The sequence below is a fragment of the Companilactobacillus muriivasis genome, assembly GCF_036246245.1.
GTDB classification, from domain to species: domain Bacteria; phylum Bacillota; class Bacilli; order Lactobacillales; family Lactobacillaceae; genus Companilactobacillus; species Companilactobacillus muriivasis.
This window is the reverse complement of sequence record NZ_BTTQ01000003.1, coordinates 221309-332876: the sequence shown is the minus strand read 5'-3', so window position 1 is coordinate 332876 and position 111568 is coordinate 221309. Positions and strand designations below refer to the sequence as shown.

The 111568-nt window shown below is 37.7% G+C and carries 94 protein-coding genes; 56 read left to right on the top strand and 38 right to left on the bottom strand.

What is annotated here, in order from left to right:
- Positions 1 to 334: 334 nt before the first annotated feature.
- From gyrA to dnaA, 6 genes are all read right to left on the bottom strand, one after another.
- Positions 335 to 2905, bottom strand: a complete 2571-nt coding sequence (gyrA, locus tag AAA923_RS05810; protein WP_338215398.1) for a DNA gyrase subunit A — start codon at positions 2903 to 2905, stop codon at positions 335 to 337.
- Between the two features lie 16 nt (positions 2906 to 2921).
- Positions 2922 to 4871, bottom strand: a complete 1950-nt coding sequence (gyrB, locus tag AAA923_RS05805) for a DNA topoisomerase (ATP-hydrolyzing) subunit B (protein WP_338215395.1) — start codon at positions 4869 to 4871, stop codon at positions 2922 to 2924.
- A complete protein-coding gene (gene recF / locus AAA923_RS05800) occupies positions 4871 to 5992 on the bottom strand; it encodes a DNA replication/repair protein RecF (RefSeq protein WP_338215393.1) in 1122 nt (373 codons plus the stop codon). The genes gyrB and recF overlap by 1 nt, the downstream gene beginning before the upstream one ends.
- 3 nt (positions 5993 to 5995) lie before the next feature.
- The gene (gene yaaA, locus AAA923_RS05795; protein ID WP_338215391.1) at positions 5996 to 6205 is read right to left on the bottom strand and encodes a S4 domain-containing protein YaaA; all 210 of its coding nucleotides are present in this window, start codon (positions 6203 to 6205) and stop codon (positions 5996 to 5998) included.
- A 239-nt stretch (positions 6206 to 6444) separates the two neighbouring features.
- A complete protein-coding gene (dnaN, locus tag AAA923_RS05790; RefSeq protein WP_041498941.1) occupies positions 6445 to 7581 on the bottom strand; it encodes a DNA polymerase III subunit beta in 1137 nt (378 codons plus the stop codon).
- 158 nt (positions 7582 to 7739) lie between these two features.
- A complete protein-coding gene (dnaA, locus tag AAA923_RS05785; protein WP_338215388.1) occupies positions 7740 to 9116 on the bottom strand; it encodes a chromosomal replication initiator protein DnaA in 1377 nt (458 codons plus the stop codon).
- Between the two features lie 502 nt (positions 9117 to 9618).
- Here dnaA and rpmH point away from each other — a divergent pair.
- From rpmH to AAA923_RS05735, 10 genes are all read left to right on the top strand, one after another.
- Positions 9619 to 9759, top strand: a complete 141-nt coding sequence (rpmH, locus tag AAA923_RS05780; protein ID WP_025085419.1) for a 50S ribosomal protein L34 — start codon at positions 9619 to 9621, stop codon at positions 9757 to 9759.
- Between the two features lie 67 nt (positions 9760 to 9826).
- Positions 9827 to 10168, top strand: a complete 342-nt coding sequence (gene rnpA, locus AAA923_RS05775; protein ID WP_041498945.1) for a ribonuclease P protein component — start codon at positions 9827 to 9829, stop codon at positions 10166 to 10168.
- Between the two features lie 33 nt (positions 10169 to 10201).
- On the top strand, positions 10202 to 11044 hold the full coding sequence (gene yidC / locus AAA923_RS05770) for a membrane protein insertase YidC (RefSeq protein WP_338215380.1): 843 nt from the start codon (positions 10202 to 10204) through the stop codon (positions 11042 to 11044).
- Between the two features lie 146 nt (positions 11045 to 11190).
- On the top strand, positions 11191 to 12579 hold the full coding sequence (gene mnmE / locus AAA923_RS05765) for a tRNA uridine-5-carboxymethylaminomethyl(34) synthesis GTPase MnmE (protein ID WP_338215378.1): 1389 nt from the start codon (positions 11191 to 11193) through the stop codon (positions 12577 to 12579).
- Between the two features lie 316 nt (positions 12580 to 12895).
- Positions 12896 to 14791 (top strand): tRNA uridine-5-carboxymethylaminomethyl(34) synthesis enzyme MnmG, encoded by a 1896-nt coding sequence (gene mnmG / locus AAA923_RS05760; protein ID WP_338215376.1) that lies wholly within the window; start codon positions 12896 to 12898, stop codon positions 14789 to 14791.
- A 353-nt stretch (positions 14792 to 15144) separates the two neighbouring features.
- Positions 15145 to 17679, top strand: a complete 2535-nt coding sequence (locus AAA923_RS05755; RefSeq protein ID WP_338215375.1) for an excinuclease ABC subunit UvrA — start codon at positions 15145 to 15147, stop codon at positions 17677 to 17679.
- A 14-nt stretch (positions 17680 to 17693) separates the two neighbouring features.
- The gene (locus AAA923_RS05750; RefSeq protein WP_338215374.1) at positions 17694 to 18602 is read left to right on the top strand and encodes a Gfo/Idh/MocA family protein; all 909 of its coding nucleotides are present in this window, start codon (positions 17694 to 17696) and stop codon (positions 18600 to 18602) included.
- A gap of 232 nt (positions 18603 to 18834) precedes the next feature.
- Entirely contained in the window at positions 18835 to 20019 is a 1185-nt protein-coding gene (locus AAA923_RS05745; RefSeq protein ID WP_338215372.1) for an ImmA/IrrE family metallo-endopeptidase, read from the top strand.
- Between the two features lie 4 nt (positions 20020 to 20023).
- Positions 20024 to 20566, top strand: a complete 543-nt coding sequence (locus AAA923_RS05740; RefSeq protein ID WP_338215370.1) for a DUF4411 family protein — start codon at positions 20024 to 20026, stop codon at positions 20564 to 20566.
- 337 nt (positions 20567 to 20903) lie between these two features.
- Positions 20904 to 22106, top strand: a complete 1203-nt coding sequence (locus tag AAA923_RS05735) for a chloride channel protein (protein ID WP_338215368.1) — start codon at positions 20904 to 20906, stop codon at positions 22104 to 22106.
- A gap of 159 nt (positions 22107 to 22265) precedes the next feature.
- Here the strand turns inward: AAA923_RS05735 and AAA923_RS05730 are convergent, their stop codons facing one another.
- Entirely contained in the window at positions 22266 to 23096 is an 831-nt protein-coding gene (locus tag AAA923_RS05730) for a hypothetical protein (RefSeq protein WP_338215366.1), read from the bottom strand.
- Between the two features lie 160 nt (positions 23097 to 23256).
- Between AAA923_RS05730 and AAA923_RS05725 the strand changes: the two genes are divergently transcribed.
- Positions 23257 to 24594, top strand: coding sequence for a Na+/H+ antiporter NhaC family protein (locus AAA923_RS05725; RefSeq protein ID WP_338215364.1), 1338 nt, complete (start codon positions 23257 to 23259; stop codon positions 24592 to 24594).
- A 235-nt stretch (positions 24595 to 24829) separates the two neighbouring features.
- Here the strand turns inward: AAA923_RS05725 and nagB are convergent, their stop codons facing one another.
- On the bottom strand, positions 24830 to 25534 hold the full coding sequence (nagB, locus tag AAA923_RS05720; protein WP_338215363.1) for a glucosamine-6-phosphate deaminase: 705 nt from the start codon (positions 25532 to 25534) through the stop codon (positions 24830 to 24832).
- Positions 25535 to 25713: 179 nt separating this feature from the next.
- On the opposite strand from nagB, the gene AAA923_RS05715 reads away from it, so the two are divergent.
- From AAA923_RS05715 to AAA923_RS05705, 3 genes are all read left to right on the top strand, one after another.
- A complete protein-coding gene (locus AAA923_RS05715) occupies positions 25714 to 26562 on the top strand; it encodes an alpha/beta fold hydrolase (protein WP_338215361.1) in 849 nt (282 codons plus the stop codon).
- Positions 26563 to 26759: 197 nt separating this feature from the next.
- Positions 26760 to 27575, top strand: coding sequence for a hypothetical protein (locus tag AAA923_RS05710; protein ID WP_338215359.1), 816 nt, complete (start codon positions 26760 to 26762; stop codon positions 27573 to 27575).
- Between the two features lie 24 nt (positions 27576 to 27599).
- A complete protein-coding gene (locus AAA923_RS05705) occupies positions 27600 to 27917 on the top strand; it encodes a MazG nucleotide pyrophosphohydrolase domain-containing protein (protein ID WP_338215357.1) in 318 nt (105 codons plus the stop codon).
- A gap of 9 nt (positions 27918 to 27926) precedes the next feature.
- Here the strand turns inward: AAA923_RS05705 and AAA923_RS05700 are convergent, their stop codons facing one another.
- Positions 27927 to 28475, bottom strand: a complete 549-nt coding sequence (locus AAA923_RS05700) for a hypothetical protein (RefSeq protein WP_338215356.1) — start codon at positions 28473 to 28475, stop codon at positions 27927 to 27929.
- Positions 28476 to 29144: 669 nt separating this feature from the next.
- On the opposite strand from AAA923_RS05700, the gene AAA923_RS05695 reads away from it, so the two are divergent.
- The gene (locus AAA923_RS05695) at positions 29145 to 29705 is read left to right on the top strand and encodes a cysteine hydrolase family protein (protein ID WP_338215355.1); all 561 of its coding nucleotides are present in this window, start codon (positions 29145 to 29147) and stop codon (positions 29703 to 29705) included.
- Here AAA923_RS05695 and AAA923_RS05690 read toward each other — a convergent pair.
- Complete coding sequence (locus AAA923_RS05690) at positions 29702 to 31774, bottom strand: HelD family protein (protein WP_338215353.1); 2073 nt, start codon at positions 31772 to 31774, stop codon at positions 29702 to 29704. The genes AAA923_RS05695 and AAA923_RS05690 overlap by 4 nt on opposite strands.
- 142 nt (positions 31775 to 31916) lie before the next feature.
- The gene (locus tag AAA923_RS05685) at positions 31917 to 33944 is read right to left on the bottom strand and encodes a KUP/HAK/KT family potassium transporter (RefSeq protein WP_338215351.1); all 2028 of its coding nucleotides are present in this window, start codon (positions 33942 to 33944) and stop codon (positions 31917 to 31919) included.
- A gap of 705 nt (positions 33945 to 34649) precedes the next feature.
- On the opposite strand from AAA923_RS05685, the gene AAA923_RS05680 reads away from it, so the two are divergent.
- The gene (locus AAA923_RS05680) at positions 34650 to 35825 is read left to right on the top strand and encodes an ammonium transporter (RefSeq protein WP_338215349.1); all 1176 of its coding nucleotides are present in this window, start codon (positions 34650 to 34652) and stop codon (positions 35823 to 35825) included.
- A gap of 167 nt (positions 35826 to 35992) precedes the next feature.
- On the opposite strand, the gene AAA923_RS05675 is transcribed toward AAA923_RS05680, so the two are convergent.
- The 6 genes from AAA923_RS05675 to AAA923_RS05650 form a co-directional block, all read right to left on the bottom strand.
- Positions 35993 to 36766, bottom strand: coding sequence for a DUF1003 domain-containing protein (locus AAA923_RS05675; RefSeq protein WP_338215347.1), 774 nt, complete (start codon positions 36764 to 36766; stop codon positions 35993 to 35995).
- Positions 36767 to 36862: 96 nt separating this feature from the next.
- Entirely contained in the window at positions 36863 to 38050 is a 1188-nt protein-coding gene (locus AAA923_RS05670; RefSeq protein WP_338215345.1) for an NAD(P)/FAD-dependent oxidoreductase, read from the bottom strand.
- 81 nt (positions 38051 to 38131) lie between these two features.
- Positions 38132 to 39280, bottom strand: a complete 1149-nt coding sequence (locus AAA923_RS05665) for a cation:proton antiporter (RefSeq protein ID WP_338215343.1) — start codon at positions 39278 to 39280, stop codon at positions 38132 to 38134.
- Positions 39281 to 39289: 9 nt separating this feature from the next.
- Positions 39290 to 39877, bottom strand: coding sequence for a TetR/AcrR family transcriptional regulator (locus AAA923_RS05660; protein WP_338215341.1), 588 nt, complete (start codon positions 39875 to 39877; stop codon positions 39290 to 39292).
- A gap of 691 nt (positions 39878 to 40568) precedes the next feature.
- Positions 40569 to 41507: a glycosyltransferase family 2 protein gene (locus AAA923_RS05655; protein ID WP_338215339.1), complete on the bottom strand. Its 939-nt coding sequence runs from the start codon at positions 41505 to 41507 to the stop codon at positions 40569 to 40571.
- Positions 41508 to 41564: 57 nt separating this feature from the next.
- On the bottom strand, positions 41565 to 43481 hold the full coding sequence (locus AAA923_RS05650; RefSeq protein WP_338215338.1) for a coiled-coil domain-containing protein: 1917 nt from the start codon (positions 43479 to 43481) through the stop codon (positions 41565 to 41567).
- A gap of 125 nt (positions 43482 to 43606) precedes the next feature.
- Here AAA923_RS05650 and AAA923_RS05645 point away from each other — a divergent pair, with 125 nt between their 5' ends.
- Positions 43607 to 44812 (top strand): acetate/propionate family kinase, encoded by a 1206-nt coding sequence (locus AAA923_RS05645; RefSeq protein WP_338215337.1) that lies wholly within the window; start codon positions 43607 to 43609, stop codon positions 44810 to 44812.
- 336 nt (positions 44813 to 45148) lie between these two features.
- Here AAA923_RS05645 and AAA923_RS05640 read toward each other — a convergent pair whose 3' ends face one another.
- Positions 45149 to 46063 (bottom strand): 1,4-dihydroxy-2-naphthoate polyprenyltransferase, encoded by a 915-nt coding sequence (locus tag AAA923_RS05640; RefSeq protein WP_338215335.1) that lies wholly within the window; start codon positions 46061 to 46063, stop codon positions 45149 to 45151.
- Between the two features lie 85 nt (positions 46064 to 46148).
- Here AAA923_RS05640 and AAA923_RS05635 point away from each other — a divergent pair, with 85 nt between their 5' ends.
- The gene (locus AAA923_RS05635) at positions 46149 to 47120 is read left to right on the top strand and encodes a polyprenyl synthetase family protein (RefSeq protein ID WP_338215333.1); all 972 of its coding nucleotides are present in this window, start codon (positions 46149 to 46151) and stop codon (positions 47118 to 47120) included.
- 87 nt (positions 47121 to 47207) lie between these two features.
- Positions 47208 to 47540 (top strand): bacteriocin immunity family protein, encoded by a 333-nt coding sequence (locus AAA923_RS05630; RefSeq protein WP_338215331.1) that lies wholly within the window; start codon positions 47208 to 47210, stop codon positions 47538 to 47540.
- 101 nt (positions 47541 to 47641) lie between these two features.
- On the opposite strand, the gene cydC is transcribed toward AAA923_RS05630, so the two are convergent.
- The 6 genes from cydC to thiD all read right to left on the bottom strand — a co-directional run bounded on the left by cydC (position 47642) and on the right by thiD (position 56200).
- Positions 47642 to 49381 (bottom strand): thiol reductant ABC exporter subunit CydC, encoded by a 1740-nt coding sequence (gene cydC / locus AAA923_RS05625; RefSeq protein WP_338215330.1) that lies wholly within the window; start codon positions 49379 to 49381, stop codon positions 47642 to 47644.
- A complete protein-coding gene (gene cydD, locus AAA923_RS05620; RefSeq protein ID WP_338215328.1) occupies positions 49378 to 51111 on the bottom strand; it encodes a thiol reductant ABC exporter subunit CydD in 1734 nt (577 codons plus the stop codon). Before cydD ends, cydC begins: the two co-directional genes overlap by 4 nt.
- Positions 51111 to 52124 (bottom strand): cytochrome d ubiquinol oxidase subunit II, encoded by a 1014-nt coding sequence (gene cydB, locus AAA923_RS05615; RefSeq protein WP_338215326.1) that lies wholly within the window; start codon positions 52122 to 52124, stop codon positions 51111 to 51113. The genes cydD and cydB overlap by 1 nt, the downstream gene beginning before the upstream one ends.
- A complete protein-coding gene (locus AAA923_RS05610) occupies positions 52121 to 53563 on the bottom strand; it encodes a cytochrome ubiquinol oxidase subunit I (RefSeq protein ID WP_338215324.1) in 1443 nt (480 codons plus the stop codon). Before AAA923_RS05610 ends, cydB begins: the two co-directional genes overlap by 4 nt.
- A 714-nt stretch (positions 53564 to 54277) precedes the next feature.
- Entirely contained in the window at positions 54278 to 55357 is a 1080-nt protein-coding gene (locus tag AAA923_RS05605) for a hypothetical protein (protein ID WP_338215323.1), read from the bottom strand.
- Positions 55358 to 55387: 30 nt separating this feature from the next.
- Positions 55388 to 56200 (bottom strand): bifunctional hydroxymethylpyrimidine kinase/phosphomethylpyrimidine kinase, encoded by an 813-nt coding sequence (gene thiD, locus AAA923_RS05600; protein ID WP_338215412.1) that lies wholly within the window; start codon positions 56198 to 56200, stop codon positions 55388 to 55390.
- A gap of 131 nt (positions 56201 to 56331) precedes the next feature.
- Between thiD and AAA923_RS05595 the strand changes: the two genes are divergently transcribed.
- Together AAA923_RS05595 and AAA923_RS05590 are read left to right on the top strand one after the other, a co-directional pair.
- Positions 56332 to 57090 (top strand): MerR family transcriptional regulator, encoded by a 759-nt coding sequence (locus AAA923_RS05595; RefSeq protein WP_338215322.1) that lies wholly within the window; start codon positions 56332 to 56334, stop codon positions 57088 to 57090.
- 17 nt (positions 57091 to 57107) lie between these two features.
- Positions 57108 to 57635 carry a GNAT family N-acetyltransferase gene (locus tag AAA923_RS05590; protein WP_338215320.1) on the top strand — a complete coding sequence of 176 codons (528 nt, stop codon included), beginning with the start codon at positions 57108 to 57110 and terminating at the stop codon, positions 57633 to 57635.
- Between the two features lie 121 nt (positions 57636 to 57756).
- On the opposite strand, the gene AAA923_RS05585 is transcribed toward AAA923_RS05590, so the two are convergent.
- On the bottom strand, positions 57757 to 58464 hold the full coding sequence (locus AAA923_RS05585) for a DUF975 family protein (RefSeq protein ID WP_338215318.1): 708 nt from the start codon (positions 58462 to 58464) through the stop codon (positions 57757 to 57759).
- 255 nt (positions 58465 to 58719) lie between these two features.
- On the opposite strand from AAA923_RS05585, the gene proC reads away from it, so the two are divergent.
- The 3 genes from proC to AAA923_RS05570 all read left to right on the top strand — a co-directional run bounded on the left by proC (position 58720) and on the right by AAA923_RS05570 (position 61749).
- Positions 58720 to 59487: a pyrroline-5-carboxylate reductase gene (proC, locus tag AAA923_RS05580; protein WP_338215316.1), complete on the top strand. Its 768-nt coding sequence runs from the start codon at positions 58720 to 58722 to the stop codon at positions 59485 to 59487.
- Positions 59488 to 59889: 402 nt separating this feature from the next.
- On the top strand, positions 59890 to 60483 hold the full coding sequence (locus AAA923_RS05575) for an ECF transporter S component (RefSeq protein WP_338215315.1): 594 nt from the start codon (positions 59890 to 59892) through the stop codon (positions 60481 to 60483).
- Positions 60484 to 60564: 81 nt separating this feature from the next.
- The gene (locus tag AAA923_RS05570; RefSeq protein ID WP_338215313.1) at positions 60565 to 61749 is read left to right on the top strand and encodes an acetate/propionate family kinase; all 1185 of its coding nucleotides are present in this window, start codon (positions 60565 to 60567) and stop codon (positions 61747 to 61749) included.
- A gap of 314 nt (positions 61750 to 62063) precedes the next feature.
- Here the strand turns inward: AAA923_RS05570 and AAA923_RS05565 are convergent, their stop codons facing one another.
- Positions 62064 to 62738 (bottom strand): type 1 glutamine amidotransferase, encoded by a 675-nt coding sequence (locus AAA923_RS05565; protein ID WP_435890163.1) that lies wholly within the window; start codon positions 62736 to 62738, stop codon positions 62064 to 62066.
- A gap of 59 nt (positions 62739 to 62797) precedes the next feature.
- Between AAA923_RS05565 and AAA923_RS05560 the strand changes: the two genes are divergently transcribed.
- Positions 62798 to 64120: a C1 family peptidase gene (locus AAA923_RS05560; protein WP_338215310.1), complete on the top strand. Its 1323-nt coding sequence runs from the start codon at positions 62798 to 62800 to the stop codon at positions 64118 to 64120.
- Between the two features lie 606 nt (positions 64121 to 64726).
- On the opposite strand, the gene AAA923_RS05555 is transcribed toward AAA923_RS05560, so the two are convergent.
- On the bottom strand, positions 64727 to 65440 hold the full coding sequence (locus tag AAA923_RS05555; protein WP_338215308.1) for an EAL domain-containing protein: 714 nt from the start codon (positions 65438 to 65440) through the stop codon (positions 64727 to 64729).
- A gap of 153 nt (positions 65441 to 65593) precedes the next feature.
- On the opposite strand from AAA923_RS05555, the gene AAA923_RS05550 reads away from it, so the two are divergent.
- The 4 genes from AAA923_RS05550 (at position 65594) to yaaA (AAA923_RS05535) (ending at position 68837) form a co-directional block, all read left to right on the top strand.
- Entirely contained in the window at positions 65594 to 66328 is a 735-nt protein-coding gene (locus AAA923_RS05550; RefSeq protein WP_338215307.1) for a MerR family transcriptional regulator, read from the top strand.
- 230 nt (positions 66329 to 66558) lie between these two features.
- On the top strand, positions 66559 to 67008 hold the full coding sequence (locus AAA923_RS05545) for a CopY/TcrY family copper transport repressor (RefSeq protein ID WP_338215305.1): 450 nt from the start codon (positions 66559 to 66561) through the stop codon (positions 67006 to 67008).
- Between the two features lie 151 nt (positions 67009 to 67159).
- On the top strand, positions 67160 to 67699 hold the full coding sequence (locus AAA923_RS05540) for a DUF1697 domain-containing protein (RefSeq protein WP_338215303.1): 540 nt from the start codon (positions 67160 to 67162) through the stop codon (positions 67697 to 67699).
- A gap of 391 nt (positions 67700 to 68090) precedes the next feature.
- Positions 68091 to 68837, top strand: a complete 747-nt coding sequence (yaaA, locus tag AAA923_RS05535; protein WP_338215301.1) for a peroxide stress protein YaaA — start codon at positions 68091 to 68093, stop codon at positions 68835 to 68837.
- Between the two features lie 34 nt (positions 68838 to 68871).
- Here yaaA (AAA923_RS05535) and AAA923_RS05530 read toward each other — a convergent pair whose 3' ends face one another.
- Entirely contained in the window at positions 68872 to 69474 is a 603-nt protein-coding gene (locus AAA923_RS05530) for a TetR/AcrR family transcriptional regulator (protein WP_338215300.1), read from the bottom strand.
- Between the two features lie 199 nt (positions 69475 to 69673).
- On the opposite strand from AAA923_RS05530, the gene AAA923_RS05525 reads away from it, so the two are divergent.
- Both AAA923_RS05525 and AAA923_RS05520 read left to right on the top strand, forming a co-directional pair.
- Positions 69674 to 70585, top strand: a complete 912-nt coding sequence (locus AAA923_RS05525; protein WP_338215299.1) for an ABC transporter ATP-binding protein — start codon at positions 69674 to 69676, stop codon at positions 70583 to 70585.
- 5 nt (positions 70586 to 70590) lie between these two features.
- Positions 70591 to 72213, top strand: coding sequence for an ABC transporter permease (locus tag AAA923_RS05520; RefSeq protein ID WP_338215297.1), 1623 nt, complete (start codon positions 70591 to 70593; stop codon positions 72211 to 72213).
- A 464-nt stretch (positions 72214 to 72677) separates the two neighbouring features.
- Here the strand turns inward: AAA923_RS05520 and AAA923_RS05515 are convergent, their stop codons facing one another.
- Positions 72678 to 73205, bottom strand: coding sequence for a GNAT family N-acetyltransferase (locus tag AAA923_RS05515; protein ID WP_338215294.1), 528 nt, complete (start codon positions 73203 to 73205; stop codon positions 72678 to 72680).
- Positions 73206 to 73216: 11 nt separating this feature from the next.
- Positions 73217 to 73651 carry a GNAT family N-acetyltransferase gene (locus tag AAA923_RS05510; protein WP_338215292.1) on the bottom strand — a complete coding sequence of 145 codons (435 nt, stop codon included), beginning with the start codon at positions 73649 to 73651 and terminating at the stop codon, positions 73217 to 73219.
- A gap of 165 nt (positions 73652 to 73816) precedes the next feature.
- Here AAA923_RS05510 and rsmG point away from each other — a divergent pair, with 165 nt between their 5' ends.
- The 7 genes from rsmG (at position 73817) to AAA923_RS05475 (ending at position 79616) form a co-directional block, all read left to right on the top strand.
- Positions 73817 to 74542 carry a 16S rRNA (guanine(527)-N(7))-methyltransferase RsmG gene (rsmG, locus tag AAA923_RS05505; protein ID WP_338215291.1) on the top strand — a complete coding sequence of 242 codons (726 nt, stop codon included), beginning with the start codon at positions 73817 to 73819 and terminating at the stop codon, positions 74540 to 74542.
- Between the two features lie 603 nt (positions 74543 to 75145).
- Positions 75146 to 75922, top strand: a complete 777-nt coding sequence (locus tag AAA923_RS05500; RefSeq protein ID WP_338215290.1) for a ParA family protein — start codon at positions 75146 to 75148, stop codon at positions 75920 to 75922.
- Entirely contained in the window at positions 75903 to 76772 is an 870-nt protein-coding gene (locus AAA923_RS05495) for a ParB/RepB/Spo0J family partition protein (RefSeq protein ID WP_338215287.1), read from the top strand. The genes AAA923_RS05500 and AAA923_RS05495 overlap by 20 nt, the downstream gene beginning before the upstream one ends.
- 9 nt (positions 76773 to 76781) lie before the next feature.
- Positions 76782 to 77045 (top strand): DUF951 domain-containing protein, encoded by a 264-nt coding sequence (locus tag AAA923_RS05490; protein WP_338215285.1) that lies wholly within the window; start codon positions 76782 to 76784, stop codon positions 77043 to 77045.
- A 3-nt stretch (positions 77046 to 77048) separates the two neighbouring features.
- A complete protein-coding gene (gene ychF / locus AAA923_RS05485) occupies positions 77049 to 78152 on the top strand; it encodes a redox-regulated ATPase YchF (RefSeq protein WP_338215283.1) in 1104 nt (367 codons plus the stop codon).
- 15 nt (positions 78153 to 78167) lie between these two features.
- Entirely contained in the window at positions 78168 to 78920 is a 753-nt protein-coding gene (locus AAA923_RS05480; protein ID WP_338215282.1) for a DUF1129 family protein, read from the top strand.
- A 420-nt stretch (positions 78921 to 79340) separates the two neighbouring features.
- The gene (locus tag AAA923_RS05475) at positions 79341 to 79616 is read left to right on the top strand and encodes a hypothetical protein (RefSeq protein WP_338215280.1); all 276 of its coding nucleotides are present in this window, start codon (positions 79341 to 79343) and stop codon (positions 79614 to 79616) included.
- 128 nt (positions 79617 to 79744) lie between these two features.
- On the opposite strand, the gene AAA923_RS05470 is transcribed toward AAA923_RS05475, so the two are convergent.
- Positions 79745 to 80626: a LysR family transcriptional regulator gene (locus AAA923_RS05470; RefSeq protein WP_338215278.1), complete on the bottom strand. Its 882-nt coding sequence runs from the start codon at positions 80624 to 80626 to the stop codon at positions 79745 to 79747.
- An 865-nt stretch (positions 80627 to 81491) separates the two neighbouring features.
- Here AAA923_RS05470 and AAA923_RS05465 point away from each other — a divergent pair.
- The 12 genes from AAA923_RS05465 to AAA923_RS05410 all read left to right on the top strand — a co-directional run bounded on the left by AAA923_RS05465 (position 81492) and on the right by AAA923_RS05410 (position 95980).
- On the top strand, positions 81492 to 83270 hold the full coding sequence (locus AAA923_RS05465; protein ID WP_338215276.1) for an FAD-dependent oxidoreductase: 1779 nt from the start codon (positions 81492 to 81494) through the stop codon (positions 83268 to 83270).
- Positions 83271 to 83283: 13 nt separating this feature from the next.
- Positions 83284 to 84699 carry a DASS family sodium-coupled anion symporter gene (locus AAA923_RS05460; protein ID WP_338215274.1) on the top strand — a complete coding sequence of 472 codons (1416 nt, stop codon included), beginning with the start codon at positions 83284 to 83286 and terminating at the stop codon, positions 84697 to 84699.
- A gap of 850 nt (positions 84700 to 85549) precedes the next feature.
- On the top strand, positions 85550 to 86236 hold the full coding sequence (locus AAA923_RS05455) for a response regulator transcription factor (RefSeq protein ID WP_041499032.1): 687 nt from the start codon (positions 85550 to 85552) through the stop codon (positions 86234 to 86236).
- Between the two features lie 2 nt (positions 86237 to 86238).
- Entirely contained in the window at positions 86239 to 87327 is a 1089-nt protein-coding gene (locus tag AAA923_RS05450; protein ID WP_338215273.1) for a sensor histidine kinase, read from the top strand.
- Between the two features lie 16 nt (positions 87328 to 87343).
- Positions 87344 to 88582, top strand: coding sequence for a D-alanyl-D-alanine carboxypeptidase family protein (locus AAA923_RS05445; RefSeq protein WP_338215272.1), 1239 nt, complete (start codon positions 87344 to 87346; stop codon positions 88580 to 88582).
- 478 nt (positions 88583 to 89060) lie between these two features.
- Complete coding sequence (locus AAA923_RS05440; protein ID WP_338215271.1) at positions 89061 to 90590, top strand: UDP-N-acetylmuramoyl-L-alanyl-D-glutamate--2,6-diaminopimelate ligase; 1530 nt, start codon at positions 89061 to 89063, stop codon at positions 90588 to 90590.
- Between the two features lie 4 nt (positions 90591 to 90594).
- The gene (locus tag AAA923_RS05435; RefSeq protein WP_338215268.1) at positions 90595 to 91332 is read left to right on the top strand and encodes an aspartate/glutamate racemase family protein; all 738 of its coding nucleotides are present in this window, start codon (positions 90595 to 90597) and stop codon (positions 91330 to 91332) included.
- A gap of 73 nt (positions 91333 to 91405) precedes the next feature.
- On the top strand, positions 91406 to 91972 hold the full coding sequence (locus tag AAA923_RS05430; protein WP_338215266.1) for a hypothetical protein: 567 nt from the start codon (positions 91406 to 91408) through the stop codon (positions 91970 to 91972).
- A gap of 753 nt (positions 91973 to 92725) precedes the next feature.
- Positions 92726 to 93601: a metal ABC transporter solute-binding protein, Zn/Mn family gene (locus AAA923_RS05425; protein WP_338215264.1), complete on the top strand. Its 876-nt coding sequence runs from the start codon at positions 92726 to 92728 to the stop codon at positions 93599 to 93601.
- 2 nt (positions 93602 to 93603) lie between these two features.
- Entirely contained in the window at positions 93604 to 94269 is a 666-nt protein-coding gene (locus AAA923_RS05420) for a metal ABC transporter ATP-binding protein (protein WP_338215262.1), read from the top strand.
- A 3-nt stretch (positions 94270 to 94272) separates the two neighbouring features.
- The gene (locus tag AAA923_RS05415; RefSeq protein WP_338215261.1) at positions 94273 to 95070 is read left to right on the top strand and encodes a metal ABC transporter permease; all 798 of its coding nucleotides are present in this window, start codon (positions 94273 to 94275) and stop codon (positions 95068 to 95070) included.
- Positions 95071 to 95572: 502 nt separating this feature from the next.
- A complete protein-coding gene (locus tag AAA923_RS05410) occupies positions 95573 to 95980 on the top strand; it encodes a GtrA family protein (RefSeq protein WP_338215259.1) in 408 nt (135 codons plus the stop codon).
- Between the two features lie 60 nt (positions 95981 to 96040).
- Here AAA923_RS05410 and AAA923_RS05405 read toward each other — a convergent pair whose 3' ends face one another.
- Both AAA923_RS05405 and scrK read right to left on the bottom strand, forming a co-directional pair.
- Complete coding sequence (locus AAA923_RS05405; RefSeq protein WP_338215257.1) at positions 96041 to 96763, bottom strand: TVP38/TMEM64 family protein; 723 nt, start codon at positions 96761 to 96763, stop codon at positions 96041 to 96043.
- Between the two features lie 141 nt (positions 96764 to 96904).
- Positions 96905 to 97777: a fructokinase ScrK gene (gene scrK / locus AAA923_RS05400; RefSeq protein ID WP_338215255.1), complete on the bottom strand. Its 873-nt coding sequence runs from the start codon at positions 97775 to 97777 to the stop codon at positions 96905 to 96907.
- Positions 97778 to 98009: 232 nt separating this feature from the next.
- Between scrK and AAA923_RS05395 the strand changes: the two genes are divergently transcribed.
- The 4 genes from AAA923_RS05395 (at position 98010) to AAA923_RS05380 (ending at position 103397) form a co-directional block, all read left to right on the top strand.
- Positions 98010 to 98996: a LacI family DNA-binding transcriptional regulator gene (locus AAA923_RS05395; protein ID WP_338215254.1), complete on the top strand. Its 987-nt coding sequence runs from the start codon at positions 98010 to 98012 to the stop codon at positions 98994 to 98996.
- 134 nt (positions 98997 to 99130) lie between these two features.
- The gene (locus AAA923_RS05390) at positions 99131 to 100486 is read left to right on the top strand and encodes an MFS transporter (protein WP_338215252.1); all 1356 of its coding nucleotides are present in this window, start codon (positions 99131 to 99133) and stop codon (positions 100484 to 100486) included.
- 125 nt (positions 100487 to 100611) lie between these two features.
- Complete coding sequence (locus tag AAA923_RS05385; protein ID WP_338215250.1) at positions 100612 to 101964, top strand: right-handed parallel beta-helix repeat-containing protein; 1353 nt, start codon at positions 100612 to 100614, stop codon at positions 101962 to 101964.
- Positions 101965 to 101975: 11 nt separating this feature from the next.
- On the top strand, positions 101976 to 103397 hold the full coding sequence (locus tag AAA923_RS05380) for a glycoside hydrolase family 32 protein (RefSeq protein ID WP_338215248.1): 1422 nt from the start codon (positions 101976 to 101978) through the stop codon (positions 103395 to 103397).
- A gap of 38 nt (positions 103398 to 103435) precedes the next feature.
- On the opposite strand, the gene AAA923_RS05375 is transcribed toward AAA923_RS05380, so the two are convergent.
- From AAA923_RS05375 to AAA923_RS05360, 4 genes are all read right to left on the bottom strand, one after another.
- On the bottom strand, positions 103436 to 103912 hold the full coding sequence (locus AAA923_RS05375; protein WP_338215246.1) for a nucleoside deaminase: 477 nt from the start codon (positions 103910 to 103912) through the stop codon (positions 103436 to 103438).
- 108 nt (positions 103913 to 104020) lie between these two features.
- Positions 104021 to 105637: a putative polysaccharide biosynthesis protein gene (locus AAA923_RS05370; RefSeq protein ID WP_338215244.1), complete on the bottom strand. Its 1617-nt coding sequence runs from the start codon at positions 105635 to 105637 to the stop codon at positions 104021 to 104023.
- Positions 105638 to 105938: 301 nt separating this feature from the next.
- A complete protein-coding gene (locus AAA923_RS05365) occupies positions 105939 to 106310 on the bottom strand; it encodes a DUF1304 domain-containing protein (protein WP_338215242.1) in 372 nt (123 codons plus the stop codon).
- Between the two features lie 600 nt (positions 106311 to 106910).
- Positions 106911 to 107222, bottom strand: a complete 312-nt coding sequence (locus tag AAA923_RS05360) for a nucleoside triphosphate pyrophosphohydrolase (protein ID WP_041499056.1) — start codon at positions 107220 to 107222, stop codon at positions 106911 to 106913.
- Positions 107223 to 107480: 258 nt separating this feature from the next.
- On the opposite strand from AAA923_RS05360, the gene AAA923_RS05355 reads away from it, so the two are divergent.
- On the top strand, positions 107481 to 107726 hold the full coding sequence (locus AAA923_RS05355) for a hypothetical protein (RefSeq protein WP_338215239.1): 246 nt from the start codon (positions 107481 to 107483) through the stop codon (positions 107724 to 107726).
- Positions 107727 to 107856: 130 nt separating this feature from the next.
- Positions 107857 to 109335, top strand: coding sequence for an IMP dehydrogenase (gene guaB, locus AAA923_RS05350; RefSeq protein ID WP_338215236.1), 1479 nt, complete (start codon positions 107857 to 107859; stop codon positions 109333 to 109335).
- 374 nt (positions 109336 to 109709) lie between these two features.
- On the opposite strand, the gene AAA923_RS05345 is transcribed toward guaB, so the two are convergent.
- Positions 109710 to 111568 (bottom strand): SLAP domain-containing protein (locus tag AAA923_RS05345; protein ID WP_338215234.1); only part of this gene is annotated, 1859 nt, incomplete at its 5' end.

Below are 111568 nucleotides of genomic sequence, written 5' to 3'. Positions count from 1 at the left end.
GCTATGGGTTCAGAAATCTTGACCACTTGCTTAAAAGAATAAGACTGATTTGTGCATAGAAAAAGCACCTCAATTAAGAGGTGCTTTAGGCTCAAAATCATTCATCAATACGATTTGACAAAGAACCGCAATTACACCACCGGCGTCTTTTGAGACGAGCTTTTCGGCTCAAAAGCGAGGTGTGAGACCTTGGCTCACACCGGTCGGCACAGCAGATAGAATTCTCTCAAACCCGGAGGCGGCAACAAAAAAATCGTTTCTGCCTGACACGCATCCCTTAATTGGGCTACATATCTAAAGTACGCAGAAACGATTAGTTTTTTTCTATTTATTATTATTCATTGTCCGAATTTGAATCTGAATCATCTGAACTATCAGGAGTATCAGAATCGGCAGAATCAGTTGAATTTTCTTCTGATGAATCATTTGTTGAATCATCAGCGTTGTCGCTGCTGTCAGCATCTTCGTCGACTTCTGTTTCGTCCTCAGCAATTTTTGCCATGGTTGAAACGATTGAATCATCATCAACTTTGATCAATCTGACACCAAGTGTTGCACGTCCTGTTTGTGAGACACTTGAAACGCCGAAACGAATCATAACACCTTTATCAGTGATCAACATGATGTCTTCATCACCGTCAACAACTGTCAAACCAGCAATTGGTCCATTTTTCTCAGTTACGTTAGCAGTCTTGATACCTTTACCACCACGACCCTTGATTGGGTATTCAGTTACGGCAGTTCTCTTACCATAACCATTTTCTGAGATGGTCAAGATTTCTTGGCTAGCTTCGGCAATTGATGAGCCAACAACGTAGTCTTCTTCACGCAACTTAATACCACGAACACCGGCAGCTGTTCTTCCCATTGGACGAACATCGCTTTCTTTAAAGGTTACGGCATATCCTTTGTGAGTTCCGATGATAATAACTTTACTGCCATCAGTTAAGAAGGCATTGTTCAATTCATCTTCGTCACGCAAGGTAATAGCACGTAATCCAGAGTGTCTGATATTGGCAAAGTCACTAACTGGAGTCCGTTTAACGGTTCCGTATTTAGTAACGAAGAACAAGAATGAGTTATCTGGATCAACATCTTTATCGACATTGATGACTGTTTCAATCTTTTCGCCCTTCTCGATATTCAAGAGGTTGATAATTGGAATTCCTTTGGCTGTACGGCCATATTCAGGAACTTCATACCCTTTGATTCGATAAACTTTACCAGCGTTTGTAAAGAACAAGAGACGGTCATGTGTTGATGTATAAATCATCTGTTCGATAAAGTCATCGTCATGAATCCCCATTCCTTGAACACCACGGCCACCACGATTCTGAACACGGAATTCATCCGCAGACAAACGTTTGATGTAACCATTATGTGTCAAAACGACTAAGATATTTTCTTCTTCAATCAAATCCTCATCTTCGATGTTAGCAACTTCACTAGCACGAATTTCAGTTCTTCTTGGATCGCCGAATTTTTCTTGAATATCAAGCAATTCGTTATAAATAATCTTGTCAACACGTTCTGGTTTAGCCAAAATATCTTCGAAATCAGCAATCTTAACTAAGAGTTCTTGATACTCAGCTTCAACTTTTTCACGTTCCAAACCAGTCAAACGAACCAAACGCATATCTAGGATAGCTTGTGATTGTTTGTCTGAAAGCTTGAATCTGTCCATCAAAGTTTGCTTAGCAATCGCTGAAGTTTGTGAACCACGGATAACACTGATAATTTCATCAATGTGATCCAAAGCAATTCTCAATCCTTCAAGGATATGTGCTCTAGCTTTGGCACGTTTTAGTTCAAACTCAGTTCTTCTTCTGATAACAACTTCTTGATGCTTCAAGTATTCAACTAAGACACCTTTAAGTGTGAAGACCTTTGGAGTCTTACCTACGATAGCAACCATGTTGATACCATATGAAATTTGTAATTGTGTCAATTTGTAAAGGTTATTCAAAACAACTGAAGCACTAACATCACGACGAATATCGATAACGATACGCATACCTTCACGATCAGATTCATCGTTTAAGTCAGTGATACCTTCAAGTTTTTTCTCACGAGCTAGTTCAGCAATACGTTCAACCAACTTGGCCTTATTAACCATGTAAGGAAGTTCAGTTACGATGATTTGTTCAGCGCCACTCTTCTTCGTTACAACATCAATTTTGGCACGGAGGATGATTGTACCCTTACCAGTTTCGTAAGCTTTTCTGATACCTGAACGGCCCATGATGATACCACCAGTTGGGAAGTCAGGTCCGGGAATAGCTTTCATCAAATCAGCTACGGTTGCATCCTTATTTCTCATCAAAATATGTAATGCATCAATAACTTCTTTCAAGTTATGAGCTGGGATATTAGTTGTCATACCAACAGCGATACCAGTTGCACCATTAACCAATAAGTTAGGGAAACGAGCTGGTAAAACCATTGGTTCTTTTTCTTCACCATCATAGTTAGGAACAAGATCAACGGTATCTTTGTTGATATCACGCAACATTTCAACCGCCATCTTACTCATACGAGCTTCTGTATAACGCATAGCAGCAGGTGGATCACCATCGATTGATCCAAAGTTTCCGTGTCCATCAACTAATGGATAACGGTAACTGAAGTCCTGAGCCATTCTAACCATTGATTCATAAATAGCTGAATCACCATGGGGGTGATACTTACCCATGATATCCCCAACGAAACGGGCACTCTTCTTGTATGGTTTGTCAGGTGTAACACCTAACTCATTCATACCGTAAAGGATACGACGATGAACGGGTTTGAGGCCATCACGAACATCAGGTAACGCACGTGACACGATAACACTAGCAGCGTAGTCAACAAAGGAATTCTTCATGACTTCTGTCAAATTAACATTTTCTATTCTATGCTCTGCCATTAAATTGCCATCCTCCCTAATAATCTACTTCTGCATAACGTGCATTTGCTTCAATGAATTCACGTCTAGGTTCAACTTTATCACCCATCAACATTGAGAAAATTTCATTAGCTTCAATCGCATCATCGAGGTTAACTCGATCCAATCTTCTCTTTTCAGGATCCATAGTTGTTTCCCATAATTGATCAGCATCCATTTCACCAAGACCCTTGTAACGTTGAATCTTTGGTTCTGGCTTTGGTGCTAATTGTTCAACAAATTCATCTTTTTCTTTATCAGTATCAAAGTATTGCATCATCTTACCTTGTCGAACTTGATACAAAGGTGGCTTAGCGATGTAAACATATCCTGCATCAACGATTGGACGCATATATCTGTAAAGTAACGTCAAAAGTAACGTTCTGATATGGGCACCATCGACATCGGCATCGGTCATGATAATAACCTTGTGATATCTAGCCTTAGAAATATCAAAGTCCTCACCAAAACCAGTTCCCATCGCTGTGAACAAAGTTCTGATTTCCTCATTAGCTAAAATCTTGTCCATTGAAGCCTTTTCAACGTTCAAAATCTTACCTCTAATAGGCAAAATAGCTTGTGTCAAACGTGAACGACCAGTCTTAGCAGAACCACCGGCAGAATCACCCTCGACGATAAATAATTCAGAAATTGCAGGGTCTTTACTTGAGTTGTCAGCCAACTTACCAGGTAAATTACTGATTTCCAAACCATTTTGTTTTCTAGTTACTTCACGGGCACGCTTAGCAGCTAGACGAGCTTTGGTAGCCAAAGAACCTTTTTCAATAATCTTCTTAGCAACGTTAGGATTTTCCATCAAGAACTTCATGAAGTGTTCACTGAATAAACGATCAGTGATAGTTCTAGCATCACTATTACCAAGTTTAGTCTTTGTCTGACCTTCAAATTGTGGGTCCGGGTGCTTGATAGAAACGACCGCAGTCATCCCTTCACGAACATCTTCACCAGATAATTTTTCAGTATCTTTTAATAATTTGTTTTTGTGTGCGTAATCGTTAATAACACGTGTCAAAGCAGTCTTGAAACCAACTTCGTGAGTACCACCTTCATAGGTGTGAATGTTATTAGCGAAAGTCATCAAGTTAGTATGATATTCATCAGTATATTGAAGGGCAACTTCAACAGTAATGCCGTCTTGAACACCTTCAAGATAAATAGGATCGTCGAAAAGGACTTCCTTGTCTTTATCCATGAATTCAACGTAACTCTTAATTCCACCTTCATAGTGGAAAACTAATTTTTCAGCTGTGTCAGCTCTCTTATCAGTGAAAGTTAACTTCAAGCCTTTATTTAAGAAAGCCAGTTCACGAATTCTAGTTGTCAAAACTTTGTCATCGTAAACTGTTGTTTCGGTAAAAATATCTGGGTCCGGCACGAAATGGACTTTAGTTCCATGTTTAAATTCACCAGCATCGCCGATGATATGCATTGCATCCTTAACCTTGCCTCGTTCGAAGTCGATGCCATAACGTTTACCAGCACGAACAACTTCAACCTGCAATTGACTACTCAACGCATTAACAACGGAAGCACCAACACCGTGCAAACCACCAGATACTTTATAACCGCCACCGCCGAATTTACCACCGGCATGCAAAATTGTATAAACCGTTTCAAGAGCAGGTTTACCAGTCTTCTTTTGAATATCAACTGGAATACCACGTCCATCATCGGTAACAGTAATGGAGTTATCAGGCTCAACAGTAACTTCGATCTTTGTAGCGAAACCAGCTAAAGCTTCATCAATACCATTATCAATAATTTCCCAAACAAGATGGTGTAAACCTTGTTTACTAGTAGAACCGATATACATACCAGGACGCTTACGAACAGCCTCTAGTCCTTCAAGAACTTGAATTTGACTCGCGTCATATTCTTCGACTTTTTCTTCTTTCTTTTCCAGCTCAGCTTTTCTGTCTTCAGCCATTAAATCTCCTCCTGTTGAACTTTGCCATTTTTAATATTTAAAATATTCGGATTCTTAACCAATTCCGGATCGACGTCATCGATCGAAGTCGTAGTAATAAAAGTTTGGATACCACCTTTAATTGCGGATAGTAAATGGGTTTGTCGTTTGTGATCAAGTTCCGATAAAACATCATCCAATAAAAGAATCGGATAATCCCCCACCTGATCTTTGATCAATTCGACTTCCGCCAGCTTCAAACTCAATGCGACTGACCGCTGTTGACCTTGCGATCCAAAATCTTGAACATTCTTCCCATTGACCATGAATTTAATATCGTCGCGATGTGGACCCGAAAGCGTCACACCACGTTGAATCTCTTTTTGGTAGCTTTTCTTGAAATTATCTTTGAAAACATCATAAATATTTTCAAGGTTTTTTCCATCAGTTTTGAAAAATGTGTTGTAAACAATTTCTAGTTTTTCATTGTCTTCGGTAATATTTGCATGAATCTTTTCAATATGAACCTGCAACTTTTGTAAAAACTGTAAACGTGAAAAAACAACTTCCGCACAATACGCCGCAAACTGATCTGATAAGACATCTAAATAAACCATATCGTTCGCTTGGTGATGCTGAAGTTTTTTTAAATATGCATTGCGCTGTTTTAAAACTGACCGAAATTGACTCATTGTCTTCAAATACTGTGCCGACATTTGGCCAAATTCCATATCAATGAACTTGCGACGAATCCCAGGATTGCCTTTGACAATCGACAAATCCTCTGGAGAAAAAAGAACAACATTCAAATTACCAATGTAACTGGATAATTTACGTTGTTCTAAATTATTCAATTTGGCTTTTTTCCCAGACTTACTAACGACCAAATCCAATTTCAGACGACTGGAATTATCTTTGATCACCGTACCGGAGATTCTTGCAAAATCACTGCCCCACCTAATTAAATCCTTGTCATTTGATGTTCGATGGCTTCTCGTTAAAGCTAAAAAATACATAGCCTCTAATAAATTGGTCTTGCCTTGAGCATTTTCTCCCAAAAATACATTGATAGCGGGTGAAAAATTGACGTTTAAGGATTCGTAGTTACGGTAATTTTGAAGTTTGAGTTCTTTTACAAACATCTACTATTCAATTTCAAAAGTTTGATCACCGACAACTACAACGTCCCCAGAATGTAACTTTTTACCACGACGATCTTCAGGACTGCCGTTAAGAAGGACTGAATTTTCACGTAAGAACCATTTAGCCTTACCACCAGTTTCGATGATTCCAGCTTCTTTTAACATTTGACCTAAGGTTATAAATTCAGTTTCTAACTTAATTTTTTCAGACATTGTTAACACCCTATTTATTAGATTTATCCATTAATGACATACTAATATTATAGTTGTTTTCACAATAAAAAACAACTTAGAACCAAATATCAGGCGATTTGAGCAATTTTTCAAATAATGAGTATCCACCCACTAAAATTGCCTCAAAAAAGTTTCTACGCTAAATTACGGCGTTTTGGCTGATATTGGCAAAAAAAATAGGCTGAACCGAAAGTTCAGTCTATTTTTGCATTTTCACATTAAAATGTTCGTACTGGAGTGATAAGTTGCACGAAATTATCACGATCCTCTACTGGTCTTAAAGTAAATGGATGTAATGGTGATGTGAAACTCATTTCAATTGTTGTGTTACTTCCGAACGATCTCAAAGCATCTTTCAAGTAATCAGGGTTGAAGGAAATTTCTAAGTCGTCTCCTTCAAGATTTTCACAATCAAGAACTTCTTCAACGGTACCAACTTCTGGTGAGTTTCCGTAAAGAGTGGCTTTTTTATCCACAGCTTTGATTTCAAGCTTGATAACATTGTTGCGACTTTCATGAGAAAGCAATGATGCACGTTCAACTGAAGCAAGTAGATTTGATGAGTCGAAAGTCAAACGAGTATTTGATTCATCAGGAATCAAGCGGTCAGTTTCTGGATAACGACCGTCAAGCAATCTTGAGTAGAACATGATGTTGTCAAAACTGAATAATACTTGGTTTTCTGAAATTGACATTGAGATTTCTTTAACTGAGTCGCTGATAGTTCTAACTAATTCAGTCAAACTCTTACCAGGAATGATCAAGTTGTAATCTTCATCACTAGTAATGTTGATACGACGTTGTGAAAGACGATGACTATCAGTTGCAACAGCAGTTAGGCCTTCACTTGTGATCAAGAAGTTGACACCTGTTAGAACGGGACGACTTTCTTGAGTTGAAACAGCGATAACAGTTTGGTTAACAACTTCTTTGAAAACATCGGTTGGAAAGACAAGTTGATTGTCAGCTTCAACATCTGGAAGGTGTGGATAATTTACAGCATCCAAACCGTTGATTGTAAATTCTGAAACACCAGACTTAATTAAAGTTTGGTTATTGCTCAAAACTTCTAATTCAAAATTGTCGCCAGGAAGTTTCTTAATAATTTCGTTAAAGAATCTAGCAGGAAGAACAATTGAACCAGTACTCTCAATTTTCAAATCATTATCAGCATCTTCTTTAGAAATAAATGATGTGATAGAAATGTCTGAATTGCTACCAGTAATTGTTAAACCTGATTCCGAAAGATCTAATTTCATTCCTGTCAAAATAGGAATAGTTGTCTTTGTCGAAATTGCTCTTTGAACGTTACTTGTTTGATTAATGAATTTTGATCTATCGATAGAAAATTTCATAGGTAACTCCCTTTTTTAATTAATTAATATAAAGATAGAAGTAGTAGTAGGGACTGTTAAAACTGTGGAAAACTATTAGAAAGATAAGCGACAGTTGAAATTTTTATGTTATTAACAGCTGTGGATAACTGTGGGAAAAACTAAAAGTTATAAACATGTTAATTTCTAAGGTCATCCTTCAGTTCATTAACGGACCGTTTCAAATCGTCATCTTTAATAAGTAATTCGGATATTTTATCACACGAATGCATGACTGTCGTATGATCTTTTCCGCCGAATTCCATTCCAATTTGTGGAAGTGATCTGTCGGTCAACTCACGAGAGAGATACATGGCGATTTGTCGAGGTACAACAATAGTTTTGACACGTTTCTTCCCTTTTAAGTCTTGGATAGTGACATGATAATATTTAGCAACTTTATTTTGGATTTTCGCGATGGAAATTCCATTTTTGTCGTTAGATAGTTTGTAAATTTTTAGTGCATCAGCGGCGACTGACTTAGTAATATCAGTATTTTTGGTCGTTGAATAAGCTTGAACTCGAATCAAAGCACCCTCAAGTTCACGAACATTGGTATCAATTTGAGCAGCAATATAAGAAAGCGTGTCATCAGGAATTTCAAGGTGTTCTGCTTTAGCTTTATTGCGTAAGATAGCAATTCTAGTTTCGAGATCAGGTGCGGTGATGTCAGCTGACAAACCTTGTGTAAATCTGGAAACTAATCGTTGTTGTAATTTAGGGATTTCGTTAGGTAAACGATCCGATGTCATTACGATCTGCTTACCATTTTCGTAGAGCTCATTAAAGGTATGGAAGAATTCTTCTTGAGTACCCTCTTTTTCAGCGAAGAATTGAATGTCATCTATTAATAGTAGATCGACGTTTCGATACTCTTGTCTGAAATCGTCTTGAGTCCGCATCTGGATTGAGTTGATGAAGTCGTTGGCAAAGGTTTCACTCGTAACATATTTAACTTTAGCTAATGGATCAAGTTTGATCATTTGATGCCCGATTGCTTGCATCAAGTGAGTCTTACCTAAACCAACACCACCATAAATAAAGAGTGGATTGTAGACCCCGCCGGGATCTTCAGCTGCAGCGAGTGCTGCGGCATGTGCCATCTGATTTCCGCTACCAACGATAAATGTAGAAAAAGTATATTTTGGATTCAAATGAGAATTATGGAAAATATGCTTTGGTTGAGCAGTTTCAGTTGTCTGTTCAACTTGAGGAGCGATTGTTTGCTCCTCTTTTTTGTTGTTTTCTTCATCATTTTCGATGATCGGATTCAATTCAGTTCCATTTAGTTCATATGAATAGATAGCAATTTTTTCGGTATAATTTCTTTCCCAATAATCTTTATGTAGTTTTGTTGGGACCGAAATATAAATATTATTGCCGTCGATATATAAAGGATTGGCACTTTCAACCCAAGTTGAATAACTGACAGAAGTTAATTGAGATCTAAGTTTATTTGTAAAATAGTCCCAAAATTCGGTTAGTTTTGGATCAGTTGAGTTATTTATATTTTGCAATTATTTCCCCCCAATCTGTGGTTGTGGATAAATTTTTCCCTAAAATGACAGAGTATAGTTTATCATTCTATCAAAGAGTTTTCCACAGAACACACGTTTAAATTTGGAGTAAATAACAACAGGTATTTTCTAAATACACAGGCTTGTGGAAAAAGGTTGTTGATAAAAACTGTCCACATAGTTATCCACAATTAACACAAGTTAAAAAGCCCTATTATCAGCTGTTACATGCAAAAAACAAGAAATCAACAATACCTGTGGAAAACTAAAACACAGTAAAATAATCCGTTGGAAAAGTTTGTTCATACTCCTGTGGAAAAAAATAGTTGTAAAATCACTCCACAAATTATCCACAATTAAAAATGCGAAAAACTTTCTAGAAAAAACTTGCTTTTATAGGAAATTAGTTATTTAAAAAGTTGGCATAACATGATATTATAGTTAAGCAATTGTCTGAAGAAGTGAATATTTTAAATATAACGAAGAGTCAGGAGGTTTATTGATGACTACAAAGAGAACTTATCAACCAAAGAAGCGTCACCGTGAACGCGTCCATGGTTTCATGAAAAGAATGAGCACAAGTAATGGTCGCAAAGTTTTAGCAAGACGCCGTAAAAAGGGTCGCAAAGTATTATCAGCTTAGTTTTGAAGGATCACTAAACAATTTGGTGGTCTTTTTTTATTACAGAACGAGAGTAGACTGGTGACATATGAGAAAAAGTTATCGAATAAAAAAAGAAAATGAGTTTCAATATGTCTATTCCAAAGGAAAATCCGTAGCAAACCGTAATTTTGTTTTGTACACGATGCCTAAAGAGAAGCAAAAGCATTTTCGTGTCGGAATTTCTGTCGGAAAGAAAGTTTCACATACTGCAGTCGGACGTAATCGTATTAAAAGATACATCCGCCAATCACTTTTGGAATTGAAGCCTGAAATTCCTCAAGAATTGGATTTCTTGATCATTGCAAGAAAACCGGCGGTAGATTTAGATATGTTTGAATCCAAGAAAAATATTGTACATTTATTGAAATTAGGTAAAGTATTAAATTAGGGTACAAAATATTAATTAACTATAGGTGCAAAAGTGAATAAGAAAAGCTTAAAGAAATACATAGGTGTTGCTCTATTACTTAGTGTTGTCTTGGTTTTAGCTGGATGTTCAAACCTAAATGAACCAATTACTAGCCACAGTACAGGATTCTGGGATCACTATATTTTATATAGTTTCTCGCAATTCATCCTTTGGTTAGCTTCATTGGTTCACAATAGTTATGGTTGGGCAATCATTATCTTCACAATCATTATTAGAGTTATTCTGTTGCCACTTAACTGGTTCCAAATCAGAAGTATGAATAAGCAAATGAAGATTCAGCCGCAAATGCAGGCCCTTCAGAAGAAATATTCAGCTAAAGACACGGATACACAACAGAAGCTGCGTGAAGAGACACAGAAGCTATATAGTGAAGCAGGAGTGAACCCGGTAGCAGGATGTTTACCATTGGTTGTTCAGTTGCCAGTTATGTTCGCTCTCTATCAAGCCATTTATAAGACCACACAATTGCGTGATGGTACATTTTTATGGATGCAACTTGGTAAAGCCGATCCATATTACATCATGGCTATCTTGGCAGCTGTATTTACTTTCTTAAGTACATACATTTCAAGCTACTCACAACCAACACAAAATGCGACGACAAAGATCATGACTTGGGTCATGCCAATCTTTATCTTCGTACCAGCATTAACATTCCCATCAGCTATTACAATTTACTGGGTTATCACTAATGCGTTCCAAGTTCTTCAGACATTGGCTTTCCAAAACCCATTCAAGTATCGTCGTGAACAACGCGAGGCTGAAGAGGCTGAGAGAGAAAAAGAACGTCGTCTTAGAAAAGCTAAGAAACGTGTCTATAAAAATCGTAAATAATTGACAATCGCAATAAATGTCGTTAAGATGTTTTAGAAATTGTTCATATATTTTATATATAGAAAAGTAGTCAAGGTGCTTTTCCGTCACTAAGTGGCGGATTATGCACTTTTTTTATGCTCAAAAATCGAGAAAGGGAGCTTATTATGCCTAGTTCAGTAACTGAATATGACACGATAGCAGCTATTTCAACTCCTCCTGGGGAAGGTGCGATTTCCATCGTGCGTCTGTCCGGTGATCAAGCTGTTGAAGTTGCTATGAAAATTTTTAAAGGTCGTGATTTGACCAAAGTTGCCAGTCACACCATAAATTACGGACACATCATTGATCCAGCTGACGGTTCTTTAGTCGATGAGGTCATGGTCTCAGTAATGTTGGCACCAAAGACTTTTACCCGCGAGGACGTTGTTGAAATAAATACCCATGGGGGTATAGTTGCAACGAATAAAGTTCTCCAATTATTGTTGGGTTACGGTGCTCGAATGGCCGAACCGGGTGAGTTTACAAAACGTGCCTTTTTAAATGGTCGAATTGATTTAACACAAGCCGAATCAGTCATGGATTTGATTCGTGCTAAAACTGATAAAGCTATGCAAGTGGCCGTCAATCAATTGGATGGTAATTTGCATCATTTAATCAGCAATTTACGTCAAGAAATCCTCGATTCCTTGGCTCAAGTTGAAGTAAATATCGATTATCCAGAATACGATACTGATCAAATGACAACTAAATTATTACTAGAGAAAGCTCGTCTAGTCAGTGGTAAAATCGACAGTCTATTGAAGACAGCTGACAGTGGGGAAATCCTGCAACATGGTTTAGCTACAGCGATTGTTGGGAAACCTAACGTTGGTAAATCAAGTTTATTGAATCGTCTTTTGGATGAAGAGAAAGCTATCGTAACTGATGTTGCCGGAACGACTCGTGATGTTGTTGAACAGTACATCAATATTGACGGTGTACCTTTGAAATTGATCGATACCGCTGGTATTCGTGATACTGATGATAAAGTCGAGAAAATTGGTGTTGAACGTTCTAAAAAAGCCTTGAACGGTGCTGACTTAGTAATCCTCGTTTTGGATTCAAGTCGTGAACTAGAAGAGGACGATATTGAGTTATTGGATGCAACGGCTGATAAGCGAAGAATCGTTATTTTTAACAAGAATGATTTGATGCCCGTTATAACGCCTAATTCAGTTGTGCAATTAAAGGCCGACGATATTATTTTGCAAACTTCAGCTATCAAGAATGATGGTATTGAAACTATTAAAGATACAATCAGTAAGATTTTTAACTCCGGAATTGAAGATAATAGCAGTAACGTGATTATTACGAGTGCTCGTCAAGCTGGATTGCTCCGTAAGGCTAAAAATAGCCTCAACGACGTTATTTCAGGAATTGAAGCAGGAATGCCTATCGACCTTGTACAAATCGATATGACGGCTTGCTGGGACACTCTCGGTGAAATTACTGGTGAAAGTTATGCGGACGAATTGATTACACAATTGTTCTCGCAATTCTGTTTAGGAAAATAACGTAGTGTACTAGTTAAATATTCCGTCTCCAGAGCTGGGAAATATTCACTAGCTGTGCGGACCGGCCCGAGCCAAAATACGGTCTCGAACCTCGGTTTGAAGCCTTGATACAGTTCATCAAGTCTCCAAACACGCCCGGTAGTAAAAGGACGAGCCGTCCTTTTACTACTTTCACAGCACACAAATATTTCCCATCTCTTCCGACTAATTAATCGTTAATAATTGAATATAAAAGTATTCAAATTATCCGGAATAATGAAATATTTATAATAGATTATCAACTAGTATCATGCATAAAATAGGTAAAGGTGAAGAAATGGAAATTAAGGAATTTGACTCAGAAACTTATGACGTTATTGTCGTAGGTGCTGGCCATGCAGGTTCTGAAGCTGCTTTGGCTGCTGCCCGAATGGGTGAAAAAACATTGCTCGTAACAATCAACTTGGATATGGTAGCTTTCATGCCATGTAATCCTTCTGTTGGTGGACCTGCTAAAGGTATTGTTGTCCGTGAAATCGACGCTTTAGGTGGCGAAATGGGACGCAATATTGATAAGACATATATTCAAATGCGTATGCTCAATACTGGTAAAGGTCCCGCCGTTCGTGCGTTACGTGCCCAAGCTGATAAGAACATGTATCACCGTGTTATGAAAGATGTTTTGGAAAACGAACCTAATTTGACTCTTCGTCAAGGAATGGCTGAAAAGCTTATCGTTGAAGATGGCGTCTGCAAAGGTATCGTTACAGCGACTGGTGCAAGATATCACGCTAAGTCAGTTGTTTTGACTGCTGGTACTTCATCAAGAGGTAAGATCATCATCGGTGAATTGATGTATTCATCTGGTCCAAATAACAGTATTCCTTCAATCAAGCTTTCTGAAAATCTTGAAGAGAATGGTTTCAAGTTGACTCGTTTCAAGACTGGTACACCTCCACGTGTTAACAAGAATACAATCAATTTTGACGAAACAATTGAACAACCTGGCGACAAGGAACCAAATCATTTCTCATTCGAGACACCAGATTCTAGTTATCTTCAAAATCAAATTTCTTGCTGGATGACTTATACAAACGCTGATACGCATAAAATTATTCGTGAAAACCTTAATCGAGCACCAATGTTCTCCGGTGTTATCAAGGGTGTTGGTCCAAGATATTGTCCTTCAATCGAAGATAAAATCGTCCGTTTCGCTGACAAGCCAAGACACCAAATCTTCCTTGAACCAGAAGGTAGAGATACACAAGAGTATTACGTTGGAGACTTCTCAACATCAATGCCAGAAGAGATCCAATTGAAGATGGTTCACTCCGTTGCTGGACTAGAAAATGCTAAGTTGATGCGTCCTGGTTACGCCATTGAATATGACGTTATCGAACCATGGCAATTGAAGTTAAACCTTGAAACTAAGGTCGTTAAGAACCTCTTTACTGCCGGTCAAATGAACGGAACATCAGGATATGAAGAAGCAGCTGGCCAAGGTATTATGGCTGGTATCAATGCAGCGTTACGTGCCCAAGGCAAAGATCCATTTATTTTGCGTCGTGATGAAGCATATATCGGTGTTTTGATCGATGACTTGGTAACAAAGGGAACTAACGAACCATACCGTCTACTAACAAGTCGTGCCGAATATCGTTTGATTTTACGTCACGATAACGCTGACCTTCGTTTAACAGACTATGGTTACAAGTTAGGTTTGATCAATGACAAGCGTTATGACGCCTTCAATATCAAACGTGACACGATTAAGAAAGAACTTGACCGTCTTTCACACAAGATGATTACACCAAAACAAGCACTACCATTCTTGAAGGCACATGATTTGAAGCCATTGAAAGATGGAATTTTGGCTGATCACTTCTTGAGAAGACCAGAAGTACACTATTCAGATATCATTGACATTGTCGGTGAAGCTGATTTTCCAGTTGATAACCGAGTTGCTGAACAAGTTGAAATCGCAACTAAGTACGATGGTTATATCAAGAAGGAACAGATGCGTATCGAACGCTTGAAGAAGATGGAATCAAAGAAGATTCCTGACCGCATCGACTATACTAAAGTTGATAGTTTGGCTACCGAAGCCGTTCAAAAACTCAGCAAGATCAATCCTCAAACAATTGCCCAAGCAAGCCGTATTAGTGGAGTAAACCCAGCTGATATTGGAATTTTGAGCGTTTATATTGAACAAGGAAAGATTGCGAAAAAATAGAGAGTGGAGAAAGGGCAGTCAGCTCCCGAGCATTTGCATGACTTCACGAATTATCCGCGTATTTTGCGGATGATTTGGGAAGTTAGGCAAAGCGGAAGAAATTGGCCTGCAGAACTCGTTTTAGAGCCACTGCATATATAAATTAAAAAAGTCCATAATCCACATCATAAGCGGTTTATGGACTTTCTTTTTATATTTAATATATCAAGCGATAAACAAAACTATAAAAGTTTATTCATCGTTATAACGGTCATCAAAATATACGTATAACGCCGTTACACATTCAAAGTCCTAATCCAAGGCAACACCACCCCACAATGTTATAATCGACACATTGATTGAAGGGGGAAATTATGACGATAAGACATAAGAATTACATTCCGGATAACATTGAGGTTACCGGAGCCAAAGCTAATAATCTCAAGAACATCAATGTCGAAATACCACTTAATTCATTTGTAGCCATTACGGGTGTATCGGGGTCGGGGAAATCTTCTTTGGCAATGGATACGATATACGCTGAAGGGGCCAGAAAGTACCTCAATGCGCTGTCGACTTACACGAGAAGAAGAATCACTCAAGTAGGTCGTTCTGATGTAAAGGATATTAAGAATTTACCTTCAACTATTGCTTTGCGTCAAAGACCAACCGTTCCAAGTGTTCGTTCAACCGTTGGGACGATGACCGAAAGTTTGAATATTTTAAGATTAATGTTTTCACGTTTATCTTCAGTAGTTTGTCCCAATGGACATCGACTAGATCCAACGTTGAAAATTTCTGAAGCGATGGATTTACCGGCATCCGATGAGGCAATGGGGATGATGACTTGTCCAACTTGTGGTGTTAAATTTATGGCTTTTGGAGCCGAAGATTTTGCCTTTAATTCCGATGGAGCTTGCCCAACATGTCAGGGTACTGGATTCCTGAAAGATATCGAATTATCAAAGATTATTCCTGATGAAACGTTGTCGATTGATGATGGAGCAATCAGGTCTTGGAACTTACCTGGCCGTTCGTTACAAAAGGATATCGTCAAAGAACTAGGTATTAGAACTGACGTGCCATTTAAAGACTTAAATGACCATGAAAAGGACATTATCGTCAACGGTAAGGAATTGAAACGAGAAGTTATCGTTCCAACTAAGACTGGTCGGACATTTAAATTAAATGCTTTGTATGAGAACGCCGTTACAGCCGTTAAAAATAGTCTGAAAAATGCTAAAAATGAGAATGCTGTGAAACGTTTGGAGAGATTTTATTCTGTCAAAGTTTGTCCAGACTGTCAGGGCAGTCGTTTTAATCCAAAGTTATTCAGCAACCAATTAGTGGGCAAGAATATCGCCGAAGTTTCCAACTTTACGATTTCCCAGTTACAAGATTTTTGTAAAGATATCATGGCCTGGTTGCCAAAAGATATGCAAGCCTTAGGTAGAAATTTAACCAATGAATTATTGGACTTATTATCACCAATTATTGACCTAGGATTGAATTATTTATCGATTTCACGGGCAGGCAATACGTTGTCGACTGGTGAATTGCAACGAATCCAATTAGCACGAACAATTCGTAACCAAATGACCGGTGTTTTGTACGTTTTGGATGAACCAAGTGTCGGATTACATGCGGCCAATGTTGACGGTTTGATTAAGATTTTGCGTGAATTGGTACGTCTCGGTAATTCATTAGTAGTAGTTGACCATGATACAAGTATCATTGCGGCAGCTGACTATGTGATTGAAATTGGGCCTGATTCTGGTGCCGATGGCGGTCGAATTATCAGTCAGGGAACGGTCGATCAAATTGAAGCCGAAAATGATTCTGTTATTCAACCGTATTTGACTGGTAAAGCCGATATTATCAAGCATAAGCCGGTGAAACCTTTTGAAAAAGGTACTATCAGTATCGATGTTGGTGACCGTTATAATATTCATGATATGACGGCTAAATTCAGTAAAGAATCGTTGAATGTCGTTTCAGGGATGTCCGGATCAGGAAAGACAACCTTGATTTTCGACAGTTTATTGCCAGCGATGGACGATAAAATTGCTGGAGAACCATTGCCTAAATTTGTTAAAGCTGTCGATACGGCTGATATTAAAAATATCGTTAAAGTTGATTCAGTTCCGATAGGTAAGAATGTTCGTTCAACTGTTGGAACGTATACGAAGATTCTCGATCATTTACGGAAACTATTTGCTGATACACCGGATGCTTTGGCTAAGAAATTTACACCAACATATTTCTCATATAATAATAAGCAAGGAGCTTGTCCAAATTGTGGGGGTACAGGCGTGATTACACTGGATATTCAGTATTTACCAGATATGGTTCAAACGTGTCCTGTATGTCACGGTGATCGCTATAAGAAGGATATTTTGGATATTGAGTGGCATGGTAAGAATATTGCTGAAATTTTGAATATGTCTGTTAAAGAAGCCTATGAGTTTTTCAAAGATGTCCCACAAATTGAAAATACACTCGATGTTTTGGTAAATATCGGTTTGAGTTATCTCAAATTGGGTGAGAGTACGCCAACTTTATCCGGTGGTGAGGCTCAAAGAATGAAGTTAGTCACTTACATGAAGCGTAGTCAGAAGAATCAATTATTTATCTTCGATGAACCAAGTGTTGGATTACATCCAAAGGACGTCGGCGTATTGCTGGATGTTTTCAATAAACTACTGAAAAAGCATGCAACAATCATTGTTATCGAACACGACTTGGATATTATAGCCAATGCGGATTATATCAACGATTTAGGTCCTGAAGGTGGTATTAATGGTGGTAAAATAGTTGCAACAGGTACTCCGAAAACGGTTGCAGATAATCCTGCCAGTTTGACCGGTAAGTATCTTAAAGAACATTTACAATTGTTCAACGAATATTAATTTGAGGTGATACTATGGAAAAAATTGGTGTGATTGGTCTAGGAAATATTGCACAAAAAGCATATTTACCCGTTATGGCAACGTTACAAGATAAGTATGAATGGCATTTAACAACTAGAAACGAAGCTAAAGGGGAAATACTCGAACAGAAATATGGATTCAAGCATTTCCATCAAACTTTGGATGAATTGATTGCCGAAAAACCTTTGGCAGTCTTCGTTCATACACCAACCGCAACTCATTTTGAAATTATCAAGCGACTATTGAATTCAGGTATCAATGTTTACGTCGACAAGCCAGTTTCTGAAGACTTGGCCGAAGTTGAAGCCTTATATAAATTAGCAGCAGACAAAGGTCTCATGTTAACCTGCGGTTTCAATCGTCGCTTCGCACCATTTAATCAAGAATTGAAACAAATATCTGATAAACAAACTATTGTCTCAGAGAAAATTCGTGAAAAAGCTGTCCAAGAAACTAAGTTTGCTGTATATGATTTGATGATCCACTCAGTCGATACTGCAGTTTACTTGATGGATGAAAAGATTAAACATGTAAATAATTTTCTAGTTACTAGTGATGGTAATTTGGAACAAGGTTACATCACTCTGCAAGGCGATAAGAGCCAAGTCCAAGTCATAACGAATATGGTCGGTGGCAGTAATCTCGAATTATCAACGGTTCAAGGTTCGCAGACCCGTCAAGTCGTAAATAATTTGAATCTGTTACAGACTTATCAAACTGGAAAAATTACTCAAGAATCACGTCCTGATTGGGAAAATACTTTGGTAACTCGTGGTTTTGATCCGATTATCAAAGCCTTTCTAGCAGCAGTCTCAAATGGAACTGAGAACCCTGTCAGTCCAGAATCTGCTATTTTGAGCCATAAGTTATGTAATGATTTGGTAAATTCTTTACATAAATAGCCGATTGGACCGTATCACAATATATAGTGACGAACAGATGTTTTTGTACAATATGTTCCATGTGGAACAATTAAAATAAAAAGACTGTAACCTCAAGGGGGTTCAGTCTTTTTATGTCATAAAATTATCAAAATGTTTTAAATGATGCTGATAAATAGGTCTAATTTCAATACAAGGAAAATAAAATCATGCTAATATATCAAAGAAGATGACGATTAAAGGAGGTGAGAACGTGGTAACTACAAGAATTGATGTTAAACCAGAAATTCTTCAATGGGTTCAAAATAATACTGGTACAGTTCTGAATGACTCTTGGATTGAGAAAATTAATAAGTGGTTAAATAACGGTGATAAGCCGACTGTAAATCAACTCAAAGAGTTAAGTAGAAAAGCTCAAATTCCCTTTGGATATTTTTTCCTAGACAATGTACCTGAGGAAGATCTGCCGTTACTTAAATTTAGAACGGTTAATAATGTGGATATAGATAAGCCTTCTAGAAATTTGATTGATACAATTCATAACATGGAAATAAAACAAAGTTGGGTCAGTGATTATCGTAAACAAAATGATTATCCGACTAGTATTTTTTCCCATGGGTATAAATTAATTGATAATCTAAGTCATAAAAACGAAGAACAAATTGCAGCAGATATAATGAATAGTCTAAATTTGAAATTGGGATGGAATACTGGTCTTAAGAGTCGTACAGGTTTTAATTTATTACGAAATAGACTTGATCAAGTTGGTGTTGTTGTTATGTATAGTGGAATTGTTAACAACAATACACATCGAACACTGTCTCAATCAGAATTTCGTGCCTTTGCTATGGATGACAAGTATGCACCGTTAATTTTTATCAATTCAAATGATAGTTATAACGCTATGCTCTTTTCCTTAGTTCACGAGTTAACGCATATTTGGTACGGAACATCCGAATTATATAACGATGATTTCAACAATAGTTACCAAGTTCTAAATCCTCGAAGTGAGCAAGATATTAATCATATAAGTGAAAATATTATTTTTCCGAAAAATCTATTTTTAGATGAATGGAAAAACCAGGCGGTTACTGGGACTGATCGGATTAAATATGTTGCAAAACATTTCGATGCTAGCCCATTATCTGCAGGGATACGAGCATGTCGGCTTAAGCTTATTAGTCAAGATGATGTTGAACGATTGAAGGTTGAACTGAATCACGAATATCAACGTATCAAGGAACATCAAAAGGCAACAGGTAGCGGTGGTAATTATTACACAACTAAGGCAGCTCAAATTGATTTTGCATTCGCTATGGAAGTTGAACGTAGTGTTAATAGTGGTAATTTAGGATTTAACAATGCATTTGAATTATTAGGTGTAAAAAATAGTGCTGCTTTTGATAAATTATTAAATACAATTAAGGAAAAGGGATGAGATAGTGAGCGAACCAAGTACAAACGCCAAGTATGTAATTGATAGCAACTCATTTATTGAGCCCTTTAAAAGTTATTATTCTATGGATCATTTTCCAAGTTATTGGGTATGGATGAAGAAATGTTTAACTGAAAACGATAGTGAAATAGTCGTTCCAAATGTTGTGTATAATGAGTTGAAAAATTCTAAAGATAAGCTAGCTACATGGATTGCAGAGTATGTTAATCCAGTTGTTTTTAAAGGATACGAGAATGATCCTGCATACTTTGTAGAGTACGGAAAAATAATGAACCATTTGCAGGATTGTGGATTTTATCAACGCCCAGCAATCGATAATTGGAGCCAAGACTGGAAAGCTGATCCTAAGCTTATTGCAATAGCATCCACCTATAATTTAAAAATCATTACTTTTGAACAACCAGCCGGACACCTAGACAGAAGAAATCCAATGAAGAAAGAACCTAAAATTCCGAATGTTGCAGATTATATGGGAGTAAGCTGTGTCTCACTTTTCCAAGTTGAGGATGAACTTCAACTTTCAATATAGAATATTTAATGATTGACTTACAACCAACATTCGTGCAATACTACATAACGGTGCCAAACCGAGGTAAGGGTAGACGGTTGGCGTGCAAACGTTTGGAAAACCTGTCGCACCTTACCACTGGAGATTTCTACAGATGTGTAGATTTCTCCTCTTTTTTTGCCCAAAATTAGGTCTGTTAAAATAATAAAAAAAGCGTTATATTGAAGGTATAAATGCTATGTCATTTATTGGACTTCGAGTCCGTATACACGAAAGTGTACTAAGTCTTATTCTAAGAATAAGCATTCAGTCGTATCTCTTAGGGGATGCGGCTGTTTTTTTATTTATTCAAGAAAGGGTGAGAAAAATTAAACGAGTAGCACTTGTAGGTTACGGATTTTTATTGAGTGCAATCATTGGTGTGATTGCAGCAATTTTTCTGATTTTAGAAGGATTTACCTCAGAACTAGTTTGGTCGAGCAATAATCGACTGCTTGAATCAATGCTGGTAATTGGCGGAAGTTTTATACTCTATTTCTTGTTAAAACGTTGGCCTGACTTGCCAAAAACATCCCAGGATTCAATGCGGGAGTTGAAACTTAATAAAACAATTGATTATCACGATGTCTTTTTCAACTTGCTGATAACGTTAGTAATCTTGAGTTTTGGTGCGGGCGTCGGACCTGAAGCCGCATTATTGAGCGCAATTATTTCGCTATCAATCTGGCAAGCTGATAAATTACGCTATTTGTATTTTCAATATGATGAATTAAAGAAATTGCCGTTACATGAAACGTTGAAAAGATTATTGAACCCATTCAAATTTCAGCAAAAATACGTCGGCGCTACCGCGCCTAAAATACCCTCAGTGATTAAACAAAAACGAGTTTTATATCCAGTTTTTATTGTGAATGGAATTTTGGCATTTGCGTTATTGATTCGCCAAACTGATCAGCCTTCGTTCATTATCAAATTAGGTCAGTCAAATTGGCAGCTTGTGGATATCTGGCTACTACCGATTTTAATGATTGTGGGGATAATTTTTGGAGAATTATGTAAATTATTCTACAAAGTTTTCCACATGTGGATAAACAAAATGAATTTACCATTAGCTCTAAAGGTTGGCCTAGGGGCAATTGTCATTATCCTGATATCCTATCTGGCACCAGATTTATTATTCTCAGGTCAACACAGCTTGAATCTGTTAATAAATGGTTGGGCACACAAATCAATTGGATTTTTAATCAGTATGGGAATAATAAAATTGCTTTTCCTAGCTTGGTGTTTGAATTTCAATTGGCGTGGGGGACATATTTTTCCAATTACATTTGCGGCAATGATTGAAGGATTCGCTGTTGCTCAAATGTTACCAAACTTTGATCGATTATTCGTTGTCGCAATTATCGCCACAACGATAATGAGTGAGCTGATATCTCCAGTTGTTGCTGGAATTTTCATTATGTTATTTTTCCCTTTGAAATTGACACCAATAATTATTCTAGTAGCGATATTAATGTATTTGAAAAACAAAATTGGGTTCAAAAACGGGGCTGTGATATAGCTATTTTTGACTTAAATATGCAGCATAAATGTGCAACAAAACATAACCTTTTCCGCTTAAAACAAATATGGACTGTAATCCAAAATCGGATTACAGTCCATATTTGTTTTAATGCTCGAAAGTTGACAATGTTTTGTCACACTATCGTATTTATGGATATTATTCAGCATCGTCAGAGTCAGAATCATCAGTATCTGTATTTTCATCGGGATGGTCTTTTTGGTATTGCTCCAAAGCACGATTACCAGGATAAGAAATATAACCGTTATCATAAACAATCCAAGAACCGAGGCCATTATAGAGATCCCAATAACCGTCCTCTCGTTCAGCAGTTAAATCTGAAGTGTCACCGTAGCCAGAATCAGCTAGTTTTTGACGAGCCTGAGCTTCAGTTACTTCGGTTGTATTGGTTGAGGTATTGTTAGCAGGTGCAGTTTGTGAATCGCTTGCATTATCTGATTCGTTTTGTTTATCAGTGTTGTTAGTTTGGTTTGAACTAGTATTAGTTGTTTGGCTTAGATTATTTAAATCATCATTTGTTAAAGTTGAACGGGTAGATGCCAACTTAAATTTATGGTTATAAGTTACAAAACAATTAGTTTGAGCTAGTTCGTTAATATTCTGTTTTTGAAATAGACCGGGTAATTTTTTAGTTTGATTAGGTTTCAAAATCAATGTACCAGTTAAGACAGCTGGTACTTCGTTATCCATAAATTGTAAAGCAAATTTAGAACGATTAAATTTGATTGTTTTGGTAGTTTTATTAGTAATTTTAGCAGAAATAAAATAACCGTAATCGTTCTGGTCGGCTTTGAAGTTGAATTTAACTTTCTTTTGATCGGCCTTCGTTAAGTTTTGATAATATGTTGGTTTTGCTTGTTTGCGTGACGTTTTAACTGGTGTTGGTTGTGTTGTTTTGGCAGTATTACTACAGCCACTAGCCCCTAATAATAACAAAAGTCCAGTTAGTAAAATAAATGTTTTCTTCATATTTGTCTCCCCTATATCTTCATTACAGGAATAAGCTTATCAAAATGAAATGTCATATTATGGCATTATAACGTCTGTTATTGAACTACTTGTCTAATTACGGCGGTTAGATTAATATTTTAAAGGTGCGTTTTAAAGAAATTAATATTGGAGATTCACAATGAAAGAAGCTAAAAAAGGCAGCGTTAAAGGTTTACTGCCATTAATTATATTTTTGATTTTATATGCTCTAACTGGTATTGTGTCGGGAAAATTCGATAGTATGCCACTATTGGTCGGGATGATATTGGCATCAGTTGTTTCATTTGCTATTGCACCACCCGCTGGTACAAAAAAGTTATCTTTCTCAGACAAAGTTATGACATTTTGTAAGGGTGGTGGGGAACCGACGCTGATCATGATGGTCGTGATTTTTATTCTGGCTGGGGCGTTTCAAGGTGTTGCTTCAAAGATGCATGCCGTTTCGTCAGTGACCAATTTGGGCCTTAGTATCTTGCCTGCCAACATGATTTTGCCCGGAATTTTTGTCATTGGTTGTATCTTGAGTTTTGCGATGGGAACTTCAATGGGAACTATCACTGCCTTGATGCCAGTAGCAGTTGATGTAGCGGTCAAAACCGGTGTTAATCCAGCTTTGATGGCCGGAATCGTTGTCGGAAGTGCCATGTTTGGTGACAATTTGTCCTTTATTTCAGCGACAGCCATTGCTTCGGTTCAGACTCAAGGCGTAGAGCAACGGGAAAAATTCAGGTTAAATATTATTACTTACATCCCGGCAATTATTATTAATGTTATTTTATTAGCAATTTATCCGGTTAAGACAGTTGTTTTGAGCGGATCTTATAACTGGAATTTTGTCGATTTGATTCCGTATATTTTGGTAATCGTTCTTTCATTGGTGGGCTTAAACGTTATGCCGGTTATGTTGATTGGTGTTGCATCTGGTATTGTTATTGGCGTTATGCATGGGGATTTCAGTCTGATAGGTTCCATGAAATATGTTCAATCCGGTATGGCTAGTATGGAAGATATCGCAATTATTTCCATTATTGTCGGTGGATTGGTCGAAATAATGAAGTATCTGGGCGGGATTCAGTGGTTGATGGATACGCTTGGAAAGCAGACTAAGTCAAAGCATGGTGCTGAATTTTCTATCGGTGCGTTGGTTACATTATTGTGTGTTGCGACGACTAATAACACGATTGCCATTATCACCGTTGGACCCTTAGCAACCGAAATCGGTCGAAAGTTTAAACTTTCTCGTGCTCGAGTTTCAACACTGTTATCGATGTTTGCGACTCATGTTCAAGGATTGATTCCTTACGCTGGTCAACTTTTAGTTGCCGGTGGGATGGCTAAAATCTCTCCGATTGCGATTGTACCGTGGGTTTGGTACTGCTACTTGATGTTAATCATGAGTTTATTATTCGTCTTTTTGGATTTTCCTAAGGTTAAGGTAACTCCTGAGACTGGTTATGATCATTTTGAAGAAATATAAAAAATCGAGAGTGTGACAAAACATGGTCAGCTTTCGAGCATTAAGGCAAAGAAGACTAGTAATCCGATTTTTGATTGCTAGTCTTCTTTGTTTTAAGCGGAAAAAGCTGACCATGTTTTGTTGCATGTTTATGCTGCATATTTAAGACAAAAATAGTTATGTAACGGCCCCATAAATCACAAAAAAGCCCCGCAGATAAATAATTATCTGTGGGGCATTATTATTAATATTTAAATTATTTAAGTTTTGATGCTGCAGCGTCATCGATGATAAGAGTTACATCGGGGTGATTTTGCAATGCACTTGCTGGGCAGTCTTCTGTAACAGGGCCGTCAACGGTAGCAGCAATAGCATCAGCTTTGTTTTCACCATAAGCTAGAAGGATGATCTTCTTAGCTTTCATGATTGAGCCAATACCCATTGAATAAGCGAAACGTGGAACGTCTTTTTCATCTTCGAAGAAACGTGTGTTAGCTTCGATAGTTGATTCTGTCAAACCAACTTTTCTTGTCTTGCCATCGAAAGGTGAACCCGGTTCGTTAAAACCAATGTGACCATTTCTACCGATACCAAGAATTTGAAGGTCGATAGGGTTGTCTTCAATAATCTTGTCGTAAGCAGATGTAGCAGCTTCAGCGTCAGGATTTGAACCATCAGGAACATATGAATTCTTGAAAGGTTTCTTGTTGAATAGGTGGTCGTTCATGAAGTAGTGGTAACTTTGTTCATTAGTTGGTTTTAATCCAACATATTCATCCAAGTTAACAGATGTCATGTTTGAAAAATCAAGGTCGCTACTTGTCATTTCGTTGTAAAGTGTGATTGGGCTACTACCAGTAGCTAAACCAAGAACTTTAGCACCATTTTCGATGTCGTTTTTAACGATATTGAAGGCTTCCTTACCACCCATTTGTGTATCTTTAACTTTAATTATCTTCATTGTTTAAATCTCCCATCTCTATCTTTCTGGTCTAGTCCAATCTAATTCATTTTCGGAAAATTGTCAATGAAATACGTTCATTAAATAAAAATATTTTAAAAAACGTTAGAAACCATGCAAAATCTTCATAAGTTAGGTATATTTTTAGTATGAGCAAAAAACTAAAGAGGCAGAATAATTTGGAAAAAATATTATCTACATCTGAGGGTAGTGTAAATACAAATCTAATCGGTCCCGTTGATAGCGACAGCATCATCGTCCTTGTTCCCGGGATTAATGGTTCAATTGAGTATTTCAATGACATGATTCCCTATTTAAAGAGTAAATATCAAACAATCGTTGCACTTGATCTTCTTGGTCAAGGCAAATCATCAAATTCTAAGAACGATCACTACACGATCGATTCAGAAGCTTGGAACTTATTGGAAGCAATGGCGCGTTTAAAGATAACTAGAAAGCTAGTTGTCTTTGGATACGGTGTTGGTGGTTTGGTTGCTGTAAATATGGCAGAAATGCGTGGCTTTACGATTAACAAACTAATCCTATTAAATACACCAGCTACTGATAAATACGCTGATATGGATGCACATTCATCTGTCGCAGGTATTCCATTGCTAGGTAAATTAGCTAAGTCACCAGTCAAATCAGGGATGTATTTTGACAAGAACTTTGACCGTAATAGTTTGAAGAATCCTAAAATTGTTGACGAAGCTGCCAATAAAGTTGACCACAAAGTTGCTAAGAAGTTGCAAAAGATGTCAGTTGATTATTTGAGTGAAAAGGCTTTGAACAAACGTCTTCGTTCATTCAATATCCCAACTTTGGCACTCTTTGGCGAGGGCGACCAAGTTTTGACTGTTAATGGTGTTAAGGATGCCAAGGCTACAATCGGCCGTGTCCCTGACTTGAAGATTGAAGATATCAAGGGTGCTGGTCATTTAGCTATGATGGAAAAACCTGAAGAAGTTGCTAAAATGATTATCGATTTTGACGAATCAACTGTTAAAAAAGAAGAATCAGCTGAATAATATTTGAGAGTGGGACAAAATATGTTCAACTTTCGATCATTAAGGCAAATAAACCAAGTAATCTGATTTTAGATTGCTTGGTTTATTTGTTTTAAGCGGAAAAATGAAGATAATGATAGATTTATCTTAGTTACGTTTGTTTTTCAGGAATTTATAGTGATAGAATCCAATCAGATAGTAAATCTGGGGGAAAAGTCATGAGACAGCTAAGAGGATTGCTTGTTTTGATTGTCGCATTTTTAGGTATTAGTTTTACCACGCAAGTCGTTCATGCTGAAGGGATGGGTGGCCCTAATACTGGCGAATATGTCTACGAAGATCGAGAGTATATTTCAAATGCTCAGTATGGAAAATTGGCATCAATCAATAACCAAATTTATTCCGGCGTCAGTCCGCAACGATTGTATATTTTGATTTTCGACAATTCGACTGATGTGAATAGTTTTGTCAAAGCTACTGGTACGTATCCTGAACGGCACGATATAAATTCAGCAATCGTTGATAAGACTGGGGAAGCTCTCTATGGACATGATCATTTTTACGATCTGGTCATGGACTATGAAGATGGCAGCTCGTTGATGGCAGACAATAATTACTTGATTATGAATTTGAAGGATAATCGAGTTTACTTCAATCCCAGTTTGCAATCCAGTTTATATGTGACTGATTTGATGTTCTGGCGGTTGCAACAAGGACTTGGTTCGAAATTAAAGTCTGATGATACTGATACAAAAGTGGCGGCATTATTTGATTTGGCACAGCGAATTGAACCTAAATTGGTGACTGTTTCCGAGCATAAGAAAATGCTGAAATCCACCAGCATGGCCGATGTTAAAGAGGTTATCACTAATATCGAAATTGTTGTCGGCGGGATAGCTATTTTAATCGTGTTACTGTTGATTTATAGACACAATAAGAATCATCCCGGCCCTAGTGATCCTAGTTACAGACCAGATTACGATGCTGGTTTTGATGAAGGTTATTATTATGGTTCGCATGATCCGTTTATGTAAGACTAATTTTGAGGAGAGATTATTTTGAATTTAAAAGAACACCAAGCATGGTTGACTGATTTTTACAAAACTCGCGGTTGGTACCAATATCCAACATTTATTCATTTGAATTTTATGACTGAAGAAGTTGGAGAATTATCCCGTGCAGTTCGAGCAATTGAAATCGGTCGTGACCATCCAGGCGAATCAAAGAAAACTCCAGCTGAGTTGGAAGATAATCTTGAAGAAGAATTAGCCGATGTTTTGGATCAAGTTTTGATGATTAGTAGTAAATATGACATTGATCCTGAAACACTGTTACAACGTAGTCAGAATAAGTTAACAAAGAGATTTCAAAAATAAAAAAGCAGCCTAAGCGGCTGCTTTTTGTTTGGGTTGAGTAATTTTAACCGGTTGAATAATGAATTTGTTTTTTTGTGAACTGGCTACAGGGATGTACTTCTTACCATCTTTGTAGACGAATTGGATTACATCATAGTTGTTATCTAATTTTTTAGCTTCATCGGAAATGATTTTTTGAATGGAGTAGATATACTGTTTCTGATCGTCTGTAGCTTGACCATTTTGGACGGCTTCATAAGTCGTTTTGAGATACTTTTGGGTCTGAGTATCGGTCAGCTTAACAATGATAACCGTGTGGGCATGTTTGCTAGTATTGTCGTTGATATTGTGTTCCTCTTTGACAGTAACGACACGGCCATTTTGGTTGAATTTCTTATCGAGATTTTTTCTGATAACCTTGTATTCGTTGTTCGGAGCATTACTAGAAGACTTGTTAGTATCAGTTTTAGCAGGCGATTTGAGAGTCAAAACGGATAATAGAATAGCAAAGATAACAACGCCAATGATGGCAAAAATCAGATGTTTTTGATCGAATGATTTTCGTTGTTTTTTATGCATGAATTCAAGCCCCTAACTAGTCAATTATTAGGGAGATTATAACATAATCTGATTTTTACTATTGTTTTAATAGGACGATTAAAATATTAATGTTCAAATTGTCTATTGGTGGCCGTTTCCAGTGATGAGAATATTTACCTGCTATGCGGACCGGCCCGAGCCACAGAGCGGTCTCGAACCTCGGTTTGAAGCCTTACCAAAGACCGGTAAGTCTCCAAACACGCCCGGTGGTGTAACGGCTAAAGCCGTAACGCCACACCCACAGCTGGTAAATATTCTCATCACTTCCAACTAATTTATTTCCTATGGATATTCTGATTAGATAAATATTTTAAATAGACTATCTAAAAAAGAAAATATTTTCCTTAAAATAAAAAAATTAATATGCAGATACATTGACTATAACCAACGTTTTCGTGAATAATTTCAGTGTACTAAAGATTTAAGAATGAAAGTTTAATATGAAATAGCTCAACTATGGCTTTAGCCATTACACCACCGGGCGTGTTGGAGACTTGCCGGGTTTGCAAGGCTTCAACCGAGGTTCGAGACCGTTCTTTGGCTCGGGCCGTTCCGCGCAGCAGATGAATACTCTCAGTTCCGGAAACGGCATACTTCAATAAACTTTTACCAGTGTAACCAAATAACTAGAAGAAAGTAGGAATTACTATGTCTTCACAAGCGTTACTGATTATTGATTATACGAATGATTTTGTCGCTGACAAGGGTGCTTTAACTTGCGGTAAACCTGGTCAGGAGATTGAATCAGAGATTATTCATTTGGCTGAAAAGATGCATAAGAATGGCGATTGGGTTCTTTTGCCAACTGATGTGCACAAGCCTGATGATTCTTATCATCCAGAAACAAAACTTTTTCCGCCTCACAATGTTCGTGGGACTTGGGGGCGTGAATTGTATGGTGGTTTAAAAGAGTGGTTTGATGCCAACAATGATGATGAAAAGGTTAGACTCTTCGATAAAACGCGTTACAGTGCTTTTGCGGGAACTGACTTGGATATCCGTTTACGTGAACGCAAAATAGACACCTTACATTTAGTCGGTGTCTGTACTGATATTTGTGTTTTGCATACTGCGGTTGACGCCTACAACTTGAATTATCACATTGTTGTCCATGAACAAGGCGTAGCGTCATTTAATCAAGCTGGTCATGACTGGGCATTGAATCACTTTCAAAATAGCTTAGGGGCTGAAATAGTCACTTCTATTTAATCGGTAACGGAGTTGATGATGAGTGTTTTTGATGCTCTGGAAAAGGCAGTATAAAGGCGATTTTCACCGAATTGAGTGTCACGGTAATATTTCGAATTAGCATCAGCAATAATAACGTTGTCGAATTCCAGTCCTTTGGCTAAGGCTAAGGGTAAAACGATGATTCCAGATGCAGGCAGTTTCTCGGCAGTAGTGCCCAGAACTGTCTGTTTTATTTTGTCTTGAATTGCTTGAGCTAGATTTAGGTCACTCGTTACGATAGCTGAAAGTTCATTCTTATCAAGTGTTTCAACTTGTGAGATTAGGTTGGCGATTAAGTCTGAGAAATCTTTATTTTCAACATGTTCAGGTTCTTTGCCGCCGATTTGGATAGTATTGATTTTATCAATTAAATCAGGTGCACCATGCTTGATAAAGGCGGTTGTAATGGCACCGCTTGAACGATAACTAGTATATAAATTTCTCTGTGTAACGGCGATATTATGTTCTTCAAACAGGTCTTTCAAGCTATTGAAAGTTAAAGGATGATTGGATTCCAAAATTGATTGAAATTGGTCGCCAACTAAAGTCCAATGTGCGTTGGGAAAGGCAGTCAGTAAGAATAATACTTGGTCTAAAGAGTAGTCCTGAATTTCGTCAATCATTACAAATTTGAGGCTCTTTTGAGCTAAATTTAGCAGTTTTAAGCGTGTGAAAGTATAGTCCAAATGGTTGATTTGTTGGGTGTTCAAGGTTGATTTAATGATTTGAGGAATATTCAACCAATCCTTTTGATCAATCTGGTTCAAAAGATTGCGATTACGCCACAGCAACATTTTCTTCGTCGCCTTTTGAACAGCCATGTCGGAACTAGGTGAGATTAAACGACCAAAGATTTTCTCTTGTTGAGAGTCGGTTAAATCCGATAATTCAGCTTGAAATTTTCCATTCTTGGAGTCAGTTTCAATCTTTGATTCGATTTCATCAGTTAAAAATGAGGATAACGCCGTTATACGCTTGGTCAAAGACATTGTTCTAGGTGTTTGTTCAAAGAATTGCTTAATATCTTCCTGACTTAAAATAGTTGCATCGTTTAATTTAATATTTTTGAAATCATTAGTTGTTAGCGCCAAGTTATCTAGCTTACTAGCCAGTTCTTGAACATGACTAGTTTCATCTTCGAAGGGAATTGAGCTGCTTACAAACTTAGTCATTAGTTGATTGAAAGTCATTTGTAACGGCGATTCCTCACCCAGACTGGGGAGAACTTGGTTGATGTAGTTGGTAAATAATGTGTTAGGAGTTAACAGTAACATGTCACTAGAAACCAGATTGTCGCGATAACGGTAAAGCAAATATGCGATGCGTTGTAAAACGACTGATGTTTTACCACTACCAGCGATTCCATTCACAAGTAGAGCAGTACTTTTAGTATCACGAATAATGACGTTTTGTTCCTGCTGAATCGTGGCGGTGATGGAACTCATCTGACTGTTTTTATTTTCTTGTAAAGTCTTAACTAATAACGGATCTTGAATAGCAACGTCGGTATCAAAAATGTCATCTAAAACGGCGTTATGCAATAAGAATTGTCTGCGGGTAGCCACTGATACGTCAATTTTTCGATCATTAGCAACATAATTAGTTTTGCCAATCTTGTTGTTGTAATATAAATCGGCAATCGGTGAGCGCCAGTCGATAATCATCGGTTCTTCGGGAGTTGGAGAAAATCCGGCGGAACCGATGTAAAAGGGAATTGATTCGGTTTCGTCGGGGTATTTCAAATCAATTCGGGCAAAATAAGGTGCGGGCAACAAACGTGTCACGCTTGATTTTGTATTTTGAAGCTGAGTTTGCTTGTTATTGAAAGAATCAATCTGTTTATTCATCGTTTCAATTGAGGCAAAGGTATCCAAATTGTCGGCGTAACTGTCGAAGTTTAAAGCTGTTTCCTTACCAGCAGTTTTCTTGAAATTTTTCGCCTGTTCGGCGTTATCAGACAGTAACTTTTCAATACTATCAAGGGTTTTCTGGAGCGTCTGGTGAACCATAGTTAAATGCTGTTGTTCTAATTTGAAAGAATTATCCATGACGATACCTCCTGTATATTAGGTATCTAATAGTAATACGTAAAATCTTTAAATAACAGTCTTGTAATGATACTAAAAATCTTTCATAATATATATGAGGAAAGAATCCAAGTGAAAAGCGATCGCATATGCGGTCGCTTTTTTAGTCCCTAGGTTTAACACTATTTTTAATTTCTTTTTCAGCTAAATATTGGTCGTAATGACTGCCAAGAAAGAGTGGAACTTTTTCTTCGACAACATCGCTAAATTCCAAACCATACCAAAGTGTTGGGGGAATAGTGATGTTTTGGAGCAATAGACGGCCACCAATTAGCAAGCGGTCGATACTACGCATGTATTCTTGAGCGCCCAAATCTTGGAATTGCTGATTTTGAATAACGAATTTGAAGGAACCAACTCGACGTTTTGGCACCATAGAATAGTTTGGCGTTTGGTCATCAATAATATCCTTATCCAGCAAGCTATTGATGATTTCACGAATGTAAATATTGACGTGTTGTGATTTTTTGAAACCTAAATTGATTGTAACGTTGACCACATTTCTAGTGTGCATCATATCAACGGTATACGTGCATTCATAAGGGGAGCCAGTTTGATTGACCGTTATAAACCAGTAAACTTTGGCACGTTTAGGGTCCTGATCCAAAATTGAGTAAATAATCGAACGTTTGATGGAATAATCAGGTCCCATTTTTAGCATATAGACCAAGTTAGTAGCATAAGTTGGATAGCCTTCATCTTTGCTGAGTTTCTCGAGTTGAGGAATGAAGTCCAATAAAGAAACATTCTCGCTTTCAGCCATATAGGCGTCACGGCGCTTGTTACCGAAGAACCAAACAATCATTACAAACAGAATGACCATCGTTATAATCACCGTTACATAGCCGCCATGCACGAACTTGATCAGACTTGAAAGTAGGAAAAGACTTTCGAGGGAGAAGAATGCAGCTAGAAAAATATTGGCGAATAGTGGATGCTTTTTCATAATTAAGAATTGGTGCAACAAAATTGTCGTCATAAGCATGGTTAAGGTGATTGCCAAGCCATACGCTGCTTCCATATGGTCAGAAGTCCGAAACCCCCAGACCACACTGAGAGTGATCGCGCAGAGCATCCAATTAACAGTTCCAATGTAGAGCTGACTTTCAATTTTACCTGGAAACTTCACTTTTAATCTTGGTAAAATTTTTAGACCAATCGCTTCTTGAACCAGTGTAAATGAGCCAGTTATTAAAGCTTGTGAAGCAATGATGGCGGCCAATGTGGCGATAATAATAGCAAAAATTTTAAACTTGTCAGGCAACATTTGATAAAAAGGATTGATTCCAGCAATCTTGTTATATTGAGGATTTTGATAGTTGGAAATGACCCAAGCGGCTTGCCCTAAATAATTTAGCATCAACATCAAACTGACAAATGGCCATGTGGCGTAAATATTGTGTTTTCCGACCTGACCCATATCGGCGTAAAGTGCCTCTGCACCGGTTGTAGCAAGGAAAACACTTCCGAGAATGAAAATGCCAGCTTTGTTGACAGGACTAAACAATACCTTGATAGCATAAATGGGTGACAAAGCTTTTAGGACGCTCAAATCGTTAGTCATATTGAGTAATCCAGCGATACCGATGAAACTGAACCAGATGAGCATAATGGGACCAAATGACTTACCAATTCTCTCGGTGCCAAACTTTTGAATCACAAAAATAGTCAGAAGAATCACCGTTACAATGATTAAAACGACGTTTTGACTATCTGAGAATATTAAATTGCCAAATTTTTGTCCTTTAATACCTTCAATAGCTGATGTGACAGTTACAGCGGGTGTTAAAGTACCATCAGCTAACAGGGCAGATCCACCGATTAGAGCGGGTATAATGAGCCATTTACCTTTAGCTTTTACTAAAGCATAGAGGGCAAAAATACCGCCTTCTTTGTTGTTGTCGGCTTTCATGGCAATCAAAACATATTTAATTGTTGTAATAAGCATTAGGGTCCAGAAAATTAAAGAAACGCTGCCGATGATATATTCAGGTTTCGCGTCGGCCATCGTTCCAGCACTGTTGATAATGGAATTCATAACGTATAACGGCGAAGTTCCAATGTCGCCATAGACTATGCCGAGGGTTATCAACATACCCAGGGTAGATAATGATAACTTTCTCTTTTCCATACTTGTCTCCTTAATAAAAATGTCTGTATGCCGTCTCCGGAGTGGAGAAATATTCACTGGCTGTGCGGACCGGCCCGAGCCAAGGAGCGGTCTCGAACCTCGATTTTGAGGTTTGCACGGTTCGCAAATCTCAAAATTCGCCCGGTGGTGTAAGAACGAGAAAATCACTCGTCCTAACACCACTTCCACTGCCCACAAATATTTCTCCACTCCTCCGACTAATTTTATGAAATTTAATCTGCGATAGAATATAACTTTTATTGATGGATAGTTTAACTAGACTTAAATACTACTGTAACGGGCTTAATTAATCTTTATTTAATATATTTACTAGGGGTGATTTGTACAAATAGAAAATCAATAAGTCGGAAGGACTGAGCGTATTTACCCGCTGTGGGCGTGCCGTTATGGCTTTAGCCATTACACCACTGGGCGTGTTTGGAGACTTGACGAACTGTGTCAAGGCTTCAAAACGAGGTTCGAGACCGTACTGTGGCTCGATCCGGTCCGCATAGCAGGTAAATATGCTTAGCCCTGGAGACGGCCACCCAATAAACCATTTATTCAGAGCCTATTATAAGATTTTTGGTTAAATTTAAAAATATTTATGATTGTACAGAAATTATATTGGTATACATGGAATAAAAAATGTAATATAATACCAAAATTAAAGGAAATACTCTATATGAAAAGAATGTGATATTTATGAATGTAGTATTTATGCTTATCTCAACAATATTGGTCTGGTTGATGGTACCAGGGATTGCGGTGTTTTACAGTGGTTTTGTACCACATAAAGATGTTACTAGAATCCTCTTTGATAGCTTTTTGATGTTTGGTATAGCCGGGATAATGTGGATTACAATAGGTTTTCCAGCTGTTTTTGAAGGAGATCATTTCGGAATAATTGGTAATTTTCATCACCTGTTTTTATCAGGGATAGACTTTTCGTCTACTTATGGCACGACAAAATTACCAACATCAGTTTATTTACTCTTTCAAATGATGTTCGCTATTTTGACGCCAGCGCTCTTTTTAGGAGCTGTTGCTAGTCGGGTGAGAATCCGATTTATTATTTTGTTTGTAGTGTTATGGTCATTATTGATTTACTATCCTTTAGCTCATATCGTTTGGTCTCCAACAGGATTCTTAGCTAAAATGGGTGTCCTAGACTTTGCCGGCGGAACGGTAATTCATATTAATGCCGGAATTACAGCAATGATTTTGGCAATCACATTACGAGAGCCATATAAATATAATAATGAACAAGTAAAGGGCAACCCTTTGTGGATCTTAATGGGAACCGTTTTGTTATGGCTCGGATGGTACGGATTCAATGCTGGTAGTGCTTTGAATGTTAGTTTCCAAACTATCAACGCCTTTTTCACAACTACAGTTGCTGCGTGTGCTTCACTAATAACTTGGATATGTCTGGAACAATTTTTCAAAAATAAAGTAACTCTCAGCGGTATTTGTACCGGAAGTATCTGTGGGTTAGTTGGAATTACGCCGGGCACTGGGTATGTGACAGTTTTCGGTTCGGTCATTATCGGAGTGATTTCAGCCGTTGGTAGTTACTACTTCATGAATTATCTAAAATATCAATTACATTTAAATGATTACCTCGACATCTTCGGATGCCATGGTGTCAGTGGGATAATCGGTTCGATTTGTGTCGGATTGTTTGCTACAAAGTCAGTTAATAGCAGCGTTATAACGAATGGCCTATTCTACGGTGGTGGTCTAAAACAATTAGGGTTGCAACTGTTTGGCGTAATTTTAACGATTGTATTTGTTTCAATTGTCGGCGTCGTTATCGTTCAAGGTTTGAAGAAAGTTTTGAAGGATGATGTCGGAATTAGAGAACTAGAATTGGCTTAAAAATGTAAAAAAACGGAGCTGTTACATAACTATTTTTGTCTTAAATATGCAGCATAAACGTGCGACAAAACATAGCTTTTTCCGCTTAAAACAAAAAAGACTAGTAATCCAAAAATTCAGATTACTAGTCTTTTTTGCCTTAATGCTCGAAAGCTGACCATGTTTTGTCACACTCTCTTATTTTCGCGACTTGGATGTCTAGTGTTGCGATCTTTTGGTTTTTCATTGCTTGCTTTCAACGATTGAATCTCGTTTTCGATTTCACTGAGAACTTCAATCTGCATCTTTTGAATATCCAAAATGTGAGGCCATTGGACTTCATTCAATTGATCAAGTTTTTCATGGAGTAGGCGAATTTCCATTTCTGATTTCATATTAGTTTTGTAATCATTCTCAGAATCGAATCTATCACGTTCAGTCTGACGGTTCTGACTCATCATGATGATAGGAGCCTGTATAGCGGCCACACAGCTCAAAAATAGGTTAAGTAGTATAAATGGATACGGATCGAAGTTAACGCCAAATAGGTGGACAATATTGATTGCCATCCATGCTACTAAAATAATCATGAACGTGATAATAAAGCCCCAACTACCACCAAATTTTGCCACGGCATCAGCTAGTTTTTGTCCCGTGGTTCGTTTGCCATAAATAGTGTCATTGATATTGGTAATGACGTAAGTATCCTTGGCCATTTCCTTTTTTAGTTTGTCACTCATATCGTGATCAATTTTTAAATCCTGATCAATAATTGTCTGCATTTGTTCAAGACGAAGATTTTGTAAGTCCTTGAGGCAGATAAATGAGGAGTCCTTCGCGTAACTATTGTTTTTTAGAACTTGTCCTTTGAGGAGGTCACTTAAATCTCTGATGAAAAGGCCTTCCATAATTGTGAATCGGTTGCCACAGATTATACAGATTTGATTCTTCTTAATTGCCATAGTCAACACCACCTTGAGTTATACATGCTCAGTATAAATTGGAGCAAATTTTAAAGCAAAAAAAAACTCCCTATCGGGAGTTTTTGAAAAACATATTTAAATAGTACCTTTTCTAATAGCTGTCTTGATACCAGCAATTTCCATAATTCCACGGTCAGCTGAAAGATGTTTTAGAAGTGAGGCAATAGGACCCTTGAATTTAAGGTTCTTGTCTGTAATTTCAGCGATACCATGATTTTGACCAAGTGAAGCAACAGTTCCCATTGAGTGGTAGACGAATGGTTTCAAATCTTTACCGTTTAATGCGGCGGCAATATTAAATGCAGCACCGGCACCTTCGGCAGTTGCTAATTGACCAGTTGTTGGATATGGACGTTCAGCACCATTAGGAATAACTGCAGAGTCATCACCAATAAAGTATGCTTCAGGGTTAGCTTCAAGGTTGAGGAATTCTGTTGTCATAACACGATTTCTTCTAGCTTCGATACCTGATTCTTTGATGACGTCAGAGCCACTAACACCAACGGTCCAAAGGATTGTACTGCCGGCAACACTCTTTTCAGTATCGCCATCCATGTAGACAACAGATTTTGGCTCAATCTTTTTGATCTTAGCACCAGTTAGTAGCTTGATACCGTTCTTGTCTAGGTAATCAACGGCGTAACTAGCTAAGTTTTCATCGAACATTGGCAAAATTCTAGTAGCCATTTCGAGACATGTTACTTTGATTTCTGGAACTTCATATTTAGCTTTTAAAATTTTAACTGTATCAACTAATTCACCAAGAATTTCAACACCAGTGAATCCAGCACCACAAACGACAATGGAAAGGTCAGCTGGGTCTTGTGATTCTTTGTAGTTAGCGATATTTTCGTTTAATGTCTTATAAATATTTTGGGCAGATTGGAGATCTTGAAGAATCAACGCATTTTCGCTGGCGCCTTCAAGTCCAAAGTCCTCTGAACGAAAGCCTAAAGCAACAACGATATAGTCATATGTGATGTCTTCATGGTCAGAAAACTCAACTGTTTTGTTATCCAAATCTAGCTTGGAAACAGTTGCTTTGATGAAGTTCACATTTGATGGTAGAACTGAACGAACGTCGAAACTTACTGCATCGGCTCGGTTAGTTCCTGCTGCAATAGTATGTAAAGCTGTTTTTTCAACGTGTTTTTCATGTTGATCGATTAAATCAATTTGTGTTCCTGCTGGGGTTTCTTTGGCTAAATCACGAGCAGCTCTCAAGCCACCGTAGCCAGCGCCTAGTACTAAAATGTGTGCCATATTAACTTCTCCTTCTATTCCGAAATAAAGATGTTTACGGTATCATTATATATCCTTCAAGCAGTTTCTAAAAACCATATGCTACAAAGGATTTTTACTAATTGAGTGTTTTAGGAAGAATGGAGCTATGATAGTGATCAAAATGACGCTAATAATAACAGTTGAGTAGTATTCTTCGGACAATAATTTTACGCCATAACCGACTTGCGCCACGATTAAAGCCATTTCACCACGAGAAATCATTCCTGATCCAATGACATAGGAATCTTTCATATTGAAACCAGATATTCGAGCTCCAAAACCGGCACCAAATAGTTTGCCGACAACTCCAGTTAAAGTAAATAGAGCGATTAGCCAGAAGTCGCGTAGAAAGTTATCGAATTCGAGATTGAGACCAATACTAATAAAGAAAATAGGAATAAAGACAGAATAACCAATTAATTCGATATTGCGACTGACTTGTTTGTCATAATCTGCGGCGTTGGATACAGCAATTCCGGCCACGAAGGCACCTAAAACAGAGTCTAACTGAACTTTATCGGCCACGAATGCCATGATAAAACAGATTACTAAGGCAAAAATGGTTTTGGCATGAGTCGCTTCAACGTAATCTGACAATTTCATCAAATCGGGAATGACCCACTTGTGCAAGACAACGACCAAAACGCCGAAGAAAATCCACATAGCTAGTAATAACAAGATTTTTTTCATTGAAAAGTCACCAGTTAAAGTTCCAGACATAACGCTCAAAATAGAAATTGCTAAGATATCATCAGCAACAGCGGCCCCTAGAATAACGGTTCCGGAAGTGCTTGATAGGTAATTAAGACTTTTCAAAACTTCAACTGAGATTGAAACGGATGTAGCGGCGAAAACGACTGACATAAAGATACTTTCTTTGACATTAATGCCAAAAATCAAAGCCGTTCCTAATGTTAAGGCAACCGGTAAAATAACCCCACAAATAGCTACATTGATACTAGGTACCAGGTGTTTACGTAATAGTTTCAGATCACTTTCCAAACCAGCGATAAACATTAGCAGTATAACGCCGATATCCGCGAATAATTCGACCTCGTGAGTTGGTTGAACAATGTTTAGAGCACCCTTACCAAGGATGACTCCCAAAATCAATTGCCCAACAACAGCGGGTAAGTTCAAACGGTTGAAAACGTGACTGACTATTAAAGTTAAAAAGAGCATCAATGCTAAAAGGGTTATAAATTCCATGGCAAATTCCTATTCTTTCTTAATGCCATTGATGAAAATATTGATAACCGTTTTTAGATTAGCAATATTACGCTTCCTTTTGGCATCGTTATATTCAATGTAAGGGAGTAACATTGTCAAAAAAGTTCCGACTTGAACGGGTATTGCTAAATCAGAACGGAGTTCACTTTTGTGTGATTGGAAAACGTTGAAGAGGACTTTATAATAGCCACCATCCCAGTTCTTGCTAAGATCTCGACGCTCTTCATCAGTAAAGAAATTTTCAATATCGTTACGCATAACGAAGTAATTAATTCGGAAATTTCCAATCATATATTGGGACATATAGAGTAATAATTCTTCGAAAGGCAAGTCCTTATGAGACTTATATTCAGCCAGTAAATTTTCACTAAAACCACTGACGGCGTATTCGATAGCTTTCACATACAGAACCTTTTTATTCTTATAGTAGTGATACATATTAGGTTGAGTAATGTTGAGTTCTTGGGCAATTTTACGTGTTGAGGTAGCTTGATATCCTTGAGATAAAAACATCTCAGCAGCGACTTTTAAAATTGCATTCTTAGTATTTTCAGCTTGTTGATCACGTACGTTCATTTTTAATCCATCCCTTGGTCTATTCGTATACCATTATATATTAATGTAAATCGTTTATCATGCGATAATGTCAAATGAATCTGACTAAAAGTTGGAGGTTTATTGAAGTATGCCGTTTCCAGAACTGAGAGTATTCATTCTGCTGCGCGGTACGGTTTGAGCCATAGAGCGGTCTCGAACCTCGGTTGAAGCCTTTTCAAAGACCGAAAAGTCTCCAACTCGCCCGGTGGTGTAATGGCTAAAGCCATAACGCCACTTTCGTTGCAGATGAATACTCTCAGCTCTTCCAACTGATGTATCGTCGTTGATAATTTTTAATGCGAATAAATATATGGAGCCTTAGAACTAATTATACCAATTTTGAATCTTCAAATTATTAAAATTAAATATCATCATGTTAATAAAATAGTATTAATGGGGAATCAAGTATCGTTATGTAATTGAAAAATACGTTAGCCGGAGGTTGTCAGTAATATAGTCCAGCAGTGGAGGTGGCGTTATGGCTTTAGCCGTTACACCACGGGACGAGTTTTGAAATTCGCGGGTTGTGCGAAGTTCAAAATCGAGGTTCGAGACCGCTATTTGGCTCGGACCGGTCCTCACAGAAGGACTATATTACTGACAACCGTAGGCGGCCTATATAAAAAGAGTTGATTCGCCGAAGAAAATCCACGGCAAATCAACTCTGCAGTTATTTTTTATCTTTAACGATATAAATTGGACGCTTCTTAACTTCCAAGAAAATCTTTCCGATATATTCTCCCAAAATACCAATACTGAGCAATTGAATTCCACCGATTAACAGAATAATTGAGACAAGTGAAGCCCAGCCATTGACGCTGCTGAGGGGATTGATGAATTTTCTGATAATGATAGCGATAATTGCAACGATTGATGTAATGGAGAAAATTGTTCCCATCCATGTGGCAAACATTAGTGGACCTTCGGAAAAATCAACAATACCGGTAATAGCGTATTTGAAAAGTTTCCAGAAGTTCCATGAAGTAGTTCCGGCTGAACGTTCGCGGTTCTTGTAAGGTAGATACTTAGTTTTAAAACCGACCCAACTAAAAATACCCTTTGAAAAACGATTGTATTCAGTCATTGATTTGATGGCTTCGACCATTTGTCTTGTCATAAGACGATAATCTCTGGCACCAGGAATAATCTTTGTTTGTGACATCTTATTGATTACTTTGTAGAAGCCTTCTGAGAAGAAAGAGATAATCTTATTTTCGCCTTCACGGTCCATACGGGCTGTTCCGACACAATCATATTTACTATCTTCAGCTTCAAGCATATCGAACATTTCGGGCAACATTTCAGGAGGATCTTGAAGGTCGACATCCATAACGGCAGTATACTCACCAGTTACTTCATTCAAACCTGCATATAAAGCAGCTTCTTTACCAAAATTACGTGAGAAGGAAATGAAATGAACCTCGTCACTGTGGTTTTTTTGTAAATCTTTGAGAATTGAATAAGTGCGATCTTTTGATCCATCATCGATAAACCAATATTCAAGTTTAAACTTGTTAGTTTCTTCTTTGAGCTTAGTCATAGCGTCATAGTAAATGTTAATCGTTTCTTCTTCATTAAAACACGGAACGATAAGAGATATAGTTTTCATAGCTTCTTTCACTTTCACATTAATTATAAAAAAACACTCACGAATGAGCGTTTTTAATTAAATTTTTAACGATTCTGGAAGAGATAACATACCATTACTTGATGTGTTAATAACACTAACACTGATATCGCGGTTTGTCTTATTCTCAATTTCGTGAAGATCATCATCAGTTTGAACGAAAATGTCTTTGATATCGCTGTTCTTATCGAGTAAATCAATTACTGCATCGATGTTCTTAACAACATCTTGTAATAGACGAATTGTATCGTCGCTAGAAATGCTGTTGACGCTCATAATTAATTGATATAGCAAGTCAGAATTGTTACCAACGAAGACTGCATTTTCAGTATTTGGAGAAATGCTCTTCAACCACCATGTGATAAGCTCTGATTTTTCGTTGAAGTCATGTTCTAGAAGACCATTCTTGTCGAACAATTGGTAACTGACAGGATTGTTCTTTTCAAAGATAACTGTTAGAACAATTGAACCGTCAGTTCTGTAGAAGTTTTGTTCAGATAATTCTTTATTCTTGTTAAAGTTTTGAGTTGATGATAATTGACCATCACCGTTATAGATATTAGTCTTAACGATTTGGTCGTTCTTGTAATAGTTGATACGGTCGATTTGTTTGCCAAAGTATTCAACTGTCATCAACAAAGTTTGTTTTTGGTCGTAGATGAAAGTATCTTGTGATTCAACATCAGTTCTTGTGACCCAACTTTCGTTTGCTGGAATGGCAACTTTCTTATCAGTAGGGTTAGGACTTGTTTGTAGTTGGTCAAAAAGATTTACGACGTTTGGAATTGGCAAATGTTCAGCCTTAGCTTTGGCATCGATAACTTCGTGAATGTGGTTATTGTAGAAAGTTGAAACTACGGTAACTGGTTTTTGAAGTTTTGTTTCCAAATAGTTAATCATTCCGAAGAGGTCGTTTTGAGCGGCATCAGAATTGAAATCATCGGCAGCAACGTAAAATTCTTTGTCTTTGTCGAGATAAACGTCACGAACTAGGTAAGCTGAGTGGAAAACATCTTTGATGTACTTGCTGATGTAAGCAATGTTGTCATTGATTTCTTTCAATTCGCCATCAATCTTTGTGTGTTCTTCACCAAGACTTTGAATATGGCGTTCCAATCCGGCAATCGTTTCGATACGGAAATTGTGGTCGCTCTTCATCTTGTCTTCAATTTCGTTAGCTTCTTGTTTGAAGTTATTGATTTGTGAGTTAACTTCGCTGATATTGCTGTTTAAATCATCAGCGTCGCCGTTTAATTTAGTGATATTTTCTTGGGCGTCATTGATTTGACCCTTGAGAGTTTTTCTTTCGTCATAAAGCGTGTTGATAGAATTCTTTTGGTCTTCCATCAAAGCGAGCATCTTTTGTAAGTCTTTTTCTTCCTTGATGGAAGTTGACATATCAGTTTCAGATTTTTCGTTTTGAGCAAGTTCGTTTTGGAGTGATTCTAATCTGGCAGTCTTAGTATTAATTTCGGAATTTAGTTCGTTTAATTCAGATTGTAGTTTAGCAAGATTTTCTTCTTGTTCTTTACGATCGGCATTTACACTAGCGAGGTGCTCTTTAGCAGCATCATCGTTTTGTGCTTTTGTATCGGCAAGTTTATCGTTAGATTCTTTTTCATCACGTTTAAGAGTTCTAAGATATTTATCAAGCGTAGCTTTCTTAGCTTCAAAATCATCCTTTTCAGTGAAAAGGTTCGTTTTAAGATCGTTGCGTAGTTGTGCATATTGATGAGAAAGGCCGTTCATTTGCTCTTCAATATTGATACGCTTATCATGAACAGTCACAGGTAGTTTCTCCTCTTTCTTTTCAGCAGGAGTGGAATCTGGCTGATTAGCGGTCGATTTCGTAGCGTTCTGCTTAGAAGTTTCGGCCTTTTTAGGAGAATCAGGAGCGGGCGTTGCGGGTTGCTCTGGTTTCTCATCAATTTTGCGTAACATGTCTAAAAATTTCACGAATGAATTCCCCCATAAAAAGACTTATAATAGTTACTAAAGAGTAGCATTTTTTCATATCAGTGTAAAGTCTGGTACAAAGCTATTTGAAGAGAATACCTAGACCAAAAAAGGAGAGTTTTTGTATGAAGATTATGGCTATAAACGCAGGTAGTTCAACCTTGAAGTGGAAACTTTTTGAAATGCCTGAAAAAACAACAATCGCTTCCGGTATGATCGATCGCTTGGGTAGTCCTAAGGCTGTGTTCAAGCTGAAGTATAACGGTAAAAAAATTGAACATGAAGAAGCTATCAAATCCAATGATATTGCCGTTTTGTCAATTCTGGATGCGCTCAAGGATATGAATGTCATCGATCGGTTCGAAGATATTGTCGCTTTTGGTCATCGTGTCGTTGCCGGTGGTGAAGAGTTTAAAAAGTCGGAAATCGTTACAGAAGAAAACTTACAAAAAATCGAAGATTTAGCTGAATATGCACCGTTACACAACAAAGTTGAAGCATATTACATCAATGTCTTTAAAAAGTTGGTTCCTAAGGCTATTCAGGTCGCTGTCTTTGATACATCCTTCTTCGTCGATATTCCTGAAGAAAATTACATGTATAGTATCGATATGGATGATTACAAAAAATATCACGCACGCCGTTATGGTGCTCATGGAACAAGTCACCGTTATATCGCGCAACGTCTTGATAAAATTGTCGATGGTGGGATTCAAGACAAGAACGTTATCGTTTTACATTTAGGTAGCGGTGCTTCAATTAGTGCCATCAAGAATGGCAAAGCTTACGATATTTCGATGGGATTCACACCACTTGCAGGTATCATGATGAGTTCTAGAAGTGGTGATATCGACTTTTCAGTCTTGCCATATTTGATGAGAAAACTTGGCTTGACTGATATTAATGACATGATCGATATCTTGAATAAGAAATCTGGTTTGTTAGGTATTTCTGGCGTTTCACCGGATATGCGTGATATCGAAGCAGCCGAAGATACTAACCAAAGAGCTAAGTTAGCTTTGGAAATGTATCGTAACCGGATTATCAAATTCATGGGTTCATATATCGCCGAAATGGGTGGCCTTGATGTGATTGCCTTTACCGCTGGTGTTGGTGAAAACTCAGCTGAAGTGCGTGAAGACATCCTCAGTGGTTTTGAATTCATGGGCTTGAAGATTGATCCAGAGAACAATCAAGTTCGTGGTAAGGAAATCAAGATAACGACAGACGATTCCAAGATTGCCGCCTATACGATTCCAACCAACGAAGAGTTGATGATTGCCCAAGATACTTATGGTTTTGCTAAACTATTAGATGGATATAAAAACTAAAAAATCCTCAAGTGAGCTGATGGCTTACTTGAGGATTTTAATATTTAAAGTTGCCGTTTCCAGAGCTGAGAGTATTCATCTGCTGTGCGGCACGGTTCGAGCCAAAAAGCGGTTTCGAACCTCGGTTGAAGCCTTTTCAAAAACCGAAAAGTCTTCAACACGTCCGGTGGTGTAATGGCTAAAGCCATAACGCCACTTTCACTGCGGATGAATACTCTCAGCTCTTCCAACTCATTTATCTATTATTAAGTAAATAATTTCGAAGGATTGGACAAATCATGGTTGTGGTTGTTATACCTAATCACATTCATATCAGGCTTTGTCTAGATTTTAAATTTAAAAATTGAATATAACGCCTAAAATAAAGGCGACTGTCTCTGTCAAAGTTATCAGTAGAAGATTCTTAATAATCAAAGGGAATGTTTTCTTCTTGATTGGGTTCTTGCTGAAAGCTTGGGCATTTTTGTACACTATAGGTGTAATTAAGAATGTCAGTAACATCATTTTTGGTAGGATACCTAGAATGACGGAACAAACTAGGGCTAAATAACCAAGAACGTATAATGATTTTAGAATGAAGATGGCGTTGGCTTTGCCCAAATAGTAGACCAATGTTTTACGTCCTAAATTGACATCTTCTTTTTGGTCAGCAATATTGTTGGCTAATAGTAAATTGGAAATTGCGAAGACTGTCAAGAGTGATGAAAGCAAGGCATCACCGTAAAATTTGGTATCCAAAACCACGATGGGGTTATTGACAACATTGATATAAATAGCAATCAAGTAAATTACGTAACCCATGGTAAAACCGGAAAAAAACTCTCCTAATGGTCCACGATTAATTGGCCAAGGCCCACCAGCGTAGAAGAAACCGACGGCAAATGAGAATAATCCCAAGAATAACAATGGCCAGCCGGTTCTGGAAACAATGAATAAACCGATGATGGCGGCAATAGCAGTAAATGAAAAGTCGATCCAACCGATTAGATGGATATTCAAATGATTCACACCTATAACGTTGGTATCACGGCGAAAACTTTCAACACCAGTCGCGTTTTTGTAATCCCAATAGTTGTCGTTGATATCAACGGCCATATTGAACAGAAACATCGCGATGAAAAATAGAATCAAATCAAGAGCGTTAATAGAGTGCCAGTGATAATATGAATACAAAGTTCCCATAATGAACGGGAAGATACTGGCGGTTTTAGCTTTAATTTCAACAAGCTCAAAAAATACTGATGGCTTCAATAAAATCATTCCTTTGGATTTGATAAGTCTTATTATAGAATTATTTTAGAATACAACAAAGTAATACAGGGGTAGAAGAGAGTTTATGGCGAATAAAATATGGAAAAGTTATCCTCAACTCGGGGAAAAGTTGGATTTAACGACTGACTACATTCACCAAGCAGTGAAAATCAACAATCTCGACATAAGTTCCATGATCATTGATTTAACTTCTGGTGGCAAGATGTTGCGTCCGGCTTTCTTCTTGCTGTTCAGTGACTTTGGCGAAAATAAAAAGGCCACAGCCGAATTGATTCCTTTGGCGGCATCGTTAGAAATCTTGCACGTTGCGACATTAATTCACGATGATGTAATTGACGATTCACCGTTACGTCGTTCACAGCCAACTATCCATACAAAATATGGTCGACGTAACGCTATCTATGCAGGGGATTACTTGTTTACATTATACTTTGAACTAGTTTCACGTAATTTGACCGACAATAACAACATTCTTCGTAACGCTCTAAGTATGAAAAAAATCCTAATCGGAGAGCTTGACCAAATGTTGATTAACTTCAATGTCAAAGCGACTACTGATATGTACTTAACTGAAATTTCAGGAAAAACAGCCGAACTTTTCAGTCTCAGCGCAACAATGGGTGCCATTGTTAGTGATGGTAATCAGGAGCTAGTTGAGCGTTGTAAAGGTATTGGCCACGATATCGGTATGGCTTTTCAAATTATCGATGATATTTTAGATTTCAGTAATTCCATGCAAACGGGTAAACCAGTGCATGAAGATTTGAAAAATGGTGTCTATTCGCTCCCTTACATTTTAGGATTGGAAGCGGGAAATAAACAACTGACTGAGATTCTTTCTAAAGACAAGTTAGATGCTGATGATGATTTGAAAGCTACTAATATCGTTGTCGATGATGGTTATCTTAATCAAGCAAAAGATATTGCTCAAGGTTATACCCAAAGGGCGTTGAATGAAATTGACAAATTGCCAAAGAATACCAGTCAAAAGGTACTCAAGGCAGTGGTTAAGAAGTTGATCAACCGAATTAAGTAATGTAATTCTGGTAATGACTAGTTTTAGTAGTATTATGTGTTTCATGAATATTTCTAAAATCTAGTCAGTCAACATTTAGGTGAACAAATGAGTAATGAAAAGAAAATGGCTGAATTAGCCAAGATAAATGAACTTTTAGAACGGTTGGACAAGTCTGTTTCCAAAGATGATATGTCTGTAAAGAGTGCAATTCAAGCAACTTATAATCAGATAAATAAACCTGAAAAAGATACTCAAAAGTATAAGCAGATTCCTGAAGTGGTCCAGAATTTGAATCGAGAGCTGCAAAGTATGGCTGTAGCCAAGAAGTATCATTTCAGTGAGGAACAGAACAAGGTTCTGAATCAACTTCAAGCATCATCGCGAGGATCATTACTTGATGGTTCTATCGGTATTATCAATGGTGCAGTTTTTCATTAATAGCTGAATAAAGACACGTTGGACATGATTCCTTCGTGTCTTTTTTGTAAAAAAATAAGCCTGACATATTCTGAGTCAGACTTATTGTAACGTTATAACGGCTAATATCCTTGATCCATTTGATAGAGTTCTTTGAAATGTTCATTAGTTTGATAAAGTTCTTCAGGTGAACCTTCCATTTCGATAGCATCGCTATTCATGAAGACAACATGGTCAACGTGAGTGATACCTTGCAAATGGTGAGTAACCCAGATGATGGTCTTATCTTTTAAAACATCGAAGAATGTTTCAAGTAAGTCATTTTCAGTAATTGGATCGAGACCGACGGTAGGTTCATCCAATAGGACAATTGGTGCATCTTGCAACAGAATTCTTGCCAGAGCGATACGTTCTTGTTCCCCACCAGAAAAACGTGATCCATTTTCACCGACAATTGTATTGTATTTATCAGGCAATGATTCAACTAGTGGTTTCAAACCAACACGTTCAATGGCTTTTTTAACTTCAGCATCAGATTTGTGTTCGTTACCTAAACGGACATTATTCATCAATGTTGTATTGAATAAGAATGGTTTTTGATTCAAGACTGAGAAGATACTTTCGCGTTTCTCTTGGATTTGTGAAATGTCTAAATTATTGATTCTAATTTGACCTTGTTGTGGCGAAAGGTCGCCCAGAATCAATTGCAAGATAGTTGTTTTACCAATACCACTTGGTCCTAAGAGTGCTAACTTTTCGCCTTTTTTAATCTGTTGTGAAAAATTCTTGATGAGAATTGGTGAGTTTGAATCGTATTCAAAAGTAATATTATCAACTGAAATAGATTCAAAGTCTTTAGGATACAAAGTAACTTGTTTGGGCAAGTTATTAGGAACTGGTTTGATAGTATTTAAACGCTCAATAGAGTCCCTATATTCAGGCCACTCTTCGAATCCTTGACTGACCGGAATGATTGTATCGGACAGTGGAAAAATGGCTAAGACGACTGCTGAGACGAAGTTAGCTTGTGCTTGTCCGTTAGTCATCGTTAGGTTGGTGAAGATTAGGAAACAGATGACAATCGCCGCAAAAATCAATTGTAGACCGAAGTCACGATTACGCCGGAATGCTTTGGATTTATTCTTGGATTTATCCAAATTACCAATATTTTGAGAGGTTAGATTTTTAAAGTCATTTTTACGACCGGAAATTACCCAGTCGTCAACACCCATGATGTTGTCAGTCAATTGGACATATAAGTCACTTTTGACCGATTTTTGATATGCACGACGGGCACTTTCAATTGAGACTGAGAATAGTGGTACGAGAAATACTTCAATAAATAGCAGTAGGAAGACAAAGAATCCAAAGGCTGGATTGAAGATTTCTAAGGCGATTGAAGCGATGATTGTTAAAAGATATGAGATGACAGTTGGAAAAATAGTTCTTAAATATAAATTTTGTAGGTGACTGATATCTTCGGAAATAAGTCCCATGATATCACCAGTTTTATGATGTTCCGAGAAGAATGAAGCGTCACTTTCCAAAGTTTTGTATAGTCGTGTTCTCAAATCTGACGTAACACGTAAAACCCAATTGTGGCTCTTGAGTCGTTCGAGATATTTGAAAACTGGACGACCGATACCAAAGGCACGTGTCAGTAAAATGGGAATGTAGATTAACAAGATGTTGATTGGATGCGTGGCAGCCTTGTCAATTGTGTAACCGGAAGTAAACATTAATGCGGCCGCACAGAATGACGTCAACAGTCCCAACAATAGGGCAGTGATCAACAGTCCTTTGTATTGCTTGATATATGGTTTGACCCAAGTATCGTGTTTGAATGTCTTGAAGAAATTCATAGTTGATCACCTCGCATATTGTTGATTAGTTGTGAAAAGGCACCGTTATGGTCACGAAGCTTGTCAGGTGTACCTTGTTCAGCAATTTGACCATTGTCCATAACGATAACGTAGTCCATTTCATTAATCCAGTGAAGTCTGTGCGTTGCAAAAATAACCAAGTGATCTTGGAATAATTTTTCCATTGGTTTCTTCAAAGCATACTCAGTTTCAATGTCCAAATGGGCAGTTGGTTCGTCGAAAATCAAGACGTGACGGTCATCTGCTAGAAAGGCACGGGCAAGCATGATTCTTTGTTGCTGACCACCAGAAATACCACGTCCACCTTCACCAATCTTAGTGTCATAACCTTCAGGCAAAACCTTGAGAAAGTCATCTAATCCGGCCGCATGAGCGGCTTTTTTGATGTCATCCAGTGAGGCTTTAGGACGATAGAAGGCAATGTTCTCAGCGATTGAACCAGCAAATAGATATGGGGATTGTGGTAAGAATGTCAGTTTATTTTGCCAATTTTGTTGTTTAAAGTTAGGAACTGATTGTTGGTTGATTTTGATGTCAGCATTATCAGGGACTAAAAAGCCACCAATTGCCCGAATTAAGGTTGTTTTACCGGAACCGGATTTCCCTATAACGCCGATACGGTGATAGCCAGATAGCTTGAGTTGGTCAATATCGAGACTGACTTCTTTTTCATTGACACCTTTGTAAGTGAATTGAAGGTTGTTTAGTTCAACTTGAGAATCTTTATCCCAAGTGAAGTCTTTTAATGTGTCATTTTTAGTGGCACTAGGACGATCTAAAATTTCAAAAATGGAGTTCAAAGCATTCTTACCATTCAAAGTAGCGTGATAATCGCTTGAAAAGTCACGTAATGGTAAGAAGTATTCTGGTGCCAAGATCAAGGTAACTAAAGCTGGGAAGAGTGGGAAACTGTTGTTAATTAGTCCCAAACCTAGAAAGACAGCCAAGACGGCAATTCCTAAAGTCGTCAACCAATCCAAAGCGAAAGTCGAAAGAATTGCAATCCGCAAAGTGTTCATTGTCCGGCGACGATATTCGTCGCTGACTGTGTAAATATTTTTAGCATAGCGTTTACTTAGACCCAACATTTTCAGTGTTGGTAGGCCTCTGAGAGCGTCTAAGAAGTGATTTGAAAGAATTGTATATTGTTTATACTGAGCATCAGCTTTTGACTGTGCAGCGAGTCCTAGGATGATCATAAAGAGAATTACTAATGGCACGATAATCGTCAGTGTGATTCCTGAGGCAATGTTTTGGGTGTAAATGTAAATCAGTAAAACTGGAGGAATAATCGACATGTTCATTAATTTGGTAAAAATCAATTTGAAGTAATTTTCGACCAGGTCGATACCGTCCAATGAGGAAGTTACCAAATTACCAGTACCTTCTTCAGAAATCATTTCGGGACCGGCGTTATAGACTTTCTCCAATAGTTGTGAACGGATATTTTCGGAAGTTTTGCCCGCGTAATTTTCAACGATTTTAGTATTGATCAAATTAAAGAGGTGTCGCAGGATAAAAGCTATCGCAAAAAGGACCATCGGATAGATGATCGTTTGTAATGACTTTTGTTCCCATGAATTAACTAATGCTTCTGCTAAATACTTACCTTGGAATAAAACAACAAATGCTTGCAAGAGAGTTAATCCTGCAAGCACTAGAAGTAGTTTTTTTGTTCCAGGTAAGCGAAATAATCGCTTATCTATCATTAATATTTCACCGTATTCTCTCTTGGGTTTATTCTCTTTGTAAATAGAGAGTATGACCAAATGAAGTAGATAGCCACAATTGGTACCAAGATACATGCCACAATTGTCATAATCGTTAACGTGTATTGTGAGTTAGCAGCGTTTTTGATCAAAATACTGTGTGCGGGGTTAGTAGCAATCATTACACGTGGGAATAGTCCGTTGAACAATAGAACAATGACCATACTTAGTGATAATCCACTACCAGCAAAGCTCCAGCCTTCTCTATTCTTTAGAACTCCATAGTAGCCTAATAGTGAGAATAAAACAATTAAGGCTGTAATGATGAGTGATGAGGCAAATCTCTTAGTAAAGAAGTCTGTTTGCAAGAAAACAAGCAATGCAAAGACTACTTCGCCAAGGAAGAGAATTGGATAAAGAATTTTGTTTAAATTACGAGCTCGATCACGTAATGGACCGGCAAGTCTGAGTCTGATGAAGTTTAATCCGTGAACTAATGAAAGTAAGACGCCAGCAACACCTCCGACAACAGATAACAAGTTAACTACGTCGAAGAATTTAGGAAAGGCATCACCATTAGCATTGATTGGAATACCTTGAACCATGCTCAAAAGAATCATACATAGGAAGAATGGTGGCAAGATACTACCAACGAAGAATGCCCACATCCAAAGGTTTTTACCACTGTTTGTTTCAGCGTGTTTGTGGAATTCAAAGGAAACTCCACGTAGAATCAAACCAACTAAAACTAGTAAGAACAGAATGTAATAACCTGAGAATAGTGAGGCGTACCACATTGGCAATGAGGCAAACATGGCACCACCAGCTGTAACTAACCATGTTTCATTACCGTCCCAGTGAGGTCCGATAGAAGACATGATGGCGGTTCTTTCAGCGTCGTTTCTAGCTAAGAATCTAGTTGACATGCCGACACCGAAATCAAATCCTTCCAAGAATAGGAAGATGGAAAATAGAAGTCCGATTACGATAAACCATAATGTGCTGAGTGTCATTTTCCAAACGCCTCCTTTGCAAATGGATCAACGTTTTGCTTGGAGTCAGCTTCTTCATAATAAGGTCCGTGGTGAAGAGTCTGTCTTGAGTACGCAATCATAACGCCGCCCAAAAGTGTAAAGAGCAAGAAGTAAACGATATTACTGAATAGCAATGAAGCAACAGTTGAAGTTGGAGAAACAGCTTGAGCAATTGTAAATAGTCCGTAAACGATCCATGGGTAACGTCCAAATTCAGTAATGAACCAACCGGCTGAATTACCGATAAATGGAACCCAAATGCAGAGACCTAAGACTACAAGCATCCACTTGTGACTTTCAATGGTATCTTTCTTCTTGCGTGAGAAAATCAAACCGACAAATGCGACCAACATGATTAAAGCATCGATACCTGTCATAACTCTGAAACTCCAGAATAGAGTCTTAGGTGGGACATAGTAATCCATGTTCTTACCAAATTGTTTGTCATATTTAGCATGCATTTCTTTATTAATAGTGTTCATACCTTTAACAGAACCACTTAGTTTGTGGTATGACATGATACTTAAAACACCAGGAATTTCAATTTGACCACTGGCCTTGTGGTCTTTAGCATTGATCAACTCAACAACTGTCCAAGGAGCAGGGTCTTTGGTGTCTTCGTAAATACCTTCAGTAGCGGCAAATTTCATCGGTTGATCATTGATGATTTGTCTTGTTTGAAGGTCACCGGCACCAGCGGAAAGAATAGCGAAAATTAAACTTGCCCAGAGACCAAAGCGTAGGGATGTCTTGAAGAAACGATTTTCATTTTTCTTCTTACGCAATAGTCCATAAGCACTCATACCTGTAATAACAACAGCCGCAGTCATAAAGGCAGCAATGATAACGTGTGGGAAGACTTTCCAAAGTTGTGGATTGCTAATCACAGCACCGAAGTCTGTCAATTGCACACGACCAGTTACGTTATTAATTTTGAAACCTGTAGGATGTTGCATAAAACTGTTAGCAGCCAAAATCCAAATAGCTGACAACATCGTACCAATTGAAGTCATCCAAATCATAAAGGCGTGAACCCCTGGTTTGAAACGATCCCAAGTAAACATCCAAATACCGATGAAGACAGATTCAATGAAGAATGCCAACAATGCTTCAATAGCAAGTGGGGCACCGAAAACATCACCCATGAAACGTGAGTATTCAGACCAATTCATACCGAATTGGAATTCTTGAATGATACCAGTAACAATACCAACGGCAAAACTCAATAGAAAAATCTTTCCCCAGAACTTTGCCATATCTAAGTAAACTTTATCTTTTTTGACAGCGTAAATAGTTTCCATGATGGCAACTAGAAAGCCCATTCCGATTGAAAATGGAACAAAGAAGAAATGGAAAACAGTTGTCATAGCAAACTGAAAACGCGCCAATGAGACAATGCTTAAACCAATACTAAGCATGGTAATGACCTCCTTAAAACAGATTAATTTAAACCCTATTTATATACAGATTTATCATATGATTAATTAAAATATTTCGCAACAATTACACTTGTGAAAAAAAGATTTCCAAAGTTCCCAAAAGTTAGTAATAACAGCGATTGGAAGTTGTTCAGGAATGTAACTTGTCTAAAAATATCGATAATTCCATATATTGATCTTACATATAGAATATAACCGTTTTAAATTTTTTTTCGCACCATTATTCATAAAGATATTTTACGAAAATGAAAAGGCTGCCAATTTAGAAAAATAGTTATAAATTATAGCGTTTTTTTTATTGAAATATGCCGCCTCCGATTTGGAGTGGTTTTTCGCCTGCTATGAGGGCCGGTCCGAGCCTGAGGTGCGGTCTTGAACCTCGCTTTTGAACCGAACCCCGCGTATCAAAAGACGCCCTGTGGAGTAAGGGCTAAAGCCCTAACTCCGCCTCCATAGCTGGTGAAAATCACTCCCAGCCGGAGACTAGTTTATTGGCTTTTATTTTAGTTGTTAATGAGTCAGTTTGGTTAGATTATAGATTGGATTTTATATACAAAAAGTATATAGAATCAGCATTTTTGTTATTTCAATATTGGAATGAAAATTAGCGATTATTTGGATATACAATTGTTTATAAATCAAAGGAATACAAAAAAAGCCGTCCTCTAACTGAGAACGACTTTTTTGACATCTTTAGTGATGACTACGACTTCTTGAACGATTCATGTTGGGATTCTGTGCATTAGGGTTTTGTTGTGGAGCGCCTAATTGCATTTGGTTTCCTTGACCAAACTGTTGATTACCTTGATTAGGATTGTTAAATCCTCTAGGTTGTTGGTTAGGTTGCTGATTGAATCCTTGATTGTTCGGTGCGTAGTTTTGATTTTGTGGATTGAATTGACCTTGACCATTGTTGTATTGATTAGGGTTATTAAATTGATTATTTGCTTGAGGTTGTTGGAAATTTCCTCGTCTTTGGTTCATTGGTTGTTGCTGATTCATAGGCTGTTGACCCATTGGTTGATTTGGAAATTGGCCTTGGTTATTGTAGCCATTATTCATTTGATTATTGTTAGGTTGTTGTTGATTAAAGTTACCGTTATTAAAATTGCCATTTTGATTCATTGGTTGTTGGTTCATAGGTTGACGATTACTTTGTGGTTGTTGATTAAATTGATTTTGTTGCGGATTAAATTGGTTCGGTTGATTGAACTGGTTATTTGGTTGACCTTGGTTAGGATTGAAACCTTGGTTGTTATTTTGATAAGGATTGTAGCCATAATTTGGTTGTTGATTGAATTGATTTTGTTGGTCGAACTGTGGTTGATTAAACTGATTATTCTGCTGATTAGGAAATTGATTATTATTGTCGAACTGTTCTGGTTCTTCCAGTTCTTCGTCAGAGACTGGATTCATAATCATATCGACAATAACAATGATCAAGTCGATTGCACCAATGATGATGCCGACCCAAGCCCAAATCTTTAAGAATCCAGCGCCAGGCATGTTGGCATTGAATAGTCCCATCAAACCACCGAGAATAAGGATGACAAATCCCACGATGTCAGGCACGATGCTGTATGTCCGGTTGGTTAAAATATAAATAGCGGCAGCAATAATATAGGTAATAGCCATTAGAATTCCTGCTGCACCACCAATAGCACCAGTTCCTACCAGCGCTGCGATGAATCCTTCAAAACCTGCTTTGATCATTAACACAATTGACAGTATAAGTAATAAAATTCCGGCAGAAATTTTCGTTATTCTTACCATAGATAAACCTCCAAATTTTACTAACAAATACTATTGTATATCATCCTTTATAAAATGGTTAATAGGACCATATTTATGACCTACTGCGATTTCATGTCTAATAGCATTGTAAGTAAATGTTTTTGCAATCTTAATGGCATCTTCCATGCTCTTGCCTTTAGCAACTTCAGCAACGATACATGATGACAAAGTATCACCAGTACCATTGATATGATCAGTTTTGACGTAAGGTTCAGAGACCCAGAATGATTGACCATCTTCTAATAGAACGTAGTCTTCAACTTCAGAAATTGAGTCGTCGCTATGTTCACCCTTTATCATAATATTTTTTGGTCCCAATTTGCGCAATTTATGTGCAGCCTTAATAATTTCTTCTCTATTTTCTAATTCTAGGCCGGAAAGTTTCTTGGCTTCGTAAAAATTAGGAGTAATTAAATCGGCAAGAGGGAATAATTCATCGATTAGAGTTTGATAAGCTTCAGTTTCGAGCAACATTGCTCCATGCTTAGTGATGATTACAGGATCAAGCACGAATGTACCGAAAGGTTTGTCTTTAATAGCGTCAGCTACGGTGTGAATAATTTCTGAATCAGATAACATACCAGTTTTAAAAGCAGAAACTTTGAAATCATCTTTGATATCTTTGATTTGACTTTGGATAAAACTAACTGGCATATTTACGCTATCGTGAATGCCGTATGAGTTACCAGCAACAGCAGCAGTAAGAACGGACATTCCATAAGTGCCACAGGCCATAAATGTCTTTAAGTCAGCTTGTGCTCCGGCACTTCCGTCAGAGTCGGAACCAGCGATAGTTAAAACTTGAGTAAATTCATTCAATATAGTCACCCACCTAATAATTGTTAATCCCTATATTAACAGGAATCCTGAAAAAAGGTGGCAATTTTTACTAGTTTTACTTGACCTTGACGCTACGTAAACCTTTAAAATGCATTTTGTTAGGAGAAATATTTATGAAATATACAATAAAAAAATTAGCAGAATTGGCTGGTATCAGTACGCGTACCTTGAGATATTACGATCAGATAAATTTGTTAAAGCCAAATGAAGTTAATGAAAATAATTACCGAATTTATGATGAAAAAAATGTAAATAAATTACAGCAAATTATGTTTTACCGTTCGTTGGACTTTCCATTAAGTAAGATAAAACAACTTTTGGATGATCCAGACTTTTCGAGGATACAGGCTTTAACCGAACAGCAACAACTGTTGCAAGCTAAGCAAAAAGAAATTGATTCGCTCCTAACAAGCATTGAAAAAACAATTAAAGAATATCGTGGAGAAGTAAAAATGACAGATACAGAAAAATTTGAAGCATTTAAGCAAAAGCAACTTTCAGAAAATGAAACTAAGTTTGGACAAGAGATGCGTCAGAAATATGGCGAAGAGACGGTGAAAAAGTCCAATCAAAAATATGCTAACTTGAGTGAAAGTGATTTTGAAAAAATGAAAGCAATTGAAAAACAACTGATTACGGATTTGGTGGAGCTCAAACAACAGCCAGATTTAGATTCCAAGTTAGCTGCCAAAATTTTTCAAGAACATAAGCAGTGGTTGGAATTCGCTTGGCCAGAATACAATATGTCTGCCCATCGAGGATTGGTCGATATGTATTTGGCTGATGATAGATTTGCTAAATATTACAACGATAAGGCGCAAACACCGGTTGTACAGTTATTGCATGATGTGGTATACCGTTATACAAAATAAGTAATGGCGGTGATTTTATGAAAGAATGGTCAGTTAGAGAAAATGTTAAGTTACGTCTGGTTGATCCTACTGATGCCGAAAGTCTTTATGAACAGATTGAGAAAACTCGCCCACAGTTGGCTAAGTTTATGCCTTGGGGCGATTCAACGAGATCAATTGCAGATGAACGTGAATTTTTAACCTATTGCCAAGAGAGAATGGAAGACCAAAAACTATGGAATGCCAGTATTATTATTGACGGCAAAGCAGTAGGGATGATTGACCTTCATAATATCGACAGAGATAATCAACACGCGGAAGTCGGCTATTGGCTTGGTGGTGAATATCAAGGTAACGGCGTTATGACGGACTGCCTGAAAAAATTATTGTCGATCGGATTCGATGAATTGGGATTACATAAGATTAAGTTGTTGGCGGAACATGTCAATGTGGCTAGTAATGCGGTGGCTAAAAAGGTTGGTTTTGTTTTAGAAGGTCAGTTGAAAGATGAGATTTACTCTGATGGAAAATATCATAACGCCGATTTGTACGCAATCGTAGAATAAAAATAATTATTTTTAATAATGATAGTGTTCATAATTTATAGTGCGAACTAAATAGTGCCAAGCATTCCAAAATTGAAATGCTTGGCACTATTGTATTTAGAATCTTATTTTAATTTAAAACTCAAAGATAGTCAGCGTTTTTTTCAACTAAATCACGATAGAAGTTAACCATAGTCAATTTATAGTATGGAAAAATCCAGATGAAACCAATACCAAAGGTGATAGCCCCGAGAATCCACCAACCGATGAAACTCAATTGTAGGACGAAGTAGCGCCATTTATTGCCCATCATCAATTGCTGACTTTTTGTAATGTAAGTCGTCAACGAAAATCCATCAGTCAAACCACGGTCGTTGAGATCTTTGTAGATAAAGTAAGTCTGTGAATAGCCGATAGCCTTGACGATTCCGGGGATAATCAACAATAGCGACCAAAGTAGAGTGAAGAGACTAGTGATGATATAAAGGAAAATCAATTGCCACCAGTCAGGACTTCTAAAGTAAGTGAAATTACTCTTAATTGGGTCAAATTCCAGCGAAGTGTCATCCAGCCAATCCAAAGCTCTAAAATTAGCCGATTGGTTAATTAGTAGGAAAACTAGGCTAATAATAAAGCTGATGATTCCAAACGAAGATCCAAATTTTACGAATGAATCGAAACTATCAACATTGTATTGTGCGTTGATATTAGTTTGTCCGCCGTTGTAACCAGCAGTTGCAGCGAAAATGATTAAGGGAATCAGATAAAGTAAAATAGCCTTTTTCCAATTACCTCGAAGCAAGTTTTTAACCTCGGTTTTTAGTTGAGCTCTTGTACGGTATGCAATCATAATATTCTCCCCCTCTAAATTTGAAATTACGATAGTTGTTTGTCTCCAGAACTGAGAATTTTTCATTTGGTGAAATTCAGATATTATTTAATCAAAGTCAAAGTAAACTTATTTGCTGAAAAAAATCAGGCAATAATCCCTATACAAAAAGAATACACGAAACACGTAAGATTAGATAATTATTGCATTTGATTTGTCAGGGAATTATCTTTAAATATAATAGAACTATAGAACCTCGATAAAGGAGAAAATCTTATGATTGGATTTATTGGTGCTGGTAGTATTGGTGGAGCCGTTATAACGGGTCTAGTAAAGAATGGATTTAATTCTGACGATATCATCGTAAAAGGTGGTCGTTCAAATCGAACGGAAATTTTAAGTGATCAATTAGGTTTTCAAGTAGTCAAGAAAGTTAAGCAATTAGCTGATACAGATATTATCTTTATTGCTGTTGGAGCTGATGCTTTGAGCAGTGTTTTGAAAGAATTAAAAGAAATCGCTGCTGGAAAGTTGATTGTAGCCTTTACAGGTAGCGCTTCTGTAACGCACCTCAAGCAAGTTTTAGGCGATGTCAAAGTTGCACATGCGATTCCTAATACACCAGTCAAAGTTGGTGCTGGATTCACTGGAATCACTTATTCGGATGATTTTACAGCTGACGATAAAAAGAAAATTGGCTCAGTTCTAGGTTACACAGGACAATTAGTTGAAGTTCCCGAAAATGAATTAGGAATCTTAGGAACCGTTGCAGGATGCTCTCCAGCCTTCTTAGACGTCTTTATAGAGGCTTTAAGTGACGCTGGGGTAAAACATGGCTTGAGCCGTAAACTTGCTTACGATGCCGCTATTGGAATGGCTATCGGGGCAAGCAAGTTAGCTAAACAATCTGACTTGAACGTTTCAGCATTAAAAGATGAGGTTACTTCTCCAGGCGGTTCAACAATCCGTGGAGTTGCAGCCTTAGAAGAATATGGATTTAGAAATGCAGTTATCAAAGCTGTCGATGCTGCAGAAAACGAATAAATAGTTTTTATCAAAAAAATCAAATAGGAGTTGTATCAGATCTGACTATCTCAGACCTGATACAACTCCTGTTTTAGTTTGGATAAATGGTAAAATTTTAAATTCAATGACTTCAATTATTTTGATGAATATTGAGCGTAAAAGTAATTAGTCGGAGGGAATGAGAATATTAAGCCGCTGTGGGTGTGGCGTTATGGCTTTAGCCATTACACCATCGGGCGAGTTTGGAGACTTACCGGTTTTTGGTAAGGCTTCAAATCGAGGTTCGAGACCGTACTGTGGCTCGGGCCGGTCCGCATAGCGGCTTAGTATTCTCATTCCCGGAGAAGGCAGAAGTTTTTTTGTTCTTTAATCCACAATCGGTTAAAATTAAGAAAAATTGATATTAGGGGGATATTTATTTTGCAAAAGCGTAAAGCTTATCGGACAGCGATTTTGGGCGTGCTAATTGCCATAATCTTTGTTCAGTCGATGGTTCCGTTTTTAGGTTTTATACCGACTGGATTTATAAATATTACAATTATCCATATTACGGTAATTGTCGCTGCAATCGTATTAGGTCCGAAAGATGGGGCTATCGTTGGGTTAGTTTGGGGAATTGGTACGGTTATTCGTGCCTTTACTAGTCCAACTTCAATTATTGATACAACAGTTTTTACCAATCCGATTGTTGCCATTTTGCCAAGAATTATTGTTGGGTTAGTAGCAGGTTGGATTTACTTATGGTTCAAACGCCACACTAATAAAAAAGTTTTGGGGATGGCAATTGCATCAGCTGCCGGTTCTTTGACTAATACAATCTTGGTTCTGGGTTTGATGAGAGTGATGTATGCCAGCGCAATGGCACAAGCTTATGCAACTCAGACGGATCTATTGAATAAAATGTTGCTAGTAATCGTTGGAACAAATGGGGTTCCAGAGATGATCGTAGCCATTATTATCGCGCCAGCTATTTCGACAGCAATTTTAAAATCAAATAAATTTTTAGACAAATAGTCTAATTCATTGTAATTAAGGTATAAATTTCCACATATTTTCAGAAAATCCGGTATTCTATTATTTGGGAGCGTGATTTTGATGCAAAAAACATTAGTTATTAATGCTGGTAGTTCATCCTTGAAGTGGCAATTATTTGAAATGCCCGCTGAATCTGTTTTAGCCAATGGATTAGTAGAACGAATCAGTATGCCAGGATCAATTTTTACAATTAAATATGGTGATCATCAAAAGTTTGAGACAACTGTCGACAATTTGGACCAAGCACATGCAGCACAAATGGTCTTTGATGAATTGCAACGTTTGGAAATAATCAAAGATTTGAATGAAATCACAGCTGTGGCTCATCGAGTTGTTGCTGGTGGTCAAGTTTTCAAATCAGCAGTTGAAGTAACACCTGAAGTTTTGAAACAAATTAAAGCACTTAGTAACTTTGCTCCATTACATAATCCAATGGAAGCACAAGGAATTGAAACAATGGCCAAGACTTTACCGGATGTAAAGCAATATGCCGTTTTTGATAGTCAATTTTTTACTGACTTGCCAGAAATGAATGCAATTTACAGTTTGCCTTACGAATTGACTCAGAAATACCAAATTCGCCGTTATGGTGAACACGGAATTTCTCACGGTTATTTAACAGGACGAGCTGCCGAATTGTTGAATAAATCCAAAGATGATATTGATCTTGTAACGATGCATCTTGGCAGTGGCGCTTCATTAGCCGCGGTGAAAAATGGTAAAGCATTTGACACATCAATGGGCTTCACGCCATTAACTGGTGTAACGATGGGAACTCGATCAGGAGACTTGGATCCAGCATTGGTTCCATATTTGATGCAAGAGTTGAATGTGAAAGATCCTAATGAAATCATGATGATGTTGAATCAAAAAGCCGGATTACTCGGAGTGTCAGGCATTTCACCGGATATGCGTGAGATTAAGGCTCAAGAAGAAACAAATCCACGTGCTAAATTGGCCGTTGATATTTTCGTTAACCGAATCGTTAAGTATGCTGGTAGTTATTTAACAGAACTACATGGAGCTGACGCTCTGGTATTTGCCGGTGGTATCGGTGAACATAACGTTCAACTTCGCCAACAAATCATCGATGAACTAGCAATTTTCAACGTGAAGTTAGATGCCAAGTTGAATGAGGCTGGAAAAGAAGGATTGATCAGCAGTCCTGATTCAGCCATCAAGGTATTGTTGATTCCAACGGATGAGGAGCTAGCAATGGTTCGTCAGGTTGCGGCGTTACAATAAGATTGTATTAGTAGGGTGAATATAGATTTTAAGATTAGAGTAAAAAAAGTCCTTATATAAACAAATATCGAATTTGTTTGTATAAGGACTTTTTGTGTTTAATTTTATAGTAGTTCAATATATTAAATTAGACGGAAGAGCTGAGAAGTATTAACCAGCTGTGGGTGTGGCGTTATGGCTTTAGCCATTACACCACCGGGCGAGTTTGGAGACTTGCGTTTTTTGCAAGGCTTCAAACCGAGGTTCGAGACCGTACTTTGGCTCGGGCCGGTCCGCATAGCAGGTTAATACTTCTCAGCTCTGGAGACGGCCAGTTATTTAACAGTAGCAGTCATACGTAATTTATGTGCAGCAATAATTCTGTCCGCAATTGCACGGGCAACATTCTCATTTTTCAAGATAGGACCATGAGAATAGCTGCCTATAACGTTCTTATAACGCATACCTTCTTGCTTATCGTCAGGATTGTTTCCATAGCCTTCAACCATTTCACCGAAAGGCTTCAAGACACTCTTATCATCAAAGTATGTACGGCCACTGTGGTTTTCAAAGGCACGAACGGTACCCCATTCAGTCTTGTATTCAGTATCGCCAATCATACGGCTGTCAGCTTTATAGACAGTATGGAAAGGTAAGATGTCAAGACCTTGAATGGTTTGACCGCCACTTGTTTCGTAGTATTTACCAAGAAATTGATAGCCACCACAGATGCAAAGCATTGGCTTGTCAGCTTCAATATAGTTTTTGATGGTTTGACGATGTCTTTGAAGATCAGTTGCGACAACGGATTGTTCAAAATCTTGACCACCACCCCAGAATAAGAAGTCATAATCAAAGGCGTTGAACTCCATGCCCAAGCTGATATTGTCGACTTGAGTATCGTAACCTTGTTCTTTTAGAAGAAAGCTGAGGATTTTAACATCACCGCTATCTCCATATGTGTTCATTAAATCTTCGTACAAATAAGCAATTTTTATAACTTCAGTCATAATTTTTCTCCAATATAATTAGAAATGTTGTAATATAGTTTAACAACGAGGTGATTGAATTGACAAAAGAAATCAATAAAGAGATTTTAGCAGATTTTCAAGAGAACTTAAATCAAGATGCAACTAATAATGTTCTTAAAAATACTGTAGCACAAGTCGGAATTTTTAAAGCAAGTGAGAATCCCGAGGTAAAAACGATTCTAAACCCTTCATTCAACGTAACTGTTGATACGGGTAAAGTATCTGACCAAAAGCATTCTGGTCGTTGCTGGTTGTTCTCAGCATTGAATACTTTGAGAACTGAATTCGCCAACAAAAATAATATTAAGGATTTTGAATTGTCACAAAATTATCTTTCATTTTATGACCGTTTAGAAAAATCCAACTATTTTTATCAAGAAATTTTAGAGACTGCTACTTTGCCAGTAGATGATCGTAAGGTTAACTCCTTATTCTCATATCCAAATGGTGATGGTGGTCTTTGGCAAAACGCTGCCAACTTGATTAAAAAATATGGTGTCGTTCCAAATTACGTGATGCCTGAGACTGTCGTTTCTGATAGTACAACTGAATTCGATGCTATTTTATGCAAGATGTTACGTAAAAACGGTATTGAATTACGTCAAATGGTTCAAGACAAGGCTTCACAAGCACAACTTGATCAACGTGTTTCAGAAATGAATGCCGAAGTTTATAAACTTTGTGTTTATTCATTCGGAGTTCCACCAACTGACTTTGAACTCTCATTGCAAACTGACAGTGGCAAAGTGATTGAAGAAGCAAAGATTACTCCTAAGGAATTTCTACACCGTTACTTCACGATGAACGTTGATGATTATGTTGACCTTGTAAATGCACCACAACCTGGTAAGAAATATCATCAAGTATATTCAATCGACACTGAAAACAATATGGTAGGTGGCGACGTTCAAAAATTCCTAAATTTACCTATGGAACGTCTCCAAGAGTTGGCTATTCAACAATTGAAGAGCAATGCACCTATCTGGTTTGGTAACGATGTTACCGAAGATTCTGACCGACCAAAAGGTTACTTGATGGGTAATATTTATGATTACGACAAACTCTTTGGCATCGATTCACAAATGAGTAAAGGTGAAAGACTCGATTATTGGCAAGGCCAAGTTTCACACGCCATGACTTTAACCGGAGTTAACCTAGTCAACGGCCAACCAAATCGTTGGAAAGTTGAAAATTCATGGGGTGAAAAGTACGGTGAAAAAGGCTACTACACCATGGATCAAAAGTGGTTTGAAGACTATGTTTATGACGTTGTAATCAACAAGAAGTTCTTAACTAAAGAAGAAATTGCTGAATATGAACAAGACCCAGAAGTATTACCAGCATGGGACGCTTTAGCTTAACTATATTTTGCCGTCAGAAGACACGAGGGATTTGAGCCTGCTGTGGGACCTGCTCGAGCCAGAGAGCGGTCTCGACCCTCGCTTTTGAGCCGAAAGACGCGTCTCAAAAGACGTCCTGTGGAGTAAGACTGGAAAATCGCCAGCCTAACTCCACTTTCACGGCGGTCTCAATCCCTCGTGTCTTCTGACTAATGTATTTAAACTGAGCTAGTTATTTATTAAGTAGATTTAATACTTAATTTGATTATTGATATGGTAACTGAAAATTCAATATAACTGATATTATAACAATCATATTTGTAATCCATTTAAGCAGTAAGAGAATATTCATCTATAAAAAAACTAGTTGGAAGAGCTGAGAGTATTCATCAGCAGCGAAAGTGGCGTTATTGCTTTAACAATTACACCACCGGACGTGTTGGAGACTTACCGGTTTGTGGTAAGGCTTCAACCGAGGTTCGAGACCGCACTGTGGCTCGAGCCGTTCCGCGCAGCAGATGAATACTCTCAGCTCTGGAAACGGCATGAAAATAAAAAAGTTAGAAACCGATAAAATGGTTTCTAACTTTTTTTGTATTTATTTTTGTAAAGAAAGTGATTTTTCATTTAAGGCATTGCCGGTTTTCCGTACAAATAACCTTGTTGGATATTAATACCGTATTTTTGAGCTAAGGTTTGATCCTTATCATCTTCGACGCCTTCCAATACCATATCAAGACAATAATCCTCGGCTTGATGGACCCAGAAGGAGACATATTCGGGAATTTTTTCGGCTTTTCCAGCCATACGAAGGTTTTGCATAGCTAATTTGATTTTATCAACGTATGGTAATAAGTGTTGGATGTTGTCAAAGGTGTTTGAGCCCGTACCGACATCATCAATAACTAATGGAATATCATATTGGTGAAGTAGTAAGCTAAATTCTTTGATTTTATCTAGGGACATAGCTTCAGTCAATTCAATAGATAACCTTACGGGGTTGATACGCTTTTTGAGGGCAATAATTTCCCCAAGTGTGTATGGATCATCGGCTTGCTGACTATTTAAGTTGAAGGAGATAACTTTATCAGTTGTCCCCAAACTATTCTTAATGGTATTAGCTGTCTTTTCCACCAATCTAACTTGTTCAGCGATAGATAATTCGGTGAAATCTTGAGGCAAGTGCCAAGAACCATTGTCCTCCTTACGCAAAAGGACTTCATAACCAAAAATTGAATTGTCACTTTTATTTACTTGCGATTGAACAAAAAAACTATACTTCGTTTTAAATTCCCCCCATCCTCTACTTAAGAGATAATAGATTATTTTAAGGCATTTCATTTTTTATATCAATGGTATATACAAATTTTATATATAATATTGATATATCCGTATATGCTGTATTATATAACGCCGTTACACAATTTGTCACAAATAAAGCTTGCAAATTACCCAACGTAATAAACTATAAATATAGTCAAGGAGGTGACATCTATGTCCGAATATACGACCGGTGAGTTGGCAAAGTTAACCCAAGTTTCTGTTAGAACGATTCAGTATTATGATAAGAAAAATCTTTTGAAACCTAGTCATTTATATGAGAATGGCAAGCGAATTTATACCGAAGCTGATTTGAATAAATTGAAACTAATTTTAATGTTGAAAAACTTGGGATTATCGCTCAAATCAATCGATGAGATTTTAGATAGTCAGAATTCAACCAAAGTGATGAGTCTTTTGTTAGAGCAACAGTTGCGATATTTGCATGATCAATTGAAGACCTCGAAAAATCAAATCAAAATGATTGAAGAAATCCGTCGTAATTTACCTGAGATTGACCAAATAAAAATAAAAGACATCAGGGACATAGAGAGTGCTATGAATAATAAAAAATCCTTGAGAAAAGTTCATATGACAATGCTGATCATTGGCTTTCCATTAGACTTTATTGAAATTGGAACCTTAGTTTGGGGAATTATGAAAGGCGATTGGATCCCATTTATTGTTGGGATGATAGTCGTTTTGTTGGGCGCTGCTTGGTTGTCGAGATTTTATTTCAACAATACCAACTATATTTGTCCTAACTGTAATACGGAGTTTAAACCCAAGTTTTGGGCAGCTTTTTGGGGCAAACATACGCCTCGGACTAGAAAGTTAGTCTGCCCAGCTTGTGGCGAAAAGAGTTATTGTGTTGAAGTTTATGACGAAAAGAAAGAATTATCCAGATAATGTGTATCCCGTCTCCAGAGCTGAGAGTATTCATCTGCTGCGCGGAACGGCCTGAGCCAAAGTATGGTCTCGAACCTCGGCACACAAATATTTCCCAGCTCTTCCAACTAATTGATTGAGTTTAAAGTTTGAAACATAATTGATGTAAATATTTGTAATAGATTATTAACTAGCACCATGCTTAGACAAATAATGTTATATAATATTGTCATTACGAGAGGAAGTTTTTAATGGATACCCTTAAAAGAGAACCAAAGAAGGTTGAAATTTCTTCAGCTGAATGGCAAATTATGAGAATTGTTTGGACTTTAAAGCATGTAACTAGTTCTGAAATCATCAATCTTATGCAAAAGAAACAAACATGGTCTGATTCTACCATCAAGACGTTAATTACTCGTTTGACTAAGAAAGAATTTCTCAGTCGGGAAAAAGAACATGGACGTTATATTTATTCAACAACGGTCGAAGAACAAGCGACAATGAATGAGTACGCCAACAGTTTATTTTCAGATTTTTGTGCCCACAAGTCGGGTTCAGTATTGAATGAATTAATCGATTCGATGGAAATCAGTCAAGCTGATATTAAAATGCTTCAAGCAACTTTAGATAAAAAATTAGCGACTGCACCTGAACATGTTAAATGTGACTGTTTACCCGATGGTTGCGCTGATATGTGTTAAAATAAAGTTCCTTGGCAGGGGCGACATAGCGTTCAATCAATTACTGGTTGAGCGCCTTTTTTATATACCGTTTTCCGAGATGATGACGGCAGTAGATTTCAACAGTAAACAGTTAAGTTGAGATAAAATTTTTAACATAGAGGAAAATATTATGGACTTCTTGTTGTTACTTCGTGGTATCAATGTCGGTGGAAATAATCGCGTTCCCATGGCTGATATGCGCACGTACTTATCCGAATCTGGCTTTGAGGATACAAAGTCGTATATAAACAGTGGCAATCTTTTTTTCAAATCTGACTTAGGAATATCGAAGATAAAAGATAAAGTTTCACAAATATTAACTGATAATTATGATTTTAAGATTCCCTTCGTGATTTTATCAAAGGACACCTTTCTCAATTCATTGGAACAAGTACCAAACTGGTGGGGTGAAGATAAAACACTTCGACATAACGCACTTTTCAAGCTCAATGATTACGACAGTGACTTAGATAATTGGTTGACGGAACATATCACCGATTACGATCAAATATCAATCAATGAGAATGTAATACTTTGGACTTCAACTTTAAAAATCAATTTCAGCAAGTCATTTTATTCCAAAATCATGGGAACGCCATTGTATAAACAAACTAGTGCTCGAAATTTTAATACTACAAATAAATTAAGAAATATATTTAAAGAACGTTAAGGGAACGAGCTAAGGGCTGATTTCTGATTCAGAATATCGGTTCTTTTTATACGCTACAGCACAGTGCTAGTTGATAATTTATTGCAGATGTTCGCATGGATTATATTTCAGTATATAAAATTGATTGAGCATAAAAGTGCTTGGATGCCATTATGTTCAGTTAATATAGATTAATTAGTCGGAAGAGCTGGGAAATATTTGTGTGCCGTGGTAGTGGTATAAGTACGGGAAGTTCTTCCCGTACTTATACCACCGGACGTGTTTGGAGACTTGACGAACCTTGTCAAGGCTTCAAACCGAGGCCCGAGACCGCACTTTGGCTCGGACCGTTCCGCACAGCTAGAGAATATTTCCCAGCTCTGTAGACGGCATAAGAAAGAGATACTATAATTTGAAAATTATCATTGCTCCAGCTAAAAAAATGATTACCGACACGGATACATTTAATTACGAAACGCTGCCTCAATACTTGGATCAAACGCAACAAATTTTGAATAAATTACGTACACTTAGCTATTCAAATGCTAAGAGGCTTTGGAAATGTAGCGATAAAATTGCTCGCCCAAACTTTGAACAGCTGCAAAAATTAGATTTACATCGTCACTTAACTCCAGCGCTTCTGGCATTCAGTGGGATCCAATATCAATACATGTCACCTGATTTATTCACTGATCCAGCACTCGATTATGTACGTCAAAATCTGCGAATACTCTCGGGATTTTATGGCATTTTGCGTCCCTTTGATGGGATAGTTCCGTATCGATTGGAAATGCAATCTAAGATAAGCGTCAATAATTCCAACAATCTTTATGATTTTTGGAAAGCTTTAATTTATTCAGCTTTAGTAACTGGTTCAGAGCCAATTGTCAATCTGGCTTCACAAGAATATGCCAAAACAATTACTCCTTATCTGTTACCAAATCAAAAATTCATTACTATTGTATTTGGCAGTTTAGTAGACGGTAAGATAAGAACCAAAGCTACACTTGCCAAAATGGCTCGCGGTGAAATGGTCAGATACATGGCTGAAAATAATATCACTGAAATCAAAGATATAAAGAAATTCAGTAATCCAGATTGGAAATTATCAACTAAGTTGTCGACAACAGAGCAAATAGTTTTTGTTTACCAGAAGTAATTAGTCGTTATAACGTTTCGTTTAACTAGTATGACTACTTGCCCAGTATTCCATAAAAGAAAATGTGTGCTAAACCGTTTGAATATTTTTTAGTAACTAGGTTTTTAGTCTTTTGTGATGTAGCTGGATTCATAAAGTAAGTCAAAATCATATCCACATACATTAAGATAACTTCATCCTCAATCTCATCGCTAATTACTCCCTCAGCACGGCCTTGTTTCATTAACTTACCCCAAAAAGCATTCTTGCCCTTGTCATATGCTTCCATAACGCGATGATCACCGTTAGAACCCTGAAATTCGTCAATCATAAAGTCCATAAAGTCTTTATTGATCGAATTAACTTCAGTTGTACCAAAGTTTAGGATACTGGCAACTTTCTCTTTAAAACCCATATTGGATTTATCCAAGCGACGGTCGTATTCTGCATAACCATCAATAACAATTTTAATTATGACTTCTCTGGCAAGTTCTATCTTGCTCGGAAAGTATTTATACAGAGTAACTTGTGATGAATGAGCCTCCTTTGCAATGTCTGCAACGGAGGTATTTTTGTATCCGTTGGTGACAAGTGCCTTAGTCGCCGCAGTTAAAATATCATTTTTCTTTTGTTCTTTACGATTTTTATTAGTTGCCATAATTTCTCCAAAAATATTTTATTTGAATATTTCACCTTTTTTTATTGATGTATCAATATTGTGATTTTAGAGGCTCTGAATAGTTCACTTTACCCAATCTTTACTGTTGACACTGGCTAATTGCACAACTAATATACGCTCTATTAAGTGAACTATTCAATGAAAATATTTCATTTTATAAATTACCTAAGGGGATAGTATGATGCAACAAAAAAATGATGCTATTTTACATATTGATCATCTACAAAAGAATTTTGGTAAATTCCGAGCACTAAAAAATATTACTTTCGATGTATATCCAGGAGAAGTATTTGGATTCATCGGACCTAACGGTGCAGGTAAATCGACTACCATTCGTACCTTGCTAGGAATACTACGTGCATCTGGCGGTACAGCCACATTATTTGGAAAAGATGTTTATAAAGATTCTGTTTCAATTCACAAACGCCTAGCCTATGTTCCAGGGGATGTCTACCTCTGGCCTAATTTGACTGGTGGAGAAATCATTGATTTATTTCTAAAACTTGGCAATACCAAACATAATCGTAAAACTGATGAAATGATTAAACGATTCCAGCTTGATCCAACTAAAAAAGCGCGGACTTACTCAAAAGGTAACCGTCAAAAAGTTGCTTTGATTGCTGCTTTTTCAACTGATGCTGATTTTTATATTTTCGACGAACCTACTTCTGGATTGGATCCATTGAATGAAGAAGTATTTCAAAAGTCTGTCTTGGAGTTGAAGAAACAAGGTAAGGCGGTACTACTTTCCAGTCATATCCTATCCGAAGTTGAAAAGATGTGTGATCGTATTGGTATTATCCGAAGCGGTGAAATCGTAGAAACTGGTTCATTATCTGATATGCGCCATCTAACTCGGACTGTTATCCAGTTCCAAACTATGGAACCAACACCAGAACTCCAGAATATAAAAGGTGTTTACAATGTGACGCTTGAAGCTAATGGTTTAACAACATTTTCAGTTGATTCCGATAAGTTGAGTTCAGCTATGGATTACCTTGCCGATAAAAAAATTGTTTCTTTGCAATCGACACCTCCAACACTTGAAGATTTGTTCATGAGATACTACAGCTCAGATGAAGGGAGATAAAGGTTATGGAAAGTCGCAACTTTCATCAAACTTGGTTTTTAACACGTTTTAGTTTAAAGCGTGACTGGTTAAAACTTGTACTATGGTCAGTAACTTTGATTGTCTTATTTGGAGCTGTTGCTGCTAAGTTCACAGATATTTACAGTTCACAATCGTCCATTGATGAAATCGTCAAAACTTTAAAGTCGCCATCAATGGTTTCATTATTCGGTAAATTATCAGGCAGTGCGCCATATACGACAGCTGATGTATTTGCTGGAGAAATGACTGTCTTTATGGCTATGATGGCCGCAATTATGAACTTCTCAATTATTATCAAAAATACTCGTGGTGAAGAGGATTCAGGATTACTAGAAATAATTCAATCTCATTCAGTTGGAAAATTATCTAATCTTGCTTCTTCACTGATGGAACTGTTCATAATCAACCTATTTATTGGACTGCTCTACAGTATTGGATTACAAGTTGCTAATTTATCAGGAACTGACACTAACGGTAACTTTTTGTTAGGACTTGGTTTAGGAGCTTCTGGATTTATGTTCGCAGCCATTGCTGCATTTCTTGCTCAATTAGTTGATAACTCACGTTCGGCAACTATTTTGTCATATATCGTTTTTGGTATTATGTACATCGCTAGAATGTCGACAGATGTTTCGAATTCCAAAGCTACATGGTTTGTGCCATTTGGTTGGGTGGAAAAGTTCTCAACATATCAAGAAAATAACTGGTTACCGGTTTTTCTAATGCTTGGTCTATCATTGATCCTCAGCGTAGCGGCGTTATGGGTCAATAATCATCGTGATATTGGTTCTGGTATCATCGCTACTAAACCAGGACGTGCCAAGGCTTCTGTGTTTTTACGTGGACCACTCAGTCTATTTTGGAGACTTAATCGTACATCCATTATCGTTTGGGTAGTTGGACTAATGATTCTTGGTTACACTTACGGATCAATTTTCAATACCATTGGTGATATTCTTAAGACCAATCCGACTATGGCAACGTTATTTGGAGCAGGTGCTATTCACAAAGCTAATATTTTGATTATTAAACACTTTGTAGCAATTTTAATGATTGTCTTTGGAGTACTGGCTATTTTCCCAGGTATTCAAATTATCAACTATTTAAAATCCGGTGAAGCTAAAGGTTACTTGGAATTGATTCATTCAAAACCAGTAAGTCGAAATTATCTATTCACTAGCGTATTGGTACTTGGTATTTTGACAAGTTTAGCAGCGTTATTTGCAGGAATGCTGGGGTTACAATTAGGTGGAGCATCAGTTATGAAACATCCTATTGAACTATCAGTATTCATCAAATCCTTCTATGCCTATATTTCGCCAGTACTTGTGATACTTGCTTTGTCAGCTTGTATCGTCGGTTGTTTGCCAAAGATTTCATCATTTGGTTACTTATATGCTGGATTTGCACTATTTGTCGGCTACTTTGGTAAGTTGATTGATCTACCAAAATGGGTTGGTAAATTGACACCATTCGGATATGTTCCTAATGTTCCAGTTGATAAACTTGATGCTGGAACAATGTGGTGGCAAATTGGAATTGCCGTATTATTAATTATTATTGGCTATATCGGATATCATGTACGTGATTTGAAGAGTGCTAATTAAATATGCCATTAAACATGTCGTCTCCAGAGCTGGGAAATATTCTCAAGCTGTGCGGACCGGTCCGAGCCAAGGTCTCGGACCTCGGTTTGAAGCCTTGACACAGTTCGTCAAGTCTCCAAATAAGGACGGGAGAAGCTCCCGTCCTTATACCACTACCACGGCACACAAATATTTCCCAGCTCTTCCGACTAATTAATCTTTATTAATTTAAAATCCGATGTCGAAAAGATAAGGCAAGGTTTTATGGTTATACTTTTCACTACTAGTGGGAATTTCTGGTTGTTAAAATGTTAAAAAAGGGCTGTGACATAAATATTTTTGTCTTAAATATGCAGCATAAACGTGCAATAAAATATAGCTTTTTCCGTTTAAAACAAATATGGACTGTAATCCGATTTTGGATTACAGTCCATATTTGATTTTATATTCGAAAGTTGACCATGTTTTGTCACATTCTTTAAAACTTAAATCGCAACTTCCATAACTAAATCATGTTCAGCCTGACCAGCCAATGTGAAAGGTTGTTTTTCGATAGTTTTAAATCCAAATTGATTATAGAAATGCAGAATTGAAGAATCGTGTTCCCAAACACTGCTCCAGATAACATTTTTATTGAATTCATGGGCTTTCTTGACTGCAAGATCTAGCAGTTTCTTTTCCAAGCCGATATATTGAAAACCATGGCGGATATAAATGCGGTCGATTTCCAAAGCGTTTTGTCCCATATTTTGTGATTGAGCATCATTGATATTCAATTTCAAATAGCCAGCTAACTTGTGGTTGTAATAAATGAAATAAAAGAATGATTGGGAATTAATAATTTCACTGGCCAATTGACCATAACTATAATTTTTATTGGTGTAATCTGGAAACTCGTCAGTTTGATTATTTCTGAAGGTATCATTGAACGTTTCAACGCTCAAACGGTGTAATTTTGGTAGATCAGAAGAGTCTACTTCTTTGATGTCGATTGGTAAAGTGGAAATTTTCATAAAAATCACTCCTAATTAAATGTTAACAGCATATCCAAGTGGGGGATGTTGTCTTCTAAGTACACATCGGAAATAGCTTTGAAGCCGAAACCTGCATAGAATTCTTGTAAGTAGGCTTGAGCTTGAATTTGAATTGGTTGTTTAGGGAAACGTCGTTTGATCTCGTCAATGGTAGCCTGAACGATTTTTGTGCCTAATCCAGCCTTACGGAACTTCTCAACCACTAATACACGACCGAAAGTAATATGGTCGCCCTTATCCATAATGCGTGTGTAGGCTTCTAATTTGCCATTCTCGACTAGGCAGACGTGTAGATCATTGTAATCATCCTCATCGACTTCCTGATAGGGACAATTTTGTTCGACAACGAATACTGCCACACGTGCTTTCAAAATATCAATTAATTCTTTAGGACTAAGTTCATTTGTACTTTTGACGACAATCATAAGCGACCTCCGATTAAATAATTATTGTTGACTATAATAAAACTTTATTGTTGCAAATGCAACAATAAATTAAAAATACTTTGTGAACTCGGGATTGAATTAACTCTCTCATTAATATAGGATAAAAGGGTGTGAAACATGTGTTTCACGAGTGGAGGTATGTCAATGAAACCGGAAGAATTTTTTGAGGCTCTAGCCCAAAAGGGTATTGCTTTGAACGCGACTCAAAAGGAACAGTTTGCAACTTATTTTCACGAATTGGTTGAGACTAATAAGGTCATGAATTTGACTTCTATTACTGATGAGGAACAAGTTTATTTAAAACATTTTTATGATTCAATCGTCTTAGGATTCGTTGATGAAAAATTGTTAAACGAAGAACTAACTTTATGTGACGTCGGATCAGGGGCTGGTTTTCCATCATTACCATTGAAAATCATCAATCCTAAATTGAAGATTACCATCGTTGACTCTTTGAATAAGAGAATTAAATTCTTGGACACTTTAGTAAATAAATTGAACTTGGATAAAGTCAATTTGGTTCACGGACGTGCCGAAGAAGTTGGTAAGAATCCACAATTTAGAGAATCATTCGACGTTGTAACAGCACGTGCAGTTGCCGCAATGAATGTTTTGACCGAATTCTGTTTGCCACTAGTTAAAATTGGTGGACAATTTGTTGCCATGAAATCTGAAAAGGCACCTGAAGAATTGGAAACAGCTAAGTTTGCAATCAAGGTACTTGGTGGAGAAATCAAACAACAAGAATCAGTCGAGTTACCAAATGATGCCGGAATACGTAATTTTATCTTTGTTGGTAAAGTTGCTAAGACACCAAAGAAATATCCTCGTAAACCAGGAACACCTGCTAAAAAACCACTCGTGAAATAATTTCTTTAAATAGTGCCGCCGGAGGTCGTTAGTAATATAGCCGCTATGGGACCGGCTCGAGCCGAAGTGCGGTCTTGACCCTTGATTTTGAGCCGAAAACCGCGTCTCAAAAGTCGTCCTGTGGTGTAAGAGCTAAAGCTCTAACGCCACTTCCACAGCAGTCTATATTACTAACGGCCTCCGGCTAGGGTATTTTGTGCTTATGGTTCATTAATATAATTAAAATTAAATATATATAATTACGATTAAACTTGAATTTGGATATTGTTAGTTAAAGATATTTATTAATTAATTCAATATCTTCGAGCGACGAAAGAAGCGGAAGAGTTGAGTGTATTCACCAGCTGTGGGTGTGGCGTTATGGCTTTGGCCATTACACCACCGGGCGAGTTTGGAGACTTACCGGTTTTTGGTAAGGCTTCAAACCGAGGTCTGAGACCGAACTTTGGCTCAGGCCGGTCCGCATAGCAGGTGAATACACTCAACTCTGGAGCCAAAAAAATGATAAAATTATATAGTTATGGCAAAAGCGCCAAAAAAGTGATTACCATAGATAAATATTTTGTGAAGTTGTTCTGCAATTTCTAGAGATAGGGGAATAAAATGGCACGAAAAATATCTGTTGCAAATCAAAAAGGTGGTGTCGGAAAGACCACAACCACCATCAATTTGGGAGCATGTTTAACTGATTTGGGTCAAAAGGTATTGATCATCGATACTGACCCGCAAGGAAATGCCACCAGTGGATTAGGTATTAAGAAAGCCAATGTTGAAAAAGATGTTTACGATGTTTTAGTTAATGAATATTCGCTTAAAAAGACGATCATTCATACTGGACATAAAAATCTTGATATTGTTCCCGCAACAATTCAATTGGCCGGTGCAGAGATGGAATTAACTTCAATGATGGCTCGTGAAACTCGTTTGCGTGCTGGGATTGAAGAAGTCGATTCAGATTACGATATTATCTTGATCGACTGCCCACCTTCATTAGGACAACTTTCAACCAACGCTTTTACAGCAAGTGATTCCATCATTATTCCAGTTCAAAGCGAATACTATGCGCTGGAAGGTTTGAGTCAATTGTTGAACACGATTCGTCTGGTTCAAAAACATTTCAATACTAACTTGGCTATCGAAGGCGTTTTGATTACTATGCTCGATGTCAGAACTAATTTGGGTGCTCAAGTTGTCGACGAAGTTAAATCATATTTTGGCGATTCAGTATATAAAACCATCGTTCCTAGAAATACACGATTAGCGGAAGCACCAAGTTACGGCCAACCTATTGTTGACTATGACGGAAAGTCAAAGGGGGCTAAAGCTTATCGTGATCTTGCTAAGGAGGTGTTAAAGCGTAATGGCATCAAGCAAAAATAAAAAGGGCTTAGGTAGAGGAATCGACGCGATTTTCTCTGAATTCGAAGCTATCGATGAAAATAGTGAGACAGTTGTTGATCTTTCCATCGATGACATTCGTCCTAACCCATACCAACCTAGAAAAACTTTTGAAGAGCATGCGCTAAATGAACTGGCCCGTTCGATTGAACAAAATGGTGTTTTCCAACCAATTATTGTTCGTGAAAGTGTCAATGGTTTTGAGATCATTGCTGGTGAAAGACGTTTCCGTGCAAGTAAAATTGCCAAAAAGACTACTATTCCTGCTATCGTTCGTCCGTTGAGCGAATCTGGAATGATGGAAATTGCTGTTTTGGAAAACTTGCAGCGTGAGGATTTAACACCATTGGAAGAGGCTGACGCATATCAAACTTTGATTACGAAGCTGAATCTAACTCAAGAACAAGTGTCTCAACGTCTTGGCAAGAGTCGTCCTTACATCGCTAACTACTTGCGACTATTGAATTTACCTGACGCAACTAAGAAATTAGTTCAAAATGGTGAACTTTCAATGGGACAAGCTAGAACGTTGCTCAGTTTGAAAGATAAAGATCAAATTGATAAACTTGCTAAACGTGCGGTCAGTGAAGATTTAACTGTTCGCCAATTGGAACAGTTAGCCACTGAATCAAAACATGACAGCAAGAAGAAAAAGAAAGTTGCCGAGAAGTCACCTTACATCAAAGCAACCGAAGAAAAATTGGTTGAACGTTTTGACACGGCTGTTGCGGTTAAAGAAACTCGTAGCGGTCATGGAAAACTGGAAATCGATTTTACGAATACGGAAGATTTAAACCGTATTTTAGACATATTAGGAATCCATTTAGATTAGAGGAATTGTATGTTTAAACTTGGAGATATTATCGTAATGAAAAAGCCCCATGCATGTGGGGAAAATCGCTGGGAAGTAATTCGCTTAGGTGCGGATATTAAAGTTAAATGCTTAGGTTGTGGACATATCGTTATGATTCCACGTGCCGATTTCAATAAGAAATTTAAAAAAGTTTTAACTCAAGCTGACCAGGTCAAACCTGAAAATGAAGAGCATTATTTGAAACAAACTCAATTAATGCCATCAAATTTTATTAAAAGAAATGAGGAATAACTAATGGCTCTAACTGCCGGAATCGTCGGACTACCCAATGTTGGTAAGTCAACTTTATTTAATGCTATTACAAAAGCTGGTGCAGAAATGGCCAACTATCCTTTCGCTACTATTGATCCTAACGTTGGGATGGTTGAAGTACCCGATAAACGTCTAGCAAGAATCGACTCATTGATTCCTGCTAAAAAATTAATTCACACAACTTTCGAATTTACTGATATCGCTGGTATCGTTAAAGGTGCTAGTAAAGGTGAAGGACTTGGTAACAAGTTCTTGGAAAATATTCGTCAAGTTGATGCCATTATTCACGTTGTTCGTGCTTTTGATGACGATGATATTACTAGTGTTACAGGTACAGTTGACCCACTAGACGATATTGAAACAATCAATCTTGAACTTGGTTTAGCCGATCTTGACAGTGTTAACAAGCGTTATACACGTGTTGAAAAAGCTGCTAAGAGTGCTAAAGATAAAGAAGCTCAAGCTGAATTTGCAGTACTTGAAAAGATCAAACCAGTCCTTGAAGAAGGCGGCTCAGTTAGATCAATCGACTTTGATGAAGATGAAGAAAAAATCGTTAAAGGTTTGTTCTTGTTAACATCAAAACCTGTTTTGTACGTAGCTAACATTGCCGAAGATGACATGGCTGACCCAGAAGCTTCTAAGTATTACAAAGTCATTGAAGACTATGCTAAAAAGGAAAACGCTCAAGTTATCGGAGTTTCAGCTAAGACTGAAGAAGAAATTGCTGAATTAGATGATGACGAAAGAAAAGAATTCCTTGAAGCTGAAGGCGTTACAGAATCTGGTCTTGATAAGTTGATCAGAGCTAGTTACAAGCTATTAGGTCTAAGAACATTCTTTACCGCCGGTGGTAAGGAAACACGTGCTTGGACATTCCATGAAGGTATGAAAGCACCACAAGTTGCAGGTATTATTCACTCTGACTTTGAACGTGGATTCATTCGTGCTGAAGTTATGGCATACAGTGATCTAGACGAATTAGGTAGTGAAAAAGCCGTTAAAGAAGCCGGTAAATTACGTGTTGAAGGTAAGGATTACGAAGTTCAAGACGGTGATATCATCGAATTCCGCTTCAATGTCTAAATCAGGGGGAGTAAAATGGCTGAGGATTTAAGAGAAAAGAATAAACAAGCTGCTGAAAAGCAAAAAGTGGTTTCAGCAAAGAATGAGAAAAAAGAAGAAATTAAGAGCGAAATCTACAGTGCCAACGCTGATGATTTGCGCAAAAAGTTGAGTAACAAGAATGCAGAATACATTTTTAAACTCAATAAATTTTTGATGGACGATGGATTTAAAGAAGACGAAGCCAAGGCAGAAATTGACAAGTTGCTACCAGAAATCATCGAAAACCAAATTAAAGGTATCCCAGCAAACCAATTGTATGGACCTGTAACACAAAGAGCTCAATCCATAACTCATCCAGTTAAGAAACCTAAGAAGACACCATTCTGGGCTTCATGGCTAGATACTTCATTGTTGTTCTTTTCATTGTTTGGATTGCTATATGGGGTTGTCGCATTAACAGGAAACGGTTCAAAGAATGACCCTAACAGTCAAACAGGTATCATTACATTGATCGTCTTATCAGCTATGTGGGGTGCTTTATTATCATGGTTCAATAACCAAATGAAGAAACCTAAGTCAGAAAGACCAGGCTGGGGAATTACAATTGGCTACTTAGTAGTCGGAATGGTATTTATGTTTGTATTCCTAGCAGCAATGTCAGTAATACCAACAACAATCAACCCACCTCTAAATGCAATCGGCTACTTTATTGCAGCAATCGTAGCATTCGGTGGAAGGTTCTTATTCCGTTCAATGACAGGTTATAAAGAAAGATCGTTCTTTTAGATTAGAGAGTGGAGCAGGTCCGGGAATTTCCGAGCATTTGCATGACTTCACGAATTATCCGCGTACTTTGCGGATGATTTGGGAAGTTAGGCAAAGCGGAAGAAATTGGCCTGCGGAACTCGTTTTAGATTAGAGAGTGGAGAAAGGGCGGTCAGCTCCCGAGCATTTTCGTGTTTAAGTGAATTGCACGCCGTACTTGCGTGTGATTTGCTTAAATATGAAAAGCGGAAGGAGTTGCCCTGTCGGAACTCATTTTAGAGCCACTGCATATATATATAAAAACAAAAAAACTAGAGTATATAGAAATCCCAATCCGGGTCTTCCAAATACTCTAGTTTTTTTAATCCCAAACATCTCCTTGACTGTAACGCCACGTCATAGTCTAAATTAATAAAATAAGCACTCAAGGGAGATAAACAAATGAATAACGAACTAACAAATGAAATTATAACTTTAGAAAAAGATGCCTTAAACAAGTGGTTCAAAGGCGATACATCAGGATATCTAAATCTCTGGTCACAGAAAAACTTTACATATTTTGATAGTTTCATGGATCACCGTGTTGATACGTATGAAGAAATTAAAAAGTTTGTTCTCGGCAACGTTGAAGGTAAATTATTCGCCGATACATACAATTTCAAAGATCCACGCGTGCAAGTAAACAGTGATACAGCCATTTTGACGAAACATCATTGAACGATATGCGCTACAACTGTATTGAAATTTACCAATGAGAAGGCGACGACTGGAAAGTAGTTCATTCAACATGGTCAATTATCAGACCAATGGACGTGAATTTTGATGCTAAAAAACCTTTAGTTTAATTATTTCCGAAAATTACGTAATATCTCAATACCCTTGCGCTGATATTTGTTAGGAATGAAACTTTTCCGCATAGCAATTTGAGAATAAGAATACATGCGATGTTCGTGATTGATATGAATAATCGAAATTCCGGGAATATTTTTAATCCGATTTTCCGGCACAAAAGCAGCACCCATACCACGTTGAACCAAGCTAATCATCAATTCCATAGTTGTAGAATTGTAGATGATATTAGGCTGGAAATCTTCTTTATGACAAGTTTCCAATAGTGCCTCAGTCGTCAAATAACCACGAGTACGGGCAATAAAGTTGAACTGTCGTAAGGTAGAAATCGGGATATTATCCAATCCAGCCAAAGGGTCATCTGATTTAACAATGACAACAAAGTCAGTGATTTCCAGCGTCCGTAAGTAGTACTTGGGGTCATTAAAAGGGACGTTCCAAGAATAGACCGCAACATCAACTTTACCATTGGAAAGATTTTTTAAAGCTGACGAAGAACGGACAAAAGTTGGATCAAGCATTGAAGAAATTCCCGCTTTATAAAATTCCACGACAATATCTGGCATGTAAAATCCACCAGCAATACCAGAAAAAGCAATCCGAATTTTCTTGTCATTAGCGTGTTCAACATCATGATTTAGACTCTTGATATCACTAATGATTTTCAAACCTTTTTGATAGAGAATGGTACCCGCAGCAGTAAGTTCAAGCTTACTTTTGCGGTTTTTTTGTGTAATCAGAGGGTCATTGTACTTTTGAGTAAGTCGCTTGATGGCCGAAGAAATCGTTGGCTGAGTAACTTCATAAAAAGCTGCAGTTTTAGTATAAGAACCCAATTCAATCAGTTTACAAAAATACATTAAATCTCTGTCATTCATAGTTAACTCCTTCTTTGGATGCCGCCGGAGGTTGGAATTAATATAGCCGCTATGGGACTGGCTCGAGCCAAAGAGCGGTCTCGACCATCGATTTTGAACTTCGCAAAGTACGCGAATTTCAAAAGTCGTCCTGTGGTGTAACAGCTAAAGCCGTAACGCCACCTCCACAGCAGGCTATATTAATTCCAACCTCCGGCTGGTTTATTTCTTTGATTTTTTGATATTTATCTACGATTGTTTATTAGTTACTCAATATATCTCAATAATTAAAAAAATCGATTGTATCTGAATTTACTTGCTACTTTGTACATCACAAATAAGCATGAATTATTATGAACTAGCTTTATTGCTAATCCATCAAAAGAAAAACACACTTATTAATTTAATTTATAAGTAGATTTTATTTTATTATAAGTTATGAGTTTCACAAATACAATTAGTCTAGTGATAACAAGGGATATCCATGATATAAAGGAGTATTTTATTCACAAAGATAAATTAGATATATAAGTAAATCAGGTTTATATTACAAATTATCAGTAGTAACTAAAAGATAAAAATTGATATAGCCGTTGATGTAACAATTCCACTGACAATTTATTGAAATAATCAGGATTCTTAATTCTAAAAAAATAAATTAGTCGGAAGGGAAGAGAATATTTACCCGCTGTGGGTGTGGCGTTATGGCTTTAGCCATTACACCACCGGGCGTGTTTGGAGACTTACCGGTCTTTGGTAAGGCTTCAAACCGAGGTTCGAGACCGCTCTTTGGCTCGAGCCGGTCCGCATAGCAGGTGAATATTCTCTTCCCTGGAGGCGGTCAACTTTTAGTTAATAATTAAATAAATTAGGGGAGGTTATCAATATGAACTATCAAGATAATCTTAAATGGGATACAAAATATGATGTTGTAGTTATCGGTTTCGGTGGTGCTGGAGCCACTGCAGCTAGATTTGCGGCTGATCAAAATGCCAAGGTATTGTTGATCGATGCTGCACCGGAAGGTAGCGAAGGTGGAAATACTCGTTATGCGGCCGGTGCTTTTGCCACAGCAGTTGATTTTGACAAGGCCAAGGATTATTATCTTCAGAGTTTTGCGCCATTCGATCACGATGAAGATACTTTGAACAATTTTGTTAAGGAAATCATGCAATTGCCTGGCTATGCTGAAAAGTATTTTGGCAAAGAAGCTCACAAGTCAGGTATGCACAAACGTAGCGAATATTATGAATTCAAAAATTCTGATGGCATGGTTCATCAATCAATGACAACACTTTATGACGGTAGTTTTTGGAAGTTATTGCACCAAGGCGTTTATGACCGTTTGGATAATATTGATGTTTGGTATGAATCACCGGCTGAACATTTGATTCAAGACCCTAAGAAGAAAACAATTTTAGGTGTGCAAGTTAACCATAAAGGTACACTTAGAAATATTGCTGCTAAAAATGGTGTCGTTATGAGTTCTGGTGGTTATGAAAATAATCCAGAAATGGTTCAAAACTTCTTGGGTCGTGGTTCATTGGCTCCAATCGGAACACTTTATAACAAAGGTAAAGGTGTTGATTTAGCTGTTGAAGCAGGTGCTCGTCTCTGGCATATGTCAAACTTTGATTCCCATGCTTTCTCACTCAACGAGGGTAAGGAACACGAACAGTTTGCTTACATGATTCAATGGAAATCACTTTTCACAGGTAGCGTCTTTATTGCCGGCGATGATGGTACAAGATATTTGAACGAACAATGTGAAGACCGTCACGGTTATCAATATAATCACGGCGATTATGTAATGTTGCCTAATCAAAATCACCCTCATATCGTGATGGATCAAGCAGAATATGAACAACTTCAAAATGACGAGTCGCCTAAAGCTGGTCAAGTTAAGAAAGTTATCACTCATGCAATTAAGGCAGATACATTGGCTGAATTGGCTGAGAAAATAAACGCCCCAAGATTGGAACAATCCGTAACTGATTTCAATTTCTTCGTTGACCAAGGTCGTGATTATGTCGCTGACCGTCCCGCTGACACAATGAGAAAATTTGCCAAAGGACCATTCTATGCAATCGCCATTCGTCACAACATTTTGCACACACATGGTGGCGCTAGAAGAAACAGCAACTGTGAAGTTTTGGATATGGAAGGTCAAGTTATTCCACATCTTTATGAAGCTGGTGAATTGGGAGACCCATTCGCTACGAAATATATCGGTGGTAGTTCAGTCGCTGACTTGCTTGTTTCCGGTCGTTTAGCTGGTACTAATGCTGCTAAAGCTAAGGACCAAGCTCCTGAAATTGACATCGTTACATCTGCTTCCAAAGCTGGTGAGGATTTGAGATCAGATGCCAAGCAAAATGCCGCAAACTTTGAAGCAGGCGACAACCAATATATCGGTATCGCTGAACAAGGTATGGGAGACTTGCCAATTGCTGTTCGAGTAACAGTTGACGGTGACAAGATGACTGATATCGAAACACTTCAACAAGCTGAAACACCAGATATCGGTGGTAAAGCAATTCCTGTTTTACGTGATGAAATGTTGAAACAAAATACTTATGATGTCGATGTCGTTTCTGGAGCATCTGCTACAAGTAAAGGTTTCAAAAATGCTGTTAAAAAAGCTTTGGATCAAAAAAATAAATAGGAGGTAGAGGTTCATGTTAGCTAAAGTAAACTATAAAGGATTTATTTTGCCACTAGTGCTTGGCATTCTCATTTGGCTCTGCACTCCAATTAGACCAGGTGCTATCAGCGTTGAAGCGTGGTACTTGTTCGCAATTTTCGTAGCGACAATCGTGGCTTGTATCACCAAACCATTGCCAATGACAGCGACAACGTTAATTGCCGTCACAATTGGAATGGTTTTCAAGATTTTTCAAACGAAAGAAGTTACAGCAGCTTTTGGTAATACGACTGCTTGGCTAGTTGCCATGTGTTTATTCATGTCAGCCGGCTTTATCAATTCCGGATTAGGTAAGCGAATTGCCTATATTTTCGTCAAAGCTTTCGGTAAGAAAACTTTGGGTTTGGCATATTCATTGTCAGTCGTTGAAACGCTGATGGCGATTGCCATTCCTAGTAATATTGCCCGTGTAAACGGAATTATGTATCCAATTATCAACTCACTTTCCAACGAAATGGGTTCAGACCCCAAAAATGGTACCGAAAGAAAGCTCGGTTCATATCTAGTTTTCAATGAATACCAAGTTAATATCGTTACATCAACTATGTTTTTGACAGGATTGGCCGGAAACATGGTAGCGTTGGGAATTGCGAACGCTCAAGGTATTACGATTTCATGGTTGCAATGGTTCATGGCAGCTATCGTACCAGGATTGATCTCATTAATATTAGTGCCATTTTTATTATTCAAATTATATCCACCCGAGGTCAAAGAAACACCACATGCTAACGGTTGGGCTACAAAGAAACTTGATGAAATGGGCAAAATGTCCATCTCCGAAAAAATTATGTCAGGTGTCTTCGTAATCGCCTTATTGTTGTGGTTAGTTGGAGCAAAATTTGGCATAGATGCAACAATGGTTGGTTTCATTGCCGTTTCAATTCTCTTGGTTACCGGAGTTATCAGTGTCAAAGATATGATGGCTCAAAAAGGTGCTTGGAATTTGTTAATTTGGTTATCAATTATCATGTTGATGTCAGCTAAATTGACGACTTTAGGATTTTTCCCATGGTTCTCAAAGACACTCGGATCAATGCTACACGGCGTTAACTGGGTCTGGGTATTAGTAATTCTATTCTTGGCTTACTTCTATCTACACTACATTTTCCCAAGTATCACAACTCAAATTTCAGCACTCTTGGCCGGATTCTTATCAATCGCCTTGGGAGCCGGAGTTCCAAAGCTAATGGCTGGTTTGATGTTAGGATTTGCCGGATCAATTTTCTGTTCAACAACACCATATTCAGCCGGACCAGCAGCAATGCTTTCGACAACCGGTTATGTTAAATCAAAAGATTGGTGGAGATTGAGTGCCATCTTTGGTGTTATCTATAATATTATCTGGCTAGGCGGCGGTCTTTTGTGGACTAAAGTCATCGGTTATTGGTAGTTTTTTTCTCCAGAGCTAAGAGTATTAACCTGCTATGCGGACCGGCCTGAGCCAAAAAGCGGTCTCAGACCTCGGGTGGAATGCTTGCACAAACCGCAAGTATCCAAACACGTCCGGTGGTGTAATGGCTAAGGCCATTACACCACACTCACAGCTGGTTAATACTCTCAGCTCCTCCGAATAATTTATTCGATTACTTTAAATATACTAATTAGATTGAACTTTATTATAGTAGACCTGTTGGGCAGTTTTAATTAAAAAATCAGAAAACATATAACTTAGTCTCCGGTTGCGTGCTATTCGTAATGCTGTGAAAGTGGCGTTAGGACGGTGATTTTCCGTTCTTACACCACAGACGTATTTTGAGATTTGCGAACTTTGCAAAGCTCAAAATCGAGGCGCGAGATCGTTGCCATCTCCAGAGCTGAGAAATATTCAATATCTGTTTGGAGCAATCCAATCCAAAGCTCACACCTCGAAATTTGTCCGATAATATTAGATTGACTGTTTTCTATACGTATTCAAATTTATTATTAACAAGGAACAACCGTTACACATGAAACATCCAATAAGTCGGAAGGAATGAGAATATTTACCCGCTGTGGGTGTGGCGTTATGGCTTTAGCCATTACACCACCGGGCGAGTTTGGAGACTTGCCGAACTTTGGCAAGGCTTCAAACCGAGATTCGAGACCGTACTTTGGCTCGAATCGGTACGCATAGCAGGTAAAATATTCTCATTCCTGGAGACGGCCCCCTTCAACCAATTAGTAATCTACTTACATCTTATTGTATAATACTAACTAGTTGTAGACTTGTAAATATATGTTCGCTTGTGAGGTTTATTTAAATGAAAATCTTAGTTGTCGATGATGATAAAGAAATTGTAGAATTACTCAGTATTTATATAAAGAACGAGGGTTACGATCCGGTTTCGGCTAACTCTGGTCAAGAAGCACTAGACCAATTGTCTGCTCATAGCGATATAGCGCTGATGGTTTTGGACATTATGATGCCTGGTATCGATGGTATTGAAGTTGTAAAACGTGTTCGCAAGAACTCACAAATACCAATTATTATTGTATCAGCTAAAACTACCGATATGGATAAGATTCAAGGCCTTATTACTGGTGCTGACGACTACGTTACCAAGCCATTCAACCCATTGGAAATTATGGCTCGTATTCGTTCATTGCTACGTCGTAGTACCCAACAGACTTCAAAGAATGTTCCTGACAAACTTGAAGTTGGGCCAATTACGATTTACAAAGATTCTCATGAAGTTGTGACTGATTCTGGACAAAAGGTTCAGCTCACAGCCTTAGAGTTTGGCGTGCTCTATTTACTTGCTAGTCATCCAAATCGTGTCTTTTCAGCAGATGAAATTTTTGAACGAGTATGGAAACAAGAGAGTGTTGTCTCAGCCAAGACAGTTATGGTGCACGTTAGCCATTTAAGAGACAAACTAGAAGAAGCTACCAACGGTGAAAAAGTTATCGAAACCGTTTGGGGTGTAGGCTACAAAGTGGAGGTTTGATTTTGAACAAACGAATCAAACTGAATGTAGGAGAAAAAGGTGTCCTCCTTGTTGAAGGAATAGGCACCTTTCTTTTATTTCAGATAATAAACGTAATTTTAATTAGCAACATTGGTAAGGCTAAATTGATGGCGAACTTGCAAACAAATTGGCAAAGTTTAATAGCCGATAAGTTGTGGGTCGTCGTCGTTGTTTTGGCGCTAGAAGTTTTTCTAACATATTTAATTGTAATTAGTGTTTATCACCGGATGGAATTGGACCAAATCAAACGAGTTTTGCAAAAGACTGCCGATGATAATTTAACGAAACCAGTCGATATTAAGGTCAATCAGAGTCTCCAAAGTATCGTTGATAGTTTTAACCTATTAATTTCCAATATGAACCGTCGAGCTGAAGAGCAGCGGCAATCTGAGGAAAGTAAAGATGAATTGATCAGCAATGTCAGTCACGATATTAGAACGCCTTTGACGTCTGTGATTGGTTATTTAGGATTGATTGAAAGTAAGAATTATAACGATTTGGGACAGATTTTGAAATACACTCATATCGCTTATAAAAAATCACAAGAAATGCAAAATTTGGTCAACTCACTTTTCGAGTATGCCAATGTTCAGCATGCCACGAGTCGTTTGAATATGACCAAGTTTGATATGGCTCAGATGTTGGATCAATTGTCAGCTGACTTTGAATTAGAAGCTAACAAACGAGGGATGGAAATTATGGTTAATTCCACTCCGGACAAGATTCTCATGAAGGGTGATACCGAAAAACTCGGTCGTGTCTTTAATAATTTGATCATGAACGCCTTGAAATACGGTAAAGGTGCCACTCATATCTGGTTAACGGCTGAAAAGAGAGATAAAGAAGTCGTGGTGACAGTTGCCAATAACGGTCAGCCAATACCTGAGGATTCTTTAAAACATGTTTTCGACCGTTTCTATCGGGTTGAAGATTCCCGTTCTAAAAAGACTGGTGGAACTGGTTTAGGCTTGGCGATTGCCCAGAGTATGGTGCAATTGCATGGCGGAACGATTGCTGTAACATCTAATGATGAGAAAACATCATTTATTAGCCATTTTCCAATTTCTTAATTTTGTGAGGTTTAATATGAGAAAGTTTTTTAAGAAATTAACATTGGTAATGTCGATCATCATTTTGACGTTACCAATTTTTGCATCAACTGTTCACGCTGAGGATACCGCTACACCACAGTTAGAAATGAACGCTACGGCCGGAATGATTTTTGATGAGCATACCGGACAAGTTATTTATAAAAAAGACGCTGATGAGAAAGTTGCCATCGGCTCAATCACCAAAATTATCACCCTTTATTTAGTCACTAAGGCTATTAAAGAGGGTAAATTTACTGAAAAAGATATGTTACGACCAACGCAAGCTCAAGCGGATATGACCCAGAAAAATGAGTTAACAAATGTGCGCTTGGATGCTGATAAAACGTACAGTGTCAAGGATTTATACGGAGCAGCCTGGATAGTTTCCTCAAACTCAGCTGCGATGATGTTGGCTGATAAAGTTGCCGGCAGTCAAGGCAAATTCGTCAAATTAATGCGTAAAACGGTCAAAGACTGGGGCATTAAAGGTGCCAAACTTTATAACGTATCCGGACTGAATAATTCCGATTTACAACCTGATATGTACCTAGGAACCGAGCAAGACGAAAACAAATTATCAGCAAATGACATCGGCGTTATCGTCAAACATGTTCTGGATGAATATCCTGAAATTTTACAAACAACAGCGAAAGCTAAATTGGACTTCCCAGTTGGCAATGAAACAAAGACATATGATTCTTTGAATTTATTGTTAAAAGGACATCGTGATTACCAAGAAGGCTATGAATTTGATGGCCTAAAGACCGGAACAACCGATGCAGCCGGCGAATCATTCGTAGGAACATTACCAATTAAAGATACCAGAATGGTAACAATCGTTTTGAATGCTCAAGGTGAAAAAGAAGACCGCGACAAACGCTTCCGTAGCACCCAAAAGTTAGTCCATTTCGTAGTCGATAATTATGAACGCAAAGAAGTAATTAAAAAGGATCAAACAATAACTGTTAATAATAAAAAATATAAAACCTATGAGCCTGTTTATACTTGGCTTCCAAAAAATTATAATGTTGAAAATTTACGTTATAATGTAAGCAGAAACGAATTAGGATTTACTGCGATTCACAATAAGAAAACAGTGAAATTGATTGCAACCAACACAGATGGCGGTTATCTTCCATACAAAAAGACCATTATAAAAAAAGTGATTCATAAGAAGACTAACCATAAATCATGGTGGGATCAAATAGTAGAATTCTTTCAGCATCTTTTTTAGGGAGCCGTCTACAGAGCTGATAGTATTTACCTGCTATGCGGACCGGCTCGAGCCAAAGTTCGGTCTCGAACCTCGGTTTGAAGCCTCGCAAATACCGCGAGTCTCCAAACACGCCCGATGGTGTAATGGCTAAAGCCATAACGCCACACCCACAGCTGGTAAATACTATCAGCTCTTCCGACTTATTTAATATATATAAATTTAAGATTAATACAGCAATACTTATGATGGATACATGTTTTATTCAAACAAACAACGAATAACCTAGCTGGAGGTTGACAGAGAATTCACCAGCAGTGAAGTTATAATCAGGGCGATAGCCCTGATTATAAAGGACGACTTTTGAGACGCGATGTTCGGCTCAAAAGCGAGGTTCGAGACCGCATTTTGGCTCGGACCGGTCCTCACAGCAGGCGAAATTCTCTGTCAACCGGAAGCGGCAATAAACTTTTACCTTTTAAATTAAGGAGCGTGTAATATGAGTTTAAAGATCAAGAATGCTTTAGCAATTTTAAAGGAACACGATTTACTGGTTTCAAGTTCAGTAACAGATGAAAACCTCGAAGTAACTAAAATTAGTTACAATTCCAAGGAAGACCAAACTAACGGAATCTTCTTCTGCAAGGGGAATGGATTCAAGGGCGAATACTTGGATCAAGCAATTAAAAATGGTGCCGCAATCTATGTTTCTGAAAAAGAATACAGCACTGATATTGACCGTCTAATCGTTAAAGATGCTTCCAAAGCTTTGTCACTCTTAAGTGCAGAGTTTTATGGCAATCCTCAAAACGATTTATTTATTGTTGCCTTCACCGGAACTAAAGGTAAGACAACAACTTCATATTTCCTTTACGATATTTTAAAACGTGCTTATCCAAAACAAGTCGGACTTTTCTCAACAGTTGACCGAATTGTTGGACCAAAGCCTGAAGATGAATTTAAGTCAGATTTAACAACTCCAGAATCAATGGAATTATTCCACGACATGCGTGCTTGTGTTGACAATGGTATCAAATATTTGGTTATGGAAGTTTCTTCCCAAGCCTATAAGAAGAACCGTGTTTACGGTTTGAAGTTTGATATTGGTGGTTTCTTGAACATTACACCTGACCATATCGGACCTAACGAACATCCTACTTATGCTGACTATTTAAACTGCAAGAAGCAATTGATGATTAACTCGAAAGTTAATATTATCAACCGTCAAACTGATGACTATGACACAGTTTATGCGGCTGCTAAACAAACCAGTGATGATAAAGATATTTATCGTTTCGCTAAAAATGAAGTTGGTGACACAGACTTCAGTATCCGTAACAAGGAGTCCAATTTAAATGATTCTGTCTTCACATTCACAGCTGAAAGCGATAAAGCTGAAGATTTGCAAGAACACAGTGAATATACCTATGAATTAGGCCTTGTCGGTGATTTCAACGAATTAAACGCTGCTGCCGCCATTATTGCCGCTAAGAAAATTGGCGTTAAAAATGAAATAATTGCTGCTAGTTTGAAGTCAGCTTTTGTTCCCGGCAGAATGGAACACATCAATACCAAGTCACACGGAACCATTTTCGTTGATTATGCACACAATTATGCTAGTATGAATGCTCTATTGAGTTTTCTCAGACGTGAATATCCAGACTCAAGAATCAAGGTAGTCGTTGGTAGTCCTGGTGACAAAGGTGTTTCTAGACGTGCTGGCTTTGCCAAAGTCTTAACTGAATTAGCCGATGCCGCTATTTTGACAACTGATGACCCAGGATTCGAAGATCCTGCTGATATTTGTCGTCAAATTGATTCCGGAATCGATCACACGAAAGTTGACGTGAAGATTGAACTTGACCGTCCAACTGCTATTCGTGAAATGATTGAATCAAGTCACGGTGATGACATTGTTGTCCTTGCTGCTAAAGGAAACGATGCCTATCAAAAGACGAAAGGCGTGGACGTACCATATCCAAGCGACCCAGTAGTTGCTAAGAAAATTTTAAAGGATATTGAGGATTAGAATTATGAAGAAATTCTTTACCGTATTAGGTGGTATGGGAAGTTTAGCCACTGAAAGTTATGTGCACTTGTTGAATGAACGAACACCAACTGAAAAAGACCAAGATTACTTGGATTATATTTTGGTAAATCACTCAACAGTTCCCGATCGAACAGCACATATCTTGGACAACAGTAAACCTAGCTTTTTACCTCCATTGATTGAAGATATCAAGCAACAAAGTATGTTTCATCCAGAATTCATGGTTTTAATCTGTAATACAGCTCATTATTACTATAAAGAATTGCAAGCAGCCACTGATGTGCCATTGATTCACATGCCACACATGGCTATTAGCGTAATGAAAAAGCAGTATCCTAATGCTAAACGAATTGGTTTGATTGCTACTAAGGGTACGATTGCTGATCATATTTACGAAAATGAAATTAAAGATGCTGGTTTTGAATACAGCTTGGGTGACCAAGAAGTTCAAGATCAAGTTGAAAGTTTGATTTACGACGATATTAAAGTCAAAGGTCAAGTTAACGCTGAAAAGTATCACCATATTTTGCAGACAATGCATGATAAATTTGGCTGTGACGTCATTGTTCTAGGCTGTACAGAACTATCACTGGCACAAGAAAAAGCTGGTGACCATCCTTACAACGTGATTGATGGACAAGGGATTATCGTCGACAAGTCGATTGAATTTGCCGAAAAAATTCGTCGTGGCGAAAAAGTCGATTTTACTAAGATTTATTAATGTTTCATGAGAAACATTGCGAAAATAAACCGGCATTCGATATAATATTGAGTGTATAAGGAGGTATTTCCACATGTTTAAGAGATTATCTATCTTCGCAGTTATCTTCTCAGGGGTTTTATTAGCAGGTTGTTCACAACAATCCGCAAGTACACAATCAGCATCAAGTTCTGATACTTCTACTAAGAGTAGCAGTACCAAGAAAGCTCCTGCTAAGACAACTAAGTCAGCTCCAGCAGACACTAAGAGTGCTTCAGATACAAATTCAAGTTCGGATGAATCAAAGACAACAGATAGTCAAAATTCATCAAATAATAGTAATACTAACCAAACGAATGACAATAGTAGTAATAACAGTGATACAAATGATTCAAGTACAACTAATAACGATCAGACATCACAAAGCCAAGGCCAACAACAGACACAAGTTAGCCTAACAACAGCTGATCAAGCAGTTCAATTCTTAGCAGATAAATTGAGTTCAACATATGACAAGTCAACAACACAATATGTTGCCAATGGAAAAGTTACTTGGGATAATGTTACTGGATATCAAATAAATATCTATAGTAAAAATTCCGATTCACCTGTTGGAAGCTATTTAGTTCCCGCAAATGGACAGTATTTCCAAATTTGGTAATGGCGTGTAGCTTGCCTTTACAATAATAATTAGTTATATTTTTAGGAGGTCGGTACAAAACATTTATGTTTTGTTCTGGCCTCTATTTTGGTTTTATAGGCTGTTGATATGGAAGTATGCCGCCTCCGGTCGTCAGTAATGTAGTCCGCTATGGGGACCGGTCCGAGCCGAAGTGCGGTCTCGAACCTCGACTTGAAGCCTTACCAAAAACCGGTAAGTCTCCAAGCTCGTCCCGTGGTGTAACGGCTGAAGCCGTAACGCCACCTCCATGGCTGGACTACATTACTGACGGCCGGAGGCTCAGGTTTTGGTTTAAAATTAATTGGTCAGACGTATTGAACATATTGTTGTTGAATGTTTAATAATAGAATTAATTTTATTAATTGGTTCGAATAGATAGATTGAAGGATTTAAGAACTAAAAATATAAATTCAAAAAACTAGAATCATTAGGAATCTCAATCATTGATATACAAGTTGGATATTATTTATTCAACGAACAGCGATTAATTATTTATGACTGAAAAAAATACATTAGCCGGAGGGTTCGAGGGAGATAGGTAACCAGCAGTGGGAAGAGTTGTTATGGCTTCAGCCATTACAACACTAGGACGAGTTTTGAGACGTGGTTTTCGGCTCAAAATCGAGGCGCGAGACCGAACTCTGGCTCGCACCGGTCCCCACAGCAGGTTAACCTATCTCCCTCGAACCCGGAGGCGGCAACGTTTAAATATATATAAATAGAGGATAGTAAATGCGGAAAAGAAAAGGATTTTTATTGGTTTTATTTTCGCTACTGATTTTTATCGGGGGATGTAGTCACCGACCAACGTCTCCAAAAATCATCACAACAACGGTCAATACGTACATTGAGCCAATTAAGAGTGTTGTTGGCAATAAATATAAAGTGGAGTCGATCATTAAGTCGGTTAATGTTGATCCTCATAGTTTTTCACCCTCAAGTAACGATGCAAAATTGATTGCGGATTCGCGATTGGTTGTGTCGAGTGGCTTAGGTTATGACGATTGGGTCAACAAAATTGTTGCCGCAAATAGTCAGAATAAAAATTTGATTGATTTTGACGGGGATGTGCTTGATAAAAAAGATGGTGCTAATGAGCATGTTTGGTTTGGCGTTCGCAATGTTCAAAAGTTGAGCCAGTCAATTTATCAACGCATGAGCAAGGTTGATCCGAAAAATAAAGCTTATTATCAAGCTAACTTTAAGAAATATGATTTAAAATTAGATAGTTTAATCCAAAGAGAAGATGCTTTGAAAAAGTACACTAATGGGAAAAAGGCTTATGTCACAGAACCTTTGCCTTACTATCTGCTAAAAGATCTCGGCGTAACGATTGCCAACCCACACTTTGCTAAAGCGATTGAGGATGATACTGACCCTTCAATTGAAGATGTTAAAGATATGGAAAATGGTTTGAAGAATCATCAAGTCAGCTTTTTAGTTGTTAATAAACAAGTTACCAGCGGTATCATTACTAAGATGACAGGTTTAGCTAAGCAATATCATGTACCAATCGTTTACTTTACGGAAACATTGCCTAGTGATTTAGGATATTATGACTGGATGGATGGAAACATCGCTCAGATTGAAAGGATAGTGAAGAAATAGCTGTGATTGAGGCAAAAAATTTAAGCAAAAGCTTTGGAAAACAACTCGTTTTTAAGAATCTTAATTTCAAGATTCAAGCGGGTGATTTTATTAGTTTGATTGGTCCCAATGGTTCGGGTAAAACGACTTTAGTTAAAATCATGATGGGATTGGAAAAGAAGACTAGCGGCGAGTTAAAAATCGACAAGCAGACAATTGGTTATGTGCCCCAATTTCGCAATATTGATATCGATTATCCTTTGGATATTGAACAATTTGTCCGTCTGAATTTGAAGTTCACTTTAAGTCCAGCCAAACGCCGTCACGATAATGCCATTATTGAAGAAATTTTGGAAAAAACTAAGTTGACAGAATTAAAAAAACGTCCATTAGGTTTAGCATCTGGTGGTGAAAAACAGAAGGCTTATTTAGCCCAAGCATTGTTGAATGATCCGAAAGTTTTAATTTTGGATGAATCGACAGCTAGTCTGGATGTTGAAGTTAAGATGCAACTGATGGATCTCGTGGAAGAATTGAATCACAAATATAATTTAACTGTTATCTTCATTACTCATGATTATGAGTTGACGAAAAAGTACACTAGTCGGGCACTGTTCTTCAAGCATAAGACGATTGAAGAAGTAAATGTGGCTGATGTTTCTGAAGATATGTTTGATATGGGAGGTTAGATTATGTTTGAGTATGAATTTATGCGCGAGGCCTTTATTGCTAGTACATTTATTGCGATAACAGCCGGATTAGTCGGAGTATTCGTCGTTTCTAGAAACATGTCATTTCTGTCTCATACCTTGTCAGAAATCGGATTTGCGGGTGCTTCATTTGGTATTTTAGTTGGAATTTCACCATTAGCAGGGATGATCCTTTTTACATTGGTCAGTTCCGTCGCTGTCGGTAGTTTAAGTTCGGAATCGTCACGTCGAGAAGCTTCAATCAGTGCGATTTCGTCGTTATTTATTGGTTTAGGAATCCTGTTTTTATCGCTATCTTCGGAATCAAGCAGTTATGCAACAAATATTTTGTTCGGAAGTATCGTGGGAATCAGTTCCAAAGAAGTTAATCAGTTGATGATTTTGGCATTATTCGTCATATTCGTCTTCATTATTTTCTATAAACCACTGTCATTTGATTCATTTGACCATATAGGAGCCCGTGCAGCCGGTTTGAAGACCAGATTACTATCGATTGCTTTCTTAGTAACATTGGCTCTGAGCGTCAGTATCGGGGCTCAGATCGTAGGTTCATTATTAGTTTTCGTACTTTTGACATTGCCAGGTGCAACGGCTAAATATGTGGTTCATACCGTGCCAAAGTTGATTATGGTTTCAGTTGGATTGTCATTGGCTGGAGTTTGGTTAGGCTTGTATTTGGCGTTTATCACCAATTGGCCAGTTACATTCTTTATTTCAGGCTTCGAGGTAATTGCTTATTTCTTGGGCTTGAGTTATAAAAACTGGAAACTTAATCATTAAGTTTTAGAGCCGCCGAAGGCCGCGAGTTATGGAGCCTGCTATGAGGACCGGCGCGAGCCAAGGTCTCGCACCTCGCTTTGAAGCCTTGCAAAATCGGCAAGTCTCCAAAGTCGCCCTGTGGAGTAAGGACTAAAGTCCTAACTCCACTACCACAGCTGTCTCCATAACTCGCGACCTTCGGCTAATGTATTTTTTACATTTTTTATAATCGTTGGACTGTAATTTTATTTAGATATTTATATTAAATTAATTTAGAACGTTATATATGAGTTAGTACTAATTCATATATATAAAATCAATTAGTCGGAAGGGATAAGAATATTAACCCGCTGTGGGTGTGGCGTTATGGCTTTAGCCATTACACCACCGGGCGTGTTTGGAGACTTGCGAACTGTGCAAGGCTTCAAACCGAGGTTCGAGACCGCATTTTGGCTCGGACCGGTTCGCATAGCAGGTTAATATTCTTATCCCTGTAGACGACCAATAATAAGGATAATAAATTATGAAAGAATTATGGAATAAATATAAGGATGCGATTCCTTATTTGTTTTTCGGAGTTTTAACAACAGTAGTAAATTACGCAGCCTTTGCTTTATTGTGGCGAATGATGGGCATGAATTCTCAAATTGCTAATGCCATCGCATATTTGATTTCAGTTATTTTTGCCTATGTTACTAATAAGTTGTGGGTATTTGATTCTCATACGACTACTTGGAAGGCTTTCTTTCAGGAAATGGGATCATTCTTCTTGTTTAGAGGTGGCTCTTGGGTAATTGATCAAGGAACGATGTACATTGGTATGATTCTGTTGCATGGGAATGGATTTATCGTTAAATTGGTTGCTAATGTTGTCGTTGTTTTACTTAATTATATTTTTAGTAAATTTATTATTTTTAGAAAAAGAAGTTAGCAGAAAAAACCTCTCAATTCACGTTTAGTATGTGAACTGAGAGGTTTTTTATTTGGCTATTTAACTGCGTTGATTTTTAATTTCTTCGTGAATCTTTGTTAGGTTAGCTGGCATTTTCAATGTTACCCGTTGATCTCTTCTGATAACTTCATATAGTCCAAATAATAAGAGAACCAGAACCACCGTTATAACGACTGTTTTGGTATTTCCGATAAGGAGTGCATCACCGCCGAAAGCATATAAGAATGAGACTGGCAGTGATCCGATTAGGATACAAACGGCTTTATTTTTTAAGGACATTTTCATTTCGATTGCTGCATAATTGACCAATAATGTTGGTAGCATTGGGACCGCATAGCCGATACTCAATCCCAATCTTGGATGATTCATATTTTTTAGACGGTCAGCGATGGGGCGGAAGCGACTTGGTCTGACTTTATGTGGAAATTCTCCCAAAATGTATAGGGCCAATAAATTGCCAAGGAAGATTCCAACAATGTTAATTAAAAAGCCTAACCAGCTACCAAAACAGACTCCACTCAGTATCGCTACAGCCGCTATGGGCATGCCGGGAATCGCTGATCCTATCGCAATCACAGCCATAAATAAAACGGCGTTATGTTTTCCTTGGTGTCGTAATAAATTAATTAGCGTTTGGCGATCGAAGGCATAGGCAAAGAAGGTCGTGACTACTTCGCGATAATTGATCCAGATAGCAAATAGTAGTCCGACTAGTCCTAAGATACCTAGCGATATGAAAAGTACTTTATGCCAAAGCTTCATCAATTGCCCCCCAAAAAAAGAATATTTATATGTTCAACTTAGCATATTTGTTTGTGAAAGTAACGTAATAAATCTAGTAGAAATACAAAAAAAGCCAGTAATCCCCAAGGGTTACTAGCTTTTCTTGTATTAACTAAGTGATTAGTCTTGTAATTCACGAATTGCTAAAGCGAAGTCACCTAACGTTGCAGAACCGTTATTTTTGACTACTGGCATCGTGATATATTTTTCGAGGTCGGGAACTTCAACGTAATCGTTAAGAAGTTCTTTGAATTGGGCACGTACTTTTACTAAGAAGGCCTCACTGACAACTCCGCCACCAAAGACAATCTTGTCTGGACGAAGAATCAAAGTTGCCTGAATAGCAGCTTGAGCAACATAGTAAGCCATGATGTCCCAAACGTGGTCAGTCAATGGCACATCTTTACCAGGTTTGCCTAAACGGGCATCAAATGTTGGTCCAGCAACTAAACCTTCAAGACAGTCGCCGTGGAAAGGACAGATACCTTTGAAATCAAGGTCATCAGGGTGACGTTTCAAGAATGTGTGACCCATTTCGGGGTGACCCATATTTCCAACAAACTTACCGTCAGAAATGGCACCAGCACCAACACCAGTACCGATTGTGTAGTAAACAAGTGAGTCGATTTTTTCGTTTGCTAGGGTCGACATTGTATATTCACCGAAAGCCGATCCGTTAACATCAGTGGTCCAGAACATTGGTATATCAAAGTTTTCTTTCATCTTGCCGATGAAATCAGTGTCTTTCCAACCTGGTTTTGGTGTAGATGTGATGTAACCATATTTTGGTGAGTTTTTACGAAGTTCAATTGGTCCAAATGATGCAATACCAAGAGCTTCAATGTCAAATTTCTTAAAATAATCGACAGCTTTTTGTAAAGTTTCCTCAGGTGTAGTAGTGGGGAAATGGACGCTGTCCTTGATACGATAATCTTCATCACCGACGGCACAGACAAATTTTGTACCACCAGCTTCAATACTTCCTACTAGCATATTTATTTCTCCTCAAATTTAAGTAATCGTTTTCACCGACTTACGATACTATTAATTTTTTTTTACGTCAAATTAAATTTTATTTTGAGATATGTGGTGCTTGTTAAGTATGCCGTCTCCAGAGCTGGGAAATATTCTCGGGCCGTTCCGCACAGCAGATGAATACTCTCAGCTCTGGTCTGGAAACGGCATGATATAATTGAACTACTGAGAAAATAGCGTGGGTGAAATAATGAAAGTAAGAATAGATGATGTTGCTGAATTGGCAGGCGTCTCAAAGACTACTGTTTCAAGAGTTTTGAATAAACGCGGTTATTTGAGTGAAAAAACTATCAAAAAAGTTCACGATGCGATGGATGAACTGAATTATCAACCCAACGCAGTTGCTCGCCAATTATTCAAACAAGAGACCAAATTAGTTGGCTTAATTTTTCCAACTGTCAATAATCCCTTTTTTGGTCAACTAGTTGCGACAATGGAAAAAAAGTTGTTCAATGCCGGCTTTAAAGTGTTGCTTGGCGACTCGATGAATAATCCTGATAAGGAAAAATTATATCTGCAAGAATTAATGTCACATCAAGTTGACGGCTTAATTGTTGGTGCACATAACCAGGGTATTGACGAATATGAGCATACTAATTTGCCAATCGTTGCGATTGATCGAATCGTTAATAAAGATATTCCTGTTATTTCGTCCGATAACTATCAAGGGGGGAAGCTGGCAACAGAACTCCTGATAAATAGTGGTGCTAAAGTAATCATCCATACTAATGGCCCACAAAATTTGAAATCACCTGCTCAAAAAAGACGTCAGGCTTATGAAGATACCATGCAAGAACATGGCATGACACCGATAATTTACACATCAGATTTCACTGATATTGATAATGGAGCTGATCAAAAAGTCGATTTCATCAAACGAATATTTAAAGAACATCCAGATGTTGATGGTATGTTTGTTTCTAACGATATGGATGCGGCACAAGTGATTGATATTGCTGAAAACCTTGGCTATAAAGTTCCTGAGGATTTAAAAATTGTCGGATATGATGGGGCCGAAGCTACAAGGATTTTGTTGCCTAATTTAACCACCATTATGCAACCAATCGACCAGATGGCTGAGATTGCAGTGAACATGTTGATTGAAAGAATTACTGACAATAGTGCTGGGTACGATCAAGTGTTACCTGTAAAAGTTTGGCGTGGAAAAACAGTTTAGAAAAAAATGTGATAACCGGTTGACATATTTTATGTAAGCATTTACAATACGTTTTGTTAAGTGCTTATTTTTTTATAGCAATATGTCAACCGGTTGACATTGAAGATGCTAGTTTAAGAAATGGAGAAGATAACATGGAAACAGAGATAGATGAAAAAGTTGATAAATCTGAAGAAATTCCATTGTTTCGTAAGTTAAGTTATTCGCTCACTGATTTTGGTGGGAATGTTTTGTTTGTAAGTATTAGCACGTACTTATTGTATTTTTATACAGATACTTTTGGATTAGCAATTGGAGTTGCCGGAACCATCCTTTTGGTTACTAGACTCCTAGATATGGTTGATGCACCAATTTGGGGCTTTTTGATTGATCACACCCACACACGCTGGGGTCAAAGTCGACCATACTTTCTATGGCTATGTGCACCATTCGCAATTTTTACTTGGTTAACATTTACAACGCCAGGTTTAACAGGAACTAGCAAGATTGTTTACGCCGGAATTACCTATGTGCTTTCGGGTATTCTCTACACTGGTATCAGTACACCAATGACATCAATTTTGCCAAATTTAACTAATGACCCTGAACAAAGAACCGTTTTGAACTCTTACCGTATGGTTGGTGGAAATATTGGTCTATTAGTTGCCAACAGTGTTGTTTTGCCAATGGTTCAATTATTGGGACAAGGTAATGATCGTAAAGGATATTCATATACACTTTTAGTATTAGGTATTGTATCAATCACCGCTTTCTTAATTGCCTTTTGGAATTTGCGTGAAGTTAACGTAACTAATACGAAATCTATTTCACTAAAACAAAGTGTTAAAGCAACTAAGAGTAATTGGCCTTGGGTTTTAATCGTTATAACGAACTTATTGTACTGGATTGGAACAACTGTCAGAAGTTCAGGTATGATTTATTACTTCCAATACAATATTCACGCTAAATCATTAGTACCAGTAGCTGGTGGCTTATCCGTTGTCGCCGTTCTCGGAATGATTTTGATCCCAATGTTTGTTAAGAAAACTAATAAGAGAACAGTTTTCATTGCCTCATTAATTTTGGCAGCTGCAGCAAATATCGGTTTCCAATTCGTTGGTAGTAACCGTGTTGCTATCGTTACATTGTATTGTATCGGTTCAATCGGTACTGGTATGGCCGCTTCAATGCCATTCTTGATGTTAGCCGATGCTGTTGATTATGGACAATGGAAAAATGGTATTCGTGCCAGTGGTTTTTTGACATCAATTGGTAGCGCTTTCTGTGTCAAAGCAGGTAGTGGTATCGGTGGATTTATTCCATCCAAGATCATGCAATACTTTGGTTATATTCCTAATCACGTTCAAAGTCAGCAATCATTATTTGGAATCAATTTCTCATTCGTTTGGTTACCAGCAATTCTATTTATTGCCGCTGCTGTTCCAATGTTCTTCTATGCTAGATTTGAGAATAATGAAGCAAAGATTAGAGCAGATTTGGCTAATGCTTAGTTGTTGTTTCCAGAGCTGAGAGTATTCATCTGCTGCGCGGCACGGTCCGCACAGCTTGAGAATATTTCCCAGCTCTGTAGACGGAATATTTAAATAACACATGATGTATTAAAGGAGATATAAAAATGAGTAATAAAAATTATTATGACGTAACTGAATGGCCAGTTGGCAATCCTTATGAGGATGTTGGCGCTGTAATTAATAGTATTATCGCTGATATTAAGAAGAGACAAAATAACAGTGATGAGAACAATGGTGGCAAACCAGGTGCTGTCATTTATCTTCCACCAGCTGACTATCATTTGAAGACTCAAGTTGTCATTGATATTAGTTTTCTAAAAATTGTCGGTTCAGGGCATGGCTTTACTTCTTCAAGTATTCGTTTCAATGTTCCACAAAATGAATGGCCTAACTTACATGAATTGTGGCCCGGCGGCAGTCGTGTCTTGGTAGATTTGGAACCAACTGCTGATGAGTCGAAAGGAGCAGCTTTCTTAGTTAAAAGAGATGGTGATCCAAGAATCAGTTCCGTTGAGTTTTCTAATTTCTGTATTGATGGTGTTCACTTTGTTGACGATGGTTCTGGCGAAGATAATCCTGACAATACTTATGTTAATGGAAAAACTGGTATTTACGTAGGCAGTGCCCAGGATTCATTCCGTATCACAGGTATGGGATTCGTTTATTTGGAACATGGAATCACGATTTATAACGCCGATGCATTGACGATTCACAATAACTTTATCGCTGAATGTGGCAACTGTATTGAGTTACGTGGTTGGGGTCAAGCATCGAAAGTTACCGATAATTTAATGGGTGCCGGTTTCAAAGGTTATTCAATTTATGCTCAAAACTTTGCTCAATTGCTAATTACAGCCAACAATATTTTCCCACGTGGTGCCAGCACAATTTACTTTGATACCGTTACTCGTTCATTAGTTTCAAACAATATCTTGCATGCTTTTTACGCTGGTATGGTAGTTCTCAGTCAAAGCTGTTCCGAAAATCTTATTTCATCAAATCACTTCTTACATGATCGTGAACCTTGGAAACCAATGCAAAAACACGACAATGGCGTCGATGATTCTTACGGATTGCTTTACATTAGCGGCAATAATAACTCAGTTATTGGCAATCATTTCTCTGAAATCATGGATAAAGAATATTTGAAACCAGCTGGGGTTAAACCAGTCATCATAAGAATTGCTGCAGGTAGTGAAAATTATATTTCTAATAATAATGTTGTCGCTTCGGAAGCTCATTCAGGTAGCGGAGATTCTGCATTTGCCTCCCAAGTTGATGCTTTGTTGACGACTGAAGAATCAGCCTCATTCGATGTAACAACGGTATTGGTTGAAGATAAAGCGCAAAGAAATATGGTGCTTGATTCTGGAAATGACAATCAAGTTATTATCGACAAAATGGTCAATGGATTTAGAGCTACACCAACAATTTCATTCGCTGAAGATAAAGATTAAAAGGAGAAATCATGCAAGAATTAAAAGTTGAACCTATCAAATTGACTAATAAACGTTACAGATTGGGCTATCACATCATGGCACCATCTGGTTGGATCAATGATCCCAATGGATTCTGCTATTTCCAAGGGTATTACCATATCTTCTATCAACACTATCCCAATGATTCCAAATGGGGCCCAATGCACTGGGGACACGCTCGTAGTAAGGATTTAGTGCACTGGGAAACTTTGCCAATTGCTTTGACACCAGGTGATGAGGAAGATAAGGATGGCTGTTTCTCAGGTAGTGCGGTCGTTTACGATAACAAGATGTATTTGATTTATACCGGTCACCACTTATATGACGACGGAGATCCTGATAATTTTTGGCAAAATCAAAATTTAGCTATCAGTGAAGATGGCGTTCATTTTAAAAAATATAAAAATAATCCTATTATCGCTACACCTCCAGCAGATAATACAATTCATTTTCGTGATCCTAAGGTTTGGTATAACAATGGCAACTGGTACTTGATTCTGGGTAGTCAGGATAAGTCAAAAGTTGGTCGGACATTGTTGTATAAGTCAGCTAATTTGACCGATTGGGACTATGTTGGACCATTTGCTAAATCTACCGGAGTGTCACAACAAGGTTATGTTTGGGAGTGCCCAGATTTCTTTAGATTAGCAGATAACGATATTTTATTGATGTCACCTCAAGGTATTAAAGCAAATGATGGTCGTTTTAAGAATTTATTTAATACGGGTTATTTGGTTGGAAACTATAATTACGCTACTAATAATTTTGAACATGGTGAATTTACTGAACTAGACAATGGACATGATTTCTACGCCACTCAAACAACTTTGACACCAGATGGTCGCCGAGTTGTTGTCGGTTGGATGGATATGTGGGAAAGTGCTATGCCTGAAAGTGAAGATGGCTGGGCCGGAGCTTTGACATTGCCACGTGAGCTGGTCTACCAAGATGGCGTTCTACAAATGAGACCGATTAAAGAGTTGGAACAATTGAGAACTAGCGATTTAGTTCATGAAAATAGTGTAGTGAATGGATTGAAACAATTAACTTCTGGAACAAAGCAGTATGAAGCTTTACTAGACTTTAAAGCTACTGACTTAGAGGGTTCCGGAATTGAGTTGAAGGATTCTCAGGATAAAAATATTCTCAGTTTGAAGTATCAAGCAGGCAAGATGATTTTGAATCGTACAGGTGACGATGGCGAGCGTGAGGCTATGATAAACGTTGGCGGTAATTTGAAGTTACATTTGTTTGTTGATACTAGTTCCGTAGAAATCTTTGTTAATGATGGTGTTAGAACCTTTACTGAAAGATTCTATGCTGATGAAGCTCAGTTGAACGTAGTTACTGATAAGGATACTGACGTTTCAGCAGATGTTTATGAATTGGAAGGTAAAGCTGTTAAATTCTAAAAAAAGAAGCTTGGATTTTAAAATCCAAACTTCTTTTTTTAATAAATTGTATGTTCAGCGTCTTTTTCAAAACTGTTAAACGCTCTAATAGTAGTATCGCGGTCATGTTGTTCCAGATTAAGGACATCCTTATCTGAAAGGCCGCCTTCCATGAATTTATAAATGTCATCATCACGAAAACCGATGTTTTTAGCATCTTCCGCCGTATTACCGTAGTAACAAGTTTTGATATTGGACCAAATAATTGCACCGAGGCACATTGGACAAGGGTAAGCGTTCGTATACAGTTCACATCCAGATAGGTCATGTGTACCTAGTTTTTGACAGGCTTTCCGAATAGTGTAAATTTCACCATGGGCTGTGGGATCATCGCTCGATAAAACGTGGTTTCTGCCTTGAGCAATAACTATCCCGTCTTTAACAATTACAGTTCCAAATGGACCGCCAACATCAGTATCAACATTTTTTTGAGCCTCATTAGCAGCCAGTTCCATAAACTTCTTTTCATATGCCATTAAATAAACACCCCCTAATTTACGATTATTATAATTCAAAAATATATGTATTTTAAATATGTTGTATATAAAAAGACTGAAGAATTTTTATTCTCCAGTCTTTAATCATTAATAAATTTTAGTATCACGAATATCTTTCAAAATGTTCAACGAACCATCTTTATAACTGAGGAATCCGTAAACGGCAACTCCAATTAAACCACAGATGATAATAACGATTGTTGCGCCAATCTTAGTTGCATCAGAGATAACTTTGACCACTAAGAAGTCAGCTACAGCAACTACCGCCAACATGATTAAACCGTCGATTAGAATGCGGAGTAATTTCTTACCCAATTCCTTATCGACAACTTGGAACTGTTTGTTGATCAATCTAAATGCAAAATGTCCCATGACCATGAAGGCAATCGTTGAGGCTACCAGTGGCCCATAGACGCCCAGAGCCAACGTTAATGGCAATTGTAGGACAACTTTAAGTAGGTAGGCAATTGCTAGGTAGATGAGTGATTTTTTGACGTGATGTGAAACTTGCAAAATGTTTTCCAAAATCATAAAGACACAGTAGAAAAATGCTTCAAAACAAGATACTATCAGCACTTTTGAACCGAGGATACTTTGGTCGTAGAAAACGAAGACTGTCCATAATTGGCGACTGATGGCAATCATACCAAAAGTTGCTGGTAAAATAATGAACACTGTAAATTGAACGATGTTACGCATCAATTTTTGAATTTGTTCTGTACCAACCTTGCGGCTAATCATAGCTGAAAGTGCTGGGATAACTGAAGATGATACGGAAATTGCTAGAGAAACTAATACCATGATCAACTTGTTAGCTTGGAATCCAAACATAGCGTAAAGATCATCGATTGTACGTTGACTAGCATGCAAAATCAATTCATAGATCCAACTAAATGTTGTTTGATCGAATAATTGCAAAACGGTCATAATCGTATCAACTAATAGGAATGGAATAGCTGAACGAAGCATGGAATTGAAGTTGATATCAGGCGTGTTTTCATCTGTTGGAATATCTTTTGTCGTTTTGATATCTGTAACGGTAACAGAACGGCGAACTTTGATACGAATCCACAATAGGAATAGGTAAGCGAGCGTTGCACCAATGAATGAAGCTAAAGTTGATTGGTTAACAGCAGTCATGTAGTTACCTTTTTGAAGAACCATTATTGTGTATGTAGCGTAAAGCATGTAAGCAACACGGGCAATTTGTTCGATAACTTGAGAAAAGGCTGAGTAAGAAATAAACGCATAACCTTGGATGTAACCACGTAAAATACCGAGGGCAGGGATAATTAACATTGCCACACTCAAGTATTTAATCGGCGTTACAACACGCATATCGCCTGCAGCTAGAACGATAGCCACATATTTAGCTCCGAAGAACATGATAAAGGCTAAGACGACACCGACTAACGACATATAAATCGTATATTTTTTAAAGAGCTTTTCACTTTGATCAAAACGACCTAAAGCATTGTGAGCGGCAACTTCTTTGGAAATGGCCGAAGGAATACCAGCAGTCGCAATGATTAAGAAGAGGTTATAAATGTTATAGACTTTACCATACAGGGCATTCGCAGCCCCAACGGCAATGGGTCCAATCCAGATGTTCCATGGAATGATGTAGATAACGGACAGAATTCTAGAAAGAATTCCGCTTAGCGAAATCCAGAGGGAACTTTTTAATAATGAATCTTTTTTCATTTTGTTTTCCATTCTTTATAAAATTACTTATATTATAGAAGGTATTGAAAAATGCCGCCGGAACCTGACTGTAATATAGTCTGCTGTGCGACCGGTGCGAGCCAAGGTCTCGCGCCTTGATTTTGAGCTTTGCATGATTCGCAAATCTCAAAATACATCGGTGTTGTAATGGCTAAAGCCATAACAACACACGCACTGCTAACTATATTACAGTCAGCCTCCGACTCGTGTTTTCTATACTTCATAATATTTGAAATATTTAAATCATTCCTTTGGTGGACTGGTTTAGATATGTTTTAAATTACTTGTAGAAAATCACCACAAAAGCTAAAGCGATTAGTGCTGGTAAACCTTGCATATATAGGATTTTCTTGGTTGCTGTAACGGCGCCATAGACTGCCACCACAATAATATAAATCATCAACATAATTAAAATTGTTTTTAAGACTGAACCGGTGAAAAATAATATCATCATTAAAATTAAAACGCCGAGCATACCATTGTAAATCCCTTGGTTGGAAAGTGCAGTTTGCGCTTCCTTGGTTTTTACAAAGTTAACTGGCATATCGAAAGCATTAGCTTGAATATCTGGTTTGGCAAACATCTCTAAACCAGCAATTCCAATGTGTTCTAGGGCAACTAATGCCACTAAAAATAAAGTTAAGATTTGCATTGTAATCTTCTTTCTATTAAAAGTATAAGTACCATAATAAACTGTTTTGAATTGTTGTACAAATAAGCTTTGGTGTTGGGGTCTCCAGATATGAGAATATTTACCTGCTATGCGGACCGGTCCGAGCCGAAGGGCGGTCTCGAACCTCGATTTTGAGCTTCGCAAAGTACGCGAATCTCAAAACTCGCCCGGTGGTGTAAGAGCTAAAGATCTAACGCCACTACCACAGCTGGTAAATATTCTCATACCTTCCGACTGATTTGGTTTCTATATATTACGAATAATAAAGTATTAAATTGACTTGCTAAATAAACCATAATTTAGGCTGCTACGGCAACGATTATATTTAGTATTCATACACTCAATTTAATAACAGATAACTAGTCGGAAGAGCTGGGAAATATTTGTGTGCCGTGGTAGTGGTATAAGTACGGAAGGAATCTTCCGTACTTATACCACCGGACGTGTTTGGAGACTTGACGAACTGTGTCAAGGCTTCAAACCGAGGTTCGAGACCGCATTTTGGCTCGGACCGTTCCGCACAGCTTGAGAATATTTCCCAGCTCTGGAGACGGAACAAAAAAGAAGAACCATAACATTTTACGATTCTTCATCAGGCTTTATCATAACAAATTTTTGTGCAAATTTACCCTTTTGATTAATTTTTGCTTGGCGAAGGCTGTCCATTTCTTCATATGTAATTGAAGCGTCTTCTAAAATGGCACGGATGACTTCCTCTAGATCCCCTAATTCTTCAACTAGATTAGCCCGTGTTTCAGCTTGTTTGACTTCAATAGCTTCTTCTGTGACTTTGTCGCGGAGTGATGATCGATAGTCCTCATTGGAGAGAACTTCGAATTCGGCAACGTCGGAAAGAATATCGGGTATTTTGTCCCGAACTAACTTTTTCATATGTAGATTCCCCCTAAAACGTTTGTAGAGAAATCTTACCATGAAGGTAAGAAAGAACCAAATCAAAACGGATAGGCGTGCAATTTGATAACAATAATAGTAGCGTGATATGATTTATTTAAATAAACCTAATAAAAAGTGTTGATGCTTATGAATCTATCAAATTTGATTTTTACGGAAGTGTTTGGTGGACTCCTCTTACTGATTATAATAGGTATAATTATTACTTTATTCGTAAATGATTTTATTCGTAGGAGGATGATCCAGGCCTGTGAGGATGTTTTAGAAAATAAAGATATAATTGCCAAAATCTCAGTTGATAATGCGACTGCTGATTATTTGAAACGCAATCATAACGATGGTTTGTATCGGATCGATGAACTGATTTCCAAGAAAAATGATGTTATCAAATATAAGTTATGCTTGAAAAAACGCAGTTTTGACTTTTATTTGAAAAAACAAAAATTATTAAATTATAAAGTTATAGCGATAAAAATGTATTAGTGGGCTTGTCTTTCAGTAGGCAAGTCCTTTTTATTTCACAAACTTTAATTGACTAACGCCAAGAAATTAGATACCATGTTTATAAATTTTACCCACTAATAGGTAAAGATAAAATCTTAGGAGGAATATCATGTCGGCATGGGATACAAAATTTGATAAAAAGGGATTCACTTTTGATGATGTCTTATTAATACCAGCAGAGAGTCACGTTTTACCAAATGAAGTAGATTTATCAGTTCAATTAGCTAAGAATATTAAACTAAACACTCCAATTTTGAGTGCAAGTATGGATACAGTTACCGAAGCACCAATGGCCATTGCAATGGCTCGTCAAGGTGGATTAGGTGTTATTCACAAGAATATGAGTATTGAACAACAAGCTGACGAGGTTTCAAAAGTTAAGCGTTCTGAAAATGGGGTTATCATCGACCCAATTTACTTAACAGCTGACGATAAAGTTAGTGAAGCTGAAAAATTGATGAGTACATATCGTATCAGTGGTGTTCCCATCGTTACTAACACAACTGATTTGAAATTAGTTGGTATTATTACGAACCGTGATCTTCGTTTTATCACAGATTACTCAGTAAAAATTGGTACTGTAATGACTAGTGAAGACTTGATTACTGCACCAGTTGGTACATCAATTAAAGAAGCTGAACAAATTCTCCAAGAACACAAGATTGAAAAATTACCTTTGATTGACGAAAATGGTCGTCTCGGCGGACTAGTTACAATCAAGGATATTGAAAAAGTTAAAGAATTTCCCAATGCCGCTAAAGATCAATATGGCCGTCTATTGGTTGCTGCAGCCGTTGGTGTAACAAGCGATACTTTTGAACGTGCCGAAGCTTTGCTTAAAGCTGGTGCCGATGCAATTATCATTGATACTGCTCATGGCCACTCAGCTGGCGTCCTCAGAAAGATTTCACAAATCAGAGAGAAGTTCCCTGAAGCTACATTGATTGCTGGTAATGTAGCAACTGCTGAAGGAACTCGCGCACTTTACGATGCCGGAGTTGATGTTGTTAAAGTTGGTATCGGACCTGGTTCAATTTGTACAACAAGAATCGTTGCCGGTGTCGGTGTACCTCAACTAACAGCTGTCTATGATGCTGCGAGCGTTGCTCACGAGTATGGTAAGACAATTATTGCTGATGGTGGTATCAAGTATTCAGGTGACATTGTAAAAGCTCTAGCAGGTGGTGGTAACGCCGTTATGCTTGGCTCAATGTTGGCAGGTACTGACGAAGCACCTGGTGAATTCGAAATTTATCAAGGCCGTCGTTTCAAGACATATCGTGGTATGGGAAGCCTTGCCGCAATGTCACATGGCTCTTCAGATCGTTACTTCCAAAGTGGCGTTAATGAAGCTAATAAGTTAGTTCCTGAAGGTATCGAAGGTAGAGTTGCTGCTAAAGGTGCTGTCGGCGATGTAATTTATCAATTACTTGGCGGACTACGTTCAGGTATGGGTTACGTTGGTGCTCATAATTTAACAGAATTACAAGATGCCCAATTCGTTCAAATCTCAAACGCAGGTTTGAGAGAATCACATCCACATGATGTTACTATTACTAAGGAAGCTCCTAATTATTCAGTGAAATAATCAGAGAGTGGAGCAGGCCCGGGAATTTCCGAGCATTTGCATGACTTCACGAATTATCCGCGGTTTGTGCGGATAGTTTGGGAAGTTAGGCAAAGCGGAAGAAATTGGCCTGCGGAACTCGTTTTAAAAGTAGAGAGTGGAGACAGGGCGGTCAGCTCCCGAGCATTTTCGTATTTAAGTGAATTGCACGCTGATTTTGCGTGTGATTTGCTTAAATATGAAAAGCGGAAGGAGTTGCCCTGTCGGAACTCGTTTTAGAGCCACTGCATATATAAACAGAAAAAAGACCTACCTAAACTTCATATATAAGAAGTTCAGGTAGGTCTTTTTAGTATCTATTGTATTTTTTTGAATGCTGAAATTTTAAATCGTTTTTAACGAAGAGTATTAATGTCAACGTCACTAGCTTTAACAAATTCATTAGTAGCAACACGATAATATTTGTCACCGTTGATATATGTAATACTATCAACTTTCCAACTACTATCGCTATTTAATGATCTGTCAGTAACTGCAGCGCCTTTAGCATTGTAAACGGTCGTGTATTGGTTAGCGTGAGTTGTTACGACCATGCTTACTGGTGAGTAAACATAAACATCATCGGCGTTAACAAATTCGTTAGTAGCAACACGATAGTACTTAGTATTGTTGATAACGTAAGTTTCACGGTCTGTAATCCAACTGCTGCTTGGAGCTAGCGTTTCATTACTAATAACTACATCTTCAGCTTTGTACAAAGCCTTTTCAGAGTCGTTATAAGTTCTGATGTGTAAGTTGAGTGCTTGATATGGATAAGCTTGACTCATCTTAGCCCATTCGTTAGTAGCAACACGGTAGTAGCTAACACCATCGATTGTGACGGTAGCATCGCTGTACCAGTTTGAAGCAGTTGCAAGAGAACGATTTGTGATTTGTGACATCTTATTGTCAGAACCTAGTTGATAAAGTTCAACGTCTGGCTTGTCAGAATAAGTTGAGATTGTTTGAACTTTTTGTTCAATTACACCTTCAGTTGGATCCACAGGTTTGACGGTACTTGAACCGCTTGATGGTTTTCTTGTTAGTGCAAGAGGTGCATCGTTATCAATAGCTGTTTTATTACTGTCGCTAGTAGTATAGGTAACAGAATAAATACCGTTTGCATCTTTAGCAATAGTAGCCATTACTTTTTGGTCAACATAACCAGGAGCTGAAACAGTAACCTCTGTAGGAGTACCAATCACAGCACCGTCAGGGATGGTAACAGAAACAGGTGTTTTAACGCCGGCTTGTTCAGTCATGACACCATCGACTTTAGTACCAGAAGGAATCTTTTCGCCGTATAAAGCGATAGGAGCGACTAAGTCAATAGCCTTCGTACCATCAAGAGAAGTATAGGTAGCAGAATAGTTACCGTCTTTGTCTTCAGTAACAGTAGCTAAGACATCTTGAGGAACATAACCAGGAGCGGAAACGGTGACCTTAGTAGGAGTGCCGATCACTGCATCATCAGGGATAGTAACAGAAACGGTTTTATCAACACCTGATTGAGAAGTATGAACGTCATCGAATGTAGTACCAGAAGTAATATGTTTTCCACTTAAGGCAAGAGGGTTATTACTATCAACAACTATGTTTTTACCATCACTATTAGTAGTGGTATAAGTAACAACGTTCTTACCATCAACGACATTGGTAGTAGCGATAACATAAGCAGGTTCATAGCCAGGAATATTTATGGTTATTGGTTGGGAAGGAGTACCAATAGAACCGGCAGGAACAGTGACTGTAACTGGAGTGTTAGGAGCGTCTTTAGCAGTACTCTGTTTAGTAAGGACAGATCCATTAACATCTTCATCGGTATTATTACCAACCAATTGAAGTGGATGTTCACTGTCGATTACGGTTTTATTACCATCGTTAGTAGTATAAGTAACAACGTTCTTACCATCAACGACATTGGTAGTAGCGATAACAGAAGTAGGTTTATAACCAGGAACATTTATATCGATTGGTTGAGAAGGAGAACCAATAGAACCAGCAGGAACAGTAACTGTAACTGGAGTGTTAGGAGCGTCTTTAGCAGTACTCTGTTTAGTAAGGACAGATCCATTAACATCTTCATCGGTATTATTACCAACCAATTGAAGTGGATGTTCACTGTCGATTACGGTTTTATTACCATCGTTAGTAGTATAAGTAACAACGTTCTTACCATCAACGACATTGGTAGTAGCGATAACAGAAGTAGGTT

What these genes read in the sequence shown, in the direction of transcription:
- AAA923_RS05395 (WP_338215254.1), top strand. Translation starts at nt 98,010, where the DNA reads ATGAAAGTAAGAATAGATGATGTTGCTGAATTGGCAGGCGTCTCAAAG.
- rnpA (WP_041498945.1), top strand. Translation starts at nt 9,827, where the DNA reads ATGAGAAAAAGTTATCGAATAAAAAAAGAAAATGAGTTTCAATATGTC.
- AAA923_RS05415 (WP_338215261.1), top strand. Translation starts at nt 94,273, where the DNA reads ATGTTTGAGTATGAATTTATGCGCGAGGCCTTTATTGCTAGTACATTT.
- AAA923_RS05555 (WP_338215308.1), bottom strand. Translation starts at nt 65,440, where the DNA reads ATGAAATGCCTTAAAATAATCTATTATCTCTTAAGTAGAGGATGGGGG.
- AAA923_RS05375 (WP_338215246.1), bottom strand. Translation starts at nt 103,912, where the DNA reads ATGGCATATGAAAAGAAGTTTATGGAACTGGCTGCTAATGAGGCTCAA.
- guaB (WP_338215236.1), top strand. Translation starts at nt 107,857, where the DNA reads ATGTCGGCATGGGATACAAAATTTGATAAAAAGGGATTCACTTTTGAT.
- ychF (WP_338215283.1), top strand. Translation starts at nt 77,049, where the DNA reads ATGGCTCTAACTGCCGGAATCGTCGGACTACCCAATGTTGGTAAGTCA.
- AAA923_RS05500 (WP_338215290.1), top strand. Translation starts at nt 75,146, where the DNA reads ATGGCACGAAAAATATCTGTTGCAAATCAAAAAGGTGGTGTCGGAAAG.
- AAA923_RS05365 (WP_338215242.1), bottom strand. Translation starts at nt 106,310, where the DNA reads ATGCAAATCTTAACTTTATTTTTAGTGGCATTAGTTGCCCTAGAACAC.
- AAA923_RS05495 (WP_338215287.1), top strand. Translation starts at nt 75,903, where the DNA reads ATGGCATCAAGCAAAAATAAAAAGGGCTTAGGTAGAGGAATCGACGCG.
- AAA923_RS05525 (WP_338215299.1), top strand. Translation starts at nt 69,674, where the DNA reads ATGATGCAACAAAAAAATGATGCTATTTTACATATTGATCATCTACAA.
- AAA923_RS05665 (WP_338215343.1), bottom strand. Translation starts at nt 39,280, where the DNA reads ATGGAATTTATAACCCTTTTAGCATTGATGCTCTTTTTAACTTTAATA.
- AAA923_RS05385 (WP_338215250.1), top strand. Translation starts at nt 100,612, where the DNA reads ATGAGTAATAAAAATTATTATGACGTAACTGAATGGCCAGTTGGCAAT.
- AAA923_RS05440 (WP_338215271.1), top strand. Translation starts at nt 89,061, where the DNA reads ATGAGTTTAAAGATCAAGAATGCTTTAGCAATTTTAAAGGAACACGAT.
- AAA923_RS05635 (WP_338215333.1), top strand. Translation starts at nt 46,149, where the DNA reads ATGGCGAATAAAATATGGAAAAGTTATCCTCAACTCGGGGAAAAGTTG.
- AAA923_RS05405 (WP_338215257.1), bottom strand. Translation starts at nt 96,763, where the DNA reads ATGAAGCTTTGGCATAAAGTACTTTTCATATCGCTAGGTATCTTAGGA.
- AAA923_RS05390 (WP_338215252.1), top strand. Translation starts at nt 99,131, where the DNA reads ATGGAAACAGAGATAGATGAAAAAGTTGATAAATCTGAAGAAATTCCA.
- AAA923_RS05660 (WP_338215341.1), bottom strand. Translation starts at nt 39,877, where the DNA reads ATGAACGTACGTGATCAACAAGCTGAAAATACTAAGAATGCAATTTTA.
- AAA923_RS05605 (WP_338215323.1), bottom strand. Translation starts at nt 55,357, where the DNA reads ATGGTAAGAATAACGAAAATTTCTGCCGGAATTTTATTACTTATACTG.
- AAA923_RS05750 (WP_338215374.1), top strand. Translation starts at nt 17,694, where the DNA reads ATGGAAAAAATTGGTGTGATTGGTCTAGGAAATATTGCACAAAAAGCA.
- AAA923_RS05610 (WP_338215324.1), bottom strand. Translation starts at nt 53,563, where the DNA reads ATGCTTAGTATTGGTTTAAGCATTGTCTCATTGGCGCGTTTTCAGTTT.
- AAA923_RS05630 (WP_338215331.1), top strand. Translation starts at nt 47,208, where the DNA reads ATGAGTAATGAAAAGAAAATGGCTGAATTAGCCAAGATAAATGAACTT.
- AAA923_RS05530 (WP_338215300.1), bottom strand. Translation starts at nt 69,474, where the DNA reads ATGGCAACTAATAAAAATCGTAAAGAACAAAAGAAAAATGATATTTTA.
- AAA923_RS05460 (WP_338215274.1), top strand. Translation starts at nt 83,284, where the DNA reads ATGTTAGCTAAAGTAAACTATAAAGGATTTATTTTGCCACTAGTGCTT.
- AAA923_RS05670 (WP_338215345.1), bottom strand. Translation starts at nt 38,050, where the DNA reads ATGGCACACATTTTAGTACTAGGCGCTGGCTACGGTGGCTTGAGAGCT.
- AAA923_RS05540 (WP_338215303.1), top strand. Translation starts at nt 67,160, where the DNA reads ATGGACTTCTTGTTGTTACTTCGTGGTATCAATGTCGGTGGAAATAAT.
- mnmE (WP_338215378.1), top strand. Translation starts at nt 11,191, where the DNA reads ATGCCTAGTTCAGTAACTGAATATGACACGATAGCAGCTATTTCAACT.
- dnaN (WP_041498941.1), bottom strand. Translation starts at nt 7,581, where the DNA reads ATGAAATTTTCTATCGATAGATCAAAATTCATTAATCAAACAAGTAAC.
- rpmH (WP_025085419.1), top strand. Translation starts at nt 9,619, where the DNA reads ATGACTACAAAGAGAACTTATCAACCAAAGAAGCGTCACCGTGAACGC.
- AAA923_RS05515 (WP_338215294.1), bottom strand. Translation starts at nt 73,205, where the DNA reads ATGAAAATTTCCACTTTACCAATCGACATCAAAGAAGTAGACTCTTCT.
- AAA923_RS05570 (WP_338215313.1), top strand. Translation starts at nt 60,565, where the DNA reads ATGCAAAAAACATTAGTTATTAATGCTGGTAGTTCATCCTTGAAGTGG.
- AAA923_RS05360 (WP_041499056.1), bottom strand. Translation starts at nt 107,222, where the DNA reads ATGAAAAAGTTAGTTCGGGACAAAATACCCGATATTCTTTCCGACGTT.
- AAA923_RS05490 (WP_338215285.1), top strand. Translation starts at nt 76,782, where the DNA reads ATGTTTAAACTTGGAGATATTATCGTAATGAAAAAGCCCCATGCATGT.
- proC (WP_338215316.1), top strand. Translation starts at nt 58,720, where the DNA reads ATGATTGGATTTATTGGTGCTGGTAGTATTGGTGGAGCCGTTATAACG.
- AAA923_RS05680 (WP_338215349.1), top strand. Translation starts at nt 34,650, where the DNA reads ATGAATGTAGTATTTATGCTTATCTCAACAATATTGGTCTGGTTGATG.
- AAA923_RS05730 (WP_338215366.1), bottom strand. Translation starts at nt 23,096, where the DNA reads ATGAAGAAAACATTTATTTTACTAACTGGACTTTTGTTATTATTAGGG.
- AAA923_RS05410 (WP_338215259.1), top strand. Translation starts at nt 95,573, where the DNA reads ATGAAAGAATTATGGAATAAATATAAGGATGCGATTCCTTATTTGTTT.
- AAA923_RS05455 (WP_041499032.1), top strand. Translation starts at nt 85,550, where the DNA reads ATGAAAATCTTAGTTGTCGATGATGATAAAGAAATTGTAGAATTACTC.
- gyrA (WP_338215398.1), bottom strand. Translation starts at nt 2,905, where the DNA reads ATGGCAGAGCATAGAATAGAAAATGTTAATTTGACAGAAGTCATGAAG.
- AAA923_RS05520 (WP_338215297.1), top strand. Translation starts at nt 70,591, where the DNA reads ATGGAAAGTCGCAACTTTCATCAAACTTGGTTTTTAACACGTTTTAGT.
- AAA923_RS05545 (WP_338215305.1), top strand. Translation starts at nt 66,559, where the DNA reads ATGGATACCCTTAAAAGAGAACCAAAGAAGGTTGAAATTTCTTCAGCT.
- AAA923_RS05585 (WP_338215318.1), bottom strand. Translation starts at nt 58,464, where the DNA reads ATGATTGCATACCGTACAAGAGCTCAACTAAAAACCGAGGTTAAAAAC.
- rsmG (WP_338215291.1), top strand. Translation starts at nt 73,817, where the DNA reads ATGAAACCGGAAGAATTTTTTGAGGCTCTAGCCCAAAAGGGTATTGCT.
- yaaA (WP_338215391.1), bottom strand. Translation starts at nt 6,205, where the DNA reads ATGTCTGAAAAAATTAAGTTAGAAACTGAATTTATAACCTTAGGTCAA.
- AAA923_RS05700 (WP_338215356.1), bottom strand. Translation starts at nt 28,475, where the DNA reads ATGCATAAAAAACAACGAAAATCATTCGATCAAAAACATCTGATTTTT.
- AAA923_RS05595 (WP_338215322.1), top strand. Translation starts at nt 56,332, where the DNA reads ATGAAATATACAATAAAAAAATTAGCAGAATTGGCTGGTATCAGTACG.
- AAA923_RS05590 (WP_338215320.1), top strand. Translation starts at nt 57,108, where the DNA reads ATGAAAGAATGGTCAGTTAGAGAAAATGTTAAGTTACGTCTGGTTGAT.
- AAA923_RS05685 (WP_338215351.1), bottom strand. Translation starts at nt 33,944, where the DNA reads ATGGAAAAGAGAAAGTTATCATTATCTACCCTGGGTATGTTGATAACC.
- AAA923_RS05430 (WP_338215266.1), top strand. Translation starts at nt 91,406, where the DNA reads ATGTTTAAGAGATTATCTATCTTCGCAGTTATCTTCTCAGGGGTTTTA.
- AAA923_RS05380 (WP_338215248.1), top strand. Translation starts at nt 101,976, where the DNA reads ATGCAAGAATTAAAAGTTGAACCTATCAAATTGACTAATAAACGTTAC.
- AAA923_RS05445 (WP_338215272.1), top strand. Translation starts at nt 87,344, where the DNA reads ATGAGAAAGTTTTTTAAGAAATTAACATTGGTAATGTCGATCATCATT.
- AAA923_RS05550 (WP_338215307.1), top strand. Translation starts at nt 65,594, where the DNA reads ATGTCCGAATATACGACCGGTGAGTTGGCAAAGTTAACCCAAGTTTCT.
- AAA923_RS05470 (WP_338215278.1), bottom strand. Translation starts at nt 80,626, where the DNA reads ATGAATGACAGAGATTTAATGTATTTTTGTAAACTGATTGAATTGGGT.
- AAA923_RS05710 (WP_338215359.1), top strand. Translation starts at nt 26,760, where the DNA reads ATGAGACAGCTAAGAGGATTGCTTGTTTTGATTGTCGCATTTTTAGGT.
- gyrB (WP_338215395.1), bottom strand. Translation starts at nt 4,871, where the DNA reads ATGGCTGAAGACAGAAAAGCTGAGCTGGAAAAGAAAGAAGAAAAAGTC.
- mnmG (WP_338215376.1), top strand. Translation starts at nt 12,896, where the DNA reads ATGGAAATTAAGGAATTTGACTCAGAAACTTATGACGTTATTGTCGTA.
- recF (WP_338215393.1), bottom strand. Translation starts at nt 5,992, where the DNA reads ATGTTTGTAAAAGAACTCAAACTTCAAAATTACCGTAACTACGAATCC.
- AAA923_RS05475 (WP_338215280.1), top strand. Translation starts at nt 79,341, where the DNA reads ATGAATAACGAACTAACAAATGAAATTATAACTTTAGAAAAAGATGCC.
- nagB (WP_338215363.1), bottom strand. Translation starts at nt 25,534, where the DNA reads ATGAAGATAATTAAAGTTAAAGATACACAAATGGGTGGTAAGGAAGCC.
- scrK (WP_338215255.1), bottom strand. Translation starts at nt 97,777, where the DNA reads ATGCTAGTAGGAAGTATTGAAGCTGGTGGTACAAAATTTGTCTGTGCC.
- cydD (WP_338215328.1), bottom strand. Translation starts at nt 51,111, where the DNA reads ATGATAGATAAGCGATTATTTCGCTTACCTGGAACAAAAAAACTACTT.
- AAA923_RS05425 (WP_338215264.1), top strand. Translation starts at nt 92,726, where the DNA reads ATGCGGAAAAGAAAAGGATTTTTATTGGTTTTATTTTCGCTACTGATT.
- AAA923_RS05480 (WP_338215282.1), top strand. Translation starts at nt 78,168, where the DNA reads ATGGCTGAGGATTTAAGAGAAAAGAATAAACAAGCTGCTGAAAAGCAA.
- AAA923_RS05655 (WP_338215339.1), bottom strand. Translation starts at nt 41,507, where the DNA reads ATGAAAACTATATCTCTTATCGTTCCGTGTTTTAATGAAGAAGAAACG.
- AAA923_RS05690 (WP_338215353.1), bottom strand. Translation starts at nt 31,774, where the DNA reads ATGGATAATTCTTTCAAATTAGAACAACAGCATTTAACTATGGTTCAC.
- AAA923_RS05465 (WP_338215276.1), top strand. Translation starts at nt 81,492, where the DNA reads ATGAACTATCAAGATAATCTTAAATGGGATACAAAATATGATGTTGTA.
- AAA923_RS05565 (WP_435890163.1), bottom strand. Translation starts at nt 62,738, where the DNA reads ATGACTGAAGTTATAAAAATTGCTTATTTGTACGAAGATTTAATGAAC.
- AAA923_RS05695 (WP_338215355.1), top strand. Translation starts at nt 29,145, where the DNA reads ATGTCTTCACAAGCGTTACTGATTATTGATTATACGAATGATTTTGTC.
- AAA923_RS05355 (WP_338215239.1), top strand. Translation starts at nt 107,481, where the DNA reads ATGATCCAGGCCTGTGAGGATGTTTTAGAAAATAAAGATATAATTGCC.
- AAA923_RS05725 (WP_338215364.1), top strand. Translation starts at nt 23,257, where the DNA reads ATGAAAGAAGCTAAAAAAGGCAGCGTTAAAGGTTTACTGCCATTAATT.
- AAA923_RS05645 (WP_338215337.1), top strand. Translation starts at nt 43,607, where the DNA reads ATGAAGATTATGGCTATAAACGCAGGTAGTTCAACCTTGAAGTGGAAA.
- AAA923_RS05370 (WP_338215244.1), bottom strand. Translation starts at nt 105,637, where the DNA reads ATGAAAAAAGATTCATTATTAAAAAGTTCCCTCTGGATTTCGCTAAGC.
- AAA923_RS05435 (WP_338215268.1), top strand. Translation starts at nt 90,595, where the DNA reads ATGAAGAAATTCTTTACCGTATTAGGTGGTATGGGAAGTTTAGCCACT.
- AAA923_RS05510 (WP_338215292.1), bottom strand. Translation starts at nt 73,651, where the DNA reads ATGATTGTCGTCAAAAGTACAAATGAACTTAGTCCTAAAGAATTAATT.
- AAA923_RS05755 (WP_338215375.1), top strand. Translation starts at nt 15,145, where the DNA reads ATGACGATAAGACATAAGAATTACATTCCGGATAACATTGAGGTTACC.
- cydC (WP_338215330.1), bottom strand. Translation starts at nt 49,381, where the DNA reads ATGAATTTCTTCAAGACATTCAAACACGATACTTGGGTCAAACCATAT.
- AAA923_RS05675 (WP_338215347.1), bottom strand. Translation starts at nt 36,766, where the DNA reads ATGGCAATTAAGAAGAATCAAATCTGTATAATCTGTGGCAACCGATTC.
- cydB (WP_338215326.1), bottom strand. Translation starts at nt 52,124, where the DNA reads ATGACACTCAGCACATTATGGTTTATCGTAATCGGACTTCTATTTTCC.